Annotated in this window: 109 protein-coding genes and 3 pseudogenes; 19 read left to right on the top strand and 93 right to left on the bottom strand. The window is 60.6% G+C overall.

Going from position 1 to position 113,185, the window contains the following annotated elements; translation table 11 throughout:
* The first annotated feature begins 121 nt into the window (after nt 1-121).
* From BK667_RS24325 to BK667_RS24300, 6 genes are all read left to right on the top strand, one after another.
* Nucleotides 122-1,015 (top strand): 2-hydroxy-3-oxopropionate reductase, encoded by an 894-nt coding sequence (locus BK667_RS24325; RefSeq protein WP_123599140.1) that lies wholly within the window; start codon nt 122-124, stop codon nt 1,013-1,015.
* A 165-nt stretch (nt 1,016-1,180) separates the two neighbouring features.
* On the top strand, nt 1,181-2,461 hold the full coding sequence (locus tag BK667_RS24320) for a glycerate kinase type-2 family protein (protein ID WP_123510509.1): 1,281 nt from the start codon (nt 1,181-1,183) through the stop codon (nt 2,459-2,461).
* Nucleotides 2,451-3,866 (top strand): pyruvate kinase, encoded by a 1,416-nt coding sequence (pyk, locus tag BK667_RS24315; protein ID WP_123599139.1) that lies wholly within the window; start codon nt 2,451-2,453, stop codon nt 3,864-3,866. The genes BK667_RS24320 and pyk overlap by 11 nt, the downstream gene beginning before the upstream one ends.
* A 138-nt stretch (nt 3,867-4,004) precedes the next feature.
* Nucleotides 4,005-4,919: an urea transporter gene (locus tag BK667_RS24310; protein WP_123510505.1), complete on the top strand. Its 915-nt coding sequence runs from the start codon at nt 4,005-4,007 to the stop codon at nt 4,917-4,919.
* Between the two features lie 21 nt (nt 4,920-4,940).
* Nucleotides 4,941-5,765, top strand: a complete 825-nt coding sequence (locus BK667_RS24305; protein ID WP_123599138.1) for an ion transporter — start codon at nt 4,941-4,943, stop codon at nt 5,763-5,765.
* Nucleotides 5,766-5,869: 104 nt separating this feature from the next.
* Complete coding sequence (locus BK667_RS24300) at nt 5,870-6,865, top strand: sulfate ABC transporter substrate-binding protein (RefSeq protein ID WP_123599137.1); 996 nt, start codon at nt 5,870-5,872, stop codon at nt 6,863-6,865.
* A 206-nt stretch (nt 6,866-7,071) separates the two neighbouring features.
* Here BK667_RS24300 and BK667_RS24295 read toward each other — a convergent pair whose 3' ends face one another.
* On the bottom strand, nt 7,072-7,695 hold the full coding sequence (locus BK667_RS24295; RefSeq protein ID WP_185058270.1) for a DUF5666 domain-containing protein: 624 nt from the start codon (nt 7,693-7,695) through the stop codon (nt 7,072-7,074).
* A gap of 235 nt (nt 7,696-7,930) precedes the next feature.
* Between BK667_RS24295 and BK667_RS24290 the strand changes: the two genes are divergently transcribed.
* The gene (locus tag BK667_RS24290) at nt 7,931-9,136 is read left to right on the top strand and encodes an MFS transporter (protein WP_123599136.1); all 1,206 of its coding nucleotides are present in this window, start codon (nt 7,931-7,933) and stop codon (nt 9,134-9,136) included.
* Between the two features lie 135 nt (nt 9,137-9,271).
* On the opposite strand, the pseudogene BK667_RS24285 reads toward BK667_RS24290, so the two are convergent.
* Nucleotides 9,272-9,520, bottom strand: a pseudogene (locus BK667_RS24285) (type II toxin-antitoxin system HicB family antitoxin); the annotation flags it as partial.
* A 177-nt stretch (nt 9,521-9,697) separates the two neighbouring features.
* Here BK667_RS24285 and BK667_RS24280 point away from each other — a divergent pair.
* From BK667_RS24280 to BK667_RS24270, 3 genes and pseudogenes are all read left to right on the top strand, one after another.
* Nucleotides 9,698-9,931: pseudogene (locus BK667_RS24280) on the top strand (LysR family transcriptional regulator); the annotation flags it as partial.
* A gap of 125 nt (nt 9,932-10,056) precedes the next feature.
* A complete protein-coding gene (locus BK667_RS24275) occupies nt 10,057-10,524 on the top strand; it encodes a helix-turn-helix domain-containing protein (protein ID WP_123510750.1) in 468 nt (155 codons plus the stop codon).
* On the top strand, nt 10,521-11,096 hold the full coding sequence (locus tag BK667_RS24270; protein ID WP_123510495.1) for a PIN domain-containing protein: 576 nt from the start codon (nt 10,521-10,523) through the stop codon (nt 11,094-11,096). The genes BK667_RS24275 and BK667_RS24270 overlap by 4 nt, the downstream gene beginning before the upstream one ends.
* Before the next feature lie 10 nt (nt 11,097-11,106).
* On the opposite strand, the gene phnP is transcribed toward BK667_RS24270, so the two are convergent.
* From phnP to ccmA, 23 genes are all read right to left on the bottom strand, one after another.
* Nucleotides 11,107-11,856 (bottom strand): phosphonate metabolism protein PhnP, encoded by a 750-nt coding sequence (gene phnP / locus BK667_RS24265; protein WP_123599135.1) that lies wholly within the window; start codon nt 11,854-11,856, stop codon nt 11,107-11,109.
* Nucleotides 11,847-12,416: a phosphonate metabolism protein/1,5-bisphosphokinase (PRPP-forming) PhnN gene (gene phnN / locus BK667_RS24260; RefSeq protein WP_123599134.1), complete on the bottom strand. Its 570-nt coding sequence runs from the start codon at nt 12,414-12,416 to the stop codon at nt 11,847-11,849. The genes phnP and phnN overlap by 10 nt, the downstream gene beginning before the upstream one ends.
* Nucleotides 12,416-13,561: an alpha-D-ribose 1-methylphosphonate 5-triphosphate diphosphatase gene (locus BK667_RS24255; RefSeq protein WP_123510489.1), complete on the bottom strand. Its 1,146-nt coding sequence runs from the start codon at nt 13,559-13,561 to the stop codon at nt 12,416-12,418. Before BK667_RS24255 ends, phnN begins: the two co-directional genes overlap by 1 nt.
* Nucleotides 13,551-14,270 carry a phosphonate C-P lyase system protein PhnL gene (phnL, locus tag BK667_RS24250; protein ID WP_123510487.1) on the bottom strand — a complete coding sequence of 240 codons (720 nt, stop codon included), beginning with the start codon at nt 14,268-14,270 and terminating at the stop codon, nt 13,551-13,553. The genes BK667_RS24255 and phnL overlap by 11 nt, the downstream gene beginning before the upstream one ends.
* Nucleotides 14,271-14,299: 29 nt before the next feature.
* Nucleotides 14,300-15,109: a phosphonate C-P lyase system protein PhnK gene (phnK, locus tag BK667_RS24245; protein ID WP_123510485.1), complete on the bottom strand. Its 810-nt coding sequence runs from the start codon at nt 15,107-15,109 to the stop codon at nt 14,300-14,302.
* On the bottom strand, nt 15,106-15,978 hold the full coding sequence (locus BK667_RS24240; protein ID WP_123510483.1) for an alpha-D-ribose 1-methylphosphonate 5-phosphate C-P-lyase PhnJ: 873 nt from the start codon (nt 15,976-15,978) through the stop codon (nt 15,106-15,108). The genes phnK and BK667_RS24240 overlap by 4 nt, the downstream gene beginning before the upstream one ends.
* Entirely contained in the window at nt 15,971-17,047 is a 1,077-nt protein-coding gene (locus BK667_RS24235; RefSeq protein WP_123599133.1) for a carbon-phosphorus lyase complex subunit, read from the bottom strand. The genes BK667_RS24240 and BK667_RS24235 overlap by 8 nt, the downstream gene beginning before the upstream one ends.
* A complete protein-coding gene (gene phnH, locus BK667_RS24230; protein ID WP_123599132.1) occupies nt 17,047-17,637 on the bottom strand; it encodes a phosphonate C-P lyase system protein PhnH in 591 nt (196 codons plus the stop codon). Before phnH ends, BK667_RS24235 begins: the two co-directional genes overlap by 1 nt.
* A complete protein-coding gene (phnG, locus tag BK667_RS24225) occupies nt 17,637-18,083 on the bottom strand; it encodes a phosphonate C-P lyase system protein PhnG (protein WP_123510477.1) in 447 nt (148 codons plus the stop codon). Before phnG ends, phnH begins: the two co-directional genes overlap by 1 nt.
* A 14-nt stretch (nt 18,084-18,097) precedes the next feature.
* On the bottom strand, nt 18,098-18,802 hold the full coding sequence (gene phnF, locus BK667_RS24220; RefSeq protein ID WP_123599131.1) for a phosphonate metabolism transcriptional regulator PhnF: 705 nt from the start codon (nt 18,800-18,802) through the stop codon (nt 18,098-18,100).
* A 37-nt stretch (nt 18,803-18,839) separates the two neighbouring features.
* Nucleotides 18,840-19,622 (bottom strand): phosphonate ABC transporter, permease protein PhnE, encoded by a 783-nt coding sequence (phnE, locus tag BK667_RS24215; RefSeq protein WP_123510473.1) that lies wholly within the window; start codon nt 19,620-19,622, stop codon nt 18,840-18,842.
* 168 nt (nt 19,623-19,790) lie between these two features.
* Nucleotides 19,791-20,801, bottom strand: coding sequence for a phosphonate ABC transporter substrate-binding protein (gene phnD / locus BK667_RS24210; protein WP_123599130.1), 1,011 nt, complete (start codon nt 20,799-20,801; stop codon nt 19,791-19,793).
* Between the two features lie 44 nt (nt 20,802-20,845).
* Nucleotides 20,846-21,679, bottom strand: coding sequence for a phosphonate ABC transporter ATP-binding protein (phnC, locus tag BK667_RS24205; protein ID WP_123599129.1), 834 nt, complete (start codon nt 21,677-21,679; stop codon nt 20,846-20,848).
* A gap of 314 nt (nt 21,680-21,993) precedes the next feature.
* Nucleotides 21,994-22,398, bottom strand: a complete 405-nt coding sequence (locus BK667_RS24200; RefSeq protein ID WP_123510468.1) for a hypothetical protein — start codon at nt 22,396-22,398, stop codon at nt 21,994-21,996.
* A gap of 13 nt (nt 22,399-22,411) precedes the next feature.
* On the bottom strand, nt 22,412-23,611 hold the full coding sequence (gene ccmI / locus BK667_RS24195; RefSeq protein ID WP_123599128.1) for a c-type cytochrome biogenesis protein CcmI: 1,200 nt from the start codon (nt 23,609-23,611) through the stop codon (nt 22,412-22,414).
* Complete coding sequence (locus BK667_RS24190; protein WP_123599127.1) at nt 23,608-24,078, bottom strand: cytochrome c-type biogenesis protein; 471 nt, start codon at nt 24,076-24,078, stop codon at nt 23,608-23,610. Before BK667_RS24190 ends, ccmI begins: the two co-directional genes overlap by 4 nt.
* Nucleotides 24,075-24,611, bottom strand: coding sequence for a DsbE family thiol:disulfide interchange protein (locus BK667_RS24185; RefSeq protein ID WP_123510464.1), 537 nt, complete (start codon nt 24,609-24,611; stop codon nt 24,075-24,077). Before BK667_RS24185 ends, BK667_RS24190 begins: the two co-directional genes overlap by 4 nt.
* Nucleotides 24,608-26,596, bottom strand: a complete 1,989-nt coding sequence (locus BK667_RS24180; RefSeq protein ID WP_123599126.1) for a heme lyase CcmF/NrfE family subunit — start codon at nt 26,594-26,596, stop codon at nt 24,608-24,610. The genes BK667_RS24185 and BK667_RS24180 overlap by 4 nt, the downstream gene beginning before the upstream one ends.
* Nucleotides 26,597-26,599: 3 nt before the next feature.
* Nucleotides 26,600-27,055 (bottom strand): cytochrome c maturation protein CcmE, encoded by a 456-nt coding sequence (ccmE, locus tag BK667_RS24175; protein ID WP_123510460.1) that lies wholly within the window; start codon nt 27,053-27,055, stop codon nt 26,600-26,602.
* The gene (gene ccmD, locus BK667_RS24170) at nt 27,052-27,228 is read right to left on the bottom strand and encodes a heme exporter protein CcmD (RefSeq protein WP_010456915.1); all 177 of its coding nucleotides are present in this window, start codon (nt 27,226-27,228) and stop codon (nt 27,052-27,054) included. The genes ccmE and ccmD overlap by 4 nt, the downstream gene beginning before the upstream one ends.
* Nucleotides 27,225-27,980, bottom strand: a complete 756-nt coding sequence (locus BK667_RS24165; protein WP_123599125.1) for a heme ABC transporter permease — start codon at nt 27,978-27,980, stop codon at nt 27,225-27,227. The genes ccmD and BK667_RS24165 overlap by 4 nt, the downstream gene beginning before the upstream one ends.
* Before the next feature lie 75 nt (nt 27,981-28,055).
* On the bottom strand, nt 28,056-28,724 hold the full coding sequence (ccmB, locus tag BK667_RS24160; protein WP_007980754.1) for a heme exporter protein CcmB: 669 nt from the start codon (nt 28,722-28,724) through the stop codon (nt 28,056-28,058).
* Complete coding sequence (ccmA, locus tag BK667_RS24155) at nt 28,721-29,356, bottom strand: cytochrome c biogenesis heme-transporting ATPase CcmA (protein WP_123599144.1); 636 nt, start codon at nt 29,354-29,356, stop codon at nt 28,721-28,723. Before ccmA ends, ccmB begins: the two co-directional genes overlap by 4 nt.
* A gap of 222 nt (nt 29,357-29,578) precedes the next feature.
* Between ccmA and fliK the strand changes: the two genes are divergently transcribed.
* Nucleotides 29,579-31,153, top strand: coding sequence for a flagellar hook-length control protein FliK (gene fliK, locus BK667_RS24150; protein WP_123599124.1), 1,575 nt, complete (start codon nt 29,579-29,581; stop codon nt 31,151-31,153).
* On the top strand, nt 31,150-31,479 hold the full coding sequence (locus BK667_RS24145) for an EscU/YscU/HrcU family type III secretion system export apparatus switch protein (RefSeq protein ID WP_123510454.1): 330 nt from the start codon (nt 31,150-31,152) through the stop codon (nt 31,477-31,479). Before fliK ends, BK667_RS24145 begins: the two co-directional genes overlap by 4 nt.
* A 267-nt stretch (nt 31,480-31,746) precedes the next feature.
* Here the strand turns inward: BK667_RS24145 and BK667_RS24140 are convergent, their stop codons facing one another.
* The 14 genes from BK667_RS24140 to flhA all read right to left on the bottom strand — a co-directional run bounded on the left by BK667_RS24140 (nt 31,747) and on the right by flhA (nt 46,179).
* On the bottom strand, nt 31,747-32,139 hold the full coding sequence (locus tag BK667_RS24140; protein WP_123599123.1) for a DUF2802 domain-containing protein: 393 nt from the start codon (nt 32,137-32,139) through the stop codon (nt 31,747-31,749).
* Entirely contained in the window at nt 32,140-32,625 is a 486-nt protein-coding gene (locus BK667_RS24135; RefSeq protein ID WP_008155806.1) for a chemotaxis protein CheW, read from the bottom strand.
* 88 nt (nt 32,626-32,713) lie between these two features.
* A complete protein-coding gene (locus BK667_RS24130) occupies nt 32,714-33,601 on the bottom strand; it encodes a CheW domain-containing protein (protein ID WP_123509157.1) in 888 nt (295 codons plus the stop codon).
* A gap of 115 nt (nt 33,602-33,716) precedes the next feature.
* Nucleotides 33,717-34,505 carry a ParA family protein gene (locus BK667_RS24125; RefSeq protein ID WP_123509156.1) on the bottom strand — a complete coding sequence of 263 codons (789 nt, stop codon included), beginning with the start codon at nt 34,503-34,505 and terminating at the stop codon, nt 33,717-33,719.
* A 43-nt stretch (nt 34,506-34,548) separates the two neighbouring features.
* Nucleotides 34,549-35,439, bottom strand: coding sequence for a flagellar motor protein MotD (gene motD / locus BK667_RS24120; protein WP_123509155.1), 891 nt, complete (start codon nt 35,437-35,439; stop codon nt 34,549-34,551).
* 15 nt (nt 35,440-35,454) lie between these two features.
* Nucleotides 35,455-36,195 (bottom strand): flagellar motor protein, encoded by a 741-nt coding sequence (locus BK667_RS24115; RefSeq protein ID WP_123509154.1) that lies wholly within the window; start codon nt 36,193-36,195, stop codon nt 35,455-35,457.
* Nucleotides 36,195-37,322 (bottom strand): protein-glutamate methylesterase/protein-glutamine glutaminase, encoded by a 1,128-nt coding sequence (locus BK667_RS24110; protein WP_123509153.1) that lies wholly within the window; start codon nt 37,320-37,322, stop codon nt 36,195-36,197. Before BK667_RS24110 ends, BK667_RS24115 begins: the two co-directional genes overlap by 1 nt.
* A gap of 49 nt (nt 37,323-37,371) precedes the next feature.
* Nucleotides 37,372-39,615: a chemotaxis protein CheA gene (locus BK667_RS24105; protein WP_123509152.1), complete on the bottom strand. Its 2,244-nt coding sequence runs from the start codon at nt 39,613-39,615 to the stop codon at nt 37,372-37,374.
* Between the two features lie 53 nt (nt 39,616-39,668).
* The gene (locus BK667_RS24100) at nt 39,669-40,457 is read right to left on the bottom strand and encodes a protein phosphatase CheZ (protein ID WP_123509151.1); all 789 of its coding nucleotides are present in this window, start codon (nt 40,455-40,457) and stop codon (nt 39,669-39,671) included.
* A 22-nt stretch (nt 40,458-40,479) separates the two neighbouring features.
* A complete protein-coding gene (locus BK667_RS24095) occupies nt 40,480-40,851 on the bottom strand; it encodes a chemotaxis response regulator CheY (RefSeq protein ID WP_003183998.1) in 372 nt (123 codons plus the stop codon).
* A gap of 168 nt (nt 40,852-41,019) precedes the next feature.
* Nucleotides 41,020-41,760, bottom strand: coding sequence for an RNA polymerase sigma factor FliA (gene fliA / locus BK667_RS24090; RefSeq protein ID WP_007894214.1), 741 nt, complete (start codon nt 41,758-41,760; stop codon nt 41,020-41,022).
* On the bottom strand, nt 41,757-42,587 hold the full coding sequence (gene fleN / locus BK667_RS24085; RefSeq protein ID WP_003222917.1) for a flagellar synthesis regulator FleN: 831 nt from the start codon (nt 42,585-42,587) through the stop codon (nt 41,757-41,759). Before fleN ends, fliA begins: the two co-directional genes overlap by 4 nt.
* A 116-nt stretch (nt 42,588-42,703) precedes the next feature.
* A complete protein-coding gene (gene flhF / locus BK667_RS24080) occupies nt 42,704-44,038 on the bottom strand; it encodes a flagellar biosynthesis GTPase FlhF (protein WP_123509150.1) in 1,335 nt (444 codons plus the stop codon).
* Between the two features lie 11 nt (nt 44,039-44,049).
* Complete coding sequence (flhA, locus tag BK667_RS24075; protein ID WP_123509149.1) at nt 44,050-46,179, bottom strand: flagellar biosynthesis protein FlhA; 2,130 nt, start codon at nt 46,177-46,179, stop codon at nt 44,050-44,052.
* Between the two features lie 234 nt (nt 46,180-46,413).
* On the opposite strand from flhA, the pseudogene BK667_RS34160 reads away from it, so the two are divergent.
* A pseudogene (locus tag BK667_RS34160) lies at nt 46,414-46,500 on the top strand (DUF6124 family protein); the annotation flags it as partial.
* 129 nt (nt 46,501-46,629) lie between these two features.
* On the opposite strand, the gene flhB reads toward BK667_RS34160, so the two are convergent.
* From flhB to BK667_RS23815, 52 genes are all read right to left on the bottom strand, one after another.
* Nucleotides 46,630-47,769 carry a flagellar biosynthesis protein FlhB gene (gene flhB, locus BK667_RS24070; RefSeq protein ID WP_123599122.1) on the bottom strand — a complete coding sequence of 380 codons (1,140 nt, stop codon included), beginning with the start codon at nt 47,767-47,769 and terminating at the stop codon, nt 46,630-46,632.
* 3 nt (nt 47,770-47,772) lie between these two features.
* Nucleotides 47,773-48,555 (bottom strand): flagellar biosynthetic protein FliR, encoded by a 783-nt coding sequence (gene fliR, locus BK667_RS24065; protein ID WP_123509147.1) that lies wholly within the window; start codon nt 48,553-48,555, stop codon nt 47,773-47,775.
* Nucleotides 48,556-48,558: 3 nt separating this feature from the next.
* On the bottom strand, nt 48,559-48,828 hold the full coding sequence (gene fliQ, locus BK667_RS24060; protein WP_123509146.1) for a flagellar biosynthesis protein FliQ: 270 nt from the start codon (nt 48,826-48,828) through the stop codon (nt 48,559-48,561).
* Nucleotides 48,825-49,583: a flagellar type III secretion system pore protein FliP gene (fliP, locus tag BK667_RS24055; protein ID WP_123599121.1), complete on the bottom strand. Its 759-nt coding sequence runs from the start codon at nt 49,581-49,583 to the stop codon at nt 48,825-48,827. The genes fliQ and fliP overlap by 4 nt, the downstream gene beginning before the upstream one ends.
* A complete protein-coding gene (gene fliO / locus BK667_RS24050; protein ID WP_123599120.1) occupies nt 49,583-50,029 on the bottom strand; it encodes a flagellar biosynthetic protein FliO in 447 nt (148 codons plus the stop codon). The genes fliP and fliO overlap by 1 nt, the downstream gene beginning before the upstream one ends.
* Entirely contained in the window at nt 50,030-50,488 is a 459-nt protein-coding gene (fliN, locus tag BK667_RS24045; protein ID WP_123509143.1) for a flagellar motor switch protein FliN, read from the bottom strand. It abuts the gene before it with no gap.
* 62 nt (nt 50,489-50,550) lie between these two features.
* Complete coding sequence (gene fliM / locus BK667_RS24040; RefSeq protein WP_092271441.1) at nt 50,551-51,519, bottom strand: flagellar motor switch protein FliM; 969 nt, start codon at nt 51,517-51,519, stop codon at nt 50,551-50,553.
* 9 nt (nt 51,520-51,528) lie between these two features.
* Nucleotides 51,529-52,035 (bottom strand): flagellar basal body-associated protein FliL, encoded by a 507-nt coding sequence (gene fliL / locus BK667_RS24035; RefSeq protein ID WP_123509142.1) that lies wholly within the window; start codon nt 52,033-52,035, stop codon nt 51,529-51,531.
* Between the two features lie 219 nt (nt 52,036-52,254).
* The gene (locus BK667_RS24030; protein WP_123599119.1) at nt 52,255-53,634 is read right to left on the bottom strand and encodes a flagellar hook-length control protein FliK; all 1,380 of its coding nucleotides are present in this window, start codon (nt 53,632-53,634) and stop codon (nt 52,255-52,257) included.
* Between the two features lie 83 nt (nt 53,635-53,717).
* A complete protein-coding gene (locus BK667_RS24025; RefSeq protein ID WP_123509140.1) occupies nt 53,718-54,086 on the bottom strand; it encodes an Hpt domain-containing protein in 369 nt (122 codons plus the stop codon).
* A 30-nt stretch (nt 54,087-54,116) separates the two neighbouring features.
* Entirely contained in the window at nt 54,117-55,823 is a 1,707-nt protein-coding gene (locus tag BK667_RS24020) for a fused response regulator/phosphatase (RefSeq protein ID WP_221179178.1), read from the bottom strand.
* Between the two features lie 5 nt (nt 55,824-55,828).
* Entirely contained in the window at nt 55,829-56,134 is a 306-nt protein-coding gene (locus BK667_RS24015) for an STAS domain-containing protein (protein ID WP_123509139.1), read from the bottom strand.
* Nucleotides 56,135-56,351: 217 nt separating this feature from the next.
* Nucleotides 56,352-56,801: a flagellar export protein FliJ gene (gene fliJ, locus BK667_RS24010; RefSeq protein ID WP_123509138.1), complete on the bottom strand. Its 450-nt coding sequence runs from the start codon at nt 56,799-56,801 to the stop codon at nt 56,352-56,354.
* A 6-nt stretch (nt 56,802-56,807) separates the two neighbouring features.
* Nucleotides 56,808-58,166, bottom strand: a complete 1,359-nt coding sequence (gene fliI / locus BK667_RS24005; protein ID WP_123409185.1) for a flagellar protein export ATPase FliI — start codon at nt 58,164-58,166, stop codon at nt 56,808-56,810.
* Nucleotides 58,156-58,968: a flagellar assembly protein FliH gene (gene fliH, locus BK667_RS24000; protein ID WP_123509137.1), complete on the bottom strand. Its 813-nt coding sequence runs from the start codon at nt 58,966-58,968 to the stop codon at nt 58,156-58,158. Before fliH ends, fliI begins: the two co-directional genes overlap by 11 nt.
* Before the next feature lie 7 nt (nt 58,969-58,975).
* Nucleotides 58,976-59,995, bottom strand: a complete 1,020-nt coding sequence (fliG, locus tag BK667_RS23995) for a flagellar motor switch protein FliG (protein ID WP_003184041.1) — start codon at nt 59,993-59,995, stop codon at nt 58,976-58,978.
* Nucleotides 59,988-61,775 carry a flagellar basal-body MS-ring/collar protein FliF gene (gene fliF / locus BK667_RS23990; protein ID WP_123409187.1) on the bottom strand — a complete coding sequence of 596 codons (1,788 nt, stop codon included), beginning with the start codon at nt 61,773-61,775 and terminating at the stop codon, nt 59,988-59,990. Before fliF ends, fliG begins: the two co-directional genes overlap by 8 nt.
* Nucleotides 61,776-61,790: 15 nt before the next feature.
* On the bottom strand, nt 61,791-62,120 hold the full coding sequence (fliE, locus tag BK667_RS23985; protein ID WP_054049322.1) for a flagellar hook-basal body complex protein FliE: 330 nt from the start codon (nt 62,118-62,120) through the stop codon (nt 61,791-61,793).
* A 224-nt stretch (nt 62,121-62,344) separates the two neighbouring features.
* On the bottom strand, nt 62,345-63,724 hold the full coding sequence (locus BK667_RS23980) for a sigma-54-dependent transcriptional regulator (RefSeq protein WP_123599118.1): 1,380 nt from the start codon (nt 63,722-63,724) through the stop codon (nt 62,345-62,347).
* A 5-nt stretch (nt 63,725-63,729) separates the two neighbouring features.
* A complete protein-coding gene (locus tag BK667_RS23975; RefSeq protein ID WP_185058272.1) occupies nt 63,730-64,923 on the bottom strand; it encodes a sensor histidine kinase in 1,194 nt (397 codons plus the stop codon).
* Between the two features lie 128 nt (nt 64,924-65,051).
* Nucleotides 65,052-66,527, bottom strand: coding sequence for a sigma-54 dependent transcriptional regulator (locus BK667_RS23970; RefSeq protein ID WP_123509133.1), 1,476 nt, complete (start codon nt 66,525-66,527; stop codon nt 65,052-65,054).
* 172 nt (nt 66,528-66,699) lie between these two features.
* Nucleotides 66,700-66,996, bottom strand: a complete 297-nt coding sequence (gene fliT, locus BK667_RS23965) for a flagellar protein FliT (RefSeq protein WP_054049314.1) — start codon at nt 66,994-66,996, stop codon at nt 66,700-66,702.
* A gap of 10 nt (nt 66,997-67,006) precedes the next feature.
* Nucleotides 67,007-67,402 (bottom strand): flagellar export chaperone FliS, encoded by a 396-nt coding sequence (fliS, locus tag BK667_RS23960; protein ID WP_123509132.1) that lies wholly within the window; start codon nt 67,400-67,402, stop codon nt 67,007-67,009.
* 131 nt (nt 67,403-67,533) lie between these two features.
* Nucleotides 67,534-68,949 carry a flagellar filament capping protein FliD gene (gene fliD, locus BK667_RS23955; protein ID WP_123509131.1) on the bottom strand — a complete coding sequence of 472 codons (1,416 nt, stop codon included), beginning with the start codon at nt 68,947-68,949 and terminating at the stop codon, nt 67,534-67,536.
* A gap of 82 nt (nt 68,950-69,031) precedes the next feature.
* Nucleotides 69,032-69,412, bottom strand: coding sequence for a flagellar protein FlaG (locus tag BK667_RS23950; RefSeq protein ID WP_123509130.1), 381 nt, complete (start codon nt 69,410-69,412; stop codon nt 69,032-69,034).
* A 72-nt stretch (nt 69,413-69,484) separates the two neighbouring features.
* Nucleotides 69,485-70,348 (bottom strand): flagellin domain-containing protein, encoded by an 864-nt coding sequence (locus BK667_RS23945; RefSeq protein WP_123509129.1) that lies wholly within the window; start codon nt 70,346-70,348, stop codon nt 69,485-69,487.
* Nucleotides 70,349-70,592: 244 nt separating this feature from the next.
* On the bottom strand, nt 70,593-70,859 hold the full coding sequence (locus tag BK667_RS23940; protein WP_123599116.1) for a hypothetical protein: 267 nt from the start codon (nt 70,857-70,859) through the stop codon (nt 70,593-70,595).
* Entirely contained in the window at nt 70,856-72,148 is a 1,293-nt protein-coding gene (locus tag BK667_RS23935) for a motility associated factor glycosyltransferase family protein (RefSeq protein WP_123599115.1), read from the bottom strand. The genes BK667_RS23940 and BK667_RS23935 overlap by 4 nt, the downstream gene beginning before the upstream one ends.
* 79 nt (nt 72,149-72,227) lie before the next feature.
* Complete coding sequence (locus tag BK667_RS23930) at nt 72,228-73,154, bottom strand: ketoacyl-ACP synthase III (protein WP_123509126.1); 927 nt, start codon at nt 73,152-73,154, stop codon at nt 72,228-72,230.
* A gap of 229 nt (nt 73,155-73,383) precedes the next feature.
* Nucleotides 73,384-74,436, bottom strand: coding sequence for a pseudaminic acid synthase (pseI, locus tag BK667_RS23925; protein ID WP_123599114.1), 1,053 nt, complete (start codon nt 74,434-74,436; stop codon nt 73,384-73,386).
* Complete coding sequence (pseG, locus tag BK667_RS23920; protein WP_123599113.1) at nt 74,429-75,934, bottom strand: UDP-2,4-diacetamido-2,4,6-trideoxy-beta-L-altropyranose hydrolase; 1,506 nt, start codon at nt 75,932-75,934, stop codon at nt 74,429-74,431. Before pseG ends, pseI begins: the two co-directional genes overlap by 8 nt.
* Nucleotides 75,931-76,638, bottom strand: a complete 708-nt coding sequence (gene pseF / locus BK667_RS23915; protein WP_123509123.1) for a pseudaminic acid cytidylyltransferase — start codon at nt 76,636-76,638, stop codon at nt 75,931-75,933. Before pseF ends, pseG begins: the two co-directional genes overlap by 4 nt.
* Complete coding sequence (locus tag BK667_RS23910) at nt 76,635-77,255, bottom strand: pseudaminic acid biosynthesis-associated methylase (protein WP_123599112.1); 621 nt, start codon at nt 77,253-77,255, stop codon at nt 76,635-76,637. The genes pseF and BK667_RS23910 overlap by 4 nt, the downstream gene beginning before the upstream one ends.
* A 148-nt stretch (nt 77,256-77,403) precedes the next feature.
* On the bottom strand, nt 77,404-78,561 hold the full coding sequence (pseC, locus tag BK667_RS23905; protein ID WP_123509161.1) for a UDP-4-amino-4,6-dideoxy-N-acetyl-beta-L-altrosamine transaminase: 1,158 nt from the start codon (nt 78,559-78,561) through the stop codon (nt 77,404-77,406).
* A 179-nt stretch (nt 78,562-78,740) separates the two neighbouring features.
* Nucleotides 78,741-81,659, bottom strand: coding sequence for a glycosyltransferase family 2 protein (locus BK667_RS23900; protein ID WP_123599111.1), 2,919 nt, complete (start codon nt 81,657-81,659; stop codon nt 78,741-78,743).
* 54 nt (nt 81,660-81,713) lie between these two features.
* On the bottom strand, nt 81,714-82,451 hold the full coding sequence (locus BK667_RS23895) for a cephalosporin hydroxylase family protein (RefSeq protein ID WP_123599110.1): 738 nt from the start codon (nt 82,449-82,451) through the stop codon (nt 81,714-81,716).
* Nucleotides 82,452-82,468: 17 nt separating this feature from the next.
* On the bottom strand, nt 82,469-83,539 hold the full coding sequence (locus BK667_RS23890; protein WP_123599109.1) for a class I SAM-dependent methyltransferase: 1,071 nt from the start codon (nt 83,537-83,539) through the stop codon (nt 82,469-82,471).
* Nucleotides 83,529-84,386 (bottom strand): NAD-dependent epimerase/dehydratase family protein, encoded by an 858-nt coding sequence (locus BK667_RS23885; protein WP_123599108.1) that lies wholly within the window; start codon nt 84,384-84,386, stop codon nt 83,529-83,531. The genes BK667_RS23890 and BK667_RS23885 overlap by 11 nt, the downstream gene beginning before the upstream one ends.
* Nucleotides 84,383-85,609: a class I SAM-dependent methyltransferase gene (locus tag BK667_RS23880; RefSeq protein ID WP_123599107.1), complete on the bottom strand. Its 1,227-nt coding sequence runs from the start codon at nt 85,607-85,609 to the stop codon at nt 84,383-84,385. The genes BK667_RS23885 and BK667_RS23880 overlap by 4 nt, the downstream gene beginning before the upstream one ends.
* Nucleotides 85,606-86,166, bottom strand: a complete 561-nt coding sequence (locus BK667_RS23875) for a dTDP-4-dehydrorhamnose 3,5-epimerase family protein (protein WP_123599106.1) — start codon at nt 86,164-86,166, stop codon at nt 85,606-85,608. The genes BK667_RS23880 and BK667_RS23875 overlap by 4 nt, the downstream gene beginning before the upstream one ends.
* On the bottom strand, nt 86,163-87,245 hold the full coding sequence (rfbG, locus tag BK667_RS23870; protein WP_123599105.1) for a CDP-glucose 4,6-dehydratase: 1,083 nt from the start codon (nt 87,243-87,245) through the stop codon (nt 86,163-86,165). Before rfbG ends, BK667_RS23875 begins: the two co-directional genes overlap by 4 nt.
* On the bottom strand, nt 87,227-88,000 hold the full coding sequence (rfbF, locus tag BK667_RS23865; RefSeq protein ID WP_054049272.1) for a glucose-1-phosphate cytidylyltransferase: 774 nt from the start codon (nt 87,998-88,000) through the stop codon (nt 87,227-87,229). The genes rfbG and rfbF overlap by 19 nt, the downstream gene beginning before the upstream one ends.
* 315 nt (nt 88,001-88,315) lie before the next feature.
* Nucleotides 88,316-90,919, bottom strand: a complete 2,604-nt coding sequence (locus BK667_RS23860; RefSeq protein ID WP_123599104.1) for a beta strand repeat-containing protein — start codon at nt 90,917-90,919, stop codon at nt 88,316-88,318.
* 131 nt (nt 90,920-91,050) lie between these two features.
* A complete protein-coding gene (locus BK667_RS23855; protein WP_123599103.1) occupies nt 91,051-94,641 on the bottom strand; it encodes a glycosyltransferase in 3,591 nt (1,196 codons plus the stop codon).
* Between the two features lie 114 nt (nt 94,642-94,755).
* On the bottom strand, nt 94,756-96,333 hold the full coding sequence (locus tag BK667_RS23850; RefSeq protein WP_123599102.1) for a flagellar hook-associated protein 3: 1,578 nt from the start codon (nt 96,331-96,333) through the stop codon (nt 94,756-94,758).
* Between the two features lie 13 nt (nt 96,334-96,346).
* Entirely contained in the window at nt 96,347-98,386 is a 2,040-nt protein-coding gene (gene flgK, locus BK667_RS23845; RefSeq protein ID WP_123509111.1) for a flagellar hook-associated protein FlgK, read from the bottom strand.
* 23 nt (nt 98,387-98,409) lie between these two features.
* Complete coding sequence (gene flgJ, locus BK667_RS23840) at nt 98,410-99,705, bottom strand: flagellar assembly peptidoglycan hydrolase FlgJ (protein WP_123599142.1); 1,296 nt, start codon at nt 99,703-99,705, stop codon at nt 98,410-98,412.
* 14 nt (nt 99,706-99,719) lie between these two features.
* On the bottom strand, nt 99,720-100,808 hold the full coding sequence (locus tag BK667_RS23835; RefSeq protein ID WP_054049260.1) for a flagellar basal body P-ring protein FlgI: 1,089 nt from the start codon (nt 100,806-100,808) through the stop codon (nt 99,720-99,722).
* A 27-nt stretch (nt 100,809-100,835) separates the two neighbouring features.
* A complete protein-coding gene (gene flgH / locus BK667_RS23830) occupies nt 100,836-101,531 on the bottom strand; it encodes a flagellar basal body L-ring protein FlgH (RefSeq protein ID WP_123509110.1) in 696 nt (231 codons plus the stop codon).
* A 52-nt stretch (nt 101,532-101,583) separates the two neighbouring features.
* On the bottom strand, nt 101,584-102,369 hold the full coding sequence (gene flgG / locus BK667_RS23825) for a flagellar basal-body rod protein FlgG (protein WP_054049256.1): 786 nt from the start codon (nt 102,367-102,369) through the stop codon (nt 101,584-101,586).
* A 46-nt stretch (nt 102,370-102,415) separates the two neighbouring features.
* Nucleotides 102,416-103,156, bottom strand: a complete 741-nt coding sequence (flgF, locus tag BK667_RS23820) for a flagellar basal-body rod protein FlgF (protein WP_054615772.1) — start codon at nt 103,154-103,156, stop codon at nt 102,416-102,418.
* Nucleotides 103,157-103,471: 315 nt separating this feature from the next.
* Nucleotides 103,472-105,028 carry a sigma-54-dependent transcriptional regulator gene (locus BK667_RS23815; RefSeq protein ID WP_123599101.1) on the bottom strand — a complete coding sequence of 519 codons (1,557 nt, stop codon included), beginning with the start codon at nt 105,026-105,028 and terminating at the stop codon, nt 103,472-103,474.
* 405 nt (nt 105,029-105,433) lie between these two features.
* Between BK667_RS23815 and phhA the strand changes: the two genes are divergently transcribed.
* From phhA to BK667_RS23785, 5 genes are all read left to right on the top strand, one after another.
* Nucleotides 105,434-106,225, top strand: a complete 792-nt coding sequence (gene phhA, locus BK667_RS23805) for a phenylalanine 4-monooxygenase (protein WP_123599099.1) — start codon at nt 105,434-105,436, stop codon at nt 106,223-106,225.
* Nucleotides 106,226-106,340: 115 nt separating this feature from the next.
* Nucleotides 106,341-106,697, top strand: coding sequence for a 4a-hydroxytetrahydrobiopterin dehydratase (locus BK667_RS23800; protein WP_123509107.1), 357 nt, complete (start codon nt 106,341-106,343; stop codon nt 106,695-106,697).
* On the top strand, nt 106,697-107,890 hold the full coding sequence (locus tag BK667_RS23795) for an amino acid aminotransferase (RefSeq protein WP_123599098.1): 1,194 nt from the start codon (nt 106,697-106,699) through the stop codon (nt 107,888-107,890). Before BK667_RS23800 ends, BK667_RS23795 begins: the two co-directional genes overlap by 1 nt.
* Before the next feature lie 484 nt (nt 107,891-108,374).
* Nucleotides 108,375-108,557 carry a hypothetical protein gene (locus tag BK667_RS23790; protein ID WP_123599141.1) on the top strand — a complete coding sequence of 61 codons (183 nt, stop codon included), beginning with the start codon at nt 108,375-108,377 and terminating at the stop codon, nt 108,555-108,557.
* Nucleotides 108,558-108,660: 103 nt separating this feature from the next.
* A complete protein-coding gene (locus BK667_RS23785; RefSeq protein WP_123599097.1) occupies nt 108,661-109,860 on the top strand; it encodes an MFS transporter in 1,200 nt (399 codons plus the stop codon).
* Between the two features lie 44 nt (nt 109,861-109,904).
* Here the strand turns inward: BK667_RS23785 and BK667_RS23780 are convergent, their stop codons facing one another.
* Nucleotides 109,905-111,239 carry a hypothetical protein gene (locus tag BK667_RS23780; protein ID WP_123599096.1) on the bottom strand — a complete coding sequence of 445 codons (1,335 nt, stop codon included), beginning with the start codon at nt 111,237-111,239 and terminating at the stop codon, nt 109,905-109,907.
* A gap of 260 nt (nt 111,240-111,499) precedes the next feature.
* On the bottom strand, nt 111,500-111,913 hold the full coding sequence (gene arfB / locus BK667_RS23775; RefSeq protein ID WP_123599095.1) for an alternative ribosome rescue aminoacyl-tRNA hydrolase ArfB: 414 nt from the start codon (nt 111,911-111,913) through the stop codon (nt 111,500-111,502).
* A gap of 354 nt (nt 111,914-112,267) precedes the next feature.
* Between arfB and BK667_RS23765 the strand changes: the two genes are divergently transcribed.
* Entirely contained in the window at nt 112,268-113,110 is an 843-nt protein-coding gene (locus BK667_RS23765; protein WP_123509102.1) for an alpha/beta fold hydrolase, read from the top strand.
* Nucleotides 113,111-113,185 lie beyond the last annotated feature (75 nt).

Genomic DNA, 113,185 nt, shown 5'->3' with positions numbered 1-113,185 from the left:
AATGCGGTGGTTCCGTCAACACGGATATTGAATGTTCCACCGCATTCGCGAGCAGGCTCGCTCCCACATAGAAGCACTCCCCTATTTGCTTGAAGCAGCATAAAAACAAGAGGATTTTCTCATGGCTAAAATCGGATTTATCGGCACCGGCATCATGGGCCACCCAATGGCGTTGAACCTGCAGAAAGCCGGTCACAGCCTGTTCCTGTCGGCACACCACGACGCCGCCCCGGCTGATCTGATTGCCGGCGGCGCCGTCGCCCTGGCGAACCCGAAAGAAGTCGCGCAAGAAGCTGAATTCATCATCATCATGGTGCCGGATACCCCGCAGGTCGATGACGTGCTGTTCCGCGCCGACGGGATCGCCGCCGGTGTCGGCAAAGGCAAAGTGGTGATCGACATGAGCTCGATCTCGCCGACCGCCACCAAAGCGTTCGCCGCCAAGATCAACGAAAAAGGCGCCCAATACCTCGACGCGCCGGTGTCCGGCGGTGAAGTCGGCGCCAAAGCCGCGAGCCTGAGCATCATGATCGGCGGTGATGCCGACGCCTTCGAACGCGCCTTGCCGCTGTTCCAGGCCATGGGCAAGAACATCACCCTGGTGGGCGGCAACGGCGACGGTCAAACCGCGAAAGTGGCGAACCAGATCATCGTCGCGCTGAACATCCAGGCTGTTGCCGAAGCGCTGCTGTTCGCTTCGAAAAACGGTGCTGACCCAGCCAAGGTCCGTGAAGCGCTGATGGGCGGTTTCGCTTCGTCGAAGATCCTCGAAGTACACGGCGAGCGCATGATCAAAGGCACCTTCGACCCAGGCTTCCGCATCAGCCTGCACCAGAAGGACCTGAACCTGGCCCTGCAAGGCGCCCGCGAACTGAACATCAACTTGCCGAACACCGCCAATGCCCAGCAAGTGTTCAGCACCTGCGCGGCCATCGGCGGCAGCAACTGGGACCACTCGGCGCTGATCAAGGGCCTGGAACACATGGCCAATTTCTCGATTCGCGATAAAAAATAAGCCCTTTGCGGCACTGATCGTTCCCACGCTCCGCGTGGGAATGCCTCAATGGACGCTCCGCGTCCGCTTCGGAAGGGACGCGGAGCGTCCCGGGCTGCATTCCCACGCGGAGCGTGGGAACGATCATTAGCACCATACCAAGAACAATAAGATTGGGAGCCCGCCATGTCGGTCGATCCGCAACATCTGCTGCGCGAGCTGTTTGCCACAGCCATCGACGCGGCCCATCCGCAGCAAGTCCTTGAAGCCCATTTACCCAAAGATCGCAGCGGTCGCGTGATCGTGATCGGCGCCGGCAAAGCCGCGGCGGCCATGGCCCAAGTGGTCGAACGCTGCTGGCAGGGCGAAGTATCGGGCCTCGTCGTGACCCGCTACGGCCACGGCGCCCCGTGCGAAAAAATCGAAGTGGTCGAAGCCGCGCACCCTGTTCCAGATGCGGCTGGATTGGCCGTGGCCAAACGCGTGCTCGAACTGGTCAGCAACCTGACCGAAGACGACCGCGTGATCTTCCTGCTCTCCGGCGGTGGCTCGGCGCTGCTCGCCCTGCCAGCACAAGGCATCACCCTCGCCGACAAACAATCGATCAACAAAGCCCTGCTCAAATCCGGCGCGACCATCGGCGAGATGAACTGTGTGCGCAAGCACCTCTCGGCGATCAAGGGCGGACGCCTGGGCAAGGCCTGCTGGCCCGCTACTGTTTATACCTACGCGATTTCCGATGTGCCGGGCGACCTGGCCACGGTGATCGCTTCCGGCCCAACCGTGGCCGACCCGAGCACCTGCGCCGAAGCCCTGGCGATCCTCAAGCGCTACAGCATCGAAGTCCCGGCCTCGGTGCGCACCTGGCTGCAAAGCCCCGAGTCGGAAACCGTCAAACCCGGCGACCCGAGCCTGGCCCGCAGTCATTTCCAATTGATCGCCCGCCCGCAGCAATCCCTCGAAGCGGCAGCGGTGAAATGCCGTCAGGCCGGTTTCAGTCCGCTGATCCTCGGTGACCTGGAAGGCGAATCCCGGGAGGTGGCGAAGGTCCACGCCGGCATCGCCCGGCAGATCGTTTTGCATGGCCAGCCATTGGCGGCGCCGTGCGTGATTCTGTCCGGCGGCGAAACCACGGTCACCGTACGCGGCAATGGTCGCGGCGGGCGTAACGCCGAGTTCCTGCTGAGCCTGACCGACAGCCTCAAAGGCCTGCCCGGCGTCTACGCCCTGGCCGGCGACACCGATGGCATCGACGGTTCCGAAGACAACGCCGGCGCGATCATGACCCCGGACAGCTACGCCCGCGCCGCTGCCCTCGGCTTGAGCGCCAGCGACGAGTTGGACAACAACAATGGCTACGGCTATTTCGAGGCGCTGGACGCCCTGATCGTCACCGAGCCGACCCGCACCAACGTCAACGACTTCCGCGCCATCCTGATCCTCGAGAGCACACAACATGACGCCTGATAAAAAGGTCAAAATCCTCGCCACCCTCGGCCCGGCTACCGACGGGATCGATGACATCCGCGAGTTGGTCGAGGCCGGGGTCAACATCTTCCGGTTGAATTTCAGCCACGGCGATCACGCTGACCATGCGCAGCGTTATCAGTGGATTCGTGAAGTCGAGCGCCAGTTGAATTACCCGCTGGGGATTCTGATGGACCTGCAAGGCCCGAAACTGCGGGTCGGCAAGTTTGCCGAAGGCAAGGTGCAACTGCATCGCGGCCAGGCCCTGCGTCTGGACCTCGATCCGACACCGGGGGATGAACGCCGGATCAACCTGCCGCACCCGGAAATCATCGCCGCACTTGAACCGGGCATGGACCTGCTGCTGGACGACGGCAAGTTGCGTCTGCGGGTGGTGACCAAGTACACCGACGCGATCGACACCACCGTGCTCAATGGCGGCGAGTTGTCGGACCGCAAAGGCGTAAACGTACCGCAAGCGGTGCTCGACCTGAGCCCGCTCACGGCCAAGGATCGCCGGGACTTGAGCTTCGGTCTGGAGCTGGGTGTGGACTGGGTCGCGCTGTCGTTTGTCCAGCGCCCGGAAGACATTCGCGAAGCTCGCGCACTGATCGGCGACAAAGCGTTTTTGATGGCCAAGATCGAGAAGCCGTCGGCGGTCACTCAACTGCGGGAAATCGCAGAATTGAGCGACGCGATCATGGTCGCTCGCGGTGATCTGGGCGTGGAAGTGCCGGCCGAAAGCGTGCCGCAGATTCAGAAAAACATCATCACCGTTTGCCGCGAACTCGGGAAACCGGTGGTGGTGGCGACGCAGATGCTCGAGTCGATGCGCTTCTCTCCTGCGCCGACTCGCGCGGAGGTGACTGACGTTGCCAACGCCGTGGCTGAAGGCGCGGATGCGGTGATGCTGTCGGCGGAAACCGCGTCCGGCGAATACCCGCTGGAAGCCGTGCAGATGATGAGCAAGATCATTCGTCAGGTAGAGAATGGTCCGGATTATCAGACACAACTGGACGTGAGCCGGCCAAAGGCTGAAGCCACCGTTTCCGACGCGATCAGTTGTGCAATCCGGCGCATCAGCAATGTGCTGCCGGTGGCGGTGCTGGTGAACTACAGCGAGTCCGGGACGTCGAGTCTGCGTGCGGCTCGGGAACGGCCGACGGTGCCGATTCTGAACCTGACGCCGAACCTGCAAACCGCGCGGCGTTTGACCGTGGCGTGGGGCGTGCACTCTGTGGTGAATGATCGGCTGCGCCAGGTGGACGAGGTGTGTTCGACGGCGCTGGAGATTGCTCAGGCGCAGGGCATGGCGCAGCGCGGGGACACGTTGTTGATTACTGCGGGTGTGCCGTTTGGGCAGCCGGGGTCGACTAATTCGTTGCGAATCGAAACGTTGATTTAACCCCACCCGATGATCGTTCCCACGCTCCGCGTGGGAATGCAGCCCGGGACGCTCTGCGTCCCAAGAGCAGACGCAGAGCGTCCATTGAGGCATTCCCACGCAGAGCGTGGGAACGATCTGTACTGAACGACCCTTATCATGCCTGCCAACCACTTCAACACCCACTGCCCCGACTGGGCCACTGCCCTGCTCAACGGTTTCAGTCAGATCTTCCTCCAGCGCCATCCGCTGTGCGGTCTGCTGTGCCTGTTGGCGATTCTTTTTACCGCACCGACGCTGCTCGGCGGTGCGCTGCTGGGCGGGGTCGCCGGGTTGCTCACCGCGCAACGTCGCGGCTATGCCAAGGCTGATCGTCAGGCCGGGATGTTCAGCTACAACGGTGTCTTGCTCGGGTTGCTGCTGAGCCTGTATTTCCCCTGGTCCGCGTTGTTGCCGCCCCTGATCATCGCCTGCGGTGGCCTGAGTGCGATGCTGACCGAACAATGGCTCAAGCGCTGCCGGGATCACCATTGCTTGCCGGCTTACACCGCGCCGTTCGTGGGCCTGAGCTGGATGCTGCTCGCCTTCGCCGCGCCCCAGCACCCGGCGCCGCTGATTGAAATGAACACCGTGAACGTGATCGCCGCGTCATTCAAAGGCCTGGGCCAGGTCATGTTTCTCGGTCATCCACTGGCGGGTGCGCTGATTGCCGTGGGTTTGCTGATCGCCGATCGCCGCGCCTTTTGCTGGGCATTGTTGGGTTCGCTGAGCGGCCTCGGCTTCGCCCTGCTGCATCACGAAACGTCCAGCGCGCTGCTGGGTTTGAGCAGCTACAACCCGGTACTCGCCGCCCTCGCCTTCAGCCAGGTCCGCCGCCAACCCTGGCTGCCGCTGCTGGGGATTGTGCTGGCGGTGTTGCTCACGCCGGGGTTCGCCGCAGTGGGTCTGAGCACGCTGACCGCGCCGTTCATCCTCGCCTGCTGGCTGATTCGCGCCGGGATTCGCGTACTGCGCCAAGCCGCCAAAGACCGTGCGCCTTGCGCTACCGGGGAGAATCAACCTAGGCTTCGCTGATTCTCGGTTCAGGCGTTATCCATGGACAGCAGCAAAAACTGGCGTGAAGACCTTTACGTCATGGTTTTCCAGAGCGACACCAAGGCCGGGCGGCGTTTCGACGGCATCCTGCTGTTGATCATCCTTGCCAGCATTGTGATTGTGATGCTCGACAGCATCGACGCGATCCACCAGAACTACGCCGATGTGCTGGCGTACATCGAGTGGGGCTTCACCATCATCTTCGCCATCGAGTACGGCCTGCGCCTGTACTGCTCGCCCAAGCCATTGCGCTATGCGTTCAGCTTTTATGGGCTGGTGGATTTACTGGCGATCGTGCCCGGCATCCTCGCGCTGTATTACGCCGATGCGCAGTACTTGCTGATCATTCGAATCATTCGGATGCTGCGGATTTTCCGCGTGCTCAAGCTCAGCCCGTACCTCAAGCAAGCCAACTATTTGATGTCCGCGTTGCGCGGCAGCAAGCAGAAGATCGTGGTGTTTCTGGTCAGCGTCTGCACGCTGGTGACGGTGTTCGGTACGTTGATGTACGTGATCGAAGGCCCGGAACACGGCTTCACCAGCATTCCCAAAGGCATCTATTGGGCTATCGTGACGCTGACCACCGTGGGCTTCGGCGATATCGTGCCGAAGACGCCGCTGGGCCAGGTGATTTCGTCGCTGGTGATGATCACCGGTTACTCGATCATCGCCGTGCCGACCGGGATTTTCACCGCCGAACTGGCCAACGCCATGCGCGGCGAACAGCTTCAACACGACTGCCCGGTGTGCAAGAAAAACAGTCACGAGCATGGCGCAGCGTTTTGCTCGCGATGTGGCAACGCGCTGTTTAAGAAACTGGAATAAGCAAAGTGCTTTTTAATCTTTAAAGGACTATGCGGGCCCGGCTATAGTCGTGGCAAATTGCCTCACTTTTAATAAAAACACCTATTTAGAACAAGGAATGCGCAGTGAAAAAACTCTTTGGCGCCTCACTTCTGGCCGCTGGCCTGGCACTGACCAGCGTGGCTCAAGCAGCACCGACCCTGCTTAACGTTTCCTACGACGTGATGCGCGATTTCTACAAGGACTACAACACTGCGTTCCAGAAACACTGGCAAGCCGAGCACAACGAAAACATCACCCTGCAGATGTCCTTCGGCGGCTCCAGCAAACAGGCGCGCTCGGTGATCGATGGCCTGCCGGCTGACGTCATCACCATGAACATGGCCACCGACATCAACGCCCTGGCAGACAACGGCAAACTGGTCCCGGACAACTGGGTCACCCGCCTGCCGAACAACAGCGCGCCGTTCACCTCCACCACGGTGTTCATCGTGCGTAAAGGCAACCCGAAAGCCCTGAAAGACTGGCCCGATTTGCTCAAGGACGGCGTCCAGGTGATCGTGCCAAACCCGAAAACCTCGGGCAACGGCCGCTACACCTACCTCTCGGCCTGGGGCTACGTGCTGAAAAACGGCGGCGATGAAAACAAAGCCAAAGCCTTCGTCGGCAAACTGTTCAAACAAGCACCGGTGCTCGATACCGGTGGCCGTGCAGCCACCACCACCTTCATGACCAACCAGATCGGCGACGTGCTGGTGACCTTCGAAAACGAAGCGGAAATGATTGCCCGCGAGTTTGGTCGCGACCAGTTTGAAGTGATCTACCCGAGCGTTTCTGCTGAAGCCGAGCCACCGGTGTCGGTGGTCGATAAAACCGTCGACAAGAAAGGCACTCGCGCAGCAGCGGAGGAATACCTGAAATACCTGTGGTCGCCGGAAGGTCAGGAAATTGCCGCGGCGAACTACCTGCGTCCGCGGGATCCGGCTGTTTTGGCTAAATACACCGATCGTTTCCCGAAGGTGGATTTCTTGTCGGTAGAGAAGACGTTCGGTGACTGGCGCACCGTGCAGAAGACCCACTTCAATGATGGCGGGATCTTTGATCAGATTTATGCGCAGTAAGGGCTGAGCGGCGATGAAAAAGGCGACCTGCGGAGGTCGCCTTTTTTGTGCCCGGACACAAGACTTGAGTCCGCTCCCACAGGGATTTGATCGTTCCCACGCTCTGCGTGGGAATGCAGCCCGGGACGCTCCGCGTCCCAACAGCGGACGCAGAGCGTCCATTGAGGCATTCCTTTGCTGCGCGTGGGAACGATCGGTTACGGGGGTTACATCGGCGGTGTCACGCCATCCTTGCCGGCAGAAATCGACTGCGCCGTCAGCGTCCCGTCCGCACTTTTCGTCACGGACGTCACGATCTTCACCCCAACCTTGAGCAAGCTGCGGTCCCCCGGTGCCAGGTTCACAATCGGCACATCCTCCGGCACCAGAATCTTCTGCTGGCCGCCCTTGTAGTTGACCGTCAGCGTCCGGCCATTGCTGACCACCAGATCACCGACGCTGCCATTGGTCATGCTGCTGCCCTTGGCCAAATCAAAAGGTCGATGGCCGTCGCCGCTGCCCGCCAGTTCCGGCGGGAAGACGTGGACTTCCAGGGCCTTGAGGGTTCCGTCTTGCTGGGGAATCGCCGCCGAGCCGATGTAACTGCCGGGCTTGATGTCTTCGATATTAGCCAGGGTGACCGCGCGAACCTGGGTGTCCTTGGTCAGGTTGATGACCAGGTTGTCGCCATTTTTGGCGTGGACTTTCAACGTGTCGGCGCTGACGCCGGTGATCTCGCCGCGAATGCGCATAGCTGGCGCATCGGCAGCCTGAACGGCACCCGCCGTGAACAAGCTGATCAAGGTAACCGCTGACGCATTGCGAATCAGGTGACGAAACATCGCATTCATGGAAGTGCCTTCCTGTTATGAAACGTGAAGTGGGAACATAAGCACGCTATCGAACAAGATGTAAGTGAATGTATCATCTGACCTCAATGTTTTGACGCAAGGTTCTTCAGCGGACATCACACGCGTCCGTCACTCATTCCGCAATGGAATGATTACTATCACTTCAACCTCTCTTCCGCCGTTTTGGTCAGCCCTTTAGCCTGCGCGCATCCTCTTTTGTTTAGCGAGACACGTTATGAAACCAGCGACTCAGGCGCCCCACAGCGCTACGACAATGACCAAAGGCATGGTGATGTTGTTCGCCTTCTGCTGCGGCGCCATCGTTGCCAATATCTATTACGCCCAGCCGATCATCGGCCTGATCGCGCCGGACATCGGCCTGACCAGCACCATGGCCAGCTTCATCGTTTCGCTGACCCAGATCGGCTATGCACTGGGCCTGTTCTTTCTGGTGCCGCTGGGTGACCTGCTGGAAAACCGCAAGCTGATGATCATCACCACAGTGGTGGCAATTGCCAGCCTGCTGGGTGCGGCGTTTACTGATCAACCCAACGTGTTTCTGTTGATCTCGCTGTTGGTGGGCTTCAGTTCCGTCTCGGTGCAAATCCTGATTCCCTTGGCCGCACACCTGGCGCCGGAAGAATCTCGCGGCCGGGTGGTCGGCGGGATCATGGGCGGTTTGCTGCTGGGTATTTTGCTGGCGCGTCCGGTGTCCAGCGTGGTGGCTGATCACTTCGGCTGGCGGGCAATGTTCATCATTGCGGCGGCGTTGATGGCGGCGATCAGCATCGTGCTGGCGTTGACGATCCCCAAGCGCCAGCCTGATCACAGCGCTTCCTACGGCCAGTTGCTCGGTTCGCTGTGGACTTTGCTGCGTCAACAACCGGTGTTGCGTCAGCGGGCGTTTTACCAGGGTTGCATGTTCGCCACGTTCAGCCTGTTCTGGACCGCCGTGCCACTGGAACTGGCGCGCAATCACGGCCTGAGCCAAACCCAGATCGCGATCTTCGCCCTGGTCGGCGCCATCGGTGCGATTGCCGCGCCCATTGCCGGTCGCCTGGCCGATGCCGGCCACACCCGCATCGCGTCGCTGCTGGCCCTGGTGTTCGCCAGCCTGAGTTTCCTGCCGGCGTTCATCCATCCGATCTACAGCGTCATCGGCCTGGCCGTCACCGGCGTGGTGCTCGACTTCTGCGTGCAGATGAACATGGTCTTGGGCCAACGTGCGGTCTACGCCCTCGACGCCAAAAGCCGCAGCCGCTTGAATGCGCTGTACATGACCAGCATCTTCATCGGCGGCGCGTTTGGTTCTTCGGTGGCCAGTGCGGTGTATGAACAGGGCGGCTGGTTGTGGATCGTGATTGTCGGTAGTGCGTTTCCGTTGTTGGCGCTGGTGCGGTTTTTGAGTGTGTCAAAAGAGCCTTCCTTGGCAACGGCATAAATCGCTAAGAGCTTCGCGGGCAAGTCGGATCGCCGCCCGCTCGCTCCTACAGGAATTACCGTGAACCCTGTAGGAGCGAGCGGGCGGCGATCCGACTTGCCCGCGAAAGCGATCTACCTGCCTCCATAATGTTCAAATCGTCAACATTCCCCAGCCTCGACCCACAAACTCAGGATTTTCCAGATGCATACCCAACGGGGTCGGCATCGGAAAATCCAAACCATCCGCCTGCATCCTTTGCAGCAAGAAATGAGCAATTTCGACGGCAGCGCTGTAAGCCTCCTCAAATGTATCCCCCGCAGTCGCAGCACCAGGGATATCCGGGATTTCTATACCGACTGCGGTCGACTCATCGCCCCATTCGATACAAATTGGATAGTGCATAACGTCTCTCTCAAGGCATCCGTTTGATCAGCCGCCACTGCATCACAAAAATGCTGTGAGCTCTGTTCACGTTGTTTTGCAGAATGTGATACGCCGCATTCCCTTGAAGAATGAATCCTTCAAGTCTAAACATCCAAGCGAGCTTGCTCCCACATTTGATCATTACAAGGACTTCAGATGAACCGCCTCGGCGCCATGGAAACCTTCGTCTACGTGGTGGAAACCGGTGCGTTTTCCGCGGCAGCCCGACGCCTGAATATCGACCAGCCCGCCGTGTCGAAAACCATCATGCAACTGCAAACCCGCCTCGCCGTGCAACTGCTATTGCGCTCGACACGAGGCCTGACCCCAACAGAAGCCGGGCTGGCTTTTTTCGACCGTGCCACCAAGCACGTCATCGAAGGAAGCCAACGCCGCCGATGTTCAGGCCTTGATGGCAAAAGAGTCTTAAACAAGACTTCAGTTTCGTTTATTGCGATTTTCGTTTGATTCGAATAGCCTTTCCAGCATCGCTACTTTGAATGTTGGAAACCATCATGTCTTTAGTCATCCATCCCCCGATCAACCTGCCCATGGCGCGCGAAGTCCAGGCTGCCATCGAAGGCCAGCGCGCCCTCACCGCCTATCTCGCGACTCAATTCGAAACCCAGCGCATTCAGATATTCGACGAGCAGAACGAAGCCCACAGCGTCGAACTGCCCACGTCGGCGCTGCGTTTACTGGTCGATATCCTGGCGGCATTGGCAGAAGGCAACGCCGTCAAAGTCGTACCGGTCCACGCGGAACTGACGACCCAGGAAGCGGCGGACCTGCTCAACGTCTCACGCCCGCACCTCATCAAACTGCTGGAGTCCGGCGAGTTGTCCTACCACAAAACAGGCAAGCACCGACGTGTGCGCTTTGCCGATTTGATGGATTATAAAAACCGGCGCGACACCGCCAGCGAGCAGGCAATGACGCTACTCGCCGAGCAAGCACAAGCGTTAAGGACAGGATACGAGTGAGGCATTCCCCGTTTACCGCTGTATATGACGCATGTGTTTTGTACCCCGCCCCTTTGAGAGATTTCCTGATGTGGCTTGCGCTCTCAGGACGTTTCCGGGCGCGATGGTCATTGGAGATACACAACGAATGGAAACGAAATCTGTTGAAGAACCGCCCGGACCTGACAGCCGAACAACTGGATCGAACCTCCGAACTAATGGATCAGGCCATCCCCGATGCCTGTGTCACAGGTTACGAAAACCTTGTGAAAGGGTTGACGCTGCCGGACATGAATGACCGTCATGTCCTGGCAGCCGCTATTCGCTGCAACGCCAGCGTCATCGTCACCTTCAATCAAAAAGACTTCCCCTGCACCGAACTGGCGCCATTTGGCATCGAGGCACAGCACCCTGATGAGTTCGTCGAAAACCTGTTTGACCTGGACCCGGCAGCTGTCGTGGCCGCAGCCCAACGCCAGCGCAAGCAGTTGAAAATGCCGCCCATGGATGTCAGCACTTATCTCGATCTCCTGTTGCGCCAAGGGATGGTTCAGTCGAGCAAGGTATTGACCAACTATCGGGCGATTCTTTGAAGCGTCTCCGCTAGAGCACACAGCCATCAAACCCAACCCTGACATCCCCCGGCAACTCACCACGGCGCTCAAGCAACCACGCATCCAGCGTATGACCAACATGCGTCAGCACCGCCAACTGCGGTTTCAGTTCATCGATGCACTGCAACGCCAGGGTCAGGTCGTTGTGGTTACGCGGTGCCTGGGGTTGTGGCGGTATCGAGCAGTCGAGCACCAGCACATCGAGGGGCGTGCGTTGCAGCCATTGTGTGGTGGCAGGTGGCAGGCCGACGGTGTCGGTGAGGTAGGCGATTCGTCGTTCCTCGCCTTCCAACAGGTAACCGAGGGTGGGTTTGGAGTGTTGCAGCGGTAGCGCCGTAACGTTGAGTGGGCCGAATTGCCGGGTTTCGAACGCCTCGAACGGTTGGCTGAAATCGAGGATGCCGGGATGTTTGTAGAGGTCGGCCAGGCCTTCCGGGTCCACCGGGCCATGCACTGGGATCACCAGGCCCTGGCCCCAGCGCAGATGCAGCAGGCCCTGGGCATGATCGGCGTGGTAGTGGGTCTGGAAGATGCCGTTGAAGCTGTGGGGCGCGAAGCGTTCGGTGAGGTCCGGCAGACCGCTGTCGATCAACCAGCGTTGGTCGCCACATTCGACCAACGCGCTGCAAGGCCGACGTCGGTGCCGCTCATCGTGGCGAGCCTGGTCACAAGCGACACAGGCGCATCCGTAGACCGGCACCTGTCGCGCATCACCGGTGCCCAATAAGGTCAGGCGCATGCGGTTTGCCCATCGACGCAGGCCAGTAAGCGCTCGACCGTGAGCGCCAGCGGCCCGGAGTTGTCGATCAGGTGCAGGGCTGGATCGTGGTCGGCCAGCAGGCGCTCACTGAAACGTGCATTGCGCGCCAATCGCCCATCAATTTCGGCGACGGATTCACGCCCCCGCGCCAGCAACCGCTGGCGCAGCACCGCTTGATCGACGCTCAGCAACAGCACCAGCAGCCGCGGATAGTGCTGTCGAACCTGGGGCAAATACCCCCGCGAACCATTGACCAGCACATCCTGCCCCGCCGCCAGCCAATCGTCGATTTCCCGGGGGATGCCGTAGGCCAGGCCATTGGCCTGCCAGCTCAGGGCAAACGCGCCCTGGGCCTGCATTTCGGCGAATTGGTGCGCACTGACGCCCAACGCCGCCTCCCCCACCGCTTCCGCCGAACGGGTGATGACCCGCCGCACGATGCGGCAGCCGCGTTCGGCCAACGGCACCCGTGCGGCATCCAGCAGGCTGTCCTTGCCCGAGCCTGATGGCCCGATGAGATAGATCAACCTGCCCGCCATCAAAACACCCTCTTCGCTTGTCGCCAGACTTGTTGAACCACCGGCAAGCCGTCCTGGCTCCTGGCTTGCACCAGGTCCGCGCGCAAACCGGGGGCAATCTCGCCGCGATCACTCAGCCCCGCCGCCCTGGCCGGCGCGAGGCTGACCATGCCGACCGCCTGCGCCAAGTCGCAGTCATTGTCCTGAGCCGCCAGCAAAAACGCCGCTTGCAGCAAACTCGCCGGGTAGTAGTCGCTGGAGAGGATATCCAACAATCCGGCGCTGGCCAGATCGGCAGCGGCCACGTTACCCGAGTGGGACCCGCCACGGACGATGTTCGGCGCGCCCATCAACACTTTCATGCCCAATTGCTGGCTGCCACGGGCCGCCTCGTGGGTGGTCGGGAACTCGGCGATGGTCATGCCGTAGCGCGCCGACTCTTCGACGTGCGCCAGGGTCGCGTCGTCATGGCTGGCCACCGACAGGCCCAGGGCCAGGCAATGCTCGACAATCGCTGCCCGGTAGCGGTTGCTGTACTTCAGGGAGTTGGCCTTTTGCAGGACGATGAACTCATCCATCAGGGTGGTCGTCAGGTGATATTTGCCCATGTAGTACTCACGATACTTGGACTCCAGGACAAATTGACGCTGGCCTGGCGAGTGGTCCATCACCGACACCAGTTGCACCAACGGATGCTGCACCAGATCACGGAACACACTGAGGGTGTCCGGGTGGCACAGCTCGCAACGCAGGTGCAGGCGGTGTTCGGCGCGGGTCAGCCCGGCGTCGGAAGCGCTGGAAATCGCCTCCAGCATCGCCGGCAATTTCTGCATGCGATTGCCTTTGGGATTCACATCGCCGATGGACACGGCGTCGAACACCGTGGTGATGCCGGCCGCAATGATTTGCGCATCATGACTGAGCACTGCCGAGGTCGAGGGCCAGTCCACGCCGGGACGTGGGGTCATGTGCTTTTCCAGGTTGTCGGTGTGCAATTCCACCAGGCCCGGCAACAGGAAATCACCGTTAAGGTCCTGGGCCTGGGGCAGTCGGCTCGGGCCTTCGGTGACCTCGGCGATCATGCCGTCGCGCAGCACCACGCTGCCGAGGAATACACGGTCAGCGGTGACCAGTCGGGCATTGCTGAGGATCTGTTCAGCGGACATTGGCGAATTCCTCGTGGTTCACAGCGGCTGGAGTCATGTCGAGATGGCGATCGGCAACCGCCTCCCGAGCAGTGCGGTCATGGAAGATGCCGATCAACGCGGCACCGGCCTCTTTCGCTTCGTTCATCAGTTCCAGCACCACTTGGCGATTGGTGTCGTCCAGGGAGGCGGTGGGTTCGTCGAGCAACATCACCGGCCAGGCCACCATAAAACCGCGAGCGATGTTGACCCGCTGCTGCTCGCCGCCGGAAAAAGTACCGGGAGCCAGTTGCCAGAGACGTTCGGGAATATTCAGTCGGCTCAACAACAACTCGGCACGGGATTGCGCGAGGGACCGGGACCAGCCACGGGCCAGGGCTGGCTCCATCACAATGTCCAGACAGGCGACGCGAGGGATCACCCGCAAAAACTGACTGACATAGCCCAGGGTGCGCTGGCGTACCTGCAAAATGTCTCGCGGCTCGGCGCCTACCAGTTCCAGCCAATGACCGTCGTGCTGCACGCGGATGCTGCCGCCCGCCGGCAGATAATTGCCATACAGGGTGCGCAGCAAGGTGCTTTTGCCGGCGCCGGACTGGCCATGCAGCACCAGGCATTCGCCACCGGCCACGCTGAAATCCACCCCGCTCAGCACATTCAGGACCACTCCATGCTGTTGATGCAGGGTGAAGGTTTTCGAGAGGCCACGGACCTCGATCAAGGTATTCATCGCTCGGGTTTCCACAGATGGACGGGGCTTCACGGCTGCAACACCGAAGACACCAGCAGTTGGGAGTAAGGGTGCTGTGGGTCGTCGAGGATCTGGTCGGTCAGGCCGGTTTCCACCACCCACGAACGACGCATTACCATCAGCCGATCCGCCAGCAAACGGGCCACCGCCAGGTCGTGGGTGACGATTACCACCGCCAGGTCCAGTTCCCGCACCAACCCGCGCAACAAGTCGAGCAAGCGAGCCTGCACCGACACGTCGAGTCCGCCCGTCGGTTCGTCCATGAACACCAGGCGCGGGCTCGACACCAGGTTGCGGGCAATTTGCAGCCGCTGTTGCATGCCGCCGGAAAAGGTCCGGGGCAAGTCATCGATGCGCTGTGGGTCGATTTCCACCTGGCTCAGCCAGTCGAGACCGGCGCCGCGCAGTTGCTGGTAATTGCGCACACCCTGGGCCATCAGGCGTTCGCCGATGTTGGCACCAGCGGAAACCCCCATGCGCAGACCGTCTCGCGGGTTCTGTTCGACAAAACCCCATTCGGTGCGCAACAAGGTCCGTCGCTCGGCTTCGCTGGCGCTGTACAAATCGAGCCAGTCGCCTTGTTTGTCGCGGTAACCGATGCTGCCGCGCTGAGGCGGCAAGCGCCCGCTGAGCAACGAGAGCAAGGTCGATTTACCCGAGCCGGACTCACCGACAATCCCCAGCACTTCGCCGGGATACAGATCAAAACTGACGTTCTGGCAGCCCTTCTCCAGGCCATACAGCAGCGACAGATCGCGCACCCGCAGCAACGGCTCGACGGCGACGTGGGCGTGTTGGTTTTTCAGCGCCTGGTTCATTGGTTCTGCTCCTGCTGGCTGACGCGCTGGGCGCAGTAATAGGTGTCGGAACAGACAAAGCTCTGGGTCCCGGCGTCGTCGATGATCAGTTCGTCGAGGAACGACTCGCGGCTGCCACAAATGGCGCAGCACTCCTCCCATTTCTGCGCTTCGAACGGGTGATCCTCGAAGTCGAGGCTGGTGACCCGGGTGAACGGCGGCACCGCGTACAAACGCTTTTCGCGGCCGGCACCGAACAGCATCAGTGCCGGGCTCATGTCGAGTTTCGGGTTGTCGAATTTGGGGATCGGCGAAGGGTCCATCACATAGCGTTCATCGACCATCACCGGGTACGCATAGGCCGTGGCGATGTGGCCGAAGGTGGCGATGTCCTCGTAGAGCTTGACGTGCATGACCCCGTAATCGTTGAGGGCGTGCATGGTCCGGGTCTCGGTTTCCGAGGGCTCGATAAAGCGCAACGGCTCCGGGATCGGCACCTGATAGACCATGACCTGACCGGCATGCAGCGGCGTTTCCGGGATCCGGTGACGGGTCTGGATCACTGTCGCGTCCGGTGTGCTTTCGGTGGTGGCGACGCCAGCGGTGCGGGCGAAGAAGCGGCGGATCGACACGGCGTTGGTGGTGTCGTCCGCGCCCTGGTCGATGACCTTGAGCACGTCGTCGGCGCCCAGAATCGCAGCGGTCAATTGCATGCCGCCGGTGCCCCAGCCGTAAGGCAATGGCATCTCCCGGCCACCGAACGGCACCTGGTAACCGGGGATGGCCACGGCTTTGAGCAAGGCGCGGCGGATCATGCGTTTGGTCTGCTCATCAAGGTAGGCGAAGTTGTACGCCGCGTCGCGTAGGGGCAACTGAGTCAGGTCATTCATGCTTGCTGCCCTCGACGGGTTTGCGCAGTTTGCGGATCAACTCCAATTCGGCCTGGAAGTCCACGTAGTGCGGTAATTTGAGGTGCGAGACAAAACCGGCGGCCTCGACGTTGTCGCAGTGCATCAGCACGAACTCTTCCTGCTGTGCCGGGGACACGATTTCTTCGTTGTACTCGCCGGCCCGCAACGCGCGATCCACCAGGGCCATGCCCATGGCCTTGCGCTCGGCATGCCCGAAGGCCAGACCGTAGCCGCGCGTGAACTGCGCCAGTTCGGTGGCCGAACCGACGAACTGATTGACCATCTCGCACTCGGTCACTTCGATGCTGCCCAGGTTGATCGGGAAACCCAGCTCCTCGGGGTCGATCCACACCTCCACGTCGCCGATGCGAATCTCGCCGGCAAACGGATGGTTGCGGCCATAACCCCGTTGGGTGGAATAGCCCAGCGCCAGCAGAAAACCTTCATCGCCACGGGCCAGGGCTTGTAAGCGCTGGGCACGGCTGGCGGGCAGTTCCAGCGGGTCGCGGGTGATGTCCGCCACGCTGTCGCGGTTGTCGGTTTCGGTCTTGATCAAGCCTTCCTTGGCCAGCAAACCCAGGACTCGTGGGCAGGGTTCGAGGCTGGCGTCCGGGGTGGTTTTTGGCCCCGGGTATTCGCCGTCGGCCAGCAGTGCGAAGTCCAGCAGGCGATGGGTGTAGTCGAAGGTCGGCCCGAGCAATTGGCCGCCGGGGACGTCCTTGAAGGTGGCGGACAGACGACGGCTGAGCTGCATGTTGGCGGTGTCGATCGGCAGGCTCGGGCTGAAACGCGGCAACGTGGTGCGATAGGCGCGCAGCAGGAAGATCGCTTCCACCAGATCCCCCGCCGCTTGCTTGATGGCGAGCGCGGCGAGTTCTTCGTCGTACAGCGAGCCTTCACTCATCACTCGCGCCACCGCCAGCGGCAGTTGCTGGCGAATCTGCTCGACGTCCAGTTCTGGGACCGAGGTATCGCCCCGGCGTTTTTTCGCCAGCAGACGGTGGGCATTGTCGATGGCCTGTTCGCCACCCTTGACGGCTACGTACATCAGACACGCTCCTGTGTAATGCGGGCGCTGCGCGGCAGGCCGATCAGGTCATGCCCTGCGGTGAAAAACAGGTCCAGCCCACGGGGAAATTCATTGCGCCGTTCACGCTCGCGCCAGAAGCCGTCGGCCACGGGCAGGCTCACCGGGTTGGCGTGTTCGATGCCCGGCCCGCGCCAGTCCAGCCCTGCCCCGCCGTCAAGTCGCGACAGCTGGACCAGCAAGGTGCAGGACTGATCCGGGTAGCGGTCATTGCCCAGATCGAAGCCGCTGAGATCGAGCAAGTCGTCGGCGCCGAGCAAGGCAAAACTCGCGGCATCTCGCCGGGTAGTCAGCGCGCAGCCGCAGTGGAACGCGAGGTTGGCGCGGATCGTTGGCGTGTCGAAGGACGGCGCCAGCCACAGCGGTGTATCGACATCCAGCAAGGCCAGGCACAACGCATAAGTGGCCGGCGCCAGGCCTTCAAGGCTCGGCGTGGCGTGCAGGGTCTGGATCACACCGGGGCCGGCCAGCGCGTTGAGCGCGGCACGAAAACTCCGTTGGGCGTCCAGCACCGAGTCGGTAAACGCCGGTTGCAACAGCTGTGGGTTCATCAGTTTTCGCCTCGCACGAGGGTGAAGAATTCGACTTTGGTGGCGGCAGTGTCCGCGGCTTTTCGGGCCTGGCGTTCGGCTTGGGCGCTGGCCAGTGGCGTGATCACTTGATCGAACCAATGGCGCTGTTGCGCGCCCTGCAAATGCGCGTCAGCCAGGGCGGCCAATTCGGCATGGGCCTTGTCGCGCCCCGCCAGGTAGCTGTAACCGGTGCGGCCATCCGCCAGGCGCACCACGCAACGGGTCACGCTCATTTCGCCGACGTTGAATGGCGCGCCGTTGCCGCCCATGCGACCGCGAACCAGGGTCATGCCGATTTCCGGGGCGCGGATCATCTGGTACTCGACATCGCGCAACGCATTTTCAAAGGGCAACAATTCGCTGCGGCGGGCACGGGCCAGCACGCCGATCCAGTGCTGGCGCTCGGTTTGAGAAGCAGGGTTCATCGTTGAGTTCTCCATCAGGTGACGACCTGGTACTGGAAGCGATCCGAACGGCTGGTGGACTGGGCCAGCTCCACCGGGCGGCCGTCGCGGTCGCGGGAAAGGGTGAACACACTCAGCGCCGGCAAATGCCGGGGCATCATCAGCAGCGCGGCTTCTTCGCGGCTGGGTAAACGGGCGCCGATCAGGCTCAGGGTGCGGGTCAGCGGAAGGTCCCGTTCGCTCAAGTACTGGCGCAGGGAACCGCCGGTGTACTCCGCGAGCAGCGGCGCATGACTGGCGCAGTAGCGATGGCGGATCAGGCTGACCGGTTGGTGATCGAGCTTGCGCAGGGTCTGCAATTCGATCATTGGCGCCATCTCGGCCAGCCCCAGGTGTTGCGCTTCTTCACGGCTGGCGAAGCAGTAGCGGCGCTTGAGCAGCACGGCTTCGACGCCCAACCCTTGGGCCGACAAGGATTGGCTGTAAGCACTGTCGGCGGCCATCGGGTAAATCAGCGGTCGTTCCAGCACTTGCGTGCCTTTGCCCTGGCGGCGCAGCAGGCTGCCTTCGAACACCAGCTCATCGATGGCGCGGCGCAAGGTGTGGCGGTTGACGCCGAAGCGCTCGGCCAGTTGCACCTCCGCCGGCAGGAAGTCCCCGGCCTGATAGTCCGCCAACTCCCGGCGCAGGATGTCGGCCAATTCGCGGTACACCGGCTCATCTTGTCTAGACAACTGCATGCTTAAAAAAAAGCGCCCAGGGGCACCCCTCCGAAAATCAGATGAACTGCTTGCGCAGGCGTTGCGACAGGATGTCGATCAGGCTGACCACGACGATGATCACCAGCAGCACCGCGCAGGTCTGGACGAACTGAAAGGCGCGGATGTTTTCCCACAGGATCACGCCGATGCCGCCAGCGCCGACCATCCCCACCACCGTCGCCGAGCGCACGTTGGCCTCGAAACGGTAGAGCGCGTAGGACACCCACAGCGGCATCACTTGCGGGATCACGCCGTAGATCACTTCCTGCAAGGCACTGGCACCGGTGGCGCGAACCCCTTCGACCGGACCTGGGTCAATGGCCTCGACCGCTTCGGCGAACAACTTGGCGAGCACCCCGGTGGTGCTGATCCACAGTGCCAGGACGCCGGCGAACGGGCCCAAACCGACGGCCACCACGAACAACATCGCGAAGACCATTTCATTGATCGAGCGGAAGGCATCCATCACCCGGCGCAGGGGCTGGTGAATCCACCACGGGGTGATGTTTTCCGAACAGAGGATGCCCAGGGGCACCGAGCAGACAATCGCCAGCACCGTGCCCCAGAGGGCGATTTGCACGGTGACGATCATTTCCTTGAGGTAGGAACGCCATTCATGGAAATCCGGCGGGAAGAAATCCGCGGCGAAAGTCGCCATGTTTCCAGAGTCGCGGTACAGCGCCATCGGATTCATCTCGGCGCCGTGCCAGGCCCAGGCCAGCAGGACCAGGAACAGGCCCCAACCGACGTATTGCGGCCAGGTGTGCTTGCCGACTGCTTCAGCGTGCAGAGTGGTCATGAGAAATCTCTAAAAAGCGTTCAAAGAGGCGATGCACATAATTCATGGCGGGGACAAAACCCTGTGGGAGCGAGCTTGCTCGCGATAGCGGTCTTACATTCAACATTGAAGTTGGCTGACCCGACGCCATCGCGAGCAAGCTCGCTCCCACATGGACCGCGCTGCGTATCAGCCTGCGTTAGCCGTGGTTTTCTTGGTGGCTTCCAGCGAGGTGATGCGCTCTTGCAGCTTGGCCAGTTCAGCGTCGATCTCCGCCAGGCGCTTGGCCTTGTCCGCCGCTTCAAGCTTGGTGTCGGCACTGATGGTGGTGCGCTGCTTGAACAGTTCGAGCTGGCGAATCGGTAGCAACTGGTCGTCGCTGGAGGCCAGGAACTTGCCCAGTTGCATGCCCTTGAGCACGGCTTTTTCCTCGTCGGTGTCGCCATAGCTGAAGATGAAATCGCGGATCTTGGTCTTCTCGCTGTCACTCAGGGCTTTGCTCCACACCAGTGGATCGGCGGGGATCAGCGGTGATTTCCAGATCACTTTGAGCTGTGCAGCCTTGTCCGGCTGGGTGACTTCCAGGCGATCCCAGCTTTCGGTGTTGAAGGTCGCCACGTCCAATTGGCCCTTGGCCACGCTCAAGGCGTTGACCTCATGGCTGGAGTTCAGCGTGCGCTTGAACGCGGTGGCGGCGTCGACGTTGTTCTTGGCGAAGACGTAGTAGCCCGGCACCAGATAGCCCGAGGTGGAGTTCGGATCGCCGTTACCGAAAGTCAGGGACTTGGCGTTTTTCAGCATGTCGTCCACGGAGTTGATCGGGCTGTCCTTGCGCACGATCAGCACGCTCCAGTAGCCGGCGGCGCCATTGGCGGCAGCGGTCTGGGCAAAGATTTCGCCGTTGGAACGGTCAACCGCTTCCATGGCGGCCTTGTTGCCGAGCCAGGCGACGTCGACCTTGTTGAAGCGCATGCCCTGGATCAGGCCGGCGTAGTCGGAGGCGAAGGTGGCGTTGATCTTCAGCCCGGTCTTGCGCTGCATATCGTCGAGGAACGGCTGCCAGATGCTCTTCAGGTTCTGCGAAGACTCGGTGGACATGATGCCGAAGTTGATGGCTTTTTCTTCAGCCTGAGCGGTGCCCAGCACACAGCTGGCGAGCAATGCGACGCCAGCAAAAACGCGACCGATACGGTTCAACATGGAAAGGATTCCTTGGGGTGCGCCATGGGAAATAACGGGGTTGTTCAAACGCGAGCCAACACCAGCCGAGTGGTGGGTTCGGGGCGGCGGGTCTGGTCGGAAAACATCAGGCTGGTGTCGATGTCGGCACCGTACAAATCGTTGAGGAACTGGCTGTTCAAGTCGGCGGCAGGACCGTCGAAATGAATCCGCCCACCCTTGAGCGCCACGGCGCGGGGGCAATAGCGGGTGGCGTAATCGACTTGATGCAGGGTCACCACCACGGTCTTGCCGTCGCGGCGGTTGATGTCGGCGAGGATTTCCATGACCTTGCGCGCCGACTCAGGGTCGAGGGAGGCGATCGGCTCATCGGCCAGGATCACTTCGGCGCGCTGAGTCAGGGCGCGGGCAATCGCCACGCGTTGCTGCTGGCCGCCGGACAAGGTAGACGCACGCTGGGCCGCCAGATCAGCCAGGCCGACGCGGTCCAGGGATTCGAGGGCAAACTGTTTTTCCTGGGCATTGAACAGACTCAAATTGCCACGCCAGCGCGGCATGCGTCCCAGGCATCCGAGCAGCACGTTGTCGAGTACGCTGAGGCGGTTGACCAGGTTGAACTGCTGGAAGATGTAGCCGATGTCAGCGCGCAAGCGCCGAACCTTGCCATTCAACCGTCCGGACGCCTGCACTTCCCGGCCCAGCACTTTGACGCTGCCACCGTTGCTGCGATCGCAACAGGCCAGGCCTGCGAGGTGGCGCAACAAGGTGGACTTGCCGGAGCCGGAAGCGCCAATCAGCGCGACCATCTCACCGGTCGCGATGGTGAGTTCGAGGTCGACCAGTGCGATCTTGCGCGCAAAGGTCTTGTTCAGATGATCGACATGGATAGCTGTGTTCATGGGCTTCTCTGTCAGGTTGAACAGCCGTCCCTGGCCGCTGTGGAGTTCAACCGACTTTAGGCACCGGGCATGTCAGCCCTATGACTTGCACAAGTCCCTGGAATAACCATTTGATGAAGGTTTGATGAAAGGTTGAGTGGTGCCCCCCCCGATGATCGTTCCCACGCTCTGCGTGAGAATGCCCCAACGGACGCTCCGCGTTCGGCTTTTGACGGGACGCGGAGCGTCCTGGGCTGCATTCCCACGCAGAGCGTGGGAACGATCATTACAACAGGCACAAAAAAGGCGACCCGAAGGTCGCCTTTGCGTTTGCGTTATTCCCCGAACTGCCGTCCCAACCCACCCGGCACGCCATGGATGTCGGTGTCTTCCCATGGCCCGTTCGGGCTGATCGAGCGGCTCCAGCCGTTGTTCCAGCGGTAGTAGGTGCGCTGGCGGTAGAAGGTGTTGGGTTGGTCGTCGAGCACGTAGACGCCCATCTTCGCATCCCAATGGCTGTTGCCCCCCGGTGGCGGGGCGAAGCTGGCGGAGGTGCGGGGCAGCGGTTTGGCGGGTTTGGCCGGGATACTGGGCTTGCTCGGCGTTGGCGTCGGGGACGGCGTCGAGCTGGGTTGCGATGGCGGGATCGGCGGCAGGGTTTGGTGAGGTGGCCGTTGGACCGCACAAGCGCTTAACCCCAGGACGAGACTGAGCAGGGTGATACGAGCGATGGCGGTCATGGGGCGCTTCCTGTTATTTATCCGGGCTGTCGATGGTCAGTTTTTGCGGCGCGGTGGTGCTGCTGGCCAGGGGCTGGCTGCGACCGATCCACTCGCCGGCAGTCGGTTGGCCGGCGCGGGAGATGCGTGCAACCAGTTGGACTTCAGGGAAGTTCGACAGTTTCAACTGCGGCATCATTGCGTCGGCATCGCCCAGCTCGACGGTCGCCGGCAGGTCGGCCACGGTCAGGCGTTTGGCCGCCAACGGTGCCGGTGGGCCGGAGGTGGCGCGGGCGAAGATGAACACGCTGTCACCCGGTTGAACCTTGCCTTTCAAGTCGGCCGCGAGATCGACACGCACCTTGAGCAACGCCCCTTTGGTGGCAGGCGCCTGCACGACTTTGCCGCCACTGGCTTCGAGCTTCTCAGTGGCCCGGGCGATCCCGCCTTGCAGCGCGCCACGGGAATTGTCGTCCGGTGGCAGTTGCGCCAGCAGGCGATTCCAGTAGTCGATGGCGTCCTGATAGCGCTGGGCTTCAAACGCGGCGATACCGAGCAAGCCGAGGCTGGTGACTTCTTTCGGATCAGCTTTGAGCGCTTCATCGGTCAGGGCCTGGATCTTGTCCGACCATTTCTTGCCGTCAGCGAAATACTGAGCCTGGGCCCACTGGCCGAGCAGTTCGGGTTGGCGACCGGCGAGGTTCACCGTGCGCTCGAAAATCTTCGCCGCATCGGCCGGACGGTCCTGAGCCATGTAGGTGCGACCGAGGAAGTACAAGCCTTCCGCCGAATCCGGCTGGGCAGCCACTGCACGTTCCAGGCGATGGGTCATTTCTTCCATCGACTGCGGCGCCTGGGAGAATTCCCGGGTCAGCTCGACTTTATCGCTGGCGCCGAAGTGCAGGTACAGGCCAAGGCCTACCACCGGCACAAGGATCGCCGCCAACAACGGAAACGCTTTACCCAGGCGAGACACGCGGGGCGCCGCGACACCCTCGGTATCCGCCAGCAGCTCTCGGGCCGCTTCAGCGCGACCGGTGTCCATTTGCGCGACGTTGAGCACGCCCTCTTCCTGCTGAGTCTGCAACTCAGCCACGCGCTCTTGATACAGCGCGACGTTCAGGGCCGTACGATCCTCTTCGAGTTGGGCGCGACGGCCACGCAAAACGGGGATCAACAGAAAACTCAGGGCAACCAGAAGTAGCAGACCTGCAGCGAGCCAGAAATCAATCATTCTTGGTTTTTATCCAACAGGTGGTCGAGGCGCTCACGCTCCTCGGCAGAAAGCGTGTCCGGGGTGTCAGCGCGTTGCACGCGACGACGGCGGACGATCACGGCGATAACCACAAAGCCACCCAGCAGCAGGCCGGCGGGGCCGAACCAGAGCAAAGCGGTCTTGGCGTTCAGAGCAGGTTTGTAGCGGACAAAATCACCGTAGCGATCGACCATGAAATCGATGATCTGCTGGTTGTCCTTGCCCTCGCCGAGCATGCGGAAAATCTCTTTGCGCAGGTCAGCGGCAATCGGTGCGTTGGAATCGGCAATGTCCTGATTCTGGCACTTGGGGCAACGCAGTTCTTTGGTCAGTTCGCGGAAACGCGCGCGGTCGCCTTCTTTGGCAAACTCGTAGGTGTCGATGGCCGCGTGGGCCACGCCGGCCATGCTCAAACCCAATACAGCGGCGGCGATCCAGCGCTTCATGGCTTGGCCTCATCGACCAGCGCCTGATACTTGGCCGCCAGTTTTTCGCGCCAGACCTGTTCGTCGATCACGCCAACATACTTGTCGCGGATGATGCCCTTGGCGTCGATGAAGAACGTTTCCGGCGCGCCATACACACCGAGGTTCAAGCCCAAAGTGCCTTCGTCGTCGCGGATGTCCAGTTGATACGGGTTGTGGAATTCCACCAGCCACTTCAAGGCGTCGGCGTTGACGTCCTTGTAGTTGATGCCGTAGATCACCACGCCCTGCTGGGCCAGTTTGTTTAGCACCGGGTGCTCGACCCGGCAGGAAATGCACCAAGTGCCCCAGACGTTGACCAGCGCCGGTTTGCCGAGGATGTCAGCCTTGGTCAGGGTTTTGTCGCCCTGCACCGCTGGCAGGGAAAACTCCGGGAACGGCTTGTTGATCATCGCCGAAGGTAACTCGGCCGGGTCGAGGTACAGCCCGCGATAAAGGAAAACAGCCACCACCAGAAAAATCGCCAGTGGCAACAGCATCAACCAACGTCTCATGCAGTGGCTCCTGTCATGCCGAGCGCTTCACGCACGCGGCTTTTCACCTTGACCCGATAACGCCGATCCAGCGCCGCCAGCAACCCGCCGAACCCCGTCAGCAAGCCGCCGAACCAGATCCAGCGCACGAACGGTTTGACGTGAACCCGCACGGCCCAGGCGCCATCGCCCAACGGTTCGCCGAGGGCGACGTAGAGATCACGGGTGAAACCGGCGTCGATCCCGGCTTCGGTCATCACCGAGTTCTGCACGGTGTAGAGGCGTTTTTCCGGGTGCAGCACGCTGACTTCCTGGCCGTCGCGGATCACGCGGATGGTGCCCTTGTCGGAGGTGAAGTTCGGTCCTTCGAAATGCTTGGCGCCTTCGAAGATGAAGTGATAACCGGCCAGGTCCATGGACTCGCCGGGCGCCAGGCGCAGGTCGCGCTCGGCACTGTTCTGGCTCGACAGCACGACACCGAGGGCGCACACGGCGATACCGAGGTGAGCGACCTGCATGCCCCAGTAGCTGCGGGTCAGGGTCGGAATACCTTTGATCAGGCCTTTGTGGCGAGTCTTGTCGAGGATGTCGCGCACGCCGGCCAACAACACCCACGCGGCGAGCATGAACGTCGCGATGACCGCCCAGTTAAAGTCGCCATAAGCGACGCCAGCCACCACGGCCAGCGCGGCGCTGCCGAGCAACACCGGGGTCAGCATGCCCAGCAGCCATTTGACCGGGGTGTCTTTCCAGCGCACCAGCATGCCGACCGCCATCACTACCATCAGCAACGCCATCAATGGAATGAACAGCGCGTTGAAGTACGGCGGGCCCACCGACAGCTTGGCGCCGGTCATCGCATCGAGGATCAGCGGATACAGCGTGCCGAGCAGAATCATCGACGCCGCCACCACCAGCACCAGATTGTTACCCAGCAGCAGGGTTTCCCGGGACCAGAGGTTGAAGCCAACGTGGCTCTTCACCACTGGCGCGCGCAGGGCAAACAGCGTCAGCGAACCACCCACCACAAATAGCAGGAAGATCAGGATAAACACGCCGCGCTCAGGATCGGAAGCAAACGCGTGTACCGAAGTCAGCACACCGGAACGCACCAGGAAGGTCCCGAGCAAGCTCAACGAGAACGCAGCGATGGCCAGCAACACGGTCCAGCTCTTGAACACGCCACGTTTTTCCGTGACCGCCAGCGAGTGAATCAGCGCTGTGCCGACCAGCCATGGCATGAAGGATGCGTTTTCCACCGGGTCCCAGAACCACCAGCCGCCCCAGCCGAGTTCGTAATAGGCCCACCACGAGCCCAAGGTGATGCCGATACCGAGGAAGGCCCAGGCCACAATGGTCCAAGGACGGGACCAGCGCGCCCACGCGGCATCAAGACGACCGCCCAGCAGCGCAGCGATGGCAAACGCGAAGGCCACGGAGAAACCGACATAACCCATGTACAGCATCGGCGGATGCACGATCAGACCGATGTCTTGCAGCAACGGGTTAAGGTCACGACCGTCCGCTGGAATCTGCGGCAGAATCCGCGCAAACGGGTTCGAGGTGAGGATCAGGAACAGCAGGAAACCGGTGCTGATCATGCCCATCACCGCCAACACACGGGCGAGCATGACTTGCGGCAACTGCCGGGAGAACACCGACACCGCGAAGGTCCAGCCGCCGAGGATCAAGGCCCACAGCAGCAACGATCCTTCGTGGGCGCCCCACACCGCGCTGAACTTGTAGTACCACGGCAACGCGCTGTTGGAGTTGCTGGCCACATAGGCGACCGAGAAATCGTCGGTCATGAAGGCGTAGGTCAGGCAACCGAAGGCGAACACCAGAAACGCGAACTGACCCCAAGCGGCGGGTTGAGCCAGGCTCATCCACAAGCGGTCGCCGCGCCACGCGCCGAGCAACGGCACGATGGCCTGGACCAGCGCGAAACACAGCGCCAGGATCATGGCCAATTGGCCCAGCTCCGGGATAAACAGTGCAGAGGTCATCGATCAACCCTCCTTGGCTTGAGTAGGCGCCGATTGACCGCTGTCTTTCAGGGCCTTGGTCACTTCGGGCGGCATGTATTTCTCGTCGTGTTTGGCCAGCACTTCGTCGGCCACCACCACGCCTTCAGCGTTGAGTTTGCCCAGGGCCACAATGCCCTGCCCTTCGCGGAACAGGTCCGGAAGGATGCCGCGATAGCTGATAGTGACGGATTTGTTGAAGTCGGTGACGATGAATTTCACGTCCAGGGAATCGCCGGAGCGTTGCAGCGAACCCTTCTCGACCATGCCGCCGGCGCGGATGCGCGTGTCTTGCGGGGCTTCGCCGTTGGCGATCTGGGTCGGGGTGTAAAACAGATTGATGTTTTGTTGCAGAGCGCTCAGGGCCAGGCCGACGGCGGCGCCGACACCGACCAGGATCGCGAGAATGATGATAAGACGCTTCTTGCGCAGCGGATTCACTTGCCGTTCTCCCGGCGCAGACGACGCGCCTCTTGTTGCAGATACCGCTTGCGGGCCAGGATCGGCGCCGCCACGTTGAGGATCAGCACCGCCAGGCAGATGCCATAGGCTGACCAGACATACAGGGCATGATGGCCCATGGCGAGGAAGTCGCCGAATGAAGCAAAACTCATCGAACGGCCTCCAGACTGTTCTGCACTTCGGCCTTGACCCAACTGGCCCGGGCTTCGCGCTTGAGCACTTCCAGGCGCATGCGCAGCAACAGCACCGCGCCGAAGAAACAGTAGAAACCCAGCACCGTCAGCAGCAGCGGCAGCCACATCTCGGCGGGCATCGCCGGTTTTTCGGTGAGGGTGAAGGTCGCGCCCTGGTGCAGGGTGTTCCACCACTCCACCGAGTATTTGATGATCGGGATATTGATCACGCCGACAATCGCCAACACCGCGCAGGCCTTGGCCGCGCTGTCACGATTGCTGATGGCGTTGCCCAGCGCAATGAGACCGAAGTACAGGAACAGCAGAATAAGCATAGACGTCAGTCGCGCATCCCAGACCCACCACGAGCCCCAGGTCGGTTTGCCCCAGATCGCCCCGGTGACCAGCGCCACGGCGGTCATCCAGGCACCGATCGGTGCCGCGCATTGCAGGGCGACGTCGGCCAGTTTCATCTTCCAGACCAGCCCGACCACACCGCACACCGCCAGCATCACGTAGCAGGACTGGGCCAGCATGGCGGCGGGAACATGGATATAGATGATGCGAAAGCTGTTGCCCTGCTGGTAATCCGGTGGCGCGAAGGCCAGGCCCCAGACTACGCCGATGATAATCAGCAGCAACGCCGCGACGCTCAGCCATGGCAGCAGTTTGCCACTGATGCCGTAAAACCATTTGGGTGAGCCGAGCTTATGAAACCAGGTCCAGTTCATTACTGTTTCCATCACGGTTGCTCTTCGCTGTGAAGAGCCAAGGGTCTTTACTGGTCAAAAACTGACCAGACCTCATTATTCGCCGACGCTTATCTTCAGGCCAGCAGCTATTGCAAAAGGTGTAAGCGTTATCGCCAGGGCGGTCAGGCTACCAAGCCACAAGAGATAACCGGTCGCCGGCATGCCCTGCAAGGCCGCCTGCAAGGCGCCACTGCCGAGAATCAACACCGGGATGTACAACGGCAGAATCAGCAGCGCCAGTAACAGACCGCCGCGCTTCAATCCGACGGTCAGGGCTGCGCCCACCGCGCCGAGCAGGCTCAGCACCGGTGTACCCAGCAATAAAGAAAGCAGCAACACCGGCAGACAGGCGGCAGGCAAACCGAGCATCAACGCCAGCAGTGGAGCGAGCAAAACCAGTGCCAGGCCAGAGAAGGCCCAGTGTGCCAGTACCTTGGCCAAAACCAGAAGAGCCAGGGGGTGCGGCGAAAGGACCCACTGTTCGAGTGATCCGTCTTCGAAATCACTGCGGAAAAGCCCGTCCAGCGAGAGCAAAACCGATAAAAGGGCCGCCACCCAGACCAGTCCCGGAGACAAGGTTTGCAACAATTGAGACTCGGGTCCGACCGCCAACGGGAACAGCGACACCACGATGGCGAAGAATACCAGCGGATTGGCCAGCTCTGCCGGACGGCGGAACAACAAGCGAGCCTCACGGGCGACCAACAGGCCGAAAACACTCATACGGCCCAGTTCCCCAGATCAATGTCGCGATAGCCGGCCGGCATCCGGGTCAGCGTGTGGTGCGTGGTCAGAATCACCATGCCGCCGCGCTCACAGTGGCCGGCCAGGTGTTCTTCGAGTTGCGCCACGCCTTGTTTATCGAGCGCGGTGAAGGGTTCGTCAAGGATCCACAGCGGCGGACTGTCGAGGTAAAGCCGCGCCAGGGCCACACGGCGTTGCTGGCCGGCGGACAAGGTGTGGCAAGGCACATCCTCGAAACCCCGCAGTCCGACAGCCGCCAGGGCTTGCCAGATCGCTTCGTGGCTCGCCGGTTGGTGCAAGGCGCAGAGCCAGCTAAGGTTTTCTTCCGGGGTCAGCAAATCCTTGATCCCGGCGGCATGGCCGATCCACAGCAGGTTGCGCGCCAATTCACTGCGTTGCTCGTTCAGCGGCTGGCCGTTGAGCAACACCTGACCGGCCGTCGGTTGCATCAACCCGGACAGCAAGCGCAATAAACTGGTCTTGCCGCTGCCGTTGGGGCCGCTGATCTGCACCATTTCGCCACTGGACAGTCTCAATTCGAGATTTTCGAAGAGCAGCCGAAGGTCTCGCTCACAGGCGAGGTCGACGGTTTGCAGGACTGGACTGGTCAAGAGATCACGGGCCTTATGTTTCAAGTCGGCGTTACAGATCGGCGGTTCAAGTCGGCAGTGGCGCGGCCGCTAAAGAGATGCAGCATAGATGCATTGGCGGCCGGTTTTAGAGAGCTGCGTCAAAACAATTGCAATGTTTTCACCGCTCCCGGAAAGACGGGCGGCATTATACATGCCATGCCTTACTCTAAAGAGCGCATTTTCCGAAGGTTGTGACCGCGTATGACAGGCGAAATGAACATCCTCCCAGTCCCTCAGACCACGCCTACGGCCACGCGCCCGATGGTGGTCAGTGGCGACTTGCTCAAGTTGCTGACGCCGATGGAGGGCCTGATCAGCGCCGGCCAGACCGCCAACGCGCAAGTGCTGTCGCTGAAGCAGGCGGACCAGACCTTTCAACTGTTGCTCAAAGTCACCCTCGACAACGGCCGCCAGACCACGGTCCAGGCCACCAGCCTGCAACCGCTGCCCACCGGCACCAACCTGGCGATCACCCAGCCGTCCGCCAGTAACCTGGCGATTACGGTGCAGCAGGCGATTGCTTCGAGCGTCGCCACCCTCACCCGCATCGACACAGCGCAACTGCCGGTCGGCACCCTGCTGCAAGGCAAAGTGCTGACGTCTCAGGTGTTGCCGCAGACACCGGGCCAGCCCACGGTATTTCGCTCGCTGGTGAGTTTGCTCAACACGGCCCTGAGCGGCAGTACCTTGACCATCGACAGCCCACAACCGCTGCGCATCGGCACGTTGCTGAGCGCACTGGTGCAAGACACGCAAACCTTGAAATTCCTGCCGCTGAGCAATCGCCAGGACCAATTGGCGGTGTCGCAGCAACTGACCACCCAGCAGAGCCGCCAGGGTTCGCTGGACGGCCTGCTCAGCGCGTTGCAGAACCTGCCGCAGTCCGACGAAACCTCCGCCGATCTGCAAGCCGCCGTGAATAAATTGCTCGCTGGCCTGCCGGATGTGCAGCAACTGAGCACACCCAAGGGCCTGGCCCTGGCGCTGGCCAACAGCGGCTTGTTCCTCGAAACCAAATTGCTCACCGGCCAGACCCCGGCGCTGGCCCCGGACATGAAAGCCGACCTGCTCAAGCTGATCGCGCAACTGACACCCGGATTGCCGGCCAACACCAACCTCTCCGCGATCATCGCCGCCAACACCTTGGCCCAGGCGATGCCAAGTTTCGTGCGCAGTGCGCTGGGCATGCTCGGCCAGGTCGGCGCCAAACCGTCACCCACCAGTTTTCCGCTGCCTGACCGGTTGTTGCAGAGCCAGGATGGCGAAGGTGATCTGGAGCACCTGCTACGTCTGGCCGCCGCCGCTGTTTCGCGCCTGCAAAGCCATCAACTGTCGAGCCTGGAACAAACCGGCGTCACCGACGATGGGCGGCTGATGAGCACCTGGCAGCTGGAAATCCCGATGCGCAACATGCAAGACATCGTGCCGTTGCAGGTCAAGTTCCAGCGCGAAGAAGCCCCGGAACAGGAAAAGCAAAACGAACGCCGTGAAGAGCGCGAGCCGAAACAGCAACTGTGGCGAGTCGAGTTGGCGTTCGACATGGAACCGCTCGGCCCGCTGCAGGTTCAGGCGCAATTGATCCAGGGCAGCCTGTCCAGCCAGCTATGGGCCGAACGCCCGTACACCGCGAGCCTCATCGAAAGCAACCTGACCGCCCTGCGCGAACGCCTGCTAGCCTCTGGCCTCAACGTCGGCGACCTGGATTGCCACCTCGGCACACCCCCCCAAGGCGCACAAACCCGCCTCGAACAACGCTGGGTCGACGAAACCGCATGAGAAACCCCAACACCCCACGCCAAGCCATCGCCCTCAAATACGACGGCAGCCACGCCCCGACCCTCACCGCCAAGGGCGACGACGAACTGGCCGAAGCGATTTTGAAAATCGCCCGCGAATGCGAAGTGCCGATCTATGAAAACCCGGAGCTGGTAAGGCTGCTGGCGAAGATGGAGTTGGGGGACAGTATTCCCGAGGAGTTGTACCGCACGATTGCCGAGATTATTGCGTTTGCGTGGAATCTGAAGGGCAAGTTTCCTGAGGGACAGGATCCGAATGCGCCGCAAGTCGAGAAGGATGTCACCGATCGCGGCGACGACTACTGATCGTTCCTACGCTCCGCGTGGGAATGCAGCCCATGACGCTCTGCGTCACAGTTCAAGAGCAGAACGCGGAGCGTCCCAAGAGGCATTCCCACGCAGAGCATGGGAACGATCTCAATCGCGGGGATGATTACTGAGTTTTAGAGGACGCCTTCGCGAGCAAGCCCGCTCCCACAGGGGGTCGGTGGTGCGCACAGAATGTGTGAACACCGCCAATCCAATGTGGGAGCGGGCTTGCTCGCGAAAGCGGTTTCAGCTGAATCGCAAAACTCAGGTCTTGTGCAACTTACGCATCAACTCCGCCTCAGCCTGGGTCAAGCCGCAGGACTGAGTCAGTTCATCAACGGTGGCGCCCATACCCACCAGTCGCGCCGCTTGGGCGAACGACAGGCTGGAGGGGTCGCGCTGTTCCAGTTGGGCCAGTTTGTCCGGCAACGGCGAAACCACCGCGCGCAGTTCGTGCAGGTCTTCACCCATGCGCACGTTGCCGCTCTGGTAGTTGTCGACGCGCTTGGCCAGGTCTTTGATGCGCTGATCGCGCAGCGCATCGCCCTCGGCCTGTTGCGCCGCGATCACGCGCTGGCTGCGGATGTACGACAGGAACATCGCCAGCGTGCCTGCCCAAAACAGGAACAGGACAATGACTGCAACCTCAAGAATCAATCAGATGTTCTCCAGATCCGACCATTCTTCTTCGCTCATCATCTTGTCCAGTTCGACCAGGATGAGGAGTTCGTTGTTCTTGTTGCATACGCCCTGAATAAACTTGGCGGACTCTTCGTTACCGACGTTCGGCGCGGTCTCGATTTCCGACTGACGCAGATAAACCACTTCGGCCACGCTGTCGACCATGATCCCGACCACTTGCTTGTCGGCTTCGATGATGACGATACGCGTGTTGTCGCTGATCTCGGCGTTCATCAGGCCGAAGCGCTGACGGGTGTCGATCACGGTGACGACGTTACCGCGCAGGTTGATGATGCCCAGCACGTAGCTCGGTGCACCCGGGACCGGGGCGATTTCGGTGTAACGCAGGACTTCCTGAACACGCATCACGTTGATGCCGTAGGTTTCGTTGTCCAGTTTGAAGGTCACCCATTGCAGGATTGGATCTTCAGAACCTTTTGCATTCGTCGCCTGATTACTCATACCTGACCCCTCGAAAAACCGCTTCTGGCGGTGTGTGTTCTGTTGGCGGCATTTCAACAATGCCGTCGCATACTTGTTATGTCGGCAGCTACGTCGGTTTGTGTAGCGGCTTGCTGCCGCCCATGTGCTTTGCCCCGCCGCTGGCGATCAACTCGGCCAGTGCAGAAACGTCCAGCAATGCACACATGTGCTCAATCACCGTGCCCGCGAGCCATGGCCGCTGACCTCGGTGACTTCTCCATTTGATTTCGTTCGGGTCCAGGCGCAACGAGCGGCTGACCTGATGCACCGCCAGCCCCCACTCGTAGCCCTGCACCGAAATAACGTATTGCAGGCCCTGGCGGAAGTCGTCGCGATAACGGTCCGGCATGACCCAGCGTGCGGTATCCAATACTTTCAGGTTGCCGGCCTGGCTCGGCAGGATCCCGAGGAACCATTCCGGCTGGCCGAACAACGGCGTCAGCTCGTGGCCGGCCAGGGAATAAATCGACCCCAGGCACACCAGCGGCACGGCCAGGGTCAGCCCGGCGACGTCGAACAACAGGCATTCGAACGGCTCGGCGGCCCAGGACGGACGGCCATCGGTTTCCACCGGTGGCGGCGTGTTGCTCGGCGGCAGGTGGACTTCGACCACCGGCGGGACCAAGGCTTGCAGCAGCGGCGCGATGGTCGAAACGGGCGCCAGGATCGGTGCCGGGGCTTCGATCACAGCAATCGGCGCTTTCTCGACGACTGGTGCAGCCACTGGCGCAGCAACGGCAGCCGTTGGGCGCGCGTCACGGGCCTGTTCTTCAAGCACCGCCAACTGAAACTCATCCAGCGCCGCTTCGACTTCGACCGCTTCGACAACCTCAATGACTTCAGCAACCGCTTCAACTTCCGGCGGCAACTCTTCAGTCGCCTCCATCAGCAAACTGTCCAGATACGACTGGAGCGCCAGTTGCGGACGCGAGGTGGTTTTTACCGGGCGGTTCATGCGCACGCCCCTGTAGGAGCAAGGCTTGCCCGCGATGAACGATAACGCGGTTTAAATGTGAAGACTGCAGCGCGGCTATCGCGGGCAAGCCTTGCTCCTACGGGATTTGGGTTCATCAGGCCACCGCCGGGACAAGTTGTGCGGCCAGCAGGTGCTTGAGCAGCGCCCGATAGGCGAGCACGCCACGGCTCTTGCCGTCGAATTGCGAAGGCGTCACACCGGCCCGGCTCGCATCACGCATACGGGTATCGACCGGGATGTAGCCTTGCCAGATTTCTTCCGGATATTTGTCGCGCAACACGCGCAAGGTCCCGAGGGACGCCTGGGTGCGGCGGTCGAAAAGGGTCGGCACGATGCTGAACGGCAGCGCCTGTTTGCGTGAACGGTTGATCATCGCCAGGGTGTTGACCATGCGTTCCAGGCCTTTGACGGCCAGGTGTTCGGTTTGCACCGGGATCACCAACTGCTGGCTCGCGGCTAATGCGTTAACCATCAACACACCGAGCAACGGCGGGCTGTCGATCACCGCGTAATCGAAGTCTTGCCACAATTGCGCCAGACTCTTGGCGATCACCAGGCCCAGGCCACTCTGGCCCGGCGACTGACGCTCAAGGGTCGCCAGCGCCGTGCTCGACGGCAACAGGGAAATATTGTCGTGACTGGTGGGCATCAGCAACTGACCGGGCAAGCCTTGGGGCACGCTGCCCTTGTGCAGGAACAGGTCGTAGCAGCTGTGTTCCAGGGTATCGGGGTCGTAGCCGAAATAGCTGGTCATTGAGCCGTGCGGGTCAAGATCGACGATGACCACGCGCTTGCCCGCCTCGGCCAGCAACCCGGCTAAAGCGATAGAGGAAGTGGTTTTACCAACACCACCCTTTTGATTGGCAACTGCCCAGACTCTCATTCGGATTGTTCCTCCCGGTCGATCAGGTCGACCGAGAAATAGCTCAATGTGTTAATGCGGGTGACGGAGAATTGACGGCGCTCTCTCGTACCGGCGACTTGACCGGGGTCGGTGCAGTTTGTGTGCCAGCGCGCTTCAACGCGGCATCCGGTTTCGCATTGGCAGTTCCGGTGCCCGTAAGACTGCGGCGTACATCGAGATTTCGCGAGACCACCAACACCACCCGACGGTTGCGCGCCCGGCCTTCCGCCGTGGCGTTATTGGCCACTGGCTGGAATTCACCGTAGCCCACCGAGGCCAGGCGACCGGGGTTCACGCCCTGCATCGCGAGCATGCGCACGATGCTGGCAGACCGGGCCGAGGACAGTTCCCAGTTGGTCGGGTACTGCGCGGTGCGGATCGGTTGATCGTCGGTAAAGCCTTCGACGTGGATCGGGTTGTCGAACGGTTTCAGGATCGCCGCGACCTTGTCGATGATATTGAACGCCATGTCGCTGGGCATGGCATCGCCGCTGGTGAACAACAGGCTGGAGTTGAGTTCGATTTCGACCCACAACTCATTACCGCGAATGGTCATCTGGTTGGATTTGATCAAGTCGCCGAACGCGGCACTGATGTCGTCGGCAATGGTTTTGAGCGGATCACTGGAACCTGAGATGCCGGCGTCAACCTGCTCACTGTCCTTGACCAACGGCTTGGCCGGGGTCACGGTCACCGGTCGCTCTTCACCAATCGGGATCGGCTTGAGGGCACGGTCGGAATCTGTGAACACGCCGATCAACGCTTCCGAGATGACCTTGTACTTGCCTTCGTTGATCGAAGAGATCGAATACATGACCACGAAGAACGCAAACAGCAAGGTGATGAAGTCGGCGTAGGAAACCAACCAGCGTTCGTGATTGACGTGTTCTTCAGGTTGCCGGCGACGAGCCATAGTCCATTACCTCCATCAATCCATGAAGCCCTGAAGCTTCAACTCAATAGAGCGAGGGTTTTCACCTTCGGCGATCGACAGAATCCCTTCCAACAACATTTCGCGATAACGCGACTGACGCAACGCGATGGACTTGAGCTTGGACGCGACCGGCAGCAACACCAGGTTGGCGCTGGCCACGCCGTAGATAGTGGCGACGAAAGCCACGGCAATCCCGCTGCCCAGTTGCGACGGATCGGCAAGGTTGCCCATGACGTGGATCAGGCCCATCACCGCACCGATGATGCCGATGGTCGGCGCGTAGCCGCCCATGCTTTCGAAGACTTTGGCGGCTTCGATGTCGCGGCTTTCCTGGGTGTAGAAATCCACTTCCAGGATGCTGCGAATCGCTTCCGGCTCGGCGCCGTCCACCAGCAATTGCAGGCCTTTGCGCGAGTAGTTGTCAGGTTCGGCGTCGGCCACCCCTTCCAGACCGAGCAAGCCTTCCTTGCGGGCGGTGAGGCTCCAGTTCACGACGCGATCGATGCCACCGGCCAGATCCACCCGAGGCGGAAACAGAATCCAGGCAAGGATCTGCATGGAGCGCTTGAACGCGCTCATCGGCGATTGCAACAGCGCCGCACCGACGGTCCCACCAATGACGATCAACGCTGCCGGGCCGTTGGCCAGAGCGCCGAGGTGACCGCCTTCAAGGTAGTTGCCGCCAATGATGGCGACGAACGCCATGATGATCCCGATAAGGCTCAGTACATCCATCAGATACAAGCCTCGACCAAGTGCTTGCCAATGTCGTCGAGGCTGTAAATCGCATCGGCGAGGTCAGCTTTGACGATGGCCATCGGCATGCCGTAGATCACGCAACTGGCTTCATCCTGGGCCCAGATTGCACTGCCACCCTGCTTGAGCAGTCGCGCGCCTTCACGTCCATCGGCGCCCATGCCGGTCAACACAACCGCCAGAACTTTGTCACCGTAGGATTTGGCCGCCGAACCGAACGTGATGTCCACGCACGGCTTGTAGTTCAGACGCTCGTCGCCCGGCAGGATTTTCACCGCGCCACGGCCATCGATCATCATTTGCTTGCCACCCGGGGCCAGCAGCGCCAGGCCCGGACGCAGGATGTCGCCATCCTCGGCTTCCTTGACGTTGATGCGGCACAGCTTGTCCAGGCGTTCGGCGAAGGCCTTGGTGAAGGCGGCCGGCATGTGTTGGATCAGCACAATCGGCGCCGGAAAGTTGGCCGGCAACTGGGTCAAGACCCGCTGCAGCGCCACCGGGCCGCCGGTGGACGTGCCGATGGCCACCAGTTTGTAGGCTTTGCGTTTCGGTGCGGGCGACGATGGGCCGGCAGACGCTGGCGCACGGGTCGGCAATGGCGCCGGTGCCGGACGCACAGGCGCAGTGCTGGCGTAGCTGCTGACGCTTGAAGGCGCAGGCGTTGGTGCGGCCACAGGGGCCGGAGCCGTGTAAGTGTTGGCGCGACGGTTACTGCGCGAAATGCTCAGGATCTTTTCGCACAGCAGTTGCTTGACCTTCTCCGGGTTGCGGGAGATGTCTTCGAAATTCTTCGGCAGGAAGTCCACCGCACCGGCGTCCAGCGCATCCAGAGTGACCCGGGCGCCTTCGTGCGTCAGCGAGGAAAACATCAAGACCGGGGTCGGGCAGCGCTGCATGATGTGCCGCACCGCCGTGATGCCATCCATCATCGGCATCTCGTAGTCCATGGTGATCACGTCTGGCTTGAGGGCCAGCGCCTGATCAATCGCCTCTTTTCCGTTGGTTGCCGTACCGACAACCTGGATATTCGGATCCGCTGAAAGAATTTCCGAGACGCGGCGGCGGAAAAACCCCGAATCGTCCACCACCAGGACTTTGACTACCATAAACACTCCGTTAGACGCAGCGGGGCGTTGTCGCCCCGCTGCGGCAGAATCAAATACGCCGTGCGGCGTAACGCTTGAGCATGCTCGGGACATCGAGAATCAGCGCGATGCGGCCGTCACCCGTGATGGTGGCGCCGGACATGCCCGGGGTTCCCTGAAGCATTTTGCCCAATGGCTTGATGACCACTTCTTCCTGGCCCACCAGTTGATCGACGACAAAGCCGATCCGCTGGGTGCCCACCGAAAGGATCACCACATGGCCCTCGCGCTGCTCTTCGTGAGCGGCGGAGCTGACCAGCCAGCGTTTGAGGTAGAACAAGGGCAGCGCCTTGTCCCGCACGATCACCACTTCCTGACCGTCCACCACGTTGGTGCGCGACAGGTCGAGGTGGAAGATCTCGTTGACGTTCACCAGCGGGAACGCAAACGCCTGGTTGCCGAGCATGACCATCAGCGTCGGCATGATCGCCAAGGTCAATGGCACCTTGATGACGATCTTCGAGCCTTTGCCCTTGGTCGAGTAGATATTGATGGTGCCGTTGAGCTGGGCGATCTTGGTTTTCACCACGTCCATGCCCACGCCACGACCCGACACGTCGGAGATCTCGGTTTTGGTCGAGAAACCCGGTGCGAAGATCAGGTTGAAGCAGTCCGACTCGCTGAGACGGTCCGCCGCATCCTTGTCCATCAAGCCTTTCTTGACCGCGATACCGCGCAGAACGTCTGCGTCCATGCCCTTGCCGTCATCGGAGATGGACAGCAGGATGTGGTCGCCTTCCTGTTCGGCGGACAGAATCACCTTGCCGCTACGCGGCTTGCCCATCGCTTCGCGTTCGGCCGGCTCTTCGATACCGTGGTCGACCGAGTTGCGCACCAAGTGGACCAGCGGGTCGGCCAGGGCCTCGACGAGGTTCTTGTCGAGGTCGGTTTCTTCGCCGACCAGTTCCAGGTTGATCTCTTTCTTGAGCTGGCGAGCCAGGTCGCGAACCAGACGCGGGAAGCGCCCGAAGACCTTCTTGATCGGTTGCATCCGGGTCTTCATGACCGCGGTTTGCAGGTCGGCCGTGACCACGTCAAGGTTCGACACAGCCTTGGACATGGCTTCGTCGCCGCTGTTGAGGCCCAGACGGACCAAGCGGTTACGCACCAGTACCAGTTCGCCCACCATGTTCATGATTTCGTCGAGACGCGCGGTATCAACCCGCACGGTGGTCTCGGCTTCACTGGCCGGTTTTTCCGCTGGCGGCGCAGAAGGCGCGGCGCGAGCAGGTGCCGGAGCCGCTGCTGCCGGTTTCGGCGCTTCAGCTTTAGGCTCAGGCGCTTTGGCCGCAGGTTTTGGTGCAGCCGCCGCAGCCTTGGCGGCAGGCGCTGTGACCACAGTGCCGGTGCCGACTTCGGTGAACTTGCCTTTGCCGTGCAATTCGTCGAGCAGCGATTCGAACTCGTGATCGGAGATCAGATCGCCGCCGGCCGCTTTAGCGGTGGGTGCAGCCGGGACCGGTGCCGAAGCAATGGCCGATTCCAGCGCATCAACGGCGAAATTGCCCTTGCCGTGCAGTTGATCGAGCAGGGCTTCGAATTCGTCGTCGGTGATGTCCGAGCTGTCGCCGGCCGCTTTCGGGGCCTTGGCAGCAGGTGCAGCCGGAGCGGCTACGGCATCGACCGCGAACTGACCTTTGCCGTGCAACTGATCGAGCAACGACTCGAACTCGGCGTCGGTGATTTCGTCGCTGGCCGCGGCATTGCTGCTCGGCGCTGGCGCAGCCGCCGGGGCTTCGGCCTGAGCCTTGACGGCGTTCAGCGAGTCCAGCAGTTGTTCGAATTCGTTATCGGTGATGTCCCCCGATTCGCTCTCGGCGGCGGGTTCTTCCACCACGTCGGCAACCGGAGCTGCGTCGGCGGATTGCGGCTCGGCCAGACGGGCCAAGGCTTCAAGCAATTCTGGAGTGGCAGCCGTGATCGGGCTGCGCTCGCGGACTTCAGTGAACATACCGTTCACCGCATCCAGCGCTTCGAGAACTACGTCCATCAGTTCCGAGTCGACGCGTCGTTCACCCTTGCGCAGGATGTCGAACACGTTCTCGGCGATGTGACAGCACTCCACCAGCTCATTGAGCTGGAGGAAGCCGGCGCCCCCTTTTACAGTGTGAAAACCGCGAAAAATTGCATTGAGCAAGTCCGCATCATCCGGTCGGCTTTCCAGCTCGACCAGCTGTTCGGACAGTTGCTCTAGAATCTCGCCGGCCTCAACCAGGAAATCCTGAAGGATCTCTTCATCGGCGCCGAAGCTCATTAAGGGGGTGCTCCCAAGGTCTAAAAACCTAAAAAACCTAAAATGCTAAAACTCTAAAATCCTAGGCTGGATAACAAATCGTCCACATCGTCCTGACCGGACACAACGTCTTCTCTTTTATCGGCATGAATCTGCGGACCTTCACCCTGAGAGAGATGTTTTTGCGGATCTTTTTCAGCCAGCATCGCTTCACGGTCATGTTCGATACCCGCAAAGCGGTCTACCTGGCTGGCCATGAGCACGAGCTTGAGCAGGTTGCTTTCAACTTCGGTGACCAATTGGGTCACGCGCTTGATCACTTGACCGGTGAGGTCCTGGTAATCCTGGGCCAGCAGAATGTCGTTCAGGTTGCTCGACACAACGCGGTTGTCTTCGCTGCTGCGCGTCAGGAAACCGTCGACCCGCCGAGCCAGTTCACGGAACTCTTCAGCCCCGACTTCGCGACGCATGAAGCGTCCCCAGTCGGTGCTCAACGCCTGGGCTTCCTGGCTCAGGCCATTGACCAGCGGCGTGGCGTTTTCCACCAGGTCCATGGTGCGGTTGGCAGCGGCCTCGGTCAGCTTGACCACATACCCCAGACGCTCAGTGGCATCCGTGATCTGCGAGACTTCCTCGGCTTGCGGCATATTCGGGTCAATCTGGAAATTGACGATCGCGCTATGCAGCTCACGAGTGAGCTTGCCCACTTCCTGGTACAGGCCGCGGTCACGGGTCTGGTTGAGCTCATGGATCAGTTGCACAGCGTCGCCGAACCTGCCTTTTTCAAGGCTTTCGACCAGTTCGACCGCATGTTTTTTCAGGGTCGATTCAAAATCGCCCTGTGAAGATTCGTTATGCTCCATAGCTCCCCCGTGGCGCAGTTGCTCAACCGATGCGTTCGAAAATCTTTTCGATTTTTTCTTTCAACGCCTGGGCCGTGAAGGGTTTGACCACATAGCCGTTAACACCGGCCTGGGCCGCTTCGATGATCTGCTCGCGCTTGGCTTCAGCGGTCACCATCAGCACGGGCAAGTGCTTGAGTTTTTCATCGGCGCGCACGTGGCGCAGCAGGTCGATACCGGTCATGCCCGGCATGTTCCAGTCTGTTACCAGAAAGTCGATGCTGCCGCTGTTGAGAACCGGAATGGCAGTGGTGCCATCGTCAGCCTCGACCGTGTTGGTGAACCCAAGGTCACGCAACAGGTTTTTAATGATCCGCCGCATCGTTGAGAAGTCATCAACGATGAGGATTTTCATGTTCTTGTCCAATTCGACCTCCAAGCAGTCTTAAACGCGCCCAGCACCTGGACGCGCCATTTCAATCAATCCGGCAAAGCACTCAAATGACTGTCTGGAGCACAACAGATCGAGACCGCTGCAGTTCAACACCACACCAGCCTCGTTCGCAGTGTCCCCACACTGCCTTCAGCGCGCTCGCCACTCCCCCAAACGCCCCCGCAAGCGGGCCGCGCACTGGCTGTGTAACTGGCTGACACGGGATTCGCTGACTCCCAGGACCTCACCGATTTCCTTGAGGTTCAGCTCTTCGTCGTAGTACAGCGCCAACACCAGTCGCTCACGCTCCGGCAAATTGGCAATCGCGTCCGCCAATGCAGCCTGGAAGCGTTCATCTTCCAGATCGCGTGACGGCTCCAGATGAGCACTGGCGCCATCCTCGTGCAGCCCTTCGTGTTCGCCGTCCTGCAACAGGTCGTCGAAACTGAACAGGCGGCTGCCCAAGGTATCGTTCAAAATCCCGTAATAATCGTCGAGACTCAATTGGAGTTCGGCCGCAACTTCGTGATCTTTAGCATCACGACCGGTTTTAGCTTCAATCGAGCGAATTGCGTCGCTGACCATGCGGGTATTGCGGTGGACCGAACGTGGTGCCCAGTCCCCCTTGCGTACTTCATCGAGCATCGCGCCACGGATTCGAATGCCCGCGTACGTTTCGAAACTCGCGCCTTTGCTGGCGTCATATTTGGTCGACACTTCAAGCAGGCCAATCATCCCGGCCTGGATCAGGTCTTCCACCTGGACACTGGCCGGCAAACGCGCCAGCAAGTGGTAAGCAATGCGTTTAACCAGTGGCGCATAACGCTCGATCAGCTCGTATTGCGCATCACGTGCCGACTTCTTGTAGAGGTTGTAGCCACTGGCTGTCATAGGACGGGTCCTGCGGTCTGTTGCACGAGACGCTCGACGAAAAATTCCAGGTGCCCGCGCGGGTTGGCCGGCAGCGGCCAGGTGTCGACTTTCTGTGCAATCGCCTTGAACGCCAGGGCGCACTTGGAGCGCGGGAAGGCTTCGTAGACAGCACGTTGCTTCTGCACGGCCTTGCGCACGCTTTCGTCGTAAGGCACGGCGCCGACGTATTGTAGGGCCACGTCGAGGAAACGGTCTGTGACCTTGGTCAACTTGGCGAACAGGTTGCGACCTTCTTGCGGGCTCTGGGCCATGTTGGCCAGGACACGGAAGCGGTTCATGCCGTAATCGCGGTTCAACAGTTTGATCAGCGCGTAGGCGTCGGTAATCGACGTCGGCTCATCGCACACCACCAGCAACACTTCCTGGGCGGCGCGGACAAAACTGACTACCGAGTCACCAATACCCGCAGCGGTGTCGATCACCAGTACGTCGAGGTTGTCGCCGATATCGCTGAAGGCCTGGATCAGGCCGGCGTGTTGGGCCGGGCTCAGATGAACCATGCTCTGGGTGCCGGACGCGGCCGGCACGATGCGGATACCGCCCGGGCCCTGCAACAGAACGTCGCGCAGCTCGCAGCGGCCTTCGATCACGTCGGCCAGGGTACGTTTGGGAGTCAGTCCCAGCAGAACGTCGACGTTCGCCAGACCCAGATCGGCGTCCAGCAGCATGACGCGCCGGCCAAGCTCTGCTAGAGCCAGGGACAAATTCACTGACACGTTAGTCTTCCCGACGCCACCTTTGCCGCCGGTCACCGCGATCACCTGTACGGGATGCATGCTGCCCATGTTATTTCTTTACCTTGTCTTGCATAGACGGAGGCCACATTACTGGCTGCGCGTTCATTAACTGAACAATGCATGGCAGACCATCGATGTAGGTACAAAAACTGTTCATTAGTACCTCAGCCAACCTGCTTGGTCGGGCTGTGGTAAATATCAGCGAACATGTCAGCCATGGCTTCCTCGCTGGGTTCTTCCTGCATTTGCACGCTTACCGCGCGACTGACCAACTGGTGACGCCGCGGCAGATGCAAATCATCTGGAATCCGCGGGCCGTCGGTGAGGTAAGCCACCGGCAATTCATGACTGATGGCCAGGCTCAACACCTCGCCCAGACTCGCCGTTTCATCCAGTTTAGTCAGGATGCAGCCGGCCAGCCCACACCGTTTGTAGCTGTGATAAGCAGCGGTTAGAACCTGTTTCTGGCTGGTGGTTGCCAGGACCAGATAATTTTTCGATTTGATCCCGCGACCGGCCAGGCTTTCGAGCTGCATGCGCAGTGCCGGATCGCTGGCCTGAAGGCCCGCGGTATCGATCAGGATCACGCGTTTGCGCAGCAGCGGATCCAGCGCCTGCACCAGGGACTGGCCCGGATCGACGTGAGTAACGGACACATTGAGGATCCGGCCCAGGGTCTTGAGTTGTTCCTGGGCGCCGATGCGGTAGCTGTCCATGCTCACCAACGCAATGCTCTGCGCGCCGTACTTGAGTACATAACGGGCCGCGAGCTTGGCCAGGGTGGTGGTCTTGCCCATGCCGGCAGGGCCGACCATGGCAATCACGCCGCCCTCTTCCAGTGGCTCGACTTCCGGTGTGGCAATCATCCGCGCCAGGTGCGCCAGCAACATGCGCCAGGCCTGACGAGGCTCTTCAATATCGGTAATCAGCGCCAGCAGGTCGCGGGACAACGGGCCGGACAAGCCGATGCGTTGCAGGCGACGCCACAGGTTGGCCTGGGCCGGACGGCTGCCTTGCAGCTGATTCCAGGCCAGGGAGCCGAGTTGCACTTCCATCAGTTCGCGCAGGCTGTTGAGCTCGAAACGCATCGAATCGAAAGCCCGCGGATCAACACCGCCGGCGGCAGGCGCTGGGGCCGGCGCTGCACGACGAGGTTCGCTATAAGTCGGTTCGATCAGCGGTTCGGCGGCGGTCAACGGCAGGCCGGCGAACAACTGGCGATTAGTGGTCTTGTCACCGCCGGTCTCGCCTTCGCCGCGCAGGCTCAGTTCGGCCTGGGCCGTGACGATACGCGACTGGGTCTTACGCAGCTCATCCTCGAGTTCCATGTTCGGAACGCGCGGGGCCAGCGCCGACAGTTTGTAATCCAGGGCAGCCGTCAGCTCGACACCGCCGGCGATCCGGCGATTGCCAATAATGGCCGCGTCAGCGCCCAGCTCATCACGAACCAGTTTCATGGCCTGACGCATATCGGCGGCGAAAAAACGCTTAACTTGCATAAACCACTACCTCAGCCGTTGGGCCCTACTGTCGCAACGATGGTCACTTGCTTGTTGTCAGGGATTTCCTGATACGCCAACACGTGCAAACCCGGGACTGCCAGCCTGCCGAATCGCGAGAGCATCGCGCGAACCGGACCGGCTACCAGCAGAATCACCGGCTGACCTTGCATCTCTTGACGCTGTGCCGCATCGATCAACGAACGTTGCAGCTTCTCTGCCATGCTTGGCTCCAGCAGAACGCCCTCTTCCGAGCCTTGTCCTGCCTTCTGAAGACTATTGAGCAATATCTGTTCCAACCTTGGCTCCAAGGTGATAACTGGCAGCTCCGACTCAGTCCCTACAATGCTTTGGACGATTGCGCGGCTTACGCCGACGCGCACGGCGGCCACCAGCGCGGCAGTATCTTGACTCTTGGCGGCATTGTTGGCGATGGCCTCGGCGATGCTGCGAATGTCGCGCACTGGCACTTGTTCGGCGAGCAACGCTTGCAAGACCTTGAGCAGTTGCGACAGCGACACCACACCCGGCACCAGCTCTTCAGCCAATTTCGGCGAGCTTTTGGCCAGCAATTGCATGAGTTGCTGCACTTCTTCGTGGCCGATCAGCTCACTGGAGTGCTTGTACAGAATCTGGTTCAAGTGGGTCGCCACCACCGTACTGGCATCGACCACGGTGTACCCGAGGGACTGCGCCTGGGCGCGCTGGCTGATTTCGATCCAGACCGCCTCCAGGCCAAAAGCCGGATCTTTGGCGGTAATGCCGTTGAGCGTGCCGTAGACCTGGCCGGGGTTGATCGCCAGCTCGCGATCCGGGTAAATCTCCGCTTCGGCGAGGATCACGCCCATGAGGGTCAGGCGGTAGGCGCTCGGCGCCAGGTCGAGGTTGTCACGAATGTGCACAGTCGGCATCAGGAAGCCCAGGTCCTGGGACAGCTTCTTGCGCACACCCTTGATCCGCGCCAGCAACTGGCCACCCTGGTTGCGATCCACCAGCGGAATCAGGCGATAGCCCACTTCCAGGCCGATCATGTCGATCGGCGTCACGTCGTCCCAGCCCAATTCCTTGGTTTCCTGGGCGCGGGCCGGGGATGGCAGCAGCTCTTGTTGACGCTTGACCTCTTGCAGGGCCTGGACCTTGACCACGCTCTGCTTCTTCCAGAACAGGTAGGCACCGCCGCCGGCCAGGGCCGCCATGCTGAGGAAGGAGAAGTGCGGCATGCCGGGCACCAGGCCCATCACCGCCATCAAACCTGCCGCGACGGCCAACGCTTTGGGCGAAGCGAACATCTGGCGACCGATCTGCTTACCCATGTCTTCCGAGCCGGAAGCACGGGTCACCATGATCGCGGCCGCTGTGGATAACAACAGTGATGGCAATTGCGCCACCAAACCGTCACCGATGGTCAGCAGCGCGTAAACCCGACCGGCGTCGCCGAAGCTCATGCCGTGCTGGAAGATACCGACCGCCATGCCGCCGATTAGGTTGATGAACAGAATCAGCAGGCCGGCGATGGCGTCACCGCGCACGAACTTGCTGGCACCGTCCATGGAACCGTAGAACTCGGCTTCCTGGGCGACTTCCATGCGGCGCAATTTGGCCTGGTTCTGATCGATCAGGCCGGCGTTCAGGTCAGCGTCGATGGCCATCTGTTTGCCGGGCATGGCATCGAGGGTGAAACGCGCGCTCACCTCGGAAATCCGCCCGGCACCCTTGGTCACCACGACGAAGTTGATGATCATCAAAATCGCGAAAACCACGATACCGACCACGTAGTTACCGCCGATCACCACCTCACCGAAGGCCTGGATCACCTTACCGGCGGCGGCATGCCCTTCCTGACCGTGAAGCATGACCACCCGCGTAGAGGCCACGTTCAGCGCCAGGCGCATCAGCGTCGCCACCAGCAAAATCGTCGGGAACACCGCAAAATCCAGCGGCCGCAAGGCGTAGACGCAGACCAGCAGCACGACGATGGACAGGGCGATGTTGAACGTGAAGAACACGTCCAGCAGGAACGGCGGCACCGGCAACATCATCATGGCCAGCATGACCAGCAGCAACAGCGGCACACCCAGATTGCCCCGACTCAAGTCGGCGACGTTTGTGCGAGCACTGTTGATTAACTGAGAGCGATCCACCGGTTTTCCCCGTTCCTTTAAAGCAAACTTTTGACGCCTGAAGCAGGCGCAGAGCGGCTACTGCAAGAAGCCTTCCAACTTTTGCCGGGCTCGGAATGATCGTTCCCACGCTCTGCGTGGGAATGCAGCCCGGGGCGCTCTGCGTCCCATCAAAAGCCGAACGCAGAGCGTCCGAAGAGGCGTTCCCTCGCAGAGCGTGGGAACGATCTTAAACAGCGGTGTTTAAGCGACATCTCCACGATGCTGGGAATTGCACAGAACATCATGCTCGGCCAACTGGCGGTCAATGGAGCGCTGGATGGCCTTGATCCGCAGGACTAGCATCCACTGATCGTTCCAACGCTCTGCGAGGGAACGTCTCCACGGACGCTCCGCGTTCGGCTGTGACTGGGACGCGGAGCGTCCCGGGCTGCATTCCCACGCGGAGCGTGGGAACGATCAAAAGATCGATCAGGAATCGCGCCGTAGATCCGGCGGAATCGGCAGGTCGTCCTTGAGCGGATCCGGGCGTTTGCCCTTGCCGGCGCGGTGCTGGCGGATCTGGTAGACGTAGGCCAGGACCTGGGCGACCGCCAGGTACAGGCCGCCAGGGATTTCCTGGTCGAGTTCGGTGGAGTAGTAGATCGAACGCGCCAGGGCCGGCGATTCGAGCAGCAGCACTTCGTTAGCCACGGCGATTTCACGGATTTTCAAGGCCAGGAAGTCGCTGCCCTTGGCGATCAGCATCGGCGCCCCGCCCTTCTCCGGGTCGTACTTGAGGGCCACGGCGTAGTGGGTCGGGTTGGTGATGACCACGTCGGCATCGGGGATCGCCGCCATCATCCGGCGCTGGGACATCTCGCGCTGCAGCTGACGAATCCGTTGCTTGACCTCCGGGCGCCCCTCAGAGTCCTTGTGCTCATCGCGCACTTCCTGCTTGGTCATCAGCAGTTTCTTGTGGCTTTCCCACAACTGCACCGGCACATCGACCGCCGCAATAATGATCAGCCCGCAGGCCATCCACAACGTGCTCCAGCCCACCACTTGCAGGCTGTGGATGATCGCCAGCTCCAACGGTTCGTGGGCGATGCGCTGCAAGTCATCGATGTCCGACGACAACACCGCCAACGCCACGAACAGGACAATGGTGAACTTGGCAAATGCCTTGAGCAGCTCCACCAGGGCCTTGGTGGAAAACATCCGTTTGAGGCCACTGAGCGGGTTCATCCGACTGAACTTCGGCGCCAGAGAGCCGAACGCAAAGAGCCAGCCACCCAAAGAAATCGGACCGATGATCGCCGCCAGTACCAGCGAGATCATGATCGGCTGAATCGCCCACAGACCAATTTGCCCCGAGTGCAGCAAGTAATTGGTCATGGATTTCTGGTCCATGATCACTTCCCGCGGCAGCGAGAAGTTGATGCGCATCAACTCCATCATGTCCTGGGCCAAGGCACCGCCAAAAATCAGCAGCGCGCTGGCACCGACCAGCATGATCGCCAGGGTGTTGAGTTCCTTGGAGCGCGCCACCTCGCCTTTTTCGCGGGAGTCTTTCTTGCGCTTGTCCGTGGGGTCTTCTGTTTTGTCTTGACCGCTTTCGCTCTCAGCCATGACTCAGCGCGCCTGTGCCAGTTCGCGTAAAAACTGCAAGGCCTCGGAGGCCATGGGTTGATACTGATTGAGAATATCCCCCAGGCTGACCCAAAGGATGAACATCCCGAGCACCAGGGTCAGCGGAAAACCGATGGAAAAGATGTTCAGTTGCGGCGCCGCCCGGGTCATCACGCCGAACGCGATGTTGACCACCAGCAACGCCGTGATCGCCGGCAGCACCAGCACCAGCGCCGCGCCAAGGACCCAACCGAGCTTGCCGGCCAGCTCCCAGAAATGATTGACCAGGAAACCGCTACCGACCGGCAGCGTGGTGAAGCTTTCGGTGAGCACTTCGAACACCACCAAGTGGCCGTTCATCCCCAGGAACATCAGCGTCACCAGCATGGTGAAGAACTGTCCGATCACCGCGACTGAAACGCCGTTGGTCGGGTCGACCATGGACGCGAAGCCCATGCCCATCTGGATCGCGACGATCTGCCCGGCAACCACGAACGCCTGGAAGAACAGCTGCAAGGAGAAGCCCAACACCGCGCCGATGATGATCTGCTCACCAATCAGCAGCAGCCCGCTGAGGTCCAGCGGATTGACCGGCGGCATCGGTGGCAGCGCCGGCGTGATGACCACCGTGATCGCCAGGGCCAGATAGGCCCGCACGCGGCGAGGCACCAGGGTCGTGCCGAAAATAGGCATGACCATCAGCAGCGTACCGACACGGAACAGCGGCAACATGAACGTCGCCACCCAGGTGCTGATCTGGGTATCGGTCAGTTGCAGCAGCGACATGGTTTAGCCGATGACCATAGGAATGCTGCCATACAACCGCAGGATGTATTCCATGAAGGTCTGCACCAGCCACGGGCCGGCAACGATCAGCGTCACCAGCATCACCAGCAGGCGCGGCAGGAAGCTCAAGGTCTGTTCGTTGATCTGAGTGGCGGCCTGGAACATCGCCACCAACAGCCCCACCAGCAGACTCGGGATCACCAGCACCGCGACCATCATGGTGGTCAACCACAGCGCATCCCGAAAGATGTCTACGGCGACTTCTGGCGTCATGGCGAAACACCTCCAAAGCTGCTGGCCAATGTACCGATGATCAGCGCCCAGCCATCGACGAGCACGAACAGCATGATTTTGAACGGCAGGGAAATGATCAGCGGCGACAGCATCATCATCCCCATCGCCATCAGCACACTGGCCACGACCAGGTCGATGATCAGAAATGGAATGAAGATCATGAAGCCGATCTGGAACGCGGTTTTGAGTTCCGAGGTCACGAACGCCGGCACCAGGATGGTCAGTGGCGCCTGATCCGGCGTGGCGATGTCAGTGCGCTTGGACAGGCGCATGAACAGCTCCAGATCGCTGGTGCGAGTCTGGGCCAGCATGAAGTCCTTGATCGGCACTTGCGCTTTGATCACGGCATCCTGGGCGGTTAGCTTCTCCGCCAGGTACGGTTGCAAGGCATCGTTGTTCACCCGGTCGAACACCGGCGCCATGATGAACAGGGTCAGGAACAGCGCCATGCCGGTGAGGATCTGGTTCGACGGTGTCTGCTGCAGGCCCAGGGCCTGACGCAGGATCGAAAAGACAATGATGATCCGCGTGAAGCTGGTCATCAGCATGACGAACGCTGGAATAAAGCTCAGCGCGGTCATGATCAGCAGGATTTGCAGGCTGACCGAGTATTCCTGCGCACCCTGCGCATTAGTGCCCAGGGTGATGGCCGGGATCGACAGCGGATCGGCGGCCAGCGCCAACGGCGCCGCCAGCATCAGGGCCAGCGTCAAGACGATGCGGAGCGCACCCATTACTTCTTATCCTTCTGATCCTTGCCCAACAGTTCCATCAGGCGCTGGGCAAATTCCGGGGTCGATTTTTCCGTGGTGCTCGGCACGTGCACCGGCTCCTTGAGCACATGCAACGCCGTGATGGTGCCAGGACTCAGGCCGAGCAGAATCTGCTCATTGCCGACCTGCACCAGCATCAACCGGTCGCGAGGACCCAGGGCGCGGGAACCGATAATCTCGATCACCTGGCCTTTGCCGGCGGGTCCGGCCTGCTGCACCCGACGCAACAGCCAGGCGAGGAAGAAGATCAACCCCAGCACCAGCAGCAGGCCGAACACCAATTGTGTCAATTGCCCGGCCACGCCGCTGTTGACCACCGGAGCAGCCGCCGCCGACGCAGTGGCCACCGGCTCGGCCGCCAAAGCGCTGACCGGCAGCGCCAGCAACAACCCCAGAACCTTGTTCACTTAGCGCAGCTTCTTGATACGTTCGCTTGGGCTGATCACGTCAGTCAGGCGGATGCCGAACTTCTCGTTGACCACAACCACTTCGCCGTGGGCGATGAGGGTGCCGTTGACAAGCACGTCCAGCGGCTCGCCGGCCAGGCGATCGAGCTCGATCACCGAACCCTGGTTGAGTTGCAGCAGGTTACGGATGTTGATGTCGGTGCTGCCGACCTCCATGGAAATCGATACCGGGATGTCGAGGATCACGTCCAGGTTCGGGCCGTCCAGGGTCACCGGTTCGTTGTTCTTCGGCACGCTGCCGAACTCTTCCATCGGCAGACGGTTGGAGCCCGAGCTGCCAGTGTCGGCGGCCAGCAGCGCATCGATATCGTCCTGGCCGGCATCACCGGTTTCTTCCAGTGCGGCAGCCCATTCATCAGCCAGTGCCTGGTCGTCCTGGGCGTTCATATCGTCGTTCATCGTGTGTCCTCGGCGGGCAGCTCTTAGAAGCGGCCAGTGTTAAATGGGGAGTTAAGCGCCGGTCAGCGGCGCTCGATCGGTTCGATCACCTGCAACGCGAGGTTGCCTTTGTGCGAGCCCATCTTGACCTTGAACGCAGGCACGCCGTTGGCGCGCATGATCATTTCTTCCGGCATCTCGACCGGGATGATGTCCCCCGGCTGCATGTGCAGGATGTCCCGCAGGCGCAACTGACGACGGGCCACGGTGGCGCCGATCGGCACATCCACGTCCAGCACATCCTGGCGCAAGGCGTTGACCCAACGTTCGTCCTGGTCATCGAGGTCCGACTGGAAGCCGGCATCGAGCATTTCGCGCACCGGCTCGATCATCGAGTACGGCATGGTCACGTGCAGGTCGCCGCCACCGCCATCGAGTTCGATGTGGAACGTGGACACCACGATCGCTTCGCTCGGGCCGACGATATTGGCCATGGCCGGGTTCACTTCCGAGTTGATGTACTCGAAGTTCACTTCCATGATCGCCTGCCAGGCTTCTTTCAAATCGATGAAGGCCTGCTCCAGCACCATGCGCACCACACGCAGTTCGGTCGGGGTGAATTCACGCCCTTCGATCTTCGCGTGACGGCCATCGCCGCCGAAGAAGTTGTCCACCAGCTTGAACACCAGTTTGGCGTCGAGGATGAACAGCGCGGTGCCGCGCAACGGTTTGATCTTGACCAGGTTGAGGCTGGTCGGCACGTACAGCGAGTGCACGTATTCGCCGAACTTCATCACCTGCACGCCACCCACGGCAACGTCCGCCGAGCGGCGCAGCATGTTGAACATGCTGATGCGGGTGTAGCGGGCGAAACGCTCGTTGATCATCTCCAGGGTCGGCATGCGTCCGCGGACGATCCGATCCTGGCTGGTCAGGTCGTAACTTTTGACGCTGCCGGGTTCGGAAGCGGTATCGGTCTGTACCAGACCATCGTCGACGCCATGCAACAGCGCATCGATCTCATCCTGGGACAGCAGGTCCTGCACGGCCATGTCGTGTTCCTACTGCAGTACGAAATTAGTGAAAAGCAACTGTTCGATCACCACTTTGCCGAGCTCTTTCTGCGCCACTTCCTGGACGCTCGCGGTGGCCTTCTGGCGCAACATTTCCTGGCCGACCGGCGTCGCGAGTGTGGCGAAATCCTGGCCCGAGAACAGCATGACGAGATTATTGCGAATGACCGGCATGTGCACTTTGAGCGCCTCCAGATCAGCCTGATTGCGACCCTGCAGGGTGATACTCACCTGCATGTAGCGTTGGCGGCCGTTCTGGTTGTAGTTGGCGACGAAGGCTGGCGCCATCGGCTCGAAAACCGCCGGCTGCTTGCCGGTCGGGGCAGTTTCAGCCGCCACGGCAGGTTTACTCTGGGCGCTGTGCATGAAGTACCAGGTAGCCCCCACGGACAAACCGATCGCCAGCAGCACCGCCACCACGATCGCAATGATCAGCTTGAGTTTGCCTTTGGTTGCAGGGTCTTTAACCACTGCTGCTGCTTCGCTCTTCGCCATGCCAATAATCCGTCACTATTCAGGTTTTCACAGTCGCACGGCAAGGCAAGAGCAAGTGTTATGCCAGAAGTGTCGGGGAGGGAGTCGAGCTGTTAGAGATGATCGTTCCCACGCTCTGCGTGGGAATGCCTCAATGGACGCTCCGCGTCCGCTTCGGTGGGGACGCGGAGCGTCCCGGGCTGCATTCCCACGCAGAGCGTGGGAACGATCAGGAAGAAATCAGGCGTAGTAGTCGACGGCGCTGGAACCGATGATGCTGGTGGTGCTGGCCGCGACCTCCGCCACTGTTGGAACGATCTCATCGTCCATGGCATCAACCCGGCCACCACTGGCGCTGGCACGACCGCTCTGACCTTGCTGGGCCTGCTGCTCCTGACCCTGGCCCTGCCAGCCACGGGACTGGTCGGACACGTTGACATCGACCTGACCCATGCCCTGTTGCGCGAACATGTCCCGCAAGCGATGCATTTGTCCGTCCAGCGCTTCGCGAACGCTCGGATGAGCACTCATGAACGTCACCTGGGTTTGCTGGTCCGGCATCATGTTCACCCGAATATCCAGACGCCCCAGCTCGGCCGGTTGCAACTGAATGTCGGCGGCCTTGAGATTGGCGCTGGACAGGTACATGACCCGGTTCACCACTTCTTCCGTCCAGCCGCTCTGATGCATGGCAATCGGCTGATTGACCGGCAGCGCATTGGCGGTTTTCGGCGTGGCGGCCTGGGTCAACGCTGCCAGACGACTGGCGAAATCATCGACGCGGGTATCGCCGCTGGCGGACGTCAGGTCCTTGAGACCTTCATTAAGCAACCCACTGAAGGCCTTTTCACCACCGCTCTGGCTAGTGCTGTCCTTGTCGGCCTTCACATCGAGCATGGTCGCCATGCCGGCGGCAAAGTTCTGCGCCGAGGTCAGGTCGCCATCGGCGGAAGCCTGGGCCGGTGTCGTTTTGGCCTGGGTCTGGCTGGACGCGGAGACGTGACCGCTCTGCTCCATCGCCATGCGCAGGGCAGGCAATGCATCGAGAGGATCGGACTCCGGATCGAAATCTGTGTCGGTGGTCGCGGCGGGTTGCGCCGGTGCGGCCGTCACGGTGGCGGCAACCGCCGGCAACTCGACTTGCGGTTGTGCGTCAGTGACCACGGCTGGCACCTCGGCCACTGGCGCGGGAGCCACGGGCTGAACCGCTTGCATCAGGGCAGGGTCCAGCGTCGGGTCAACCGGCGGAGCATCGACGGCGACCGGCGTATCGGCAGCGTCGGCGTCACTGTCGCTGGCGCTCTTGTCGTCCTTGGAGGACGGCGCCGGTTTATCGGCGGGCAAGGATTTGCCGCTATCGGCAACCGTCGGCTTCGGGGCGGCAGACTTATCGTTGCTGACGTCCTTTTTACCTGGACTGTCCGGGGTTTTGTCCTTGCTCGGTTTGACTGGCGCGTCAGCCACCATGGAGGGCTTGTTCTGGGCCTGATTGGCGAAGACGTTGGCGAAGCTGGATGCTTTATCCCCAGGCTCAGCGGCCACCACAGGGGCATTGGCGGAGGCGGCTTGAGGCTTGGCCTTGGCAGCGGGCTGAAGAAGCAAATTGGGGGTAACGGGCATGACGCGGTCTCCGCTGCACTGGGATCGTAGGTACAGTTGCGAGAGATAACTGCAAAGGTCGAGCCAGGCCAGCCAAATAAAATCTAAAAGCGCCGGGCGGTCGCATTGTCGGCCAGTGAGCGCTGACGCTCGGCTTCGTAGAGAGGGCGGACGATGGCGAATTCACCGTCGATTTCCCTGACCAGTTTTTCGATGCCGGCGAGGCTTTTTTGCCGGGCGCGCTGCTCCAGCTCGTTGCAAAGCTCGGCCAGACGAGTGGCGCCCATGTTGCTGCTGCTGCCTTTGAAACTATGGGCAGCGTTCATCAGTTGCGCAGCATCTTCAGCTTGTCGCAGGACGCGCAAACGCTCTTCGGAGTCGGCGATGAAGGTATCCAGCAAGGTTGGATACTCGTCCTCCATCACTTCCTGCAACGCGCTCAGCACGTCGTGGTCCAGATGTGTGTCAGCCACTTGTTCACTCCTTGATCAAGAATTCGCGGATTATGCCAGAGCCTCCCAGTAAAACTCCACGTGCGCACTACGACCATCGTCGGACCAACTCGCCTTGCGGCTCAACTGGCGGATCAGACTGACACCGCGCCCCGAAAGACGGACGCCCTCCACGGGCCGCGCCATCACCCGCGCCACATCGAAACCCTTGCCACTGTCATCGACCCGAATGCTCAGGCGGCCACCCTCACCTTCGGGCGTCACCTGCAAGTGCAGCCGTACATAGCCGTCCTGCAATTGGTCCAGTCGTGTATTGCGTTCCTGATAATAACGCGCAAAACCCAAGGCATCGCGTTTGAGGCTGGAGTCCAGGCCGAGCACCCCGTGCTCCAGGGCATTGGAATACAGCTCGGCCAGGACACTATATAACGCGCCACTTTGCGCCCTCAGGCCATGGACTTCCAGCAGCAATTGCAGCAGGTACGGCAGCGGATTGAAGCGTTTGAGGGTCGCGGCACGAAACTCGAAACTCACCGACCAGTCCAGCGGACAGGACTGGCCGCTGTCGGAATACACCAGCGCCGGCGGGTTCAGCTGTGCCGCTTCCAGCAGGCTGACCTCGACCATGCTCACGTCATCCCGGGCTTCGCCACGGAAGTCGCGCAGGGCCTGCTCGATTTCTTCGAACAACGCATCGGGCTGACGATTGGCGGCAAACACTTCCTCCAACCGCTCGATGCCAAACAACTGTTCGTTGGCATCGCAGGTATCGATCACCCCGTCAGACAACAGGAACACCCGATCACCGACCGCCATCGGAAACACTTCCGTACGATCGTTAAAGGTTGGCGGGCTCAATACACCCAATGGCAAATGCCGCGCCTTCAGCGGCGTACGCTCGCCACTGGCGTTGCTGTGCAGGTAACCGTCCGGCATCCCGCCATTCCAGACTTCCACCGAACGGCGCTGGAAGCTCAGGCACAGCAGGGTTGCGCAACAGAACATGTCCACCGGCAGGATGCGTTTGAGCTTGGCATTCATCTCCCGCAGCATTTCGGACAAGCCGTAGCCCTTGGCGGTCATGCCATAGAACACCTCCGCCAGCGGCATGGCGCCGACGGCGGCCGGCAAGCCATGGCCGGTGAAATCGCCGAGCAGCACGTGCATGTCGCCGGCCGGGGTAAACGCGGCCAGCAGCAAATCACCGTTGAACAGCGCGTAGGGCGATTGCAGATAGCGGATGTTCGGCGCGTTCAGGCAGCCGGAATGGGCGACTTTGTCGAATACAGCCTTGGCCACCCGCTGCTCGTTGAGCAAGTACTCGTGGTGCCGGGCGATCTGGTCACGCTGTTCAAGCACGGTGGCTTGCAAACGGCGCAAGCGGTCCATCGCCTTGATCTTGGCGGCGAGAATCACCTGGTTGTAGGGCTTCGCCAGAAAGTCGTCGCCGCCGGCCTCCAGACAACGGGCCAGGGCTTCGCTTTCGGTCAGCGAGGTCAAAAAGATGATCGGCACCAGGGTTTCCCCGGCCAGTGCCTTGATCTGCTGCGCCGCCTCGAAACCGTCCATTACCGGCATCATGGCGTCCATCAACACCAGTTGCGGGCGTTGCTCGCGGAACGCGGCAACCGCTTCGGCACCGTTGGCCGCCGTCAGCACCTGATGGCCCTGACGCCGGACGATACTCGACAGCAGCATGCGATCGGCCGCGCTGTCTTCAGCGATCAGGATCGTCAGCGGTTCGAACAAAGACAGCATGGCGGTCACGCCACGTCGAAGATTTGTTCAAAGTTGGAGATCGCGAGAATCTTGCGCACATCGGCATTGGCGTGGGTCAACTTGATCTCGGCGTTCTCGCCACCGGCGTGATCACGCAACAGCAACAACATGCCGAGCGCCGAACTGTCGAGGTAGGTAGCGTCCTTCAGGTCCACTTCGAAGGACTCGGGTTTTGGTTCAAGATTTTCGTAGGACTCGCGAAATTCCTGGTGCTTGGCAAAATCGAATCGTCCCTTGATCGAAATCGTCAGCTTTTGCCCATCTGGAGAGACTTCTGTAACGACTGACATTTAACGGCTTCCTTGTCATTGAACAACGTGTGTACAAGGTTTAGCACTTGGCGGGGGCGGCGGCAAGGCGGGAAGTATCAGTGGTTCGCTAATCCTTCGGTGAATGTGGCGGCCCCTTCGCGAGCAAGCCCGCTCCCACATGGGATTTATGCCACCCCGCAGCCCCCCCTGTGGGAGTGAGCCTGCTCGCGAAGAACGATAACGCGGTCCATCTGACTTAATACGGATCTTGGCGCGGCAACCTCTGGGACAGTTCATCCAGCAACTTCTGCTCGCGCCGGTCTTCGAGCTTGCGCGCTTCATCCATGTAGCGCTGGACCAATTTGCGCAAGCCTTCGACCCGGGCAAACGCCTGCTGCCAGGCGTCCCGCGCTTTGTTCAGATTGTTTTGATGCCAGACCAGGCTCTGTCGTTGCTGATCGATGGCCGTGCCCAGTTGCGCCAAAAAGCCTTGGTAACCCAACAGCCATTGGCCGGAAACGCCACTGCTGCCGCGCACGATCCACTGTTCCTGGTAGTCGAGGCGGAAGGCTTCAAGGTCATCGAGCTTGCTTTGCGCCAGGCGAACCTGGCCCTGGAAGTGCCCCAGACGCTGGACCGCAGCTTTTTCAGCCTTTTCGGCCATATCCACCACGGGCGCCAGGCGCCCTGCGCGACTTTGGGCCATGGCCGGTTAGCCGCCGGCCGCTGGGGCGAAGATCGTGCCGAGGTAGGCTTCGCTTTCACCCAGGCTGATTTTGTCGTTCAGCCCCTGGCGCAGGTATTTGACCAGTTGCGGTTGCAGGGAAATCGCCAGGTCGGTTTCCCGATCGCCGCCGGCCACGTAGGCGCCAACGCTGATCAAGTCGCGACTCTGTTGATAACGCGACCACAACTGCTTGAAGTATTGGGCGCGCATCATGTGTTCCGGCGTCACCACCGACGGCATGACCCGGCTGATCGACGCTTCGATGTCGATGGCCGGGTAATGACCTTCCTCGGCGAGGCGCCGGGACAGCACGATGTGGCCGTCGAGCACCCCTCGCGCGGCGTCGGCGATCGGGTCTTGCTGGTCATCGCCTTCGGACAATACGGTGTAGAACGCAGTGATCGAACCACCGCCCTTCTCCGCATTACCGGCCCGCTCCACCAGTTTCGGCAACTTGGCGAACACCGACGGCGGATACCCCTTGGTCGCCGGCGGCTCGCCGATGGCCAGGGCGATTTCCCGCTGGGCCTGGGCGAAACGGGTCAACGAATCCATCAGCAACAGGACGTTCTTGCCCTTGTCGCGGAAATACTCGGCGATGCGCGTGCAGTACATCGCGGCGCGCAAACGCATCAGCGGCGCATCGTCCGCCGGGGACGCCACGACCACTGAACGCTTGAGCCCTTCTTCACCGAGGATGTGCTCGATGAACTCTTTAACTTCACGACCCCGCTCACCGATCAGCCCGACCACGATAATGTCGGCCTCGGTAAAGCGGGTCATCATGCCCAGCAGCACGGATTTACCGACACCCGTACCGGCGAACAGGCCGAGACGCTGACCGCGACCGACCGTCAACAAACCGTTAATGCTGCGAATACCCACGTCCAGCGGTTCGCTGATCGGGTGGCGTTTGAGCGGGTTGATCGTCGGGCCGTCCATCGGCACCCAATCTTCGGCTTTCATCCCGCCCTTGCCGTCCAACGCGCGACCGGCGCCATCGAGCACCCGCCCGAGCATGCTCATGCCCATCGGCAAACGCCCGGTATCGGCCATCGGCACCACGCGCGCGCCGGGGGCAATGCCGGCGACGCTGCCCACCGGCATCAGAAACACCTTGCTGCCGGAGAAGCCCATGACTTCGGCTTCGACCTGCACCGGGTGATAGCTGTCGTCGTTGATGACCATGCAGCGGCTGCCCATGGCGGCGCGCAGGCCCTCGGCTTCGAGGGTCAGGCCGACCATGCGCAGCAGGCGTCCTTCAAGGATCGGCGCGCCCGCCAGTTCCGTGGCCTCGGCATAACTGCCCAGGCGCTTGGCAAAACTGGTGCGATCAAGGCGCATCAGGGGTGTCCGGTTCCGCTGGCAATTCTGGCTCGGCCGCAGGCTTGGCTTCGATCGGCAGTTCAAGGCTCATGTCCGGTTCGGCCGGGTGCAGGGCTTGTTCATGCAATTGATCGAACAGCTTGTCCATGACCCGGGCGACACGGGTTTCGACAGTGGCATCGATCCGACTGTGCTCGGTTTCAACCCGGCAACCACCGGGCAACAGCGCTTCGTCCTCGACGATGCGCCAGGTTTCTTCATGGCGCTCGCGCAGGGCTTTGACCTGTTCGAAATCCTGGGGATTGATGTACAGCCGCACATTGCCCACGCCCAGCGGCAACAGCTTGAGGGCTTCGCGCATGACGCTTTCGATTTGCGTGGAATCGATGGCCAGTTCGCGCTGAATCACCTGTTTGGTGATGTGCTGCACGAGATCAACCAGGGATTTTTCGATCTGGGAGTCCTGCTCGGCGATCGGCTCGAACAGGTTGGCCATCAGCTGTTCCAGCCCGGCAATCTTGGCCGATAGCGCTACGTCGGCTTCCTGACGAACCTTGAGCGTAGTGCTGTGAAACCCTTCTTTTTCACCCGTGGCGAAGCCTTCGTTGTAGGCCTCCTGACGGATGCTTTCGAGTTCTTCCAGGGTCAGTGGCTGGACTTCTTCCAGCGGCACTTCTTCCATTTCCGGCGGTTCGGGCTCGGGTTCCGGCTCGGGCTCCGGCACATGCGGGTCGAAGCTGGGCAACGACCACACGTCGAAACCGCTGACCCCTTTGCCACGGATCAGGTCGGTGTTGGACTCATCATGTTTGGACGACATAGTGACCTTAGATCATCTCTTCGCCACCCTTCCCACCGAGAACAATTTCTCCGGCTTCGGCCATACGGCGGGCAATGGTGAGGATTTCTTTCTGCGCGGTTTCCACGTCGCTGACACGCACCGGGCCTTTGGCCTCCAGGTCGTCGCGCAACAGTTCGGCCGCTCGTTTGGACATGTTCTTGAAGATCTTTTCCTTGACGCCTTCGTCCGACCCCTTGAGGGCCAGCACCAGCACGTCGGAAGACACTTCGCGCAGCAACGCCTGGATCCCGCGGTCGTCGACATCGGACAGGTTGTTGAACACGAACATGAGGTCTTCGATCTGACCGGACAGGTCTTCGTCGACTTCGCGGATCGAGTCCATGAGCTGGCCTTCGATCGAGCTGTCGAGGAAGTTCATGATGTCGGCCGCACGCTTGATACCACCCAAGGTGGTGCGCGAGGCATTCGAGTTGCCGGAGAACTGCTTCTCGAGAATCTGGTTGAGTTCTTTCAGGGCCGCTGGCTGCACGGTGTTCAACGACGAGACGCGCAGGATGATGTCCAGGCGCACCTTGTGGTCGAAGTTGCCGAGCACTTCACCGGCCTGGTCCGGGTCGAGGTACGCCACGACGATCGCCTGGATCTGTGGGTGCTCGTAACGGATCACGTCGGCAACGGCGCGCGGTTCCATCCACTTCAGGCTGTCGAGGCCGCTGGTGTTGCCGCCCAGCAGGATGCGGTCGATCAGGCCGTTGGCCTTGTCCTCGCCCAGGGCCTGGGTGAGCATTTTGCGCACGTAGTCGTCGGAGCCGACGCCCAGGCTGGTCTGGTCGCCGACGATGTCGACGAACTCGCTCATCACCTGCTCGACCTGCTCGCGGTGCACGTTACCCATTTGCGCCATGGCCACACCCACACGCTGGACCTCTTTAGGCCCCATGTGGCGCAGCACTTGGGCGGCGTCGGTCGAACCCAGGGACAGCAGCAGAATCGCGGCTTTATCAACCCGGGACAGTTTGGCGACAGCGGCTCGGTTATCACTCATCTGCGTTAATCCACTCTTTCACGACCTGGGCCACACGACCCGGATCTTCTGCCACCAAACTCTTGATTGCATTCAGCTGTGCGTCATAGCCTTCGCTCGGGCTCGGCAACAGGATGCTTTGCGGGCCGCCGAGGCTGACGCGGTCGTTGGCCAGTTCGCCGTCCAGGCCGCCCATGCCACCCAACTCGACGTCGCTGCCCAGACCGGCCAGCTGTTTGCCTTTGCCGCCACCGGTGATGTTGTTGAGCACCGGACGCAGCACACCGAACACCAGCACCAGGATGAACAACACACCCAGCACTTGCTTGACGATGTCCCAGAACCAAGGCTGGGAGTAGAACGGAATATCGGCAATCACTTCACCGCGTTCTGCGGAGAACGGCATGTTGATCACGCTGACGCTGTCACCACGGCTGGCGTCGAAACCGACGGCGTCCTGCACCAGGCGAGTGAAGCGCGCCAATTCGTCGGCGCTCCACGGCGCGCGAGTGGTTTCCCCGTTGGCCGCATTGATCTTGACCTGGTCATCCACCACCACTGACACCGACAGGCGATTCAAACGGCCCTGTTGCTGCTTGGTGTGGCTGATGGAGCGGTCAAGCTCGAAGTTCTTGGTGGATTGTTGACGCTTGTCCGCCGGGTAAGGAGCAAGCATAGGCTGCCCGGTAGCCGGGTCCATGATTTGCTGACCATTGGCATCGAGCAACGGCTGACCTGGCTGCACCATGCCGGCCGACGCGGTAGCGCCACCGGTGGTTTGCGGCGCGGAGGCTGGCGACGGTGGCTGGTTGCTCAGAGCACCCGGCACGCCTTGCGGGCCATTGCTGGCGGTGCGCTGTTCAGACGTCGATTGCTCGCTGCGCAGCGCCGGTTGATCCGGGTTGAACTGCTCGGAGGTCGATTCGACGGCGCTGAAATCCACATCGGCCGAGACTTCAGCTTTATAGCGGTCGTTACCCAGCACCGGTTGCAGGATGTTGTGCACACGCTGGGTGAGCATGCTTTCCATACGGCGGCTGTAATCGAATTGCTTGCCGGCCATGGTCAGTTCGGAGTTCTCCGCCTGATCGGACAGCAGGTTGCCCTTCTGGTCGACAACGGTGATCTGCGACTTGCTCAGTTCGGGAACGCTGGTGGCCACCAGGTTGATGATCGCCAGCACTTGGCCTGGCTCCAGGGAGCGACCGGAATACAGTTCAACCAGAATCGAAGCGCTCGGCTTGCGCTCATCGCGCACAAACACCGAGCTTTTCGGAATCGCCAGGTGCACGCGGGCACCCTTGACGTTGTTCAGGCTGGAGATGGTACGCGCCAGTTCGCCTTCGAGGCCGCGACGATAACGGGTCGCTTCCATGAACTGGCTGGTGCCCAGGCCCTGATCCTTGTCGAGGATTTCAAAACCGATGTTGCCGTCGCTGGGAGTGACACCAGCGGCCGCGAGCTTGAGCCGCGCACGGGACACATCATCGGCCTTGACCAGCAAGGCACCGGAGTTGGGTTCAACGGTGTAAGGAATGTCAGCGGCGGCCAGGGTTTCCATGACCTGCTTGGCGTCCATACCGGCAAGACTGCCGTACAGAGGCCGGTAGTCCGGCTGCTGCGACCACAACACCACGGCAAAGCCAATCGCCACGCTCGCGGCCAGGCCGACCAACAGGCCCACCTGACGCAACATGGTCATCTCGGAGAGGTTTTCCAGGAAGGACAGCCCGAACAGCGGCGGTTTGCCGTCTACTGGGGTGGCCTTGGCCGGAACATTATCGGCGACTGCTTCTGCCATGACTCAATCTCGTCCTTAAACCGGCATCTGCATGATGTCTTGGTAAGCCTGAACCAGCTTGTTACGCACTTGGGTCAACGCCTGGAAAGAAACGCTGGCCTTCTGCGAAGAAATCATCACATCCGTCAGATCAACGCCGCTCTTGCCAATTTCAAAGGCACTGGACAGCTGATTGGACGCCTGCTGGGTGTCGTTCACTTTATTGACGGCCTGACCGAGCATATCGGCAAAACTGCTGCCCCCCAGTTCGGGAACGGCGGCAGTCGATTTTGGCGCAGACATGGCATCCATTTGCATGGAGCGCATGTCCAACATCAATCGATTAAATTCAATACCTTGGCTCATGGTCTACTCTCTCTGGCGACCCGCAATTTTTTGACACTCACTCGGCGGGTACTGAGGTGTTAGCAACAAGGGTGCCAGCTCGGTTGCCTCGTTTCACAAAAGCCTTTGCAGGTTGCAAAACCAGTGTGGGAGCGAGCCTGCTCGCGAAAGCGGTGTGTCAGTCAACATTTAGATATCTGTCACTGCGCCTTCGCGAGCAGGCTCGCTCCCACTTGCGTCAACTTTCAGGTGGCAAACAAATACGCTTCCACATCCATCCCGGCATCGCGCATTTGCGCCAGTTTGTAGCGCAAGGTACGCGGGCTGATACCCAGGCGTTCGGCGGCCTCTTTGCGGCGGCCGCGCTCGGAACGCAGGGTGTCGATGATCATCTGGAACTCATGGCGGCGCAGGTCGTCGCCCAAGGCGCTGGCCGATTCGACCTCGACTTCCACCGCCCGCACAGGCGCCAATGCGGGTAACGGCGCACAAGCGACGGGCCCCGACAGGCAGAAGTCTTGCGGCTGAATCAACCCGCCCTGCTGCAGAATCAGTGCGCGCTGGATGGCGTTATCCAGCTCGCGAACATTCCCCGGCCACGGATAACCGATCAGGCACGCTTGCGCTTCGGGCGACAGTTTCGCCGCCGCATGCTTCATTTTATTGACGTGTTTGGCCAGAAGACGCTCGGCCAGCGGCAGGATGTCGGCGGTGCGCTCACGCAACGGACGCCAGGCCAGCGGAAAAACCGACAGCCGATAGTAAAGATCTTCACGAAAACGCCCCGCCGCCACTTCACCGGCCAGATCACGGTTGGTGGTGGCCACGACCCGGATGTCCAGGCTGATCGGCTTGCGTGCGCCGACCCGCTCCACTTCCCTTTCCTGCAACACCCGCAGCAATTTGGCTTGCAAGCCCATGGGCATTTCGGAGATTTCGTCGAGCAGGATGGTGCCGCCGTCAGCCTGTTCAAACTTGCCGGCCTGGGCGGCGATAGCCCCCGTGAACGAGCCTTTCTCGTGGCCGAACAGTGTGGCCTCGAGCATGTTGTCGGGGATCGCCGCGCAGTTGATGGCGATGAACGGTTGGTTGGCGCGATGGGAATGCTGATGGATATAGCGCGCCAGCACTTCCTTGCCGGTGCCGGACTCGCCAGAGATCAACACCGTGGAATCGCTGCGCGCCACGCGTGCAGCCAGTTCGAGCAGTTGCGCACTGGCCGGCTCGAAGGCAATCGGCCCCTCGCCGTCGGTGGCGCCGAGACTGCCCAACGCATGACGCGCCACCAGATCGAGCAAGGCCTTGGGCTCGAACGGTTTGACCAGATAATCCGCCGCGCCCTGGCGCATGGCATCGACCGCACGCTCCACCGCGCCGTGGGCGGTCATCAGCAGCACCGGCAGTTGCGGCTGGCGCGCCCGGAGCAATCCGAGCAGCTGATGCCCGTCCATGCCCGGCATGTTGACGTCACTCACGACCAGATTGAACGCCTCGACGCCAACCGCCGCCAGTGCTTCTTCCGCTGAACCGACAGCCTTGTAATCGTGCCCCGCGAGCAGCAGCGTATCCGCCAGTGCTTCCCGTAGCGCGCGGTCATCCTCGACCAGTAAAACCTTGATTGCCATGTCCTTCACTCCGCATCCGATGCGCTGGTAAACAACGGCAGGGACACCAGCGCACAGGTGCCGCGACCGAGCCGCGAGCGCAACTGCAATTCTCCCTGATGAGCGCGAGCCACTGCCTTGACCACGGTCAGGCCCAGGCCGGTCCCGGTGGTTTTTGTGGTGAAAAACGGCTCGCCCAGGCGCGCCAACACCTTGTCATCAATCCCGCTGCCGCTGTCGCTGACACACAAGCGCAAGTTGTTGCCACGGGTATAGAGATGAACCTTGAGGCGCACGGCACCGCCACTGGCCTGAATCGCATTCTCGATCAAATTCAGAATCGCCCCGACCAGGGTGTCGCGATTGCACAGCAACTCCCCGGCATGACTGTCGCACTGCCAGCGAATCGGCAGCTCCTGGACATGGGTCAGCGCCGCCGCTTGCAGCGACTGCATCAGTTCCTTGGGGGTGACGCGATTGGTCAGCGGCAGTTCGCCGCGGGCGAACACCAGCATGTCGCGCACTTGATGCTCCAGCTCATGCAGACGCTCTTTCAAACGGCCGGCGAAGCGTTGCTGGGTGGCGACCGGCAACTCCTGCTCAGTCAAATGACTGGCGTACAGCAGCGCGGCGGAAAGCGGTGTGCGAATCTGATGGGCCAGCGAGGCCACCATTCGCCCCAGGGACGACAGGCGTTCATGGCGAGCCAGTTGACCTTGCAGCTGACGGGTTTCGGTCAAGTCGTTGAGCAACACCAACTGACCGGGCTCGGCATCCAGCGAACGGGTGGCGATCGACAGACGCCGACCGTCCTTGAGGGAGATTTCATGACCGTCGTCTTCACGGGGCGCAAAACAGCGCGCAATCACGTGGCGCCACAGCTCGCCTTCAAGGGGCAGGCCGAGCAACTCGCACGCCGCCGGGTTGGCTTCGCGCACCATGCCCTGGGCATCGATCACAATGACGCCGCCGGGTAACAGATCAAGGAGGTTTTGCAGCCGGTTGGCCAGGCGTTCTTTTTCCGCCAGTTCCTGCATGCGCTGGGCGCTGACCACCGCCAGTTCGCCCTTGAGCTCGGTGACCCGGGCTTCGAGCATGCTGTAGGAGTCAGTCAATTGGCTCGACATCTGGTTGAACAGGGCAAACGCCTGCTCTAGGCCAAGCCGGCTTGCCTGCTCTACGGACGACGGTTGCCCCGAAGCGTCAGGGACAGGAGACATCTGGGCGGCTTGGGGCATCGTGCTCTCTCGCTTGGCTGACCGTCAGTGAAACGGAACGTTGCGAGAGCTGTAGCAATACCCGTGCCTAAAAAAAACCGCCTACAAATGAAGGACTTGAAAAACAGGCGTCAATCATCCGCCTGTTCATCACCATCACGACGACTCATACCGTACTTGCGCATCTTCTCCACCAGGGTGGTGCGACGAATACGCAGACGTTCGGCGGCGCGCGCCACAATGCCATTGGCATCATCCAGCGCCTGCTGAATCAGCCCCTGTTCCAGACCACCGAGGTAGTCCTTCAGGTCCAGGCCTTCGGGCGGTAGCAGCGCATTGGCGGTGAAGTCCGGCGTATGACCATTGATGGCCACCCGCTCTTCCAGATCGCTGCGCAGGCTGTCGACCAGTTGTTCGTCTTCGTCATCGACGTAGCGGAATTTCTTCGGTAACTCGACCACACCGATCACCCCGTACGGATGCATGATCGCCATGCGCTCCACCAGGTTGGCCAGTTCACGGACGTTGCCCGGCCAGCCGTGGCGGCACAGGGACATGATCGCGGCCGAGTTGAAACGGATCGAACCACGCTTCTCGTGCTCCATGCGCGAGATCAACTCGTTCATCAGCAGCGGGATGTCTTCGACACGTTCGCGCAGCGGTGCCATCTCGATCGGGAACACGTTCAGGCGATAGTAGAGGTCTTCGCGGAAGGCGCCGATCTCGATCATGCTTTCGAGATTCTTGTGGGTCGCCGCGATGATCCGCACATCGGCGCTCTGGGTCTTGTTGCTGCCCACGCGCTCGAAGGTGCGCTCTTGCAGGACCCGCAGCAGCTTGACTTGCATCGGCAACGGCATGTCGCCGATTTCGTCGAGGAACAGCGTGCCGCCGTTGGCCAGTTCGAATCGTCCGGCACGACTGGTGATCGCCCCGGTAAAGGCGCCCTTCTCATGGCCGAACAGTTCGCTTTCCAGCAACTCGGCCGGGATTGCGCCGCAGTTGACCGGAACGAACGGCGCGTCACGACGCTTGGAGTGGTAGTGCAAGTTGCGCGCGACCACTTCCTTGCCAGTACCCGACTCACCGAGGATCAGCACGCTGGCATCGGTGTCGGCCACTTGCTGCATCATCTGGCGCACGTGCTGGATCGCCCGGCTGGTGCCGACGAGGCTGCGGAACAGATTGGGTTCACGGTGACGACCGCGCTCACGGGCCTGGTCGTACATCTCGCGATAGACCTGGGCACGGTGCAGGGAGTCGAGCAACTTGCTGTAGCTGGGGGGCATTTCGAGCGTCGAAAGCACTCGGCGACGCTGGTCTTCAGGCAGGTCAACGGAAGAATTATCGCCCATTAACAAAACCGGAAGGAACTCATCCCAGGTTGAGAGTGTCTTTAACAGGCCCAAAAGCGCACCAGGAGCACTGACTGTCCCGATTAGTACGCAAATGACTTCACGACTTGATGACAACGAGCCGACCGCCTGCTGCCAGTCATGGCTGCCGCAGGGTAAATTTTCTTCACCGAGAAAATTTAAAATCACCGCTAAATCGCGGCGACGGACGCTATCGTCATCAATCAGCAGAATTTTGGTTTCACGCCACATGCAATAGCAACTTCCCTAGTCAACTCAATGCCCGAAATGAGGGGGCAAGCTAGACGCTTGCAGACACGTTATGCCTGTAGACGCCTGAAATCTGGATACAGCCACTAGTTAAGTCAAAAAACCGTGCACAGTCAAATTTATGGCGCACTAGTTTGGATTAACCGGGGATTAATTAACCAAACAGATGGTAAACCTTTGCAGCGTTTTGCGCTTGGTGGATCTGAGACATCTCGTCGACTATCGCCTGTCTCTCCCCCATCGCCACCTCAAGAAGCTCCTTGTAGACCCCCAGCAACTCCTCAAGATTGGCGCGCAACGCCACCTCGTCCAGCGAAGCTTCACTCAAGACATCTTCCATGCAGGAACGGCAATCCAGGTCCAATTGACCGATAGCCTCCCAGTTGCGCTCGGCCAATGCACCGACCAACGCTTCACGGGTTTGTTCGATTCGCTGCAATACAAGACTCATGGTGATCTCCTTAAAACTGCGGACCAGGCGCGGCGATGGCGTCCCAGCCTTCTTTAACCGTGCGCAGCAGACCGTCGACTTCATCGAGAATCCGCGGGTCGCTCTTGATGTTCGCCTCGGCGAGGCGCTTCATCATGTAAGCGTAGAGACGGTCGAGCTCACCGACGGTGTCGGCGGCTTTTTCCAGGTCCAGGCCTTCACGCAAGCCGCCGATGATGCCGATGGCCTTGCCGATGGAAGTTCCCTTGCCGGGAATGTCCTTGCGCTCCATCGCGCCTTTGGCCTGGGCAATGCGATCCAGGCCGCCTTCCATCAGCATCTGCACCAGGCGGTGCGGACTGGCTTCGGACGTCTGGGCCTGCGCCCCGATCTTCTGATATTGCCGAAGGGCTAACATCGGATTCATTTTCTACCTCATTGCCACTCAATGACTCGTATGACCAGTGTATCGCCTGCAAACCTGGAAACTTTAGATCAGAAGACAAAAACCCGGCGCACGCCGAAAAGCGTAGCCGGGTTTTTGTCGTCAGCCCATGACTACTTGGCGGACTGCTGAGCGTTCAGCGACGCGAAGAAGCCAGTGATGCTGCTGGCGGTGGCCTTCATCTGGCCGACCAACAGGTCCATCGCGTTGTACTTGGCAGTCAGCGACGCCGTCAGGTTGGTCACCCGCAGGTCCAGCGCCGTCTGCTGAGTGCTCAGATCCTTTTGGATCTTGCCCAGGTTGCTGCTGCGCTGATCGAGGATACCGCCCGTCTGGGAGTAAGGCGTGATCGCCGCCGACATGCGCGCCAGCAGGCCGTTTTTAGTATCAGTACCGGTGAACAGGTTCTGTACCGAACTGCTTATCCCCGGGGTCGCCATGGCCTTGGCGTACTTGGTCGCGTCAATGGTCAGCGTACCGGTCTTCTGATCGGTCTGAATACCCAACTGCGACAGCACAGACAACTGCCCGCCCGCCCCAGGAGCCACCAACTCATCGCGCACAGCCGTGATCAGGTTACGTGGCAGGGAGTCACCGGTCAGCGCCGCGCCGATGGTCGGGTTACCCTCATCATCCAGGCTTGGCTTGGTCAGCGTGGTCAGGGTGTTGATCACGGTGTTGTAGGCATCGACGAACGTTTGCAGAGAGGTTTTCAGGCCGTCGGTGTTGGTACCTACCGACACGGTCGACTTACCTTGAGCCAGCAGCGTCATGCTGATACCGCCGACCGCCGAACTGACCTTGTTGCTCTTGCTGGTAACGGTCAGGCCATCGATCAGGACCTTTGCATCCGCGGCCAGGCCACCGATGTTGCCGGATGCCCCAGCGGCTGGCGTAGCACCCAGGCTATTGGTGCCATCGATTTCCAGGCCGGCGATACCGCTGACCGAAAGATCGGAACCTGCGCCGGTCACCGTCGAACCGATCACCAGGCGTGAACCATTGGCGTCGGTGACGATGTTGGCGGTGATGCCCTTGCCTTGCAGCGTGGTGTTGATTGCGTCACGGGTCGACTGCAGGGTCGCGCCGCTAGCAATGGTCACCGGGTAATCAATACCATTTTGACTGATTTTCAACGTACCAGTCGGAATGGCACTGGTAGCACCACCAGCAAAAGCAGCACTGGCCACTTTCGAGCCGGTCGCCAGGTTTACCACTTCAACGTTATAGCTACCGGTTACCGCGGTGTTGTCCGAGGTTACGGTCAAGGTCGCCGGCGTGCCGGAAGTCGCGGTAAAACCGGAAAACGACGGCGTATCACGCTTGCCGAGGTTGGTCATTGCAGTCTGGAACGCCGCCAGGGCGGACTTCAACGAACCGGTAGCAGAAATCTTGGCCGTGTTGATCGTCGTCTGATTGGTGATCAGCGTCTGTTTGGCCGATTTGTCGGAGTTGACCAGCGCGGTCACGATCGCACCGATGTCGAGACCGGACCCTAGACCCGAACCCGGTAGAATTGGACTTGCCATGTGCATCTCCCTATCTGTGTGTCGCCGGTCTTTTGACCACTATGCGCGGACAATGATCGTACAAACACGTTTCATGCCAGTGTCAGGCTTTGGCATCGAACAAAACATTACTGGCGTTGTGCAGGCTTTCAGCCAGTTTCATGGCTTCAGCCGACGGAATCTGTCGAATCACTTCACCGGATTCGCTGGCAATCACCTTGACGATGACCTTGCCGGACGTTTCATCGATGGAAAATTCGAGGTTACGCTTGACCGACTGAACAAACTTTTCGATCTCCTGAACGGCCATTTTCAACTTATCCGAGTTGTCCGAAGTGTCCGAGTTGTCTGAATTCGAGCTTTTTGCAGTTGCAGCGACAGCCTGGGGAAATTCGGCGCGAGGCGCATCCACCGGCTTATCGGTATTACTGACCGCCGGTTTAGCGGCCGGGTAAGACAAGTTCAGCTTTACGCTCATGTCCATGACCATCACCTCTTAAACGGAAAAAGCGAGAGAGCACGCAAGCGCACTCCCCCGCCAAAACTCAATCCGATCTTACTGAAGCAGTTTCAGTACAGCGGATGGCAGCTGGTTAGCCTGGGCCAGAACAGCGGTGGAAGCTTGTTGCAGAGTTTGCTGTTTGGTCAGGTTAGCGGTTTCTGCGGCGAAGTCGGTATCTTGTACGCGACCTTGAGCAGCAGTAACGTTTTCAGTGATGTTTTGCAGGTTGGAGATGGTGCTGGTCAGACGGTTTTGCGAAGCACCCAGGTTTGCACGGGTTGCACCGATGGCAGCGATTGCAGCGTCGATCGCGGTGATCGCGTTGTCGATGTTGGTTGCAGCGGAACCAGCACCCGAAACAGCGGTGGTACCGGTCAGAGCCAAAGTACCGCTGCCTACGGACAGGCTGACGGCGTCGAATTTCGAGCTCAGAGTCAGGTCGATGTGGTTAGCCGAACCAGTGTTGGCGCCAACCTGCAGGGTCATGGTGCCAGCCGAACCGTCCAGCAGTTGCTTGCCGTTCAGGTTGGTCGAAGCCGCGATACGAGTCAGTTCGTCAGACATCTGAGCGAATTCAGCGTTGGTTGCGGTCTGGTCAGCAGTGCCGTTGGTGCCGTTACGTGCTTGTGTAGCCAGTTCACGCATACGTTGCAGAATGTTGGTCGATTCTTGCAGAGCGCCTTCAGCGGTCTGAGCCATCGAGATACCGTCGTTGGCGTTTTTAACCGCAACAACCTGGCCGCGGATCTGCGAGGACATACGGTTGGAGATCTGCAGGCCGGCAGCGTCGTCTTTAGCGCTGTTGATTTTCAGGCCGGAAGACAGACGAGACATCGAAGTCGACAGAGCGTCGGAAGCGCGGTTCAGGTTTTTCTGAACGTTCAACGACGTGGTGTTGGTGTTTACTGTTAAAGCCATGACGAAATCCTCGTTGGTTGGGTACTGCGGCTTCCGGCCCTGGCAACCGCCGGGTATGGCCTAGAGAACCTTCGTAATAGTTATCGTCGGGAATGCAGGTTGCTTGAGGGCTTTTTTAAAAAATATTGCCATCACACTGCCACCCCCTACAAAACAAAGGCTTAGCGGCCCCTCACCCGCTGAAAAATGGCGCCATAAAACCGTCCGATAACCAAACATCCCGACCAGAGCCATTTCACGGCTTTCAAACGTGAACGCTTTCCAGCAAATCCACCGACTCATACTCCATAAAGTCGGCGAGCCCCAACCAATCCTGGCGCTCCTGACATTCCAGCATGTGCGTGAGTACCTGGGTCCATTTCAACTGGATGTCCCGGGGCGCCGTCGACAACAACCGCTGCGCCTCATCGAATACATCCACCATGGTCAATGCCGCTTCGACATCACGCCCCAGTCGAAACAGGCGTGCGCACTGCCGGCATTCGTCAACGCATTGCTTCAGGACACTCATTGCACGAACTCCTGATTGAACCGGGTGCCGGCAATCAACGCGCCCGCCCGACTGCTGTTAAAGAAACGCACCTCGGGGTGTCCGGCGATGTAGCGTTCCAGCTCACACAGGTAACTGCGGAAATTGAGCTGCGTGCGGACCCGTTCACCATGCCCGTCGCGCACCCAGTGCCGGGCCAGGTTCACCCCGGGTCCCAGATCACCGTCGTTCCAGCCGGCGTGGGTCTTGTTCATCGGGAAGGCGAAGTCAGCACCAAACAACGTAATGCGCTCGGCGCCCATCTTCACGGCCAGGTCCACCGCTGGATGAATCACGCTGCCGCCCACGTACAGTTCTGCCCTGGGGTATTGGCGACGTAACGAGGCGTAGACCGGGCTGGCAGAGTAGCCGCCATAACGCTTGCCCTTCCAGGCCCGCAACACCTGCGGATCACTGAGCGGCAGGTACACCAGCGGAATGCCGTCGGAGTCCTCGCAGGGCAAGTGCCGGAAACTGATGCGCTGGTCGATGCTCACTACCAGATCGGGTTTGATCCCGTGTTCGAGAAGCGGTCGATAGGCGGTGTCGACACAAATGAACAACGGCCGCTGTGCCTGCTCACGCACCTTTGCCAACTGTTCAAAATGGCTTTCAAGGCTGGGCCCGGTGCCGATCACGTAGATTTCCCGGCCTGCACAAGTACCGAACAGCCGCGCGACATCATCGTCGGCGAGCAGCACTTCAAGGCTGTCCTGCAAACGCTGGACGATGGCCGGGGACTGCGGGTCGAAATCACGGTTGTTGAAACTCAGGTGCACTTCGCTGACCAGGCGATCGCGAATCTTCGCGTTGAAGTCGTCCGCCAGCACCATTTCCGAGGGCAGCGCGAAAAACGGCGTGTAGATATCCGCTTGATCACCGGCATACATCAGCTCTACCCGCGGGTCGTCGAGCCATTGCCGCTGGTCGAGCAGTTGCAGCACCAGGGCAAACAGGGCGCCGTTGAGGATATGCACGTACAACCGCTCCAGCGCCTCGCGCTCCAGCAGGACGCTCGGCAAGTCCCCCAGGCCGGTGCCATAGACATGCAGCTGCGCCTTGTCCGCCGGCAGGCTGGCGGCCTGCACTTGGGCCTCGCGGAGCCGATCATGACGACTGGTAAGTTGAATACCGCCGATACTCAGCGTCGACCCCTGCCCTTCGGTCAACTCGGCCGGGATCGCCGTGGTGTCTTCGAACATCAACCGCGCAAACAGGTTCGGCCAGCGCCGTTCGATCACCCGGGCATTATCGTCAAAGCATTCGCTCATGCGGCCTCGCTTTTCGTACAGGCAAAAAAATAGCGTTCAAGGGATAACCTTGAACGCTATTTTTATATCAGGTTGTGGCTCACGGACGATAGATGATCGCCGAGCCCCACGACAGCCCTACACCAAAACCGCTCAGCGCGACGCGCTTCCAGTCCGAGTCGAGGACGTGCTTTTCCAGCAACAGCGGAATACTCGACGACACGGTATTACCGGTCTCGACCATGTCCTTGATGAATTTCTCCGGCTCACCTTCAAAGCGTCGGGCCACTGCATCGACAATCGCCGCACTGCCCTGGTGGATGCAGAAGGCATCGATATCGTCAGCTTTCAGGCCGGACTCATCGAGCAGCTCATGCAAATGCGCAGGGACCTTAAGTAGCGCGAAATTGAAGACCTGGCGACCGTTCATGTAGAACACGCCATCGGTAACCTTCAAATGCGGCGCGCCGGAACCGTCGGTGCCGAACTTGGCCTTGCCCAACTGCCATGGCGCACCCTCGCCCATCCAGGTGGCGGTGGCGGCATCGCCGAACAGCATGGTGGTGTTGCGGTCTTCCGGGTCGACGATCTTGGAATACGGATCGGCGGTGATCAGCAGGCCGTTCTTCAGGCCCGTGGCTTCCATGAAGCCCTTGATCGCGTAGAGGCCGTAAACGTAGCCCGAGCAGCCCAGGGAAATATCGAACGCTGCCACGCTGGTCGACAAACCGAGCTTGTCCTGCACGATGGCGGCGGTGTGTGGCAGGCCTTCTTCATCACCGTTCTGGGTGACGACGATCAGCACGTCGACGGCTTCACGCTTCAAATCGGGGTTGTTGGCGAACAGCGCATTGGCCGCTTCGACACACAGGTCCGAGGTTTCTTGCTCAGCGTCTTTGCGCGGCAGGAAGGCCGAACCGATCTTGCCCAGGATGAACTCTTCATCCTTCTCGAATTTTGCACCTTGTGCGTAATTGTCCACGCCGGCTACAGGAACGTAGCTCGCAATGCTTTTTATGCCAATCATTACGGCTTCCCAATAATAAACAGCCCAATACCACCGCTCGCAAGGAATCGAGGGGCGCCGACATACAAAGATTTTCAGCCGCCCGAAATGGGCGACAGCGGGAAGCGTCAAGAGCTATCACTGGACCCGATAAAGGGCCAGGCGCCATCTCCCCGGTCAATACAATACAGTGAAGATGCGCGTTATGACTCACAGGTCACGCTATTTTGCCGAATCAGCCCGACAAGGGTTATTCGACCAATGACCAGTCCAGCGCAGTTCCGCGCTTGATCGCCTGGCGAGCGCGACGGCCCAGCAGGGTTTCAGCATGTTTGGGCGCCAACCCCAGGCCCGGGCGGATAGCCCGTAGATTGGCGGCGGTAAAGGGTTCACCGGCGGCCATGTCCTGGGTGACATACAGCGAGCGCCGGTACACCAGCGACTTGCGCTCGGCCTCGGTCACGCCGTATTGCACCTGCCCCATGGCTTGCCAGGCACGCTCGGTTTCGATCACCAGGCTGGCCAGCTCCGCCGGTTCCAGGGAGAAACTGGCGTCCACCCCACCGGCAGCACGATCGAGGGTGAAGTGCTTTTCCACCACCGTAGCCCCGAGCGCCACCGCCGCGACGGAAACGCCAACGCCCATCGAGTGATCCGATAAACCGACTTCACACCCAAACAATTCCCGCAGATGCGGGATGGTCCGCACATTGCTGTTGGCCGGGGTCGCCGGGTAAGTGCTGGTGCACTTGAGCAGCACCAGGTTTTTGCAACCGGCCTCACGGGCGGCCCGCACGACTTCGTCGAGCTCGGCGATGCTGGCCATGCCGGTGGAGATGATCAGCGGCTTGCCGGTGGCCGCGACCCGACGAATCAGCGGCAAATCAGTGTTTTCGAAACTGGCGATCTTGTAGGCCGGTACGTCGAGGCTTTCGAGGAAGTCCACGGCCGTATCGTCGAACGGCGTCGAGAAGGCGAGCATGCCCAGCTCCTTGGCGCGGGCGAAAATCGGCGCATGCCATTCCCACGGCGTATGGGCTTTCTCGTACAACGCGTACAACGATGTCCCGGCCCAGAGACTGTTCGGGTCCTTGATGAAGAACTCGCCTTCGTCGATATCCAGGGTCATGGTTTCGGCGGTGTAGGTTTGCAGCTTCAACGCGTGGGCGCCGGCCTTGGCCGCGGCCTCGACGATTTGCAGCGCCACGTCCAGCGACTGGTTATGGTTGCCACTCATTTCGGCAATGATGAACGGCGGCGCTTCTGCACCGATCAAGCGCTCGCCAATCTTGAAGCTAGTCATTGCCGTGATCCTTTAAAACGCGGGTGAAAGCACAAGCACTTTGGGTGAAACCGGCTTCGCGAAAAAGATTCAACGACGGCTGATTAGCGGGCAGTACTTGAGCGGTGATGCTTTGCAGCTGCGGCCAGTGAGCGCGGACGAATGGTTCGCCACGCTCCAGCAGCGCCCTGCCCCAACCCAGCCCGAAGCGGCCTTCGAACAAATAAATCGAGACTTCGGCGCTCAACCCGTGCAGGTCATAGCGCAGCGCTCCGACCGGGCCATCCCCGGCCTCGGCGATCAACAGCAAGCGCTGCTCGTTGTCCAGACTCGCCGCCAGCCAGGCCTGATGCGACGGCCAATCGATGACACGGCTGTCCAGCGACCCGCGTCGCACCGCCTCGGCATTGCGCCCCTCGAACAGCAATCGAACATCGTCCAGGGTCGCCTCGCGCACCGGCAACATCGCACCGACCAGCGCCGCTGCCACCCGTTGCGCGCCACGGCCATCGACCAACTGCCGGGACTGCTCGGCCATGCTCTGGCGCAAGCCCTGATTGCCCGCGACAAAACCGATGGCCTGGCGCAGTTGCTCGATGCTGACCTGTTCACGCGCCCCCAGGAATACATGGGCGCCAGAAGTCGCCATGACCTCGCCGTTGGCCTGCTGGTTATTCGACACGGCAATGCAGAGAGTCGGCAGTCCCAGCGCCGCCCGCTCCCAACTGGTGCCGCCGCCGGCGCCGATAAACAGATCGGCTTCGGCCATCAAGCGATAAAAGTCACTGACAAAGCTGTGCAAACGCCAGTTCGGACGATCCGTCGCCAGTGCCTGCATCGCCTCCCAGGCTGGGTTGTCGGCACCGGCGACGAAGTCAACTTCCAGCTCATGGAAATCCGTCAGCGCCTGCATCGCGTGGTAGGTCTGCATCGCCACATCGAAGCCGCCGAAGTTCACCAGCACGCGCCTGGCCCGGGGTTTGATGGCAATCGCCGGGCAACAGAACTCATCGCGCAGCATGGCGAAGCGAGGCCCGAACAGGGTGCGGCAATCGGTGCCGATCAGCCCGGCATAGGCCTCGGCAGTACCGGACAGATTCTGGTTAAGCAGCAAATCAACGCTATACGTGCGCGTCGCCAGATCATCCACCGCCGCGATCCGTGGCGCCCAGCGCCGGGCCGCAGTCTGCCAGTGATGATCGAGGCCGTAGTGGTCGACGATGATCCAGTCGAACGCCGCCTGGTTTTTCAACAACAGGTCCAGCGCGGCAATGTCCGCCTGCCACGGCAGCATGGATTCGATGGCCTGCTGCGGGTCTTCATCGGGATAGCGGTCAGGTAGCGCGAAGGTTTCAAAGCCTTCGGCGGCCAGGCTGTCGAGGCGATGACCCGGCAACTCGCGACACGCGAAAGCGACATGCACCCCTTGTTTGCGCAAGGTCCTGGCCAAGGGCAACAAACGGGCGATGTGGCCGCTGCCGATGGTCGGCGAGGCGTCGGAACGAATCAGCACCCTCATTGCAGTTCGCCACCGGCCTTCAATGCGGCGTAGAGGTATTCGGCGCGTTTCCAGTCTTCGGCTGTGTCGATGTCTTGCACCAGGTAGCGGGGCAGGATCACCGGCAGGCTTTGGGTTGAATACAGCACATCGCCGCGCAACCAGGCACTGCTGCGGCCCCAGTAGAACTGCCCGGCGTCTTGAAAGGCTCGCGGCAAGTCCTGCGAGCGGGTCTGGCGGAACTCCGGGTACAGCGCGGTCAATGCGCCTTGATCGTCAAGGGTCAGGGCTCGTTGTACCGGGAAACCGATGTCGCACACCGAAAACGTAAATGATTTGTGTGGGTGCTGCTCCAGCAGCGCCAGGCCTTGCTGCAGAAACTGCATTTTCAGCAGGGGCGCCGTAGCGTACAGGCAACAGGCGTAATCAAAATCGCGGCCCTGTCGATGCAGTTCTTCCAGGGCATGGACGATGACCGCCGCCGTGCCGGTGTAATCATCCGCCAATGCCGCCGGGCGCATAAAGGGCACCTGTGCGCCATAGGCGCGGGCCACGTCGGCGATTTCTTCGTCGTCGGTGCTGACCACCACTTGGGCGAACAACTCCGATTCGAGCGCAATTTGAATCGAGCGGGCAATCATCGGCACACCGCCGAACAGCTTGAGGTTCTTGCTCGGGATACGTTTGCTGCCACCTCGGGCGGGGATGATTGCGACGTTGTTCAAGGGCGTTTTTCCAGAAGAAACCAGGTGATGTCGTCCACCGGGAATTGCGGATCGCGGTGGTAGCCGAATCCGTAATCCACCAGTTTCAGGTCATCATAACGATCGAGCATTTCACCGGCAAAATCACGTTTGAACAACTTGCCGCTGTTACCGCGATACGACACCTCGACCGGCACCCGGTTGTAGTACTCGGCGATCAGGATGTAACGCTGGCTCAACTCATACAATTGCGCATACGCCGCCGGCAACAGCTCAGGCGCCAGATGAATCAGCACGCCTTTGCTCAGGGTCAGGTCAAAGGTGCGTTCACGGGGAAAATCGAACAACGAACCGTGCCAGATGTGCGCGATGTCCAACGCCTGGGCCTGGGCATAGGCACTGGCGTTGATCTCCACGCCGAACAGTTCGCACTGGGGCAACAGTTGGTGCAGCGCCTGCAAATTGTTGCCGGCATTGGTGCCCAGTTCCACCAGGCTGTCAATCCGCCCGGCCCGAGTCAGCGCCTTGGCCAACAACGCCAGGTTGGCCGCCACCAACGGTTGCCCAACGTTGCGCTCGACATATTGATTACCGAAATCACCCTGCCAGAATTTTTCCTGCTCACTCAGTTCACGCATTACACACTCTCATCCGCCATTCGGGTCATTGCACAAATCCCTTGTGGGAGCGAGCCTGCTCGCGAAAACGGTGTTCCAGGCAACTTACATGTCGGCTGATACATCGCCTTCGCGAGCAGGCTCGCTCCCACAGGGGGGGGCGTGTCGTTTATTCGGTCAGCCGTCGCAGTTGCTCGACCACATAGTCCTGCTGTTCGTTGCTGAGCAGCGGAAACAGCGGCAGGCTGATGGCTTCGGCGTAATAACGTTCGGCCTGCGGGAAATCCCCTTCAGCGAAACCCAGGTCGCGGTAGTACGGCTGCAAATGCACGGGAATGTAATGCAGGTTCACCCCGATCCCGGCGGCACGCAGACCTTCGAACACTTGCCGGTGGCTGAGCTTGATACGGTCGAGCTGCAAACGCACCACGTAAAGATGCCAGGTTGACCCGGCCTCGGGCTGGGCGCTCGGCAGGGTCAGCGGCAAGAAACTCAGCAAGCGGTCGTAACGGGCCGCCAGTTCACGACGACGCTCGATAAAGTCATCGAGCTTGTTCATCTGTGACAACCCGAGGGCCGCTTGCAGGTCGGTGATCCGGTAATTGAAGCCCAACTCCACTTGCTGGTAATACCAGGGGCCGTGGCTGGGCTCGGTCATTTGCTCGCAGTCACGGGTCATGCCGTGGCTGCGCAGGCGCTGCAAGCGCTCGGCAAGATCCGGGCGATTGGTCAGGACCATGCCGCCTTCGGCACTGGTGATGATCTTCACCGGATGAAAGCTGAACACCGTCATCGCCGCGAATTCGCCACAGCCCACCGGACGCCCGGCATAAGACGCGCCGACCGCATGCGAGGCATCCTCAATCACCGTGAAGCCATAACGGTCGGCCAGTTCGGCGATCCTGCGCATGTCGCAGCTTTGGCCGGAGAACGCCACCGCTACCAGCACCTTGGGCAATGTCCCATCCCGCTCGGCCTGCTCAAGCTTCGACGCCAGGGCAACCGCATCGAGGTTCCAGGTCAGCGGATCGATGTCGACAAAATCCACGTCCGCGCCGCAGTAACGACCGCAGTTGGCCGAGGCCAAAAAGGTATTCGGCGTCGTCCACAAACGGTCCCCCGGACCGAGCCCCGCCGCCAGGCAGGCGATGTGCAACGCCGCCGTGGCATTGCAGACCGCCACGGCAAAATCGGCCTGGCAGCGCTCGGCCATGGCCTGTTCGAAACGCGCGATGGTCGGCCCTTGGGTCAGCCAGTCGGACTGCAACACCGCCACCACCGCATCGATGTCGGCCTGATCGAGACTCTGCCGACCGTAGGGGATCATGCCCGCGGTCAGGCAGACAGGCTTGCTGTCCGGCTGGGCGACAGGAGGCAGCACATGCAAAGTGCGTCGAACGCTCGCGGCATCCCTCACTGCGCGAGCTCGATGAGACCGGTGCCGCCGGAGATGAAAATCGATTTACCGTTGACCATGCCTTGAGTCCTTATGCCTGTCAGCCAGGTTTATGCGAGCAACTGCGCCCAGTTGATCGGCGCGCTTTCACCCAGGGCAAAACCCTTGCCGGTCAGCGCCAGATTGGCGTTGTAGGCCTGGTCCTGGGCAAACGCGGCGGACCATTTGTCACGCAGGGCGTCGAGTACCTGCTGCCCCTGTTGCACCACACCCGGATGAATGACCTGAACCAACGGCGTCCACACCGTGAGGTAACCGGCCTGGCCGGCCTTGAGGCACAGATCGACGTCGCTCAAGCCGTCGGCAAATGTCGCGTCGTCCAGACCGCCCAAGGCGTCGAACAGTTCTTTGCGCACCATCAGGCACGCCTTCGACACCGCCGAATAGTTCTGCTCCAGCACCAGGCGCTGCATATAGCTGTTGCTGGCGTCATAGCGCTCGCCGACAAACGCAGAGCCGACGCCGCCATTCATGCCCAGAATCAAACCGGCCTGTGTGACCTTGCCTTCGCGATCCACCAATTTGGCGCCGACGATCCCCACTTCAGGACGTTGGGCATGGTTGAGCAGCGACTCGATCCAGTTCGGATTGACCACCTCACCGTCGACCGCCAGCAGCAACAGGTATTCCCCTTTTGCTTCCTGACTCGCCGCGTTGTACAGCGCGACGTCGCTCAATGGATGATCAGCGCACAGCACGCGCACCTTGGCATGCTGGTAAGCACCGAGCCAGTCATTGACCTCGGCCGACTGGTTCGGGTTGACCGCGATCAGCACTTCGTAGCGGGTGTAGCGGGTGCGCAGCAGCACGCCTTGCAGGCACTGTTGCAGCAGCGCCAGGTCGTCCCCGGCCGGAATGATGACCGACACCAGCGGACGTTCAGTATGGCGGTAATCGATCTGGTAGATGCCCGGCGTCGCCGAGGTGATTTTGGCCTTGTAGCCACGGTTGCCCAGGTGACGCAACAACGCCAGGCGCTCGTGGGCATTTTCTTCCAGCACCGGTACCCGGGCGATCAGTAGCGGCTCGTCGAGGTGAGCCAAGCCGTTCAGGCCACCTTCCTCGATGATGCGCAGCAACAGGTCGAATTCCAGGGCCTTGCTGAAATCAGGCTGGTAGCCACCGACTTCGATCAAGACATCGCGACGAATCAGCCAGTGCCGCGCCATCAGGGCCGGCACGCTTTGCAGCAGGTCAAGGTTGAAGCCCGGACGGAATACATCCACCAGCGCGCCGTTTTCGGTCCGCTGGATTTCATCGGTGGCCACAGCGCGCACGTCGGCGACGCCTGTCAGCTCCAGGCTGGCGCGCAACAAACCAGCGGTGGTGAACTCATCGCCGGCCTCGGCCAGCAGCAGCCAGTCGCACGGCGACTGACGGGCGCTCAGGTTCAGCTTGTCGACAAAGTTGCTCTGGGTGACCCGGACAAAGTGCAGGGTGTTTTGCGCGGTGGTCGCCGCCGGAGCTTCGCCGGTGGTGAACACTACGACCTTGAACGCCTTGCTGTGGCCTTCGAGCAAGCTGTCGAGGGTGACCTGCAATTTGTCGACGTTGTTGTCCAGGTCCAGCAGGAAGATGCCGAATTGCGGACCGCCGTCATTGGCCGCCAGGTGCCGGGCAATCGACTCTACATGTTCGGCGTCAGGCTGACGGGGTGCCAGCCACTTGAGCAAGCGACCCGAGAGCATCTTGTCGAACGTCGGGCGATGATCGTCGGCCGACACCACTTCAATACGCTCGATCCAGTCACGCATCGATTGCGCGTCTTCGTCTTCGCCCAGCAGTTCCAGTTGCGCGGCCAGGCGCTTGTTCACCGTACGGTTGAACGCGTTGGCGTCATAGGCTTGCCACAAACGGTCGACTACGCTTTCCGGTGTGTCGTTGTTGCGCGGGGCCAGCAGGTGTTCCTGGCGAGCCCATATGCCCTCCAGCTCTTCGAGCTGCATACGACCGGCCGGCAGCGCGTGGAGCAGGAATTCGAATCCGGTCAACTGATCGAAAAAGGCCTGGTTGTAGAACGGCATCTCGACGTACTGCTGTGGCCCGAAGCGACGCTTGGGCTCCTTCAGGTCATTGTTCCAGATGGAGCCGAAAATCAGCTCCGCCGTCAGGGCCCGGCCGGTTTGCAGACTGTCGATCATGGCATCGAAACTTTCCATGACGAACGCTTTGCCCTGCACTGGATCAAGGTCCTTGATCCCGGTTGGCAACGTGACGAGGAATCCGGCAAACGCCTCACGTTCAGCCACCGACTTGCTGTCGGAGTAGGTCAGCGAGTGATACACCTCGGTGTTGTGCTCGGAGTTGCCATAGTTGATCTCACGCACCACGTAGGCCGTCGGCAGGATTCGCGCCTTGGCGCAGGCCAGCATGTAGTAAACGTGGCCGATTTCCTGCCATTGGAAACTGGTGCCCGGCGGCAACAGCGCGTACCAGGATTTCATCAGCGAGGTGCGAGTCACCGCGTAGAACGGCGGCAAGTACTGGCGCATGTATTCGACCACGCGATCCTGGGGCCGCTCGGACGAGTAGTCCTCGCACACCTTCTTGTCGCGACGGTAGTAGCTCACGCTGCCGGCGAGGGTCAGGTACATCAGGCAATAGCCGTGGCACATCCCGTAGTCGCCGTTGGCTTCCAGGAAGTCCACCGACTCGGCCAGCGCCTCATGCACGATGAAGTCATCGTCGGCGGCCAGCACCATGTACGGGGTGGTCACTTGCTCTACGCCATAGGCGATCTTGGCCTGAAAACCACTGTAGGCAAACTGCGGCACGTGCTGGTATTCGACGTCGGGAAGCTCGCCCTGGAAATGCTCGGTGGCGGAATCGAGCACCAGCACTTTGCAAGGCAAGTCGCCGTAATACTTCATCGCCCTGCGCAAAAAAGCCGGACGGTTGTGGGAAATCAACACCACCGTCAGCAGCTCATTCAACGGCAACATGTGCTCAGAAACCGACTTACCTTGCATAACCTCTCCCACGACCGGCGAAACGCCTGGTTAACGCTTAATGATGTGCCGAAATTAACGAACGCGACGCAGGTAGCCGTCCGGTGCAACGGTGAGCAGCAGCTTGTTTTGCATCTGCTGGTCGATCTCGAAATCCGTGTTCTCTTCGAGGTATTTCCACACGGCGGTTTTCGGGTTATCGCCCGGGCCCCATGGACGGTCCGGGAAGAAGTCGGCCGGCATGTCTTCCACCACGGTGTCCATCACCACGCAGTAGCTGTCGACGGAAACCAGTGGTGCGTAGAGGCGCAGCTCTTCCAGCACGTGATCGTGGGTGTGGTTGGAATCGAGCACCAGGATGACTTTCTTGCCCTCGGCCGCCGCGCGGACCTGAGCGGCGATCGCCGGGTCGATGCTCGAACCTTCGATCATCTTGATGCGCTTGCTCATCGGGTGGCTTTCGATGGCTTCGCGGTTGTGCGGGCGGATGTCCAGGTCGATACCCAAAACTTCGCCATGGCCTTGCAGCTCCAGCAGGGACGCGTAGTAGATGATCGAGCCGCCGTGGGCGATGCCGCATTCAATCACCAGGTCCGGTTTGACGTTCCAGATGATTTCTTGCATCGCCATCATGTCTTGCGGCAACTGGATGATCGGACGGCCCATCCACGAGAAGTGGTAGCTGTACTTGTGCTTGGCCGATTCGTTGAAGAAATCCCGGGCCAGGCCGGTCAGTTTCTGGTCATCGCCCTGACGTGCGATTTCTGCCTGGCACTCGGCTTCGAAGGCTTTATTGATGGTGTTGTCGGTCATTTTATAAGTCTCAATAGTCACTGGAACGAAGCGCTGTCTACGGCGTGATAGACGTAGCGTCCACCGGTCATCCGCTTGATTTCTTCGAGGTAGTTGGAGTTCATCACAAACAGGTTGGCGCCTTCGGGCAACGCGTCCATGGCCTCTTGGGGCGAAGACACCCGCACACCGCTCAGGGGCAGATAACGGCCCTGTTTGGCCGGGTTGATATCCACCACGCGATCCACCGCCACCCCGGCCCGTTGCAGGAACAGCGAATAAATCACGCCTTTGGACGACGCGCCCCAGATCGCCGAACCTTGTTGCGCATTGGCCTGGATGATTTGCACCGCACGCTCAAGGCTGCGGGTGAAGTTGTCGGGCAGGTCCAGGCGCGGTACCGGTTGTTCCGGGGCCAGGCGCAAAGTCGACAGGTCGGCGACGATGTACAGGTATTGGCCACCGAACAGGTGACCGGCCTCGTGCACAGTGCCGAACATCCGGCGCAGGTCATCGAGGCGGAAATAGTTGACGTGTTCGTAGAACAGGTCGAACCAGGCGCGGTGCTCCAGAATCCAGTCGAAGCACGGCACTTCGATGTAGATCTGCCCGCCCTGATTGGCCTCGGCCATTTGCGCGAGGAAGTTCACCGGGTCCTGAATGTGTTCCAGCACATGGCGCAGCACGATAGCGTCTGCCGCCAGACCGAGGCCGCGAGTGAACGGCGCCTTGATCACGTCGGCATTCGTGCCTTCGTAGGCCGGGTCGATGCCGGTGATGGCATAGCCGAGGCCTTTCAGGAGTTCCAGGAAGTAACCTTTACCGCAGCCGACTTCGATCAGTTCCTGGCCCTTGAAGTGACGGGCAATGATCCCTTCCACGTCGCTCAGGTGCTGCTGGAACTGGCCGGAATGGGCCTGTTCGTTCTGGTAGTCGGCGTCGTAGCTGAGCTTGTCGGCATCGAAGGCGTCGTTGTAGATCAACCCGCTCTGTTCGTCCTGCACCAAAACCATGTCGGCGCTAGCAGAGGCCCGAGCCGACTCCGGGTCGGCGAAGGTGCGATTCTGCAACACCGGCAGGTCAGCGACCCGATACAACTCATGCTTCATGATTGCCTCCCAACAGCTGTTGCAAACGGTCCGCCACGCCCCAGAACGCCATCGGTTCGTGGGTCGGGTATGGATAGTGGCCGAGGTTTAAACCGATGGACGCGCCGCGTTCGCGCAATCGCTGTTCCACCAATGTCCTGACCGATATCGGCTGGCCGCTGGAACAATTGACCAGCCCGTTGAAATCCCGCTGTTGCAGGATCGCCGCCAGGTAACCGGCAGCGACGTCGATGGCCAGGTAATCGCGCAATTGTTCACCGGCCGACATATTGAACGTGTTGTCCCCGGCATCGATCGCCCGGTCCAGCGCCGCCAGCAAACTGCTGGGGTTCTGGCCTTCGCCGTGCAGATAGAACAGCCGCGCCCACTGCAAGGTGAACGGCTGAACCCGCTGCAAATTTTCCAGAAACAGGCGCAGGGTATTCTTGGCCAAGCCGTAAGGATTGCTCGGCTGCGGCGCGGTCTGCTCGGTGAGCGGTCCGCTCTGCATCCCGTATTCGAAACAGGTGCCAGTGACCAGCACTTGCGCCACGCCGGCCTCGACCGCACTTTTGATGAACCGATAGTCGGCCATCAAGTTGTGCTCGAAATGGAACAGCGCCTGATAGTTCGGCAAACCGGGCCAGGCCAGATGCGCCAGGGCATCGACGCCCTCGATCAGCGCGCCAATGTCCAGATCGGCAGCGTGAATATCCGCTGCGATGAATTCCACGTCATTGATCCACGGCAAACCCGCAGCGGTCTCGGCATTGCGCGCCACCGCGCGGACGTCGCAGCCACAGGCGAGCAACGCCGCGACCAGATGCCGGCCGACGAACCCGGTAGCGCCGGTGACCAGCACCTTCACAGGACGGTCAACTCGGGCACGGCGATCACGAAACGGCCATCCCACTCACGCACTTGAGCCAGTTGCTGACTGACTTCATGCAGCAGGTTCCAGGGCAGGACCAGCACGTAATCGGGTTTTTCGAGGTCGATCTGCGCCGGCGAGACAATCGGAATACGGCTGCCCGGCAGGTACTTGCCCTGCTTGTGCGGGTTGGCATCGGCGACCCAGGCCAGCAGATCCGGTTTGACCCCGGCATAGTTGAGCAACGTGTTGCCCTTGGCTGCCGCGCCGTAACCGACCACGCGCTTGCCGTCGGCCTTGGCCTGCAACAGGAAGCGCAGCAGTTCGTGCTTGATGCGTTCGGCGGCCGGCGCCAGGGTCGCGTAGTACGCGGGGGTTTTCACGCCCGCCGTCAGTTCGGCTTGCAACTGTTGCTGCACCGCCGGTTGCACGTCACGGCGTTCGCCATCGAGGCGCTGCACGAAGACCCGCAGCGAACCGCCATGGGTCGACAACTGGCTGACGTCGAACACTTCCAGGCCATTGCGCGCGCACAGGGTTTGCACGGCGGTCAGGGACAGGTAGGAATAGTGCTCGTGATACAACGTGTCGAACTGCTGGCCGGCCATCAGCGTCAGCAGTTGCGGAAACTCGAACGTCGCCACGCCCGTCGGTTTGAGCAGGGTCGCAAAACCGCCGAGAAAATCATTGATGTCCGGGACGTGGGCCAGCACGTTATTGGCGGCCATCAGGTCGGCGGACCAGCCATTAGCGACCAGTTGCGACGCGGTGTCGCGACCGAAGAACAGCTCACGAATCTCCAGGCCTTTGTCCCGCGCTGCTTGCGCGGTGCTGCGGGTCGGCTCGACGCCCAGGCATGGGATGCCGCGCCCGGCGACGTACTGCAACAGGTAACCGTCATTGGCGGCGATTTCCACCACGCGGCTGTCGGCGCTCAAACCAAAGCGCTCGACCATCTCGGCCACATAGCGCTCGGCATGGGCCAGCCAGGTGCTGGAGAACGAACTGAAATACGCATACTCGGCGTCGAACAGGCTGTCGGCGCTAGTGTAATCCTCGGTCTGCACCAGCCAGCACTGCTGACACACCGCCACTTTCAACGGCACCCACTGCTCGGCCTGCTCGAGTTGATCGGCGCGCACATAGGCGTTGGATGGCGGCGAAGTGCCGAGGTCGATCAGCGGCAAGGCCAGCGGCGCAGCGCAACCACGGCAGTTCATAGACGCACTCCGGCGAAGTGTTCATCGAGCACGGGATGGCTGGCGTCCCGGGCTGACAGATTATTGACAGGCAACGGCCAGGCGATCGCCAGCCGTGGATCGTTCACCGACACACCGCCCTCGTGGGCCGGCGCGTAGTCGGCACTGTGCAGGTACAGCAACTCGGCGTCATCGGTGAGGGTCTGGAAACCGTGGGCGAACCCGGCCGGGATCAACAGGCTGCGCCCGTCACCGGCGCGCAGGTGTTCGGCGTGCCAGTGCAGGAAGGTCTCGGAGTCGGGGCGCAGATCCACCGCCACGTCCCAGACTTCACCGCGCAGGCAGGTGATCAATTTGGCTTCCGGCGCGTTGGCATTCTGGTAATGCAAGCCGCGCACACTGCCCCGCGCGCGGGTGCAGGAATGGTTGATCTGGCGGATATGAAACGCCTGGCCGAAAGCGCTCAGGCTGCCTTCACAAAACAGCCGTGCGAAGTGCCCGCGATCGTCTTCGAAACGTTTGTGCTGCACGCTGAACAAGCCGCCCAGCGGCAACGCTTTCACTAGAAATTCGCTCACAGCGCGCCTCGGTACAGGTTCAATTGACCCAGGGTAATGGCGCGCATGTCGTCGCCGTTTTGCCACGCCAGGTGCCAGTCGAGGGTCTGGGTCAGGCACTGTTGCAACGACCAGCGCGGCTGCCAGCCGAGCAATTGACGGGCGCGGCTGCTGTCCAGACGCAACAGGCCAGCCTCATGCAAATCACTCGGTTCGATGCGCAGGCCACGGGCTTGCGGCCAGCGACTGGCGAGCAGTTCGACCACTTCACCGACGCTGCACATGTCCGCTTCGCTCGGACCGAAGTTCCACGCACCGGCGTATTCCGGGCCTTGCTCGTAGAGGCCGGCGGCCAGTTGCAGGTAACCAGCCAATGGCTCCAGCGCGTGCTGCCAGGGGCGCACGGCTTGCGGGTAGCGCAAGGTGACGGGCTCGTCCGCCGACCAGGCCTTGAGCACGTCAGGGATCAAACGCTCCGGGGCAAAATCGCCGCCGCCCAGCACGTTACCGGCGCGGGCCGTGGCCAGGGCCAGACCGTGCTCGGCATGCTTGTCCGCCGGGAAGAACGACGCAGCGTAGGACTGCGCCAGCAATTCGCAGCAAGCCTTGCTGCTGCTGTAAGGATCGTGGCCGCCGAGGGCTTCGTCCTCGCGGTATGGCCACAGCCATTCCTTGTTGGCGTAGACCTTGTCGGTGGTCACGAGTACGCAGGCACGCACACCGCCCACCTGACGAATCGCTTCGAGCAGGTTGAGGGTGCCCATGACGTTGCTGGAGTAAGTGCCCAACGGATCGCGATAGCCTTCACGCACCAATGGCTGGGCCGCCAGGTGCAGGACGATTTCCGGTTGAGTCTCGGCGATCAGCTCCAGCAGCGCACCGAGGTCACGCAAGTCGCCGCGCTGATCGTTGATGCCTTCGTGCACCCGCGCCAGTTCAAACAGGCTCGGGTCGGTGGACGGATCCAGGGCAAACCCACTGACTTCGGCCCCCAGGCTTTGCAGCCACAGCGTCAACCAACTGCCTTTGAAACCGGTATGGCCAGTCAGCAGAACCCGCTTGCCGCGCCAGAATTCCGGACTCAGTCCCATTGTTTCCATGGGGCCTCCCCGCTCAGCCACAACGCTTCGAGGTGATTTTTGTCGCGCAGAGTGTCCATCGGGTGCCAGAAGCCGTCGTGCTGGAAGGCCTGCAATTGCTCTTCGCTGGCCAATGCTGCGAGGGGCTCGGCTTCCCAGGAAGTCTGATCATCGGCGATGTAGGGCAAGACTTTCGGCGACAGGACAAAGAAGCCGCCATTAATCCAGCCGCCGTCACCGCGCGGCTTCTCAATGAAACCTTTGACGCTGTCCCCGTCGCGCTCCAGGGCGCCATAACGGCCCGGCGGTTGCACGGCGGTGACGGTGGCGAGTTTGCCGTGGGCCAAGTGAAAGTCCACCAGCGCACCGATGTTGAGGTCCGAAACGCCATCGCCGTAGGTGAAGCAAAAAGCCTGTTCGCCTTCCAGATAACGCGCGGCGCGGCGCAAACGGCCGCCGGTCATGGTGTCTTCCCCGGTGTCGATCAGGGTCACGCGCCACGGTTCGCTGTAGTTCTGGTGAACGTCCATGCGGTTGTTGCACATGTCGAAAGTGACGTCGGAGGTGTGCAGGAAGTAGTTGGCGAAGAAGTCCTTGATCGCGTAGCCCTTGTAGCCAAGGCAAATCACGAAATCGTGGATTCCGTGCGCGGAGTACTGCTTCATGATGTGCCAGAGAATTGGCTTGCCGCCGATCTCGATCATCGGCTTGGGCTTGAGGTGCGACTCTTCGCTGATTCGCGTGCCCAGGCCACCCGCCAAAATAACTGCCTTCATCCTCTTCCCCTCTTGTTCGTCACAGGGCCCGGCCAAGCTGTATCGAGCTTTTGCCGGCCTTCTGGATAAAACGCTCAACGCCGCTGTGTGCACTGCCCGCCGAGGCGCGAGTGCTCGTTTTATGGCGATATGAAGGGGGACTTGCAGGAAACGCGCCAGCTCTGTGAGCCCGGAAGGCGCCGAAGGGAGAGAACCTGTGGGAGCGAGCCTGCTCGCGAAGGCAATCGGTCATTCGACATTGATATCGACTGACCTACCGCTTTCGCGAGCAGGCTCACTCCCACAGGGGATGGTACTTAATCGAAGATCATGGGATTAGCCGAACATGGCAAACCCATCCGCGCCGGTCGGCAGGTTGAAAGCCTGACCGTCAGCGGTCTGGATGTGTTCGATGGTGGCGAAACCGGCGAACCAATCCTGGAGCTTCACGCCGTTATCCGGAATCGCTCCCGACGCAGGGTTGACGTTGCTGAGGTAGAGATCATCGCCAACCCGCATGACGCTCAGGTCGGCAGCGGTGGCGACGTTGTTCAGGATCAGCGTGTCATTGCCGAACATGTCATGGCCGTCATCACGGATCGTCACCAGGTCGCTGGTGTTGACGATGTAGGTGTCGTCATTATCCCCGCCATTGGCAAAGCCGCTGGCGTTCATGATCAACTGATCGAAGCCAATATCGCCCAGCAACACGTAGCTGTCAGCGGTGCCGGTCAACACATCATCGTCTCCACCACCGTCGGCAGTGCCGTGGGCCACGGTGATGTGGTCATTACCACCGTCGCCATAGGCAACGCTGCCCCGATCGTTTACAGCGGTGACAATGATGTCGTCGCCTGCGCCGCCATACAGCATGTCGGCCTGGGCAACATTGCCCGTATCGATCTCGTTCGAAGACCCGTTTACCGGCCCCAAACCACCATAAAGGTGATCGGCGGCCCAGCCACCCTGGATGACGTCATCGCCCAGACCGCCTTCAAAGTAATTACTTGCCAGGCTGTTACCTGTCAGCGTGTCGTTGAAGTGACTGCCACGCAGGATCTCAATATCCCAATAATGGTCACCTTCGGCGATACCGGAATTCTGCCGCGCCTGCAGATCAATGCTGACCCCCGCCTCGCTGTCGGCATAGCTGACGGTATCCACGCCTTCGCCACCAATGAAAAGGTCCGGGCCTCCGCCGCCAAACAGCAGGTCGTTACCCGCGCCGCCCGTGAGGGTGTTCTCCAGGTCATTGCCAAAACCGGTGAAGTCGCCGGTGCCGGTGTAGGTCATCTTTTCGATGAACGAGTCCAAGTGCGTCACTGCGAGGCTCGTGCGTACTTCATCGTAACCACCGAGGAAATCCTCTTCGATGATTTTCACGCCCTCGGCGTTGATGTTGTAGATGTCGTTGCCCCGGCCACCTTCGAACGTCACGCCGCCGATGGAGCTGGTGAAAGTGTCGGCGTCGAACGAACCAATGACTTTTTCCACATTGGCCAGGGTGTCGCCTTCAGTTCCGTTGCCAACCCCGGGCATGCCGACACCTTCGCGAATATCGATGTTCACCGCGCCATTGGACCAGGAGTAATCCACGGTATCGAAACCGGCCCCGCCATCGAAGCCGATCGGCAAGTCATTGGCTCGGAAAAAGTCATCGAAGTTCGAACCCAGGATCAGCTCGATACCGGCGTAGGTATCACCCACCGCCACGCCAGTGTTCAGTTGCCCGGAGATCAGATCAACCGTTACACCCTCGGTGCTGTCGGCGTAGCTCGCAGTGTCCAGGCCGGCGCCGCCGATCAAGTGGTCCGCGCCCTCCCCGCCCACCAGCACATCGTTACCGGTGCCGCCGATGATGGTGTTGTCGCCGGCATTGCCGTAACCGGTGAACGAGCCCTTCCCGGTGTAGGTCAGCGACTCAATATTGGCGTCCAAGGTGTAAGAGGTCAGTCCGGTACGGATCTCATCGATGCCTGACCCGAAGCCCTGCTCGGAAATCGTGACGCCAGGCGTGTTGACCACGTAGGTGTCGCCCCAGATGGTGCCTACGATGTGCTCGATGTTTTTCAGCGTAACGCCTTCGGCATCACCGCCAATCCCGGGCTTGCTCGTGCCATTGCGGATGTCGAGGGTGACCCCCGCTTCCGACATCGAGTAGTCCACCGTGTCAAAACCACCGGCACCGTCCAGGGCCTTGAAATTTCCAACGTTCATAAACACGTCGTCGTGGTTCGAGCCACGGATCGCTTCGATTTCGGTGAAGGTGTCGCCGACGGCAATGCCGGAGGTGTTGGAGCCGTACTTCAGATCGAAAGTCAGGCCCTCGGTGCTGTCGGTGTAGCTCGCGGTGTCCCACCCTGCGCCGCCGATCAAGTGGTCAGCCCCGCCGCCACCCAGCAGCACATCGTTGCCGGCACCGCCGGTGATCACGTTATCGCTGGCATTGCCGTAACCGGTGAATTTGCCGGTGCCGGTGTAGGTCAGGCGTTCGATGTTGGCATCCAGTGTGTAGTGGCTCTGGTTGGTCAGGACCTGATCGTCGTAACCACCCGCCCAACCGCTCTCTTCAATGATGTTCGTGCCGCCGGCATTGACGATGTAGGTGTCGTTGCCGCGCCCGCCTTCGAGGGTTCGGCCGGCTAGCGTCGTGGTGAAGGTGTCATCGAATTCACTGCCAATGACCTTCTCGATATTCCTCAGCGTGTCGCCTTCGGCATCGCCGCCGGTCCCGGGCTGGCTGACGCCGCTGCGCAGGTCGATGCTGATCCCGGCGGAGGACCAGGAATAATCCGCCGTATCAAATCCGGCGCCACCGTCGAGCGTGTCCGCACCAGCGCCGCCAATCAGGACGTCATCGCCGCGCCGTCCATTGATCACGTCATCCTCATTCGTACCGATCAGCGTATCCGTGCCGTTTGTTCCGTTAATAACTGCCATGTCTTCTTCCTTGCCGTGGTGTGAAAAAACCAAATCCTTGGGCAACTATCGGCCACTGGAACCGGATGCTTGAATGTCGGGCAAAAAAAAGGCGACTCAACGTCGCCTGTTTTTTTGGAGGGGCATGACAATCAGTCCGCCAACCAACCGTTCTCCCAGTAGCGCAGGTTATCGCCACGCAACACGTAGTCGCGCAGGACGATTTCACGCAATTCATCGCCCATGCGGTAGCTGGCGTCCGGGTCGGCCAGGTGCATGCGGATGGCTTGCAGCCACTCGTCGGTGCTGTTGGTCTTGATCCGGGTGCACGGTAGATACCCGCGATAGGCCTCGGTGTCGGTGCAGATCACCGGGTAGCCGCACGCGCCGTATTCCAGCAGGCGCAGGTTGCTCTTGCAGTCGTTGAAAATGTGGAACTCAAGCGGTGCCAACGCGAGGTCGAGGTTCAGGCTGGCCAGTTTCGCCGGATAGACATCCAGCCCGATCACGCCGTGGAACTCATGCATGTACGGGCGCAAATCATCCGGGCACATGCCGAAGAACACCCAATCGACTTCGTTGGCCAACTCGCGGACCACCTCGGCAATGACGGCCAGATCACCGTGGTGACTGGTGCCGCCGCCCCAGCCGACCCGGGGTTTTTTCGAGGTGCGGCGCTGGCTGCGCATGTCATTCCACAGGTGCCGGGACAGCATGTTCGGCACTACGCGAATGTCCTGATGCATGTCCGACAGCGCATTACCCAAGGCTTCGGTGGAGACCACCACGCGGTCGCACATACCAATGGCGCGGCGCACCAGGCGCTCCATTTCATCCTTGTTCGGCATATTGCGGATATGCGCGTTGCGATGGGGAACGTGAATGACGTAGTCGTCCAGCTCGTAGATTCGCCGGGCATTGGAGTAGGTTTGTAGCGGTACGATTTCGTTGATCGTGCCTTCGGAGTAACGCCCCTGCAGGATGATCACGTCAGGCGACTGGCGCTCGATCTCAATCATCGACGGCATGTTGTAGTGAATGCGCCCTTCGGCCCGGCCCGCGGCTTCCAGCTCGATCATCGGCTGGGTCACGCGGTAATGCCCGATCGCGGAGGCGTTGATCGGCACCGCGAGGATCTTCGGCAATTGCGCCTGGGAAAAAGGGCTCCATCCGGTGCGCAAACCCGGCTCAAGGCTGAAGCTCGAACCACCCAGCCCCTGCAATGACAGGTTGATGTTGTAGGCCGGGTCACGGGCGATAACCGGCAGCCAACGTTTGTAGAACACTTCCTGTTCCTGGCTGCGCAACGCCTGCTCGCCGTCCTGCGCGGGCACCACCGGACGTGCGCCCAGGGCCAGTCGGGCATAGGGCGTCCACACCACCAGGTAACCGTTCTGGCCGATGCGCAGGCACAAATCCACTTCATTGAGGGAATGCGCGAGGTGTTGCTCGTCTAGCCCACCGACCGCTTCAAATACCGACTTGCGCACCATCAGGCAATCGCCGCCGACTGCACTCAGGTTGTGCGCGACCTGCAAGCGAAACATGTAACCCGGCGCCTGCAAGGACTCGCCGTAAAACGGTACGCCGGCCGGCCCTTGCAAGCCGAGGATCAGGCCCGCATGCAACACCCGGCCATCCGGATTGAACAACTTGGCCCCGACCACGCCGACTTCCGGGCGCTGAGCGTGATTGAGCAACTCATCCAGCCAGTCGCCCTGGGTGATCACCGTGTACGGGTTGAGCATCAGGACGTAGTCGCCAACCGCCTGCTTCACCGCGAAGTTGTGTAGCGCCGCGACATTGCCCTGTTGCGGATACGGCAACACGCGAATCCGCTCGCTGCCCAAGCCTGCCATGCCGGCCAGCCAGGCGCGGGCATCGGCACTTTCGCTGCCATTGTCGACCAACAACAATTCGTAATCGCTGTAGACGGTTTTCTCCAGCAGGCTCTCGACACAACGCTGCACAGCGACGGCTTGGTCTTTGCTGGCAATGATGATCGACACCAATGGCCGAACCCCGTGCTGATAGTCGACACGGTTGATCAATTCGCCGCTGGCGCTGCGGTTTTCATAGGCCACGCCCAGTCGCTGCAAGTGTGCATCCAGCAGCAACGGGCTGTTGTCCACCACGTCCGGGTGCGCCAGCCACTTGGCCAGGTCAAAAGTCGATTCCACCAGCACTTCGGCGATGTGCCCGACCACTTGGGTGCCGTCCTGCTCGACCAGCCGCCAGAGCACATCGTGCGGCGCCAATTCGCCGTGAGCCGAATCGAAACCGCCCAGGGCCAGGAAACGTTCGCGCTCGAAGGCCAAAGCGCGGCCCACGTAGGGGTAGCTGCGCAGCAGGTCGAGGTTGAAGTCAGGCTTGAACGCGGGCTCGGCCGACTCCCCCTGACGCAAGCTGCCTTCATCGCTGTACAGGCACGTCAGCGCGGGCGAGAGGACAATCCGCTCGGCCATGGTCAGCAAGGCCGGCGCCACCAGGCGATCACCGGCACGCAACAGGTAGAACCAGTCTGCGCCCTGCAACTGCGGCAACAGTTCATTGACCTGCGCTAGCCAGTCCACTTGCAACGGCAAACGGAACACCCGTTCCTCCAGCGCGGCTTCGGTACACGAAGCGGAGAACACCAAGGTCAACTCGGGCGCGTAGTCTTGGGCGGCGAGCGATTGCAACGTCAGATCCAGCGCAGAACGGCTACCGAGTTCATCGATGATGACCGGTACGATTTTCGGTGTGTGGGACCAGCCGGCAATGGTGTCGGCCAGGAGCAGGCGCTGGCCCTCGTTGAGGACGCGGCACGCCAGCCACTGCACATAAAGTTCGCTAAAACTGGTGCTGGCAATGCCGACCAGCCATTCCTGGGCACTTTGCTTGGTGCCCAGGGTTCGACTCAGGGGCAGTTCTTCCCAGACCCGGGGCGATTCTTCGGTCCGGGTCAACGGCAGATAGCGCACCCAACCCGGTGCCGGGGCTGATTCACCGCTGCGGGCCTTGAGCATCTGCAACAACCATTCGCGCTCGACCTCCACCGCGTCCTTCATCGCCTGCTGGACACTCAAGCGCTCCGGGTAAAGGCGCTCGACACTGAGCACGTTATTGGACATCACCATATTGCCGCGCCGCAACAGGCACACGTACAAAGCAAAATCGAGGGTCGCCACAAAGCCCGCCTCGGTCAGGGCGGGCAGCAATTCCAGCACGTCCGCCCGACGGAACAGCGCATTGCTGAAACCACCGAGGATGTTGACCGGGAAATTCTCGAAAATCCCCAGCAAGTCATCGCCCTTGAACAAACCGCTCACCGGAGACAGCGAAGTGTTTTCCAGGCGCCCAGGCAAGATCATGTCGTCAGCGTCCCAGAACAAACGCTGGGCCAGTACCAGGCTCACCTCTTCACGGGACATCAACTCATGCGCCTGCTGCTCGATGCAGGCGCCAAACAGATGATCGTCATCGCACAGAAACTTTATGAACTCACCCTGCGCTTCTGCCAGACAAGCCTGCAGGTTCCCGACCATCCCCAGAGTCCGCGGATTGCGCACGTAGTGCACGGCAACCCCGGTTTGCCCGGACACCGAGATCACCGCCTCTTCGATTTCAGTACCACGACTGTCGTCGCACACAATGATTTCGAGATTGCCATAGCTCTGAGTCACGGCACTGTGCAACGCCCGACTGAAAAAGCGCGGATTGAAGGCAGGAATGACAAGGCTGACAAGAGGGAGTGAATTCACGGCGGACTCGCAGGCGGCGCGAGCTCGCCCAGAAAAGCGAGCCCTTTGAACCGCGGAAAAAGACAGTAGAGATGGGGCAGTCAGGTCACCGGGTGCTTGCGCGCCCGGCTACCGTCAGATCTTGTTGAACAGGCCCAGCGACGTGATCTTGCTGAATGCCAGTTGCGCGGCTTGCAGCATGGTCTGTTGCAGGGTCAGGCGTGTCATCACTTCGGCAGGATCGGAGTCGCGAATCGAGCCCTGGGTGGCGGTGTTCGCCAGGCTCAGGCTCTGATTGGTCGTGGTTTGGTCATCCAGCGTCTGACCGCGGGCACCGATCGACGTGACGGCCGAGCCCAACTGATCGCTGGCGCTGGCCAGGTTCGCAATCCCCGAATCCATGGCGGCCTGAAATTGCTGCTTGGCCACGGTGTTGCCGTCGACTGGCGAGTTCATCGCCGTGATCATCTTGCCCAGGGTGTCGAGCACGTTCTGGGTCTGGTGATCATTGGGCTGTATGGCGAACTGGTCGCCGGCAGCCGGTGCGCCGCCGCCCAGGGAGAACGTCACGCCTGCCGCAGTGGCCGTGGCGGGAGGACCGGCCACAACAGCGCCCGATGATACCGGACGGCTGTCGGCGGTCACTGGCGCCGCGTACAAATCGAACGCAGTGGCGCTGGTGAACTTGAGCACCGCACCGCCCGACGGGAACGCCGCGTTGTAGGCCGCCGGGTTGGTCACGGAGGAACCGGTGATAACAGCGGTGGACGGGTTGCCAGCGCTGCGTACCGCGCCGATGGAATCTGGATTGGCCGTCAACTGGAAGGTGTGCCCGGCGATGACCGTGTCCGGCACGTCGCCCGACTTGAGGTTGATGTTCAGGTTCAGGTCGACGCCGCGGAAGTTGACCACCTGGTTGGCGCCGTTGCTGTTGCTGAACGCGCCGTTCTGGCTGGCCTCGATCGTCACATCGTTGCCCAGCCCGTCGGTGATCTTCAACTGAGTGCTGCTCAGGAAGGTGACGGTGTACGGCTGGCCGGCGGCGAATTTGGAATCGTAGGTTGCGCTGTTGGTCACCTGGCCGTTGGACAGGACCACACGACCATCATCCACCGCCGGAGCGGTCATGGTGGCCTTGGTGCGACTGGTGTTGATGGTCTGCTGGAACGCGTCCCAGCCGGTGGTGTTGCTGGCCACGGTCAAGCCGTCGCCAATGCCCAGGTTGATGCTGGTCTGGTCACCGTTGTAGGTGTAGGTGCCGTCGGAATTTTGCGAGTACGGCGGGGTGTCGGTTTTCGAACCGGAGAACAGGTAACTGCCGGACGAATCCTTGGAGTTCATCAGGCCCAGCACTTGTTGCTGGATCTGGCCCAATTCCGCCGCATAGGCTTTACGGTCATCGTCGGTGGCAATGCCGTTGTTGGCACTGAGGGCGATTTCCTTGGCGCGCTGCAACGCGGTGCCGATGGAGTCCAGGGTGGTTTCCTGCAGACTCAGCGAGCTCTTGGTCGAACTGATGTTGCTGTTGTACTGATCCAGCATCGCGCTCTGCTGACCCAACTGCAGCAAACGACCGGCACCGAGCGGATCATCGGCGGCGGTGTTGACGCGCGTCAGGCTGCTGGCTTCAGCGCTGGTGGCAATAGCCTTGTTGAAGTTGCGCTGATAGTTGGCAGCGGTTGTCTCGTAATACTGGGCGGTAGAAATGCGCATGAATTACGACTCCTTAAAGGCTGTTGATCAGCGTGCTGAAAGTTTCCTGCGCAGCTTTGATGATCTGCGAAGAGGCGGTGTAGTACTGCTGGTATTTGACCAGGTTGCCGGTTTCTTCATCCAGGTCGACCCCGGACAGCGAATCCCGGGCGCCTTTGGCCTGGGTCAGGATCGCCGTGGTGGCGGCGCTGTCGGACTTGCCCTGCGCTGCTTTGGAACCGACGTTGGTCACCAGGGTGTTATAGGCGTCGGTCAGGCTGATGCCCTTGCTCGCCGAACCGGTGTCTACGGTCTGTTTGGTTTGCAGGCCGACCAGCGCCTGGGCGTTGCGGTTGTCCGAGGACGCCGCGCCGGTCAGGGACATGCTGAAGCTTTCGCCGTTGCTCGGCGAACCGCTCACGGTAGTCTGCACGGTGAAGGTTTTCTGAACGGGCGGCGTACCGCCCAGGATCGGATTGCCGCTGCCATCGACCATCGGTACTTTCAGGTTCAGGGTATTGCTCTGGCCCGGAACAATGGTGCCGCTGCCCAGCGGATTACCTTGGGCGTCGGTCATGTTATAGGTCTGGCTGCCACCGCTTGGGGCACCGAACGTGATCTTGACCGGCGTCGAGTACTTGAGCCCGGTCTGCATGTCGGCCTGGTTCGCCGAGTTGTAGATATCGATGGTGCTGCTCAGCGTCGGCTGGGTGTAGGTGCCGGTGGCCTTGGAGCTGGCCACGCCGGTCAGCGGAGCGGCCGCCGCGATTTTTTTCGGGTCGCTCAATACCGTCTGGATGCTCGCTGCGGCACCGCGAGTCGGGGTCACCTTGAAGCTGTCGCCGGCGCTCAACGCACCGCCGTTCAGCGACAGACTGAAGCCGTCAATCACCGGTGGCGGCGTGGTCAAGGTGCTGAAGGCGCCCATGTCGGTGCCATCAGAACGCTTGACGCTGTAGTCCGTGGCGCTGGTGAACGTCACTTGATAGTCGCTGGTGGTCAGCTTGCCGGTGTCCTTGATGGTGACATCCAGGTTGCCCGAGCCGGCGCTGTTGCCCGACTGGCCAATGCTGCGCTGGCTGATCAGGGCGGCGCTGTTGATGTTGTTGAAAATCGCCGCGCCGAAATCGCCGTTCTTGTCGATGCCTTGCGCCTGCTGACTGTTCATCTGGTCAGCTACCACCAAGGCCACACGCCCCAGTTCGTTGAGCGACGGGTCGAGCACTTCCTTGCGGTAAGTGAGCAAACCACCGATTTCGCCGCCGGTCACCACGGACGTGATGTCGATGGTGCTGGAGCCGCGGTTCATCTGCAGGCCCATGCGCGACGGATCGTCCTTGCTCGGCACGGTTTCCAATGTGTTGGTGGTGTTGCCCATCACCAATGGTTGGCCGCTGCCGACATAGATGTCGTAGCTGGTGCCGCGCTCGACGACCTGCGCACCGACCATCTCGGACAGTTGGCGCACGGCTTCGTTACGGGTGTCGAGCAGGTCGTTCGGCTGGCCGCCGCTGGTGGAGATTTCGCCGATCTTCTGGTTCAGGTTGGCAATCGAGGTGGCCAGTTTGTTCACCTGGGCCGCCATGTCCGCCAGGCTGCCATTGACGGTGGTGTTCTGGTCGTTCAACTGCTTGGCAAGGGCGTTGAAGCGGGCGCTCAACGCCTGGGCGCCGGTCAGTACGCCTTGGCGCGACGTGTCGTCGGTTGCCGAGGTCGAGACGCCTTGCATCGAGGTAAAGAATTTCTGCAACACGCCGGTCAGGCCGGTGTTGGTGTCGGACAGCGAGGCGTCCAGCGGCGTGGCCTGGGCCAGGTACGAAGCGGATTCGCTGTTGAGCGAAGTCGCGGTGCGCAACTGCGAATCGAGGTAGGAGTTGTACACCCGGCGCACGTCGGCCAGGGTCGTACCGGTGCCGATGAAGACGTTGCCGTATTGCTGCGAGGCCTTGGTGCCCTGCACGGTTTGCTGACGCGAATAACCGGCGGTGTCGACGTTGGCAATGTTGTTGCCTGTCACAGCCAGGGAGGATTGGCTAGCCGCCAGACCCGACATCCCGATATTGAGCAAACTCATGGTTCAGACCTTATGCCTTGTGCCTATAGAGGCGTGGTGGAAGCGCCCGCCGCAGCGTAGTTTTGGTAACTCGTCATCTGCTTGGCTATCTGCGAAATCTTGCTGGCGTAGTTCGGGTCGGTTGCATAACCGGCCTTTTGCAACTCGCGCACAAACTGTTCTGGGTTATCGGCCGACTTCACGACATCTTGATAGCGATTATTGGATTGCAGCAACGTCACCAGGTCATGGAAGCTGTCCTTGTAAGAGGCATAGGAGCGAAACTCGGCCGTCTCCTTGACCATCGCGCCATCCCTGAATTCGCTGGTGATCGCCCGCGCCGAATCGCCCTTCCAACTGCTGCCGGTCTTGATGCCGAACAGGTTGTGGCTGCTGCTGCCATCCTGGGCGCGCATGACCGATTTGCCCCAACCGGTTTCGAGCGCGGCCTGGGCCACCAGGTAACGCGGATCGACGCCGATGCGGTCGGCAGCTTCCTTGGCCATCGGCAGCATGGTGTTGACGAATTCGTCGGCGGAACTGAAGGCTTTCTTCGCCGGCGCGAGAGGAATCTGCGCCATCGCGCGACCGTAAATCTGCATCTGCCCGCTCGACGCCGATGACGTTGGCGACGGCAGCCAGTCGCCGTTGTACAGCGGACCGGCACCGGTCGCCGTGGCGGTGGCGCGCTCAGGCAACAGGTTTTTCAGGGAGGTGGCGGCAGTCGCGGTGGACGGCACCAACCCGGCGAGCAAGCGGTCCGCCAGTTTCGGCGGCAGCGCCAGGCGCCGCTGATTGAGCAGCGCCACGTCATTGCTGTGAGCGACCGTCGCCGTCGGTGCCTTGACCCCGCGCGAAGCCCACAACGGACGCTCGCCGTTGAGGCGCGACAACGGGCCATTCGTGGCCGTTGTACCGGCAGCCACGGGCGTGGTGATCGCCTCGGCCCTGGCTTTCGCCGCGTCCTGCTTGGCCGCCGAATTGGCCGCCGCTTCACCCGGCGCCAGGGGTTTGTTCTTCGACATCTGGCGCATCAATACATCGGCCAGACCAATACCACCGCCTTCGCGGGACATGGAAACGGCCATTTGCTGATCGGACATTTCCTGGTATTGCTTGGCGGCCGGCGTGTTGAGCGGATTGTCCTTGCCCAGCTCGTCGGTGGCCGAGCGCATGGACTTGAGCATTTCACCGATGAACAGCGATTCGAATTCCTGCGCAACCTTGCGCATGTTGCCGTCGCTGTTCTTGTCGCCGACCTTGAGTTGGTTCAGGCGATTGAGGTCCGAGTACGAACCCGAATCGCCGGTACCGACCAACGCGCCTTTGCGCATGTCCACCATGGTCGTCGTCCTCAGATCACGATCAGGTCGGCTTGCAACGCGCCGGCCTGCTTGAGTGCTTCAAGGATGGCCATCAAGTCACCTGGCGCCGCGCCGACCTGGTTCACCGCACGCACGATCTCGTCGAGGGTGGTGCCCGGGCCGAACTTGAACATGGGCTTGGCTTCTTGCTGGGCGTTGACCCGCGAGCGCGGCACGACCGCTGTCTGTCCGTTGGACAGAGGGCCGGGCTGGCTGACGATCGGGTCTTCGGTGATGGTCACGGTCAGGCTGCCGTGGGTCACGGCGGCCGGGGACACTTTCACGTTCTGGCCGATCACGATGGTGCCGGTGCGCGAGTTGATGATGACTTTCGCCACCGCCTGGCCCGGATCGACTTCAAGGTTTTCGAGGATCGACAGGTAGTCGACTCGCTGGCTCGGATCCAGTGGCGCGGTGACGCGGATCGAACCGCCGTCGATGGCCTGGGCCACACCCGGGCCGAGCAGGTCGTTGATCTTGTCGACCACGCGCTTGGCGGTGGTGAAGTCGGAACGGTTGAGGTTCAGGGTCAGGCTGTTGCCCTGGTTGAAACCGCTCGGCACCGAACGCTCGACCGACGCACCGCCAGGGATACGACCGGCTGACGGAACGTTGACGGTGATCTTCGAACCGTCGCGACCTTCAGCATCGAAACCGCCGACCACCAGGTTGCCCTGGGCGATGGCGTAGACGTTGCCGTCGATACCTTTAAGTGGCGTCAGCAGCAAGGTGCCGCCGCGCAGGCTCTTGGAGTTACCGATCGAGGAAACCGTGATATCGACCTGTTGACCTGGCTTGGCAAACGCCGGCAAATCCGCACTGATCGACACCGCCGCGACGTTCTTCAACTGCACGTTGCCCGAACCCGGCGGCACCTTGATGCCGAACTGCGAGAGCATGTTGTTGAAAGTCTGCAGGGTGAACGGGGTCTGGGTCGTCTGGTCACCGGTGCCGTTAAGCCCGACCACCAGGCCGTAACCGATCAATTGGTTGGACCGCACGCCGGAAATACTGGCGATGTCCTTCAACCGCTCGGCTTGAGCGGTGAAGGCTGCGGACATCAACAAGGCAGCGACCATGAGACTTCTGAAGTTCAACGTAGCCACCTAGAAAGGGAACAGCGGGCTAAGGAAGAAACGGTCGAACCAGCCTGGCTGACTCGCATCGGCAAACGCACCGGTGCCCGAATAGGTGATACGTGCATCGGCGACGCGGGTCGACGACACGGTGTTATCGGTAGCGATGTCATCGGCGCGAACCAGACCGGCAATCCGCACCAGCTCATCACCGGAGTTGAGGGTCATCCACTTCTCGCCGCGCACGGCAATGATGCCGTTGGGCAAGACGTCGGCGACGGTCACGGTGATCGAACCGGTCAGGCTGTTGCTCTGGCCGGACTTGCTGGCGCCGTTGGTGGCACGGTCGCCGCTGTAGCCGACGTCCAGGCTTAGGTCACCGCTGCCCACCGGGTTATTGGTGCTCAAGCCACCACCGAACAGCGACGACAGGCCGATGCCGGTTTTGCTGGTCTTGTCGATCTGCGAGTTGGCGCCTTTGCTGGCCTGGGTTTTCTCGTTCAGGGTGATGGTGATGATGTCACCAACCCGGAACGCCTTGCGGTCGCTGTACAGGTTCTGTTCGAAACCGGCCTGGTAGATCGAGCCGTTATTGGCGGCCGCCGGCAATGGCGTTCGCGGCAACACCGGGGCGTAGTAAGGGTCATTGGGTTTAGGCGTCGGCGCGACGCAGCCCGCGAGCGCGACCACCCCACTCAGTGCCACAACAGATACAAAGCGATTCATGACCCTACCTCACGGTGTTGCTGGCGACCGCATGGCCGCCCCATAGACTTGATTACAGATTCTGCGTTACGAACGAGAGCATCTGGTCGGCGGTGGAGATCACCTTGGAGTTCATCTCGTAGGCGCGTTGAGTGGTGATCATGTTGACCATCTCTTCAACGGTGCTGACGTTGGAACCTTCCAGGGTGTTCTGCAGCGTGGTGCCGAAACCGTTCAGGCCCGGCGTACCGACTTGCGGCGCACCGCTGGCGGCGGTTTCCAGGAACAAGTTGTTACCCACCGCTTGCAGACCGGCCGGGTTAATGAAGTCGGCGGTTTGCAGGTTGCCGATCACCTGGGAGGCCGGGTTGCCGGGAACGGTGATGGACACCGTGCCGTCAGTGCCGACGGTGAAAGTCTGGGCGTTGTTCGGAATGACGATGGCCGGTTCCAGGGCGAAACCGCTGGCGTTCACGATCTGGCCGTTGGAATCGAGGTGGAAAGTGCCGTCACGGGTGTAGGACGTGGTGCCGTCCGGTTGCAGAATCTGGAAGAAACCGCGACCGTCGACCGCCAGGTCCAGCGGCTGCTCGGTGGTTTGCAGGCTGCCGGCGGAGAAGTTTTTCTGGGTGCCGACGATGCGCACACCGGTACCCAATTGCAGACCGGACGGCAGTTCGCTGTCCTGGGTCGACTGGGCGCCAGGCTGGCGTTTGATCTGGTACAGCAAGTCCTGGAACTCGGCGCGATCACGTTTGAAACCCGTGGTCGATACGTTCGCCAGGTTGTTGGAAATGGTGGTCAGGTTGGTGTCCTGGGCGGACAGACCTGTTTTGGCAACCCATAGAGCCGGAAGCATTTCGATTCTCCTCGTGCGCCTGTTTTACGGCGCGACGTTCTGGTAATTAGCTGATCTGCAAGACCCGAGCCATGGCCTGGTCATCGTCTTTGGCGGTGTTCATCATTTTGATGTGCAGCTCGAATTGCTTCGACAAAGCCAGCACCGAGGTCATTTCTTCCACGGCGTTGACGTTGCTCGACTCCAGGAACCCGGACACCAGTTTGACGCCCGCATCGGCTTGCGCCGGCTTGCCGTCCTTGGTGTGGATCGAACCGTCCAGGCCTTTGGTCATGTTCTTGAGGTCAGGGTTGACCAGTTTGATGCGGTCGATTTCGGCCATCACCCGCGGGCCTTCACCCATCGAACGGATAGAGATGGTGCCGTCCTCGCCCACTTCGATTTTCTGCTCGGGCGGCACGGCAATCGGCCCGCCATTGCCCATCACCGGCATACCATTGCCGGCCCGCAACACGCCGAGGGCGTCAATGTTCAGGCTGCCGGTGCGCACGTAGCTTTCGCTGCCATCGGGGCTCTGCACCGCGATCCAGCCATTACCGGTCACAGCGACGTCGAGGTCACGGCCGGTTTCCACCATCGAACCTGGCGAGAAGTCAGTGGCCGGACGTTCGGACATGGCAAAGGCACGCGCCGGAAAGCTGTCACCAAACACCGGCATCGAACGGGCCTGTTCCAGGTCCTTCTGAAAACCGTTGGTGGAGATGTTCGCCAGGTTGTTCGCGTGAGCCTTCTGCGCCAGTGCATTCTGGCTGGCGCCGGTCATTGCCACATAAAGGTACTTGTCCACACTCATTCCTCTGCATGCCGGACGTTTGCCGCCCACTGCTGTACTTCTGAGCCTTAAGCAATTTGCAGACCAACTTTTTTCTGACGGCGCCGGGCCCGGCAAACAAAGGACTTGAGGGGTTTAGAGGGGATCGAGGGATTGTGTCGAAGTCGAAAAACCGGCGGTGTTATGCCGCTTCGCGGCAAACCTCGGACTGATCGTCCCATGATCGTTCCCACGCTCTGCGTGGGAATGCAGCCCGGGACGCTCCGCGTCCCAAGAGCGGACGCAGAGCGTCCATTGAGGCATTCCCACGCAGAGCGTGGGAACGATCGGTCAGGTGTCCTTGCCGACATCGTACTCCCGCAATTTGTTGGCAATGGTCGTATGCGAAACCCCCAACCGTTTCCCCAACTGCCGACTGCTCGGATGTTCCGAATACAACCGCTCCAAAACCGCTTTCTCGAAGCGCCCAACAATCGCATCCAACCCACCTTCCAGCGAAAAATCGCCAAGGGGCTGACGCACGCCGTAGTCCGGCAGACGAATGTGCTCGGCCTTGACCGTCCCGCCCTCGCACAACGAAACCGCCTGGAACAACACGTTTTCCAACTGCCGGACATTGCCCGGCCAATGGTAATGACTGAGCCGTTCCATCGCTGCCGGCGCCAGTTTCGGCAACGGGCAACCGATCTGCCGACTGGCCTGGTCGAGGAAGTGCTCCACCAGTGGCGTCAAACCGTCGAGGCATTCGCGCAGCGGCGGGATGTGCAACGACAGCACATTCAAGCGGTGATACAAATCCTGGCGAAACTCGCCGCGTGCACACAACTCGGACAGGTCGACCTGGGTCGCGCAGATCACCCGCACGTCCAGGTAAACCTCTTCATCGCTGCCGACACGGCGGAAGCAACCGTCCTGCAAGAAGCGCAGCAATTTCACCTGCAAGCGCGGGCTCATTTCCCCGACACCATCGAGAAACAACGTGCCGCCAGCCGTCAGTTCCAGCAGCCCGAGCTTGCCTTCGGCCCGCGCGCCTTCGAAGGCGCCGGGGCCATAACCGAACAGCTCGGTCTCGGCCATGGATTCCGGCAGACCGGCGCAGTTGAGCGCCATCAGCGGCGACTGACCGCGAGGACTGGCCAGATGACAGGCCCGGGCCAACAGCTCTTTGCCAGTGCCGGTTTCGCCTTCTATCAATAGCGGCGCATCCAGCGGCGCCATGCGCCGGGCTTCGCGCACCACCGCCGCCATGACTTTGGAACTCTGGAATATGCTGTCGAAACCGCGCAATTCCTGTTTGCGCACGTTGTAAATGCGCTCACCGACCCGGTCCGCCCGGTGCAACGTCAGTACCGCGCCGGCCATGGCCTCGCTGTCGTCGTGCTCCGATTGCAGCGGGGCGATGTCGGCGAGAAACACGTCGCCCTTGACCTTCACCCGCAGCCCGTTGATCCGCGACTTGTTGGCACGAACCAACTCAGGCAAATCGAAATCTTCGGCGTAACGGGACAAGGGAATCCCCGGCACCTCGTCCACGCGTACGCCAAGCAACTGCGCCGCCGCCCGGTTGGCCGCGACGATGGAGCCGCCCATGTCGATCGACAGCACCGGGAATTCCAGGGCGCCGAGCAGCGCATTGAGCTCCATGTGCCGACGCTCGCTGGGCATCAGCCCTACCCGCTTGACGCCGAATACCCCGCCAATCGCCTCGAATTTCGGACGCAACGCCTGGAACTGGATGTTGATCAGGTTCGGGCAATGCAGGTAAATCGCATTGCCATGCTCACCGCCGACCTCACCGCGGGCGACGTTGATCCCGTACTCCACCAGCAGGTTGAGGATGTCGCGCAGGATGCCGATGCGGTTTTGGCAATGGACTTTGATACGCATATAAAAGGCCTGAAAAAGCGGTGAATGTGGTGGATGCCTGGAACGCAACCTGTGGGAGTGAGCCTGCTCGCGAAAGCGGTGGATCAGTCGACATCTCTATTAACCGGGAGACCGCTTTCGCGAGCAGGCTCGCTCCCACAGGGATAATGCGGTGCCTGCGGAGGGAATTTTCTGACAGGGCACAAAGTTAGTCGTCAAGATTATGTGACACCCACCGCCCTTTTCAAACCCGAAAAACTCAATACCTGCGCCACACCTGCCAATCCGTAACGAAAACTTTACGAAAACCACGGATTTCTCCTACACGCGATCCAATCCACCTGCTGCACTACCGCACGCCTTGGGGTATCTCTAGGTCCATAGCTGTACATAACAAGAACGACTTCCCCCTAGCAGGAGAGCAGCATGAAGCAGACGCAATACGTGGCTCGCGAGCCCGATGCGCAAGGTTTTATCGACTACCCCGCCGAAGAACATGCGGTGTGGAACACGCTGATCACTCGTCAACTGAAAGTGATTGAAGGGCGTGCGTGCCAGGAATACCTGTACGGTATCGAAAAACTCGGTCTGCCCCACGACCGCATTCCGCAACTGGGTGAGATCAACAAAGTCCTCGGTGAAACCACCGGTTGGCAAGTAGCCCGGGTTCCGGCGCTGATCCCCTTCCAGACCTTTTTCGAATTGCTCGCCAACAAGCAGTTTCCGGTGGCGACGTTTATCCGTACCCGCGAAGAACTGGACTACCTGCAAGAGCCGGACATTTTCCACGAGATCTTTGGCCACTGCCCGCTGCTGACCAACCCCTGGTTTGCTGAATTTACCCACACCTACGGCAAACTCGGCCTACAGGCCACCAAGGAAGAGCGCGTGTACCTGGCGCGCCTGTACTGGATGACCATCGAGTTCGGCATGGTCGATACGTCGGAGGGCCTGCGCATTTACGGCGGCGGCATCCTGTCCTCGCCCAAAGAAACCGTTTACTGCATGTCGGACGAACCGGAGCATCAGACTTTCGATCCGCTGGAATGCATGCGCACGCCGTATCGCATCGACATCCTGCAGCCGCTGTACTTTGTGCTGCCCAACCTCAAGCGCCTGTTCGACGTGGCCCATGAAGACATCATGGCCATGGTCAAGCAAGGCATGCAGTTGGGCTTGCACGCCCCGAAATTCCCACCCAAACCGAAGGCCGCGTGAACCGCGACTTTTACTGACAGGTGAGCCTGTCAGTCGTCGCCACTTTGGTTTAGCGTAACGGCATTGACGGCCGATATAGCCCCTATAAAAAAACACTCGATTCAGGAAACAGACCATGTCCACTTTGAACCAAGCCCACTGCGAAGCCTGCCAAGCTGGCGCCCCTCAGGTCAGCGACGAAGAACTGCCGGTACTGATTAAGCAGATCCCTGACTGGAACATTGAAGTGCGCGACAGCGTGATGCAGCTGGAAAAAGTTTTCCTGTTCAAGAATTTCAAACACGCCCTGGCATTCACCAACGCCGTCGGTGAAATCTCCGAGGCCGAAGGTCACCACCCGGGCCTGCTGACCGAGTGGGGCAAAGTCACCGTGACTTGGTGGAGCCACTCCATCAAAGGCCTGCACCGCAACGACTTCATCATGGCCGCACGCACCGACGACGTAGCCAAGGACGCCGAGGGCCGCAAATAATGCATTTCGACGCCATCGGCCGAGTACCCGGCGACCCGATTCTGGGTCTGATGGAGGCCTATGCGCAGGACCCCAACCCGCGCAAATTCGACCTTGGCGTGGGTGTCTATAAAGACGCCCAGGGCCTCACGCCGATTCCGCAAGCGGTAAAACTCGCCGAGGCGCGGCTGGTGGATCGCCAGAACACCAAGACCTACATCGGTGGTCACGGCGAGCCGGCGTTCGGCAAAGTCATGAATGAACTGGTGCTCGGCGCCGACTCACCATTGATTGCAGAGCAACGGGCCGGTGTCACTCAAACGCCGGGCGGCACGGGTGCGCTGCGCTTAAGCGCGGACTTCATCGCGCAAATGCTGCCGGGCCGTGGCGTCTGGTTGAGCAACCCGACCTGGCCGATCCACGAAACGATTTTCGCCACCGCAGGGCTCAAGGTCAGCCACTACCCGTATGTGGGCAGCGACAACCGTCTCGACGTCGATGCCATGCTCGCAGTGCTCAACGAAGCGCCCAAGGGCGACGTGGTGTTGCTGCACGCCTGCTGCCACAACCCGACCGGTTTCGATCTGTCCCATGACGATTGGCGCCGAGTGCTCGACGTGGTCCGCCGCCGTGAGTTGTTGCCGCTGATCGACTTCGCTTATCAAGGCTTCGGTGATGGCCTGGAACAGGACGCCTGGTCCACCCGGCTATTTGTCGACGCGTTGCCAGAAGTGCTGATCACCAGTTCCTGCTCGAAGAACTTCGGCCTGTACCGCGATCGCACCGGTGCGCTGATTGTCTGCGCGAAAACCGCCGAGAAGTTGGTGGATATCCGCAGTCAACTGGCCAACATCGCCCGCAACCTGTGGTCGACACCGCCGGATCACGGCGCAGCGGTCGTGGCGACCATCCTCGGCGACCCGGAGCTGAAAAGCCTGTGGGCCGACGAAGTCGAAGCCATGCGTTTGCGTATCGCGCAACTGCGTAGCGGTTTGGTGGAAGCCCTTGAGCCTCACGGCTTGCGCGAGCGCTTTGCGCACATTGGCGTGCAACGCGGGATGTTTTCCTATACCGGTTTGACGGCGGACCAGGTTAAACAGCTGCGCGATCATCACAGCGTGTACATGGTCAGCTCCGGTCGGGCCAACGTGGCGGGGATTGATGCGACGCGGCTGGCGCTGTTGGCCGAGGCGATTGCAGAAGTCTGCAAGTAACCCCCAGCCATTGGTAACCCCTTGTGGGAGCGAGCCTGCTCGCGAAAGCGGTCCTTCAGTCAAATCGATGTTGGATGTGCCGGTGCTTTCGCGAGCAGGCTCGCTCCCACAAGGGGCCTGCACCACTCACTGCTAATGACCTGTCTAGACAATCCCGCTCGTCGAAACAAATGGATATAAAAGTCTGTTTGTCATTTCTCCTGCTGTATCCTGCCCAAGCTTTTTAAAAGCGCGGATCTACCAGATCTATCAACAGACTTTGCGAGGAGCGCGAACATGCACGAGATCCCTAATCTCCCCTTCCCAAGCCTGCACGAAACTGAGCAGACAACCACGCAACAAGCCGGCGCCCAACAGCCCGAGCCGAAAGAAGCCACTGACAGTCGAAAGACTGATAGCGAAGACTGAAACACCTGCAATGCCAGACCGTGTGGAAAGCGCTAACATGCGCTTTCCACACCGCCTGAACCCCGAGCACCCCGCCATGACCGATGAATTTTCTGAAACCCAGGCCAGCGTTCTGATCGGCACCGCCGAGAAAATGATCGAGATCTGGAATCGCCTCTCCCCGGAAAAACAAGCCGCCCTGCTGGCCCGCTTCGGCAGCGAAGAAAACGCCCTCGCCGCCCTGGTTACCACGCAACTGGTCACCCCTGCCAAATCCTGATTCACCCCGCACGGCAAATAGTTTTACTTTTCCACAACCGCCAGCCCTTCGCGCCGCTATCATAAGCAGCCTATCTATCCTGCTGCCCCGTGGACTTTTACCCATGTCAGAAAACCAGCGCCCCCTGGCGGTCACGCTGCAAGTCGTTTCCATCGTCCTGTTCACCTTCATCGGCTACCTCAACATCGGCATTCCCCTGGCCGTATTGCCGGGCTACGTCCACAGCGACCTGGGCTTCGGCGCGGTCATCGCGGGGCTGGTGATCAGCGTGCAATACCTGGCCACCCTGCTCAGCCGGCCTTATGCCGGGCGCATCATCGACAACAAGGGCAGCAAACTGGCGGTGATGTACGGGCTCGCCGGCTGCGGTTTGAGTGGGGTGTTCATGCTGATTTCGGCGTGGACCCAAAGCCTGCCGATGCTCAGCCTGATCAGTCTGTTGATCGGCCGCCTGGTGCTGGGCAGCGCGGAAAGCCTGGTCGGCTCGGGTTCGATCGGCTGGGGCATCGGCCGGGTGGGCGCAGCGAACACCGCCAAGGTGATTTCCTGGAATGGCATTGCCAGTTACGGCGCCATCGCCATCGGCGCCCCCCTCGGCGTACTGCTAGTCAACCAAATGGGCTTGTGGAGCATGGGCGTGAGCATTGTGCTGCTGGCCGTACTGGGCCTGGCGCTGGCCTGGCCGAAAACCGCCGCGCCGGTTGTCGTCGGTGAACGCCTGCCGTTCATGCATGTGCTGGGCCGGGTGTTGCCCCACGGTTGCGGACTGGCGCTGGGCTCCATCGGTTTCGGCACCATCGCCACTTTCATCACTCTGTATTACGCAACGCAGCATTGGTCGAACGCGGTGCTCTGTCTGAGCCTGTTCGGCGCCAGCTTCATTGGTGCGCGACTGCTGTTCGGCAACCTGATCAACCGCCTCGGCGGCTTTCGCGTGGCGATTGCCTGCTTGTCGGTGGAAACCCTGGGGCTGTTGCTGCTGTGGATGGCGCCGGACGCTCATTGGGCATTGGCCGGTGCGGCGTTGAGCGGTTTCGGCTTCTCGCTGGTGTTCCCGGCGCTGGGCGTGGAAGCGGTCAACCTGGTGCCGGCATCCAGTCGTGGTGCGGCGGTGGGGGCGTATTCGTTGTTTATCGATTTGTCGCTGGGGATTACCGGGCCGCTGGCCGGGGCCATTGCGGCAGGATTTGGTTTTGCTTCGATCTTCCTGTTTGCTGCCCTCGCCGCGCTTAGCGGTCTGGCCTTGAGCGTCTACCTGTACCGGCAAGCACCAAAGTATCGCGAAGAGCATGATAAGCGATGACTTAAAAGCGGGTCATTACGCTGAATAACCCGCTTTGCAAATATCTACCCATGCAAACGCACAAGCGCAGACCCTGCAGAGTTATCCATTTTGTAAATAAACAAAACTTTTCGATCCGATTGGACCGAGAGCCCGTGAACTATTCCCTCACCAGCGAAAACTGCTCTCCCGCCATTCCCAAAAGCTCCGTCCCAGCCCATATCTTGTTCAAGACTGGCGATAAATACATTAGAACCAGAGCGGCTGCTTTGTGTCGAACCTGCGACAACCACGGTATTGCCTGGGTCATACAAAGCGGCCGCCCACACCTTGGTGTGCGCGGAGTCCATATCATCAATCGCTCCACCCCAACCACCCTCCCCAAAGTGATGATCTTCCTGGCCGTCAATACCACGACGCTGCAACATGAGAAACAACGTTTGTTCAGCTGCATTTGCGGACGTACCGACAATGAAAAGCTCAGACCTGGCGCGGCGATCCAACACCACCGCCTTGATCGATGGCGATCCGTCAAAATATCCATCAACTGCAAATGTTCTGTCTAACGCTCCATTTTTATCATATCGAGTGATAAACCATCCATGTCGATAAGTCAGTGAAGTCGTAGCGGCAACTAGAAACTTTTCGCCTTGTGAAACCAGGCTTTCAGCCCCGACAGGTTGACCGTCCCGCTCAATGACTCTAAATCCAGAGTCTGCCCAAGAGTCATCGAGACCGCCGTCGACTTTTATTTTCGCCAATACCGTCAATTCCCAATACGAGAACCACCGATGAGTGAAAAGCAACATCACGCCGCCGTCGTCGAGTAAATGTATACCTCCCGGGAATCGCCCAAGCGTTGGGGTCAATACTTGATCAGCTAAAGCGGCATCTTCAACATTGCTCCTCGAACTTTTCTGAGCGTTCTTTTGCGCAAGAGAAAAAAAATCATAAACCATCACGCCATTTTGGCCGAAGCCGACGTCAATATCGCCTTTCAAACTGAAACTAACCAGCCCAGGGTATGTTTCAAATCTAGTGACCACTTCAAACCCCAGGATAATCCGCTTCCGTTCTGCATCAACTGTAACACTGCTTGGATCAACTCCAGAAACGTTCGGAAAGTAGTCAGAAATATTCACTTTAGACATTCCACCCCTGCCAAACTCAGGGTCCAACACCCCAGAACTGTCCAGCATAATCAACCATATATCGCCGGCGACTTCAGAAACTGCCGTACATAGTATCTTTCCGTTTTTCAGTACGCAAACCGCTCGCGGCTGCAGTGGACTTCTCTCGGGCCCATTGTCATAAAAGTATACTTTGCCGGCTACTCCGAACCCATAGTCCAAAGTCCCTCGATCTGCCACTTCTGCCTTTTTAGTCGATGAATCAGTCATAATAGCCACCCTACACAATATGATTGAAAGTGCCTAACAATCAGAGCAATACCCCTTCCTTAATTATCAGTACACTTCGCAGATAAACAGCGAACTTGCAGCATTATTAAAAGCAACGGGCAACACTATGTCGACTGGTAGATCTGACAGTTCTTTAGACTTTATAGGAATGAGGACACGAATTTCAGCGAACAATATGCAAGCTCTTAAGCAGTGACGATGTATTGCATCCCATCAGTACTGTATTCAATGATCGAATACTAAAAATCCACCTTACCGCGCCCGGCCTTGATGCTGCCGCGCTTGGTTTTCGATTCGAGCCGTCGCTTCTTTGAACCAAGGGTTGGCTTGGTCGGGCGGCGCTTCTTTTCGACTTTGGTGGCGCTAAGAATCAACTCCACCAACCGCTCCAGTGCATCGGCGCGGTTGGCTTCCTGCGTGCGGTATTGCTGGGCCTTGATGATCAACACGCCTTCGCTGGTGATGCGACTGTCGCGCAGCGCCAGCAACCGCTCCTTGTAGAACTCGGGCAAGGACGAAGCCGGAATGTCGAAGCGCAAGTGCATGGCGCTAGAGACCTTGTTGACGTTCTGCCCACCCGCGCCCTGGGCACGAATGGCGGTCAATTCGATCTCGGCATCCGGCAGATGCACGTTGTTGGAGATTACCAGCATGGAAAAAAGCGTCCGGGTTCAGGACGTGCAGGATACCGCGAATGCGCTGAACGAACGCAGTCCCTGTAGGAGCGAGGCTTGCCCGCGAAGGCGTCGGCACATCCAACACCCATGCTGAATGTGCCGGCCTCTTCGCGGGCAAGCCTCGCTCCTACAGGAGATTTGTGGTGATCGCGCAGGGCGTGCTCGGCACAAGCCCAATGTGGGAGCGAGCCTGTTCGCGAATGCGGTGTATCAGTCGAAATCAATGCTGGATGTAATGCCCCCTTCGCGAGCAGGCTCGCTCCCACAGGGGTTTGCTCTACGCTAAAGAATCCGGATCACGCCGATCAGGCCTTTTTAACGGAGAGACCCATGCCTCGTCGCTTACTCGCTGCTTTCTGTTTGCTGATGTCATTCAACACGGCTCACGCCGCCGAGCGCTGGGAAACACTGCCGGCCACCCCCGCCCCGATCACCAGCGCCAAAACCGGCCGTGCCGACGTCAATGGCATCAAGCTTTTCTACTCGATCACCGGGCATGGCTCGCCCGTGGTGCTGCTTCATGGTGGCCTGGCCAACTCCGATTACTGGGGCAATCAGGTCAAGGCGCTCTCGGCAAAGCACACCGTCATCACCCTCGACAGCCGTGGCCATGGTCGCAGTTCGCGAGATGCGCGACCTTTCGGCTATGACCTGATGGCGGACGACGTCATCGCGGTACTCGACAAGCTGAAGATCGAGCGCGCCGACTTCGTGGGCTGGAGTGACGGCGCGATTCTCGGGCTGGATCTGGCCATGCGCTATCCGCAGCGCGTCGGCAAAGTGTTCGCCTTCGCCGCCAACACTCAGACATCGGGGGTCAAGGAAGGCGTCGAGAAGAACCCGACCTTCGCCGCCTACATTGAACGCGCCGGCAAGGAGTACGCGAAGCTGTCGCCCACACCTAAGGAATACGATGCGTTCGTCGAACAAATCAGCCATATGTGGGCGAGCCAGCCCAACTGGACCACCGAAGACCTGGCCAAAATCAAAAGCCCGGTATTGATCGTTGATGGCGACCATGACGAGGCGATCAAGCGCGAACACACCGAATACATGGCATCGGCCATTCCCGGTGCCGGCCTGTTGATCCTGCCGAATGTCAGCCATTTCGCGTTTATTCAGGACCCGGCGTTTTTCAATGCATCGGTGCAGAGCTTTCTGGATGAAAAATAATCACTGACAGCACCGAATCTACTCGTAGGAGCGAGGCTTGCCCGCGAAGGCGTCGGCACCTCCAACATCAATGCT

Source organism: Pseudomonas frederiksbergensis (assembly GCF_003732705.1).
In the GTDB taxonomy this organism is placed as follows: domain Bacteria; phylum Pseudomonadota; class Gammaproteobacteria; order Pseudomonadales; family Pseudomonadaceae; genus Aquipseudomonas; species Aquipseudomonas frederiksbergensis_F.
Note: the sequence above shows the minus strand (reverse complement) of the source record. Positions and strands in the feature narration are given on the sequence as shown.

Coding starts and splice junctions, on each gene's coding strand:
- BK667_RS24325 (WP_123599140.1), top strand. CDS start 122: ATGGCTAAAATCGGATTTATCGGCACCGGCATCATGGGCCACCCAATG.
- BK667_RS24320 (WP_123510509.1), top strand. CDS start 1,181: ATGTCGGTCGATCCGCAACATCTGCTGCGCGAGCTGTTTGCCACAGCC.
- pyk (WP_123599139.1), top strand. CDS start 2,451: ATGACGCCTGATAAAAAGGTCAAAATCCTCGCCACCCTCGGCCCGGCT.
- BK667_RS24310 (WP_123510505.1), top strand. CDS start 4,005: ATGCCTGCCAACCACTTCAACACCCACTGCCCCGACTGGGCCACTGCC.
- BK667_RS24305 (WP_123599138.1), top strand. CDS start 4,941: ATGGACAGCAGCAAAAACTGGCGTGAAGACCTTTACGTCATGGTTTTC.
- BK667_RS24295 (WP_185058270.1), bottom strand. CDS start 7,695: ATGAATGCGATGTTTCGTCACCTGATTCGCAATGCGTCAGCGGTTACC.
- BK667_RS24290 (WP_123599136.1), top strand. CDS start 7,931: ATGAAACCAGCGACTCAGGCGCCCCACAGCGCTACGACAATGACCAAA.
- BK667_RS24275 (WP_123510750.1), top strand. CDS start 10,057: ATGTCTTTAGTCATCCATCCCCCGATCAACCTGCCCATGGCGCGCGAA.
- phnP (WP_123599135.1), bottom strand. CDS start 11,856: ATGCGCCTGACCTTATTGGGCACCGGTGATGCGCGACAGGTGCCGGTC.
- phnN (WP_123599134.1), bottom strand. CDS start 12,416: ATGGCGGGCAGGTTGATCTATCTCATCGGGCCATCAGGCTCGGGCAAG.
- BK667_RS24255 (WP_123510489.1), bottom strand. CDS start 13,561: ATGTCCGCTGAACAGATCCTCAGCAATGCCCGACTGGTCACCGCTGAC.
- phnL (WP_123510487.1), bottom strand. CDS start 14,270: ATGAATACCTTGATCGAGGTCCGTGGCCTCTCGAAAACCTTCACCCTG.
- phnK (WP_123510485.1), bottom strand. CDS start 15,109: ATGAACCAGGCGCTGAAAAACCAACACGCCCACGTCGCCGTCGAGCCG.
- BK667_RS24240 (WP_123510483.1), bottom strand. CDS start 15,978: ATGAATGACCTGACTCAGTTGCCCCTACGCGACGCGGCGTACAACTTC.
- BK667_RS24235 (WP_123599133.1), bottom strand. CDS start 17,047: ATGTACGTAGCCGTCAAGGGTGGCGAACAGGCCATCGACAATGCCCAC.
- phnH (WP_123599132.1), bottom strand. CDS start 17,637: ATGAACCCACAGCTGTTGCAACCGGCGTTTACCGACTCGGTGCTGGAC.
- phnG (WP_123510477.1), bottom strand. CDS start 18,083: ATGAACCCTGCTTCTCAAACCGAGCGCCAGCACTGGATCGGCGTGCTG.
- phnF (WP_123599131.1), bottom strand. CDS start 18,802: ATGCAGTTGTCTAGACAAGATGAGCCGGTGTACCGCGAATTGGCCGAC.
- phnE (WP_123510473.1), bottom strand. CDS start 19,622: ATGACCACTCTGCACGCTGAAGCAGTCGGCAAGCACACCTGGCCGCAA.
- phnD (WP_123599130.1), bottom strand. CDS start 20,801: ATGTTGAACCGTATCGGTCGCGTTTTTGCTGGCGTCGCATTGCTCGCC.
- phnC (WP_123599129.1), bottom strand. CDS start 21,679: ATGAACACAGCTATCCATGTCGATCATCTGAACAAGACCTTTGCGCGC.
- BK667_RS24200 (WP_123510468.1), bottom strand. CDS start 22,398: ATGACCGCCATCGCTCGTATCACCCTGCTCAGTCTCGTCCTGGGGTTA.
- ccmI (WP_123599128.1), bottom strand. CDS start 23,611: ATGATTGATTTCTGGCTCGCTGCAGGTCTGCTACTTCTGGTTGCCCTG.
- BK667_RS24190 (WP_123599127.1), bottom strand. CDS start 24,078: ATGAAGCGCTGGATCGCCGCCGCTGTATTGGGTTTGAGCATGGCCGGC.
- BK667_RS24185 (WP_123510464.1), bottom strand. CDS start 24,611: ATGAGACGTTGGTTGATGCTGTTGCCACTGGCGATTTTTCTGGTGGTG.
- BK667_RS24180 (WP_123599126.1), bottom strand. CDS start 26,596: ATGACCTCTGCACTGTTTATCCCGGAGCTGGGCCAATTGGCCATGATC.
- ccmD (WP_010456915.1), bottom strand. CDS start 27,228: ATGAGTTTTGCTTCATTCGGCGACTTCCTCGCCATGGGCCATCATGCC.
- BK667_RS24165 (WP_123599125.1), bottom strand. CDS start 27,980: ATGAACTGGACCTGGTTTCATAAGCTCGGCTCACCCAAATGGTTTTAC.
- ccmB (WP_007980754.1), bottom strand. CDS start 28,724: ATGAGTGTTTTCGGCCTGTTGGTCGCCCGTGAGGCTCGCTTGTTGTTC.
- fliK (WP_123599124.1), top strand. CDS start 29,579: ATGACAGGCGAAATGAACATCCTCCCAGTCCCTCAGACCACGCCTACG.
- BK667_RS24145 (WP_123510454.1), top strand. CDS start 31,150: ATGAGAAACCCCAACACCCCACGCCAAGCCATCGCCCTCAAATACGAC.
- BK667_RS24135 (WP_008155806.1), bottom strand. CDS start 32,625: ATGAGTAATCAGGCGACGAATGCAAAAGGTTCTGAAGATCCAATCCTG.
- BK667_RS24130 (WP_123509157.1), bottom strand. CDS start 33,601: ATGAACCGCCCGGTAAAAACCACCTCGCGTCCGCAACTGGCGCTCCAG.
- BK667_RS24125 (WP_123509156.1), bottom strand. CDS start 34,505: ATGAGAGTCTGGGCAGTTGCCAATCAAAAGGGTGGTGTTGGTAAAACC.
- motD (WP_123509155.1), bottom strand. CDS start 35,439: ATGGCTCGTCGCCGGCAACCTGAAGAACACGTCAATCACGAACGCTGG.
- BK667_RS24115 (WP_123509154.1), bottom strand. CDS start 36,195: ATGGATGTACTGAGCCTTATCGGGATCATCATGGCGTTCGTCGCCATC.
- BK667_RS24110 (WP_123509153.1), bottom strand. CDS start 37,322: ATGGTAGTCAAAGTCCTGGTGGTGGACGATTCGGGGTTTTTCCGCCGC.
- BK667_RS24105 (WP_123509152.1), bottom strand. CDS start 39,615: ATGAGCTTCGGCGCCGATGAAGAGATCCTTCAGGATTTCCTGGTTGAG.
- BK667_RS24100 (WP_123509151.1), bottom strand. CDS start 40,457: ATGGAGCATAACGAATCTTCACAGGGCGATTTTGAATCGACCCTGAAA.
- BK667_RS24095 (WP_003183998.1), bottom strand. CDS start 40,851: ATGAAAATCCTCATCGTTGATGACTTCTCAACGATGCGGCGGATCATT.
- fliA (WP_007894214.1), bottom strand. CDS start 41,760: ATGACAGCCAGTGGCTACAACCTCTACAAGAAGTCGGCACGTGATGCG.
- fleN (WP_003222917.1), bottom strand. CDS start 42,587: ATGGGCAGCATGCATCCCGTACAGGTGATCGCGGTGACCGGCGGCAAA.
- flhF (WP_123509150.1), bottom strand. CDS start 44,038: ATGCAAGTTAAGCGTTTTTTCGCCGCCGATATGCGTCAGGCCATGAAA.
- flhB (WP_123599122.1), bottom strand. CDS start 47,769: ATGGCTGAGAGCGAAAGCGGTCAAGACAAAACAGAAGACCCCACGGAC.
- fliR (WP_123509147.1), bottom strand. CDS start 48,555: ATGTCGCTGCTGCAACTGACCGATACCCAGATCAGCACCTGGGTGGCG.
- fliQ (WP_123509146.1), bottom strand. CDS start 48,828: ATGACGCCAGAAGTCGCCGTAGACATCTTTCGGGATGCGCTGTGGTTG.
- fliP (WP_123599121.1), bottom strand. CDS start 49,583: ATGGGTGCGCTCCGCATCGTCTTGACGCTGGCCCTGATGCTGGCGGCG.
- fliN (WP_123509143.1), bottom strand. CDS start 50,488: ATGAACGACGATATGAACGCCCAGGACGACCAGGCACTGGCTGATGAA.
- fliM (WP_092271441.1), bottom strand. CDS start 51,519: ATGGCCGTGCAGGACCTGCTGTCCCAGGATGAGATCGATGCGCTGTTG.
- fliL (WP_123509142.1), bottom strand. CDS start 52,035: ATGGCGAAGAGCGAAGCAGCAGCAGTGGTTAAAGACCCTGCAACCAAA.
- BK667_RS24030 (WP_123599119.1), bottom strand. CDS start 53,634: ATGCCCGTTACCCCCAATTTGCTTCTTCAGCCCGCTGCCAAGGCCAAG.
- BK667_RS24020 (WP_221179178.1), bottom strand. CDS start 55,823: ATGCTGTCTTTGTTCGAACCGCTGACGATCCTGATCGCTGAAGACAGC.
- BK667_RS24015 (WP_123509139.1), bottom strand. CDS start 56,134: ATGTCAGTCGTTACAGAAGTCTCTCCAGATGGGCAAAAGCTGACGATT.
- fliJ (WP_123509138.1), bottom strand. CDS start 56,801: ATGGCCCAAAGTCGCGCAGGGCGCCTGGCGCCCGTGGTGGATATGGCC.
- fliI (WP_123409185.1), bottom strand. CDS start 58,166: ATGCGCCTTGATCGCACCAGTTTTGCCAAGCGCCTGGGCAGTTATGCC.
- fliH (WP_123509137.1), bottom strand. CDS start 58,968: ATGTCGTCCAAACATGATGAGTCCAACACCGACCTGATCCGTGGCAAA.
- fliG (WP_003184041.1), bottom strand. CDS start 59,995: ATGAGTGATAACCGAGCCGCTGTCGCCAAACTGTCCCGGGTTGATAAA.
- fliF (WP_123409187.1), bottom strand. CDS start 61,775: ATGGCAGAAGCAGTCGCCGATAATGTTCCGGCCAAGGCCACCCCAGTA.
- fliE (WP_054049322.1), bottom strand. CDS start 62,120: ATGAGCCAAGGTATTGAATTTAATCGATTGATGTTGGACATGCGCTCC.
- BK667_RS23980 (WP_123599118.1), bottom strand. CDS start 63,724: ATGGCAATCAAGGTTTTACTGGTCGAGGATGACCGCGCGCTACGGGAA.
- BK667_RS23975 (WP_185058272.1), bottom strand. CDS start 64,923: ATGTCTCCTGTCCCTGACGCTTCGGGGCAACCGTCGTCCGTAGAGCAG.
- BK667_RS23970 (WP_123509133.1), bottom strand. CDS start 66,527: ATGTGGCGTGAAACCAAAATTCTGCTGATTGATGACGATAGCGTCCGT.
- fliT (WP_054049314.1), bottom strand. CDS start 66,996: ATGAGTCTTGTATTGCAGCGAATCGAACAAACCCGTGAAGCGTTGGTC.
- fliS (WP_123509132.1), bottom strand. CDS start 67,402: ATGAATCCGATGTTAGCCCTTCGGCAATATCAGAAGATCGGGGCGCAG.
- fliD (WP_123509131.1), bottom strand. CDS start 68,949: ATGGCAAGTCCAATTCTACCGGGTTCGGGTCTAGGGTCCGGTCTCGAC.
- BK667_RS23950 (WP_123509130.1), bottom strand. CDS start 69,412: ATGGACATGAGCGTAAAGCTGAACTTGTCTTACCCGGCCGCTAAACCG.
- BK667_RS23945 (WP_123509129.1), bottom strand. CDS start 70,348: ATGGCTTTAACAGTAAACACCAACACCACGTCGTTGAACGTTCAGAAA.
- BK667_RS23940 (WP_123599116.1), bottom strand. CDS start 70,859: ATGAGTGTCCTGAAGCAATGCGTTGACGAATGCCGGCAGTGCGCACGC.
- BK667_RS23935 (WP_123599115.1), bottom strand. CDS start 72,148: ATGAGCGAATGCTTTGACGATAATGCCCGGGTGATCGAACGGCGCTGG.
- BK667_RS23930 (WP_123509126.1), bottom strand. CDS start 73,154: ATGATTGGCATAAAAAGCATTGCGAGCTACGTTCCTGTAGCCGGCGTG.
- pseI (WP_123599114.1), bottom strand. CDS start 74,436: ATGACTAGCTTCAAGATTGGCGAGCGCTTGATCGGTGCAGAAGCGCCG.
- pseG (WP_123599113.1), bottom strand. CDS start 75,934: ATGAGGGTGCTGATTCGTTCCGACGCCTCGCCGACCATCGGCAGCGGC.
- BK667_RS23910 (WP_123599112.1), bottom strand. CDS start 77,255: ATGCGTGAACTGAGTGAGCAGGAAAAATTCTGGCAGGGTGATTTCGGT.
- pseC (WP_123509161.1), bottom strand. CDS start 78,561: ATGATCCCCTACGGTCGGCAGAGTCTCGATCAGGCCGACATCGATGCG.
- BK667_RS23900 (WP_123599111.1), bottom strand. CDS start 81,659: ATGCAAGGTAAGTCGGTTTCTGAGCACATGTTGCCGTTGAATGAGCTG.
- BK667_RS23895 (WP_123599110.1), bottom strand. CDS start 82,451: ATGACCGACAACACCATCAATAAAGCCTTCGAAGCCGAGTGCCAGGCA.
- BK667_RS23890 (WP_123599109.1), bottom strand. CDS start 83,539: ATGAAGCATGAGTTGTATCGGGTCGCTGACCTGCCGGTGTTGCAGAAT.
- BK667_RS23880 (WP_123599107.1), bottom strand. CDS start 85,609: ATGAACTGCCGTGGTTGCGCTGCGCCGCTGGCCTTGCCGCTGATCGAC.
- rfbG (WP_123599105.1), bottom strand. CDS start 87,245: ATGGAAACAATGGGACTGAGTCCGGAATTCTGGCGCGGCAAGCGGGTT.
- rfbF (WP_054049272.1), bottom strand. CDS start 88,000: ATGAAGGCAGTTATTTTGGCGGGTGGCCTGGGCACGCGAATCAGCGAA.
- BK667_RS23860 (WP_123599104.1), bottom strand. CDS start 90,919: ATGGCAGTTATTAACGGAACAAACGGCACGGATACGCTGATCGGTACG.
- BK667_RS23850 (WP_123599102.1), bottom strand. CDS start 96,333: ATGCGCATTTCTACCGCCCAGTATTACGAGACAACCGCTGCCAACTAT.
- flgK (WP_123509111.1), bottom strand. CDS start 98,386: ATGAGTTTGCTCAATATCGGGATGTCGGGTCTGGCGGCTAGCCAATCC.
- BK667_RS23835 (WP_054049260.1), bottom strand. CDS start 100,808: ATGGTCGCTGCCTTGTTGATGTCCGCAGCCTTCACCGCTCAAGCCGAG.
- flgH (WP_123509110.1), bottom strand. CDS start 101,531: ATGAATCGCTTTGTATCTGTTGTGGCACTGAGTGGGGTGGTCGCGCTC.
- flgG (WP_054049256.1), bottom strand. CDS start 102,369: ATGCTTCCGGCTCTATGGGTTGCCAAAACAGGTCTGTCCGCCCAGGAC.
- BK667_RS23815 (WP_123599101.1), bottom strand. CDS start 105,028: ATGCGTATCAAAGTCCATTGCCAAAACCGCATCGGCATCCTGCGCGAC.
- phhA (WP_123599099.1), top strand. CDS start 105,434: ATGAAGCAGACGCAATACGTGGCTCGCGAGCCCGATGCGCAAGGTTTT.
- BK667_RS23800 (WP_123509107.1), top strand. CDS start 106,341: ATGTCCACTTTGAACCAAGCCCACTGCGAAGCCTGCCAAGCTGGCGCC.
- BK667_RS23795 (WP_123599098.1), top strand. CDS start 106,697: ATGCATTTCGACGCCATCGGCCGAGTACCCGGCGACCCGATTCTGGGT.
- BK667_RS23790 (WP_123599141.1), top strand. CDS start 108,375: ATGACCGATGAATTTTCTGAAACCCAGGCCAGCGTTCTGATCGGCACC.
- BK667_RS23785 (WP_123599097.1), top strand. CDS start 108,661: ATGTCAGAAAACCAGCGCCCCCTGGCGGTCACGCTGCAAGTCGTTTCC.
- BK667_RS23780 (WP_123599096.1), bottom strand. CDS start 111,239: ATGACTGATTCATCGACTAAAAAGGCAGAAGTGGCAGATCGAGGGACT.
- arfB (WP_123599095.1), bottom strand. CDS start 111,913: ATGCTGGTAATCTCCAACAACGTGCATCTGCCGGATGCCGAGATCGAA.
- BK667_RS23765 (WP_123509102.1), top strand. CDS start 112,268: ATGCCTCGTCGCTTACTCGCTGCTTTCTGTTTGCTGATGTCATTCAAC.